Below are 115343 nucleotides of genomic sequence, written 5' to 3' on the forward strand. Positions count from 1 at the left end.
GCGAAACTAGCCACGAGATGAGAATTCCATATAGGACCGTAGCAGACTACTACGTTGATAGGTTACAGATGTAAAGGTGGTGACATCAAAGTCGAGTAATACTAATCATCCGAAGCTTTCAAAAGCAGAACGTTGTTTGCTTTTCTTAACTAACTTCTTTCAATAATATGTCATAACGATATTTAGGTGCCTATATCGGTGGTGTCCACCTCTTCCCATTCCGAACAGAGAAGTTAAGCCCACCAGAGCCGATGGTACTGCGGTAACACGTGGGAGAGTAGGTCGGTGCCAAATCTTAAAGAAAGCCTGTAGCCATAAACTACAGGCTTTTCTTGTTTAGTGAACTTATTGGTTACACCAAAGGCCTTTGTATCCTAAGCACATCCGACTTTACCCGATGCAGTTCTCAGCCTACGGGGACGCCACTTAATTGCGAATAAAATAAGGCCAATGCAACTTATTGTGCATTTTTTGGTTATCTTTGATACAAAATTTAAAATATAAACGAATGAGTTTTTTCGCAGAAAAGAGAAGGGAAGTAATGTTACATATAGAAGCTTACATGCTTGAAATGATGGACACTTACTTAAAACCGATTGATACGAATTGGCAGCCATCTGATTTTTTGCCTGATTCTACAAGCGAAACATTTTACCAGGATATAAAAGCCCTGCGAGAAAAAGCGAATGATCTGTCTTACGATCTGGTTGCCGTTTTAATTGGTGATACCATTACGGAGGAGGCACTGCCAACGTACGAGTCGTGGTTAAGTATGGTGGATGGTATTTCAAGGGATGAACAAGGTGGATGGATGAAATGGACCCGGCACTGGACCGCCGAAGAAAACAGACATGGCGATCTGCTTAACAAATACCTCTATCTTTCGGGCCGTGTTGACATGCGCCAGATGGAGATTTCTACCCAGTACCTGATTGCCGATGGCTTTGACATTGGTACTGGTCATGACCCTTACCGTAACTTTATTTATACCAGTTTTCAGGAATTGGCTACAAATATCTCACACAGACGTGTCGCTTCGCTGGCGAAGAAGGATGGCGATAACCTGTTGTCTAAGATGTGCGGAGTAATTGCATCTGACGAAGCAAGACATGCGAAGGCCTATAAGGATTTTATGGCCAAAATTTTTGAGGTTGACCGCAATGAAGCAATGATTGCTTTTGAAGATATGATGCGTAAAAAAATCGTAATGCCTGCACACTTCCTTCGCGAGATGGGACTGAAGATCGGACAGACTTTTGGTCATTTTACCGATGCTGCTCAACGACTGGGGGTATATACCGCAATTGACTATGTTGAGATTATGCAGCAGCTGATAGAGGAATGGAAACTGGAAAGCATGCGTGACTTAAATGAAGCGGGTGAGAAGGCCCGTGACTATATCATGGCTTTACCGGCCAGGTTATTACGCGTGGCAGAACGGATGAAAAACCCTACAATGGATTATAAGTTTAGCTGGATACATGCTTAACGTTTTAAGCACTTAGACGAAAAGGCCTGAATAATAACTATTCAGGCCTTTTTGATTTACATATTTCTTCTATATTGTCCGCCAACTTCATAAAGTGCGTTGGATATCTGACCAAGTGAACAGATCTTGCAGACTTCCATCAGCTGCTCAAAGATATTTTCTCCGTTTACAGCCGACTTCTGAAGGTTTCTTAATGCAGTATCAGCTTTGTCTGCATTTCGATCCTGAAATGCCTTTAATGCCTTTATCTGATATTGTTTTTCTTCCTCTGTAGCTCGGATAACCTCCCCGGGTACAATGGTTGGAGAACCGTTCTTGTTGAGAAACATGTTCACACCCACAATTGGAAATTCGCCGGTATGTTTGAGCGTTTCATAGTACAGGCTCTCTTCCTGGATCCTGCCACGCTGGTACATGGTTTCCATGGCACCCAATACGCCTCCTCTGTCGTTAATACGCTTAAACTCCTGCAATACGGCCTCTTCTACCAGGTCGGTCAGTTCTTCAATAATAAAAGCTCCCTGCAGCGGGTTTTCGTTTTTGGCAAGACCAAGTTCACGGTTAATGATAAGTTGTATGGCCATAGCCCTGCGTACAGACTCCTCTGTAGGGGTAGTTATCGCTTCATCGTATGCATTGGTATGCAGGGAGTTGCAATTGTCGTAAATGGCATACAGGGCTTGTAATGTAGTGCGTATATCATTGAAGTCAATTTCCTGCGCATGCAATGAACGCCCTGAAGTTTGGATATGGTATTTTAGTTTTTGTGATCGGTCGTTTCCTTTGTATTTGTTCTTAATTGCTTTAGCCCAGATGCGGCGTGCCACACGTCCGATTACCGCATACTCCGGATCTATGCCATTAGAGAAGAAAAAGGAGAGATTGGGTGCAAAATCATCAATATTCATTCCCCTGCTCAGGTAGTACTCTACAAAAGTAAAGCCATTGCTTAGCGTAAATGCCAATTGCGAAATGGGGTTGGCCCCTGCCTCCGCAATGTGGTAGCCGGAAATGGATACGGAATAGAAATTACGAACCTTCTCAGTAATGAAATGGCTTTGTATGTCACCCATCATTCTTAACGCAAATTCTGTCGAAAAGATGCAGGTGTTTTGCGCCTGATCTTCTTTTAAAATATCAGCCTGTACTGTTCCACGTACGGTGCTAATGGCATGGGCCTTAATTTTTGCGTATATATCGGCAGGTAAAACCTGATCGCCGGTAACACCCAATAGCATCAGTCCAAGCCCGTTGTTGCCTTCGGGTAGGGCACCGTTATAAACAGGCCTTTCCTGTCCTTTTGCTTTATAGAGGCTGTTTATTTTTTGCTCTACTTCTTTCTGCAGTCCATGTTCGATGATGTATTTTTCACATTGTTGATCTATAGCAGCATTCATGAAAAAGCCCAGGAGCATAGGGGCAGGACCATTGATGGTCATAGAAACGGAGGTTGAGGCAGCACAGAGATCAAAGCCAGAATACAGCTTCTTCGCATCGTCAATTGTTGCAATACTCACCCCTGAATTTCCTATTTTTCCATAGATATCCGGTCTGATGTGCGGGTCTTCACCATACAGGGTTACGGAGTCAAAAGCGGTAGACAACCGGTGCGCAGGCTGACCCAGCGATACATAATGGAACCGTTTATTGGTACGTTCAGGGCCACCTTCGCCCGCAAACATCCTTGTAGGGTCTTCTCCGTCACGCTTTAAAGGAAATACCCCTGCTGCGTAAGGGAATTCTCCCGGAACATTTTCTGTAAGTAACCAGCGCAGGATATCGCCCCAGTCCCCATATCTTGGCAGGGACACTTTAGGAATTTGAAGTTTGGACAGTGATTCATAAAACAGCGGCTGCTTAATTTCTTTATCCCTTACTTTATAAATAAAATCTTTTTGTTGGTATTTTATTTTGGTTTCGGGCCATTGACGTAATAAACGCCTGCATTCAGCATCTAACTGTTCTTCCAGATGCTCATATATTTCCTGTAATGGCTCAATTAGCTTTTTGCTGACGGGAATGTCCTTTGTAATCTTTTCTTCTCCTGCAAGCTGAATTACTCCCTGTAACTGGTATAGCTTACGTGCAATAATACTTTGCTTGTCTACCCATTCATGATAGGTCTGACTGGCTTCTGCAATTTCGGCCAGGTAACGGGTGCGGTCAGGCGGAATAATGTAAATCTTTTCTGATTGTTCAGATGTGAGTTCCATTTGTGCATCAAACTTAACCCCTGTTTTTTCTCTGATTTTAGTCATGAGCGCACTAAACAGGTTGTTCATTCCCGGATCATTGAACTGGGAAGCCATTGTACCAAACACAGGTATGGTATCATCATTGGCATCAAACAGGTTATGGTTACGTTTGTACTGTTTACGTACGTCCCTAAGTGCATCAAGGGCTCCCCTTTTATCGAATTTGTTGATGGCTACCAGGTCGGCAAAATCAAGCATATCGATTTTTTCCAATTGTGTGGCTGCCCCGAATTCGGGGGTCATTACATACAGGGAAACATCACAATGTTCGGTGATTTCGGTATCGGACTGGCCTATTCCTGATGTTTCGACAATGATGAGGTCGTATCCTGCAGCCTTACAGATGTCAATGCTTTCCTGAACGTTTTTTGAAAGCGCAAGATTGGCTTGTCTGGTGGCCAGTGAACGCATGTATACCCTTGGGTTGTTGATGGCATTCATCCTGATCCTGTCGCCCAGTAAAGCACCTCCTGTTTTTCGTTTGGAGGGGTCAACAGATATGATGGCCAGGGTTTTATCTTTTACCTCAATCAGAAAACGTCTTACCAATTCATCTACAAGCGAGGATTTACCTGAACCGCCGGTTCCAGTAATGCCCAGCACAGGAGCCTGATTGCTTAAAGTCAGTTTTTTTAACTCATCTACAAATTTCTGAGCTGCCTGCGGATCATTTTCGGCTACAGTAATGGCAGCTGCAATACTCTTTATTTCCTTTTTCGGGATAGTTTTAAGTTCAGCATTCAAAGCCTTGGTGGTAACGTAGTCAGTCTGCTCCAGCATGTTATTGATCATGCCCTGCAGTCCCATTTTACGACCGTCATCAGGAGAGTAAATTCTGGTTATGCCATATTCATGAAGCTCGGCAATCTCTGAAGGTAAGATGACCCCGCCACCTCCGCCGAATATTTTAATGTGAGTGGCTCCGCGTTCCTGAAGCAGGTCGTACATATATTTGAAATATTCTATATGGCCACCTTGATAGGAGGTCATAGCTATACCTTGTACATCCTCCTGAATGGCGCAGTTTACAACTTCTTCTACGGAGCGGTTATGGCCAAGGTGTATGACTTCTGCTCCGGAAGACTGAAGGATACGGCGCATGATATTTATGGTTGCATCGTGACCATCAAAAAGGGCAGCAGCGGTAACAAAACGGATTTTATGCTTGGGTTTATAGATTTCAATTTGCTCCATATCAGATTTTATAATCGGTATGCAAAGGTAGGAAAAAGCGGGCGCAGGACGATAAAGGTTATAATAACAAAAGGCTGTTCTGGTTTTTGTTCCAGAACAGCCTTTTGTTATAATTTAAACCGCTATGATTATTGGTGGGTTAATTCGGTAATTGGTTCTCCTACACAACCACTTGGCATTTGTATGTGCAGCATAGCCGCCAGGGTAGCCGAAATATCGGTCATGTAGTGTGTTTTATTTGTTTTGCCGGGTTTCACTTTCCAGCCCATAAATACACATGGAATATGCGAATCGTAAGGGTTCCAGGAACCGTGTGTAGTTCCGGTATTGGTACCATCAAAATAGTTCGAAAGCAGGATGTAATAAATATCGCCGCTTCTACGGGCATTGTAACCATTGGTAATGGATTTCTTGATCTGTTCCGGAAGGGTGGTACCTGATAACTTGTTCAGATCTACTGCATTCATTATACCTGGTTGTTTTTTCAGATAGTCTATCGTGAAAGCCTTCATTTCTTCGAAATCTGCTTTCGATTTGCTGATTTCATCATGGTCAAAAAGGATCTGGTTGTTCATTGCAGTAACGATTGCCTTTTTGATTTTATATTTTTCATTAAATATTTGATTCAGATTTTTAACCACAGGTGCATCGTCAAATAATCCGCCTGGCAGTTTATTTTCTTTCATAAAGCCAGGCACATGAGCTGCGCCATGATCTGCCGAGAGGAAGAACAGGTAATTACCTTTACCCAAGGTTTCGTCCAGGTAGTTAAAAAAGGCTTCAAGGTCTTTATCGAGCCTTAAGTAAGTATCTTCTGCTTCAATTGAGTTAGGGCCATATTGGTGACCAACATAATCTGTAGCAGAGCAACTTACCGCAAGGAAATCTGTGGTATTGTTCTGTCCGAGTTTTTCTGCAGCTACCGCATGCCTGGCCAGATCGAGTGTCATAGTATTGCCGTACGGCGTGCTTTTGATGATCTCATAGTTTTTGCCGATGTAGAGTTTTAAGGGGTGGGGGAAGGTTGGGGTTTGCTCACCTCTTGTTTTGCGTTCGTAAATTTTATCATCTGCTGTACTTTGGCTATAACTATCTATCGGGTAAAGCGTATTCCAGTTGTTGGCGTAGAACTGATCTGCGTGTTTTTGTTTGTTGTAATCCTGGATCCAACCTGGTAATTGCGTCATGTAATAGGTACTGCTGATCCAATCGCCGGTTTGTGCGTCAAACCAGTAAGCTGCATTAGCAGAATGCCCCGCAGGTAAAATCGATCCACGGTCTTTAAGCGAAATGCCGATGACTTTGCTTTTGAAATTTGTTGCCAGACGAAGTTCGTCGGTAATCGTTGTAACCAGCATGTTTTTTGGTGACATTTTTCCTGCTACGGTAGTACTGCCAACGCTGGTGACACTGGTGTCTTCTGCGCAATATACATTTCTTTTAAGCTGTGGATCGTACCAATCGTTTCCTATAATTCCGTTAATAGCTGGTACAGAACCAGTGTAGATACTTGCATGACCACAGGCGGTATAGGTAGGCGTATAAGGAATAAACGTGTTTTCGGCCGAAAAGCCTTCATTTACAAGTCTTTTAAACCCTCCGCTTGAATACCTGTTGGCATATCTGTATAAATAATCCCATCTCATTTGGTCTATCACCATACCTACAATAAGCTTAGGTCTGTTTACACCAGAAGAAGACGGATTGGCAGAAGGCAATTTGTTGCTTTTTTTTTGAGCCGATGCACCCGAACTGATCAGGACGAGTGCAGCAAATAACAAGTAAATTCTTTTCATTTTGTGGTTAAGGTGTGAAAAATCCGTAAGACAATTTAATTTTTTAAAAGCTTACGAAAGAAAAGTTAAATAATTAAACAGGGTAAATATAGACACTTGATGATAAGTATTCTTTATTGTAATGTAAAGATTTTATAGCACTTCGGCCACAACAAAAGTACTGCCGCCAATGAATATCAGGTCGTTTATGCCGGCTTTATTTTTTGCAGCCTGCAACGCATCTGCCACAGTTTCGAAAGTCTGTCCGATTAAGCCATGCACTTTAGCCTGGGCAGCAAGTTCTGTGGAAGGGAGTGCCCTTTCGAGATCAGGCTGGCAGAAATAATAAAATGCTGACATAGGGAGCAGGGCGAGCACACCATTTATATCTTTGTCTTTTACCATTCCTACAATCATGTGCAGCTTTTCAAATGGCGTGTTGCGGATGTTCTGCATCACTTCGTTTATCCCTGCAAGATTATGTCCGGTATCACAAATCACCAGGGGATGTTCTGCTAGTTTTTGCCAGCGCCCCTGCAGACCTGTTAGTTTTTTTACGTTTTTTAAAGCGGTATATATTGCCTTTTCTGTTAAATGGTATCCTTTGTTGCTTAAAATAGAAACCGATTGCAATACTGTAAGAACGTTTTTTAATTGGTAAAAACCATTAAGATCCAGTTCCAGATTCGGATAAAGTATGGTTTGAGCATTGCCAATAGTGGTGGTTAGAAATTCGTCTTTTCTTTCAGAACCTATGGCATTCAATTCCTGATCAGCGAAAACAATCTGACTACCGGTTTCTACTGCTTTTTCAAAAAAAACGCTTTCGGTTTCGAACTGTTTTTCTCCAATTACCACAGGTATACCGGGTTTAATGATACCCGCCTTTTCTACTGCAATTTCTGGTAGGGTATTGCCTAGGATATTGGTATGGTCCAGGCTGATGTTGGTAATGACTGACAGCTCTGGTGTTATGATATTTGTGGAATCCAGCCGGCCCCCCAGGCCTACTTCTACAATGGCAATATCTACTTTTTCTGCAGCAAAGTAGGCAAATGCCATAGCTACTGTTACTTCAAAAAATGAAGGACTGATCTCTTCGATCAGGTTTTGCTGCTGTGTAACAAATTCGGTGACAAAGGTTTCGGATACCATTTCGCCATTGATGCGAATGCGCTCTCTGAAATCTTTGAGATGCGGAGAGGTATACAGTCCGGTTTTGTATCCTGCTTGCTGAAAGATAGCGGCGAGCATATGCGAGGTTGATCCCTTTCCATTTGTGCCGCCTACATGCACACTTTTAAATTTGTTTTGAGGATCATCCAGCTTATTGCACATAACTTTGATGTTGTGCAGGTCCTTCTTAAAAGCAACAGCTCCCACACGCGTAAACATGGGGAGCTTGCTGTATAAATAGTCAATCGTTTGCTTATAGTTCATTTGTAAAATGCCTTATGGGACAAAATTACCAAAGCTACCCGATTATTTTACTTTAAAATTGAAAACAACAACACCGATCTGAACATCAGGAGCAGATTCTGACTGTGTTAATCGTGCACCCATTACGGCATCTTTACATTTTTGCCATAATTCTCTGTCGGTTAGTGTTGTACCTTTTACGCCAGGTGTGGCGGCTATTACCACACCGTTTTTATTAATGCTTATGCGTACAGCAATTTTTCCGGTTTTTTGGCCATCATCCTGTGGTACGACAAGGTTAGTGAATTTTCTTAAGGCGATAGGGGTTTCACCAAACCCGGAACCACCCTCACCATAATTGTTAGATAAAGGGTCACCATTAACACTACCCTGGTTCCCAGGGGTAGATCCTGTGCCATCGCCACCGCCAGTACCTTTATTTGTTTTGCCTTTATATAAGGCGTTCTGATTAATAGTGGGTTTGGCAGGTTTACTTTCTGTCGTTGTCGCGACAGGGGTAGATGTACTCTTGGTGCTTTTCGTTTTTACACTTACCGCATCTTCGGTACTCTGGGTTACAATTTCTTTATCACTGGTCTGCGCCGTAGATTTTTCTGGCGTAGTTTCAGTAGGTACTACTTTGTCGGGAGCCTGTTGGTTGGCATTTGGATCTGCAGAAGGTTCTTCTATACTGGTATAATCCGTACCCATTCCTTCAACGGATGTACCGTAGTTAACGACTATACCACCCATACCAGCCTCTACTTCAGGTTGAAAGGTGCCTATGGCAATAAAAAAGCTCAAACCGATAAGCAAGGCCATTATTCCGGTCGAAATAGCCAGTGCCTTTGGATAGTTATTTTCTTCTTTAGGATAGGTCATCATTTCTTAGGTTCTACAGCAAGTACAACTTTCAGCTTCAATTTGTTTGCGACATCAAAAACCAGCATTGTGTTTTCTATGGAAACGCCTCTGGCGACATATAAAACAATGGTCAGATCGGGTGAGGCTTTTTGATAGTTTTCTATCGTGGCTTGTAATTGTTCTAAAGAAACTTTTTGTTTATCTACAAAATAATTGAGCTTCTCATCTATAGATACTGTAACGGTTTTTTGTGCCGAAGACTGCTGTCCGGATTCAGAACGGGGCAGTAGCAACTTTACGACCTGCGGGTTAACCACGGCCGAAGCCAGCAGGAAAAACAGCAGCAAGAAGAACATGATGTCATTCAGTGCAGAAGTATGGACCTCTACTGTGCCTTTATTTCTTTTGCGTAAATTCATTATTTCCCTGGCTCCTCTAATAGATCAATAAATTCAATCGCATCAGTTTCCATTCTCAATATGATGCGTTCAACCATCATGTTTAAGATATGATATAAAACATAGGCAATGATACCAATAATCAGTCCTGTTGCAGAAGTGATCATCTTAGTATACAAACCACCGGATATGGTGCCAATTTCAATAGCTCCTTTGATAGAAACATCGTGAAAAATGGTAATTACACCAATGATTGTTCCTACGAAACCAAGCATTGGGGCTATACCAGCAATGATACCGAGGATGCCAATGTTCTTTTCAAGTTTGGAAACCTCCAGCTTGCCATTATTTTCAATGGCTGCTTCGATATCTTTAATTGGCCTGCCTATACGTTTTAAGCCTTTTTCCAGCATTCTGGCCAGTGGAGAATTGTTATTTCTGCACAGGGCAATAGCATTTTCCAGTCTTCCTTCATGTATATACTGTTTGATTTGCAGCATCAGATTAGATTCAGTTTTGGATGCTTTACGGATGGTCAGGTATCTTTCCACAAATATAACCAGACCAAGGAAGGCCAGGAAAGCAAGCGGAAGCATAACCCACCCACCCTTAAATAAAAGGTCTATAAAGTGTAATTCAGGTGGGGCGGGGGTAATTGCCGGGTTCAGCGCATTTGCGGTATCGGTAAGTTGGGTAATGGTATCAGCGGCACTTTGAATTAATGCGATCATCATAATTATTTAGGATTGTTTGTGTGTCTAATTGGTGTAACGTAAATTCCCGGAATTTTTGTACTCTTCTTGAGGATTTCCAGTTGTTTATTGGCGGTTTCCATATCAGCAAATGAACCTATGCTGATTTTGATCCTTTTGCCGGGCATTTTAGCAATAGTTGCCGGAATTCCCCGCTGTTTCATGTCTGAAAGAAAGCGGTCTGCCTCTCTTTTATTGAGCAATGAAGCTGCAATAATGTCGTAAGAAACTATATTGCCGGAAGGCCTTTCTACAGCTTTGGCTGTTGTTAACGAATCTTTGACAGAATCGGCCGCAAGTATGGCTTTTTCATTACTTTTCCTGATGCTGTCTGCCTGTGCTATAGAATCAAGTTTATGCTGGTCATTCTGCTTTATTGTCTGAACGATGTCCTGATTCGGGGTCTTTTCTTTTATAACCGCAGCACCAGTGAACAGTTCTGGCTTCAATGCATAGGTAATTCCCGCAATGGCGGCTACTGTCAGCAATGCTAGGAGCACTTTCAAATAAACAGGCATACCTGTTTTGTTTTCTTCGGTGTAATCAAGGGTAAAAGAAGAGGTGGCAGCTGCAGGAGCAGATTCTTCTTCAGTTAAACCTTCTGGTGTTTCTATTACAGGGACCTGTCGCACTACGGGGTCCTGAACCGGAGCACTTACTTCAGCTATTTCTTCATATACCTCTTGCTCGTCCTCTTTTATCGGTTCATTTATGCCAGGGTCTTCTGTACTATCCAGGTGAGCGATCAGCAGATCGTCAATTTCTTCTACGCCATCCCGCAAATCTGCATTGTTATTCTCCAGTTCAAGTTGTTCCTGGCTTAGCTGAGGCTCATCCTCAATAGTAAGGTTTTTTCCTTCAGCCACCAACTCATTTTCAGTTGATGCATCTGAAACTATTAAAGGCTCTTTTTCAGTTTTTGTTTCAATGTTTGAAACCAGATCTTCCTTTAAAGGCGGTAAACCGTAAAAGTCGAAGCCAAAATTCTGCTCCTGTTTAGGAATGAAAGTTATACTGCCCGTTGAGGTAGAGAAAGTACCCAGGTCGCCAAAGTCTGATTCCTGCTGGTTGGAAAGTTCGTCCAGAATATTCTCTGAAAACTGCTCAACAAAATAATTAGCCGCATCTTTTGAGATATTTCTTTTTTTACTGATCAGGTCGGTGAGCAATTCCTGTTCCTTCAGGTCCGATGTAAAACTCAGTGTATAACTTGGCGGCAGAAACGAATGCGTTTCTGTATCATACCTCCCCGGAGATTTCCTTTTATAAATAGTTCCCAAACCGGGAATTCCCACTTCTTTATGGTTTTTTATAAGTGTAGAAAGGTATGATAAGATATCCATTCTGGTAAAAATAAAATTTTAATTCCGTATCAACCAATTATTAATTAAATAAGGGCCTAGAACGAGTAGGTCAGGCCTCCAAATATATTCATCCCAATTGCCTCATAATGCAGGTATCTGCTGTACTTGGTGTTCAGCAGGTTATTAGCTTTGGCAAATACGGAGAATTTGTTGTTGATCTTATAGCTGGCACCGGCGCCAAGGTCTACGAAACCCTTCATGGTTACAATTCTTTCATTGGCCAGGTCTGGTGCAAGGTAAGGATTGGCAGGGGCTGCCAGGTAAATTTTTGCTTTGCTATCGCCCTGTATTGCAACAGCTGCATTTAAAGTCAGCTGCTTGTTGATGGCATACATCAGATCAGAGCTTACACGCATTTGTGGTTTGAACCAGCTTTGGCTTTCAGCTGCAGGTTTGTAATCTTCCAGGTTTAGTTTTCCGGTCCATTTTAGGGCGTCACTTACCTGTACCGATATTTCGCCTTCAAGGCCAAGCAATTTCATAGTCCCGAAATCATAGATCACATCAAACTTATTAAAGCTATCGAAGCTATTGACGAATAGCGGCATATCTTCGATACGTTTGTGGTAGAATCTGGCTTTATACCCAAAACCAGGTCCCCCTGTTCCTTTAATACCTCCACTGATGCTTAGTTTTTCTATGGAGTTTTTGATGGCTATATTGTTGTTCAGGAAAGGGTTGTCGTCCGTAAACTGTTTCAGAGCACTGCGGTTTACATCTCCTTTTACTTCTCCAAAGATCTGCAGATAATCAGGGATCAGGGTAAAGTCTGCTGTCACTGCCGGGAATATCCTACCCGATGATTCGGTTCCAAATTGCTGAACAAAATTAATTCCTGCGGTAATTTTAACACCACTGGCCTGCAGTCTGATATAAGGGTTTAACCTTAGTAAATTGTTGCCGACGTCTACAAGCTTATCTTTAGTGCTGCCAAACTCAACTGCAGCGGCCAGGCCCAGGTTAAAGCTGCTGATCCTTTTGTTCACATAACCATTCAATACGATTGAACTTTCTTTGGCATCGAATCTATTGTTCCACAGGTACCCATTTAGTTTAGCTGCGTAGCTAAAGGCATCAGGATCCTCCGTGAATTTATTAACCAGTTCGCCCTCTGCTTCGATAAAATTGAAGGCCTGCTGCTCCGGATTGGGATTTAAGGTTGGGTTGTCCTTGTCAATTCCGTAAAAATACAGTCCGTTCCTCTGGTAATTTAAGCGCCCGCTCAAGGTCACCTGGTCGCCCATACTGCGCCCAAAAACACTCAGTTGCTGCTGGTTGGCAATTTGTTTATTTAATGGGCCCGATTGGCCAAAGTGCCTGAAGAAAGCACCCGCCTGTAAGGCCTCATCACGCCCGGTGTTGATATAAGCTTCGGCCAGAATAGTTCCGGCAGAACCAAATCCGCCTTTCACATAATTGTTGATCAGCAGGGCCTCCTTTTCAGCAGCAAGTTGTTGTGCCTGCAGCTTATTGATATCGGAGTTTAATTCCAGTTTTCTGTCGGTGAGGTTGTAATTAAATTTTGCTTTGTAGGTTTTGATGTCATTTAAATCCGGACTTCTCCTCAGCTTCACCGCCTCTGCAAGAACCGGTTTATATGGTCGTACCACTTCAATTTCTTCCGTTACTGCTTTTTCTTCTGCTTTCTTCTCTGTGGTCTTCGGATCCTGGGCCTGTGCATTTAAAATCCCTGTGGTAACAAATAGAAGTGTGGTATATATAAATATGGTCAATCTCATGTCTCTTAATCTTATTTAATTTTTTCTAATTTGGCTTTGGCGGTAGGTACGATATCGTCTTTACCTTCATAATTGTCAATGATACTTAAGAGTGTGCTTTTTGCCTGCAGGTTATCTTTCAGGGCTACATAATTATCAGCCAGTAATATAAATGCCTTTGCTACCCAATAATCATAAGATGGCATGTTATTGATCAGGTCAAAACAGGTTTTTGTTGATGTCTTATAATCTCTTTTTGCATACTGTACCGCGGCCAGGTTATATTTGGCTTCGGCAGCCGCAAGGGTTTTGGTTTTACTCACCACTGTGTTAAACGACTTAACAGCCTGGGTGGTATCGGCTTTCAGTAAATAAGCTTTACCTGCATAGAGGTCTACACTGTTCTTTTCTTCTTCAGAAGCTTTATCCGATTCTTTAACCAGCTGCACGTATTTCAATACGTCATCGGGCATATTTAGCTCACTGTAAGATTTTAACAGGTTATTCAGTGCATAAGTATAGTGTATTTTATAGTCGGCTGTAGTTTCCAGCCGTTTAAGATACACGATGGCCTCATTGTATTTTTTCTGGTCAAGGAAAAGCTTGGAGATGCTCACTAATGAACGTTCTGTATAGTCGCTTGTCCAGTCATTAAGGATATACTCATAGTCGGCGATGGCCTCATTAGGGCGCCCCAGTTTCACCAGTGATTCTGCCCTGATAAATTTCGCTTCTTTATCATGAATGGCTTTAGGGAATTTGTCAAAGTAAGCGTTTATAGCTTCAAAGGCACCTTTTGCATCACCTTTCAGGTACAGGTTGTTGGCACCCTGGAACAAAATATTGTCTTGCTCTGCATTGGAATAATTACCCAGAGGTGTAGTGCCCGCATAGTTAATAAAGCCTTGCGAATCGCCTTTGTCTACATAAATGTTTTTGATGGATTCCAGTGCCTGTTTGGCTTCTTCGGTACTTGGGTAATCCCTGATCACTTTTTTAAACGACTCCAGGGCGGCATCGTCCTGATCCTGGTTGTATTGCACCAGACCAATGGTTACAAGGGCCCGGGGAACATAACTGCTGTTCGGGTATTTACTTACCAGGCTAATCAGGTCAGACTTCGATTTGTCCAGTTCACCTTTATTGAAATAGGTATAAGCCATTTCAAAGCCTGCGTCGTCCGCATAGTTAGAATTCGGGAACTGTTTCAAAAGGTTCTGCATGGTATTGATCTTGGCATCATTTTGATTTTCCAATCCTTGTATCATTCCCCGTTGAAACAAGGCGTAATCTTCTCCGGTAGCTTTGCTGTCAATGATCCTGTTGTAATTAACGAGGGCATTTCCATAACTTTTATTTACAAAATAGGAATCAGCAAGCCTGATGGTTGCATCGTTTATGGTCTTCTGATCTTTATCGTTACCTTTTAAAAAGCGTTCAAAATAAGCAGCAGCTTTTCCATATTTCTCATCTTCAAATGCAGAATAGGCCAGGGCGTAATTAGCGAAATTGTATACGCCGGTTTTGCTGGCACCTGGCATATCCAGAAAGGTTTCAAAGTGTTTTACTGCTTCACCAAATTTTCTAAGCTCATAACTGGCTTCAGCTTTCCAGTAAGTGCTTAATGCCAGTATTTCTTCATCTTCAGGAAACTTTTCTGAACGAAGGAACATAGACAATGCATTAGGGAATGCCCTTTCATTATAAAATTCCAATCCCCTGAAATAAGTTACTTTTTGGTAGGCTTCACGCGCTTCGGGTGATTTGCTTTGAATAGGTTCAAGTATATCAATTGCTGCCTGATAGTTTTTACTGGTCAGGAGGATCTCACCAAGTAAGGTTTTAGCTTCGTTTACTTTGCGTGAAGAAGGGAATTGTTTAAGGAAGTTTTGTGTGGCCTCCAATGCCTGCTGGTTAAATTCGAGCTCGTAACTCAACCTGGCATAATTAATCCATGCTTCTTCCTGTACTATTTTATCGAAGTCTAGCCTTGACGCCCTGAAAAATGCACTTCGGGCTTTTTCTTTGTTTTTTAGCTGCAGAAAGGAACGGCCAAGCGTGTACATTCCGCTTTGCAAGTATACATCATCGCTATCGAGTTTTTCCAGCACAGTAACAGACTCACTATATTTTTTCAATTCAAACAGGGAATAACCATACTGGTAGGTGAACAGGTTATTTTTATTATTGGATTTATCTTTGGCATAGAATTCCCTGAAGTATTTTTCTGCATTTACATAATCAGATTTAGCAAAGTAAGAGGCCGCAATGAGGCTCAGCATCTCAGCCTCATAAAGTTGTTTAGAACTTTTTAGGATAGGAATTGCATAACTGATCACATCGTCATACCGCTCATCGAGATAGTACATTGAGGTTATGTAATAGGGGTAGCTGGCTTCATATGTTGGTGAGCCTTTCAGTTTTTCGAAATTGCTTAAAGCAGTTTTATATTCTTTGTTCAGGTAATTGATATAGGCAAAATAATAGGTTGCACTTTCCTGAAAAGGTGAATTTTCTTTTTTTACTGTCTCAAATAATGGCTCAGCTTTTTCTATGTTTTTCAGTTCAAAGTAGGAATAACCCTGTTTAAACTGATATTCCAGTCGTTGTTTCCCGGAAAGGGTAGAAGGATCGGTTTTCTCGAACCACTCTAACGCTTTTTCATATTTTTTTTGTGCGAAATATGATTTGCCTACATGGAAATAAGCAAGCTTGGTATTTGGGTTCAGCGGATAATCTTTAATGAAATTCTGAAACAGGCTTTCAGCATCATTATTACCCAATTCAAGTGCACAAACAGCAGCATAAAACTTTGCATTTTCTTTCAGCATAGACAGTTCTGCATTGCTTTCCTGTTGGGTGCCCGGCTTGTGCCTGATTTGTTCAACAAGCTTGAATTGCTGTGCAGCTGCAACATATTTCTCGTTGTCCAGCAGCTCCAGACCACTTTGGTAATTCTTGTTCAGGTTAACCAGTACGCTTGTTTGTGCATAACCAGCCGTAAAGCCACCTGCTAGCAGTAGCGGAATAAAAAAGTATTTTTTTGACATCTGATTTCAAATATGGTTGGTACTAATATAGATATAGTATCGGGTCTTATTAACATAAGAAATTAACATGTGTTGATAACACAGGTTTAACGATTATAAAAGAAAGTTCGTATTACTGCTGGTAAATAATATCCCGGATATATTTTATTTTGAGGTGCTGCTGCCGATTTTTAGTCGTTCTGTGCGGCCAGAAGGTACAGTACAGCCATGCGCACAGCTACTCCATTTTCTACCTGTTCAAGGATAATAGATTGCTTGCTATCGGCCACATCACTGGTGATCTCAACGCCACGGTTTATCGGACCAGGATGCATAATGATGATCTCTTTATCGAGATTGTCGAGTATTTGTTTGTTCAGCCCGTACATCATGGCATATTCCCTTAATGAAGGGAAATATTTGATGTCCTGGCGTTCCAGCTGTATGCGGAGCATATTGGCCACATCGCACCAGTTCAGGGCTTTGATCAGGTCGTGCTCAACTTTTACGCCCAGGCTTGCCATATATTTGGGTATTAATGTAGTAGGTCCGCAAACCATTACTTCGGCGCCTAGTTTTTGCAGGCACAGGATATTGGATATGGCAACCCTTGAATGAAGGATGTCGCCAACAATTACAACTTTCTTACCTGAAACATCACCAAGTTTCTGACGGATAGAAAAAGCATCCAGCAAGGCTTGAGTAGGATGTTCATGTGCCCCATCGCCCGCATTTACAATCTGGGCTTTGATGTGCTTGCTTAAAAACTGTCCGGCACCTGCGTAAGGGTGACGCATCACTACCATATCTACTTTCATGGCCAGGATGTTGTTTACTGTATCGATCAGTGTTTCACCTTTACTCACTGAGGACGAAGATGCTGCAAAATTAACAACATCGGCCGAAAGCCTTTTCTCCGCAAGTTCAAAAGAGAGTTTGGTGCGTGTAGAATTTTCAAAAAATATATTGGCAATGGTGATGTCTCTTAATGAGGGCACCCTTTTTATGGGCCTGTTAATTACATCTTTAAAATTATCTGCAGTCTCGAAGATCAGCTCAATATCATTCCGGTTAATGTCTTTGATACCTAAGAGATGTCGGGTTGATAATTTTTCTACTGCCATATTATTTATTGCTTTCTGATATTAAGATAACTTTGTCCTCTCCTTCGGTCTCTTTCCAGCTTACCCTTACCATTTGTGAGTTCAGACTGTCTACCTGATGGCCTATGTAATTCGGTTCTATTGGTAATTGTCTCGAAAATCTCCGGTCAATTAATACCATAAGCTCTACTTTTGCAGGCCGCCCATAAGCCAGTAAGGCATCCATCGCAGCCCTTATGGTACGCCCTGTCCACAATACGTCGTCTATCAAGATAACATTTTTGCCTTCTATAATGAAGTCGATCGTATTGCTGCTTGCAGATACCAACCCGTCTTTTCTTCTGAAATCATCGCGGAAAAAAGTAATGTCAAGATTTCCTTTTTGAATGGTACTCTTTTTAAGTACCTGTAAAAGTTCATGTTTTACTCTATCGGCAAAGTAACTGCCACGTGGCTGTATGCCAATTAAAACAGTATTTGAAAAATCGTTGTGGTTCTCAATTAATTGATGACAAAGTCGCTTAATTGTGATCTGGAATTTTTGACCGTCTAGCAGGGTTCTTTTTTGCATTGACTTAAAGATTATGCAAATATAGCCAAAAAGTTGTAACCCCAAATGTATAAAACAGGTTTAAATTGCAAAACGGAAAAATACATTTGTAGGTTATTGGGCTTAAATGCTTTAATTGTTTAAATACTTTTTACTGTAGTTTACTTTCATCAGATCATACCGCTTCAGCTGCGTTTTTAGCCTTTTGAGGAAGTCTGGATAATTACGCTTTTCTTTAGGGCTCCATAATATTTCACTCAGGGCATCCAGTCTTGGAAAAACCATGTATTCAGCTTTTGCTGGATTGGCGATGTATTCAGACCATAAATTTGCTTGTCCGCCCCATATATAGCTGGCTTCTTCAGTACTTAGTACAGCCGGCACAGGCTCATAGTCGTAAACGGTTTTTAAGGGCAGGAACTTTGCCGCTGTAAGTGAATCATCTTTTACAAATTGACTGTGGTTAAAATACATCATGTTTTCAGGTGTCATGATCACTTTGTGCTTTTGTTTTGCCGCCGCAATACCACCTTTTTCACCACGCCAGCTCATCACAATAGCATTAGGGGCGAGGCCCCCGTCCAGTATTTCATCCCATCCTATGATGGTTTTACCTTTACTGTTCACAAATTTTTCGATACGGTGTATGAAGTAACTCTGTAAACCGCTTTCATCTTTTATTCCGTTACGTTTCATGATCTGCTGTGATACGGCTGATTGTTTCCACCAGATCTTTGATGCCTCATCTCCACCGATGTGGATGTATTGTGAAGGGAACAATTCCATTACTTCGGTTAATACTTCTTCAAGAAATTTGAAGGTCTGCTCTGTGGGCTGGAACACATTGTTAAACTTATTAAAGATTCCCCAGGTTTGCGCTACTTCATATTTTTTTGAAGGTTCTGTACCCAGTTCCGGATAGGCCGCAAGGACTGACATGCTGTGTGCCGGCATTTCAATTTCAGGAATCACATTGATGTAACGGTCGGCCGCATATTTTATCACTTCTTTAACTTCTTCCTGGGTGTAATAACCGCCGTAGCGCAATCCGTCGTTACCTGTTCCGGGGTAAAGGCCTATAATCGTACCGTTTCTCCATGCACCAATTTCTGTTAGTTTAGGATGTTTTTTGATTTCAATTCTCCAGCCGTGGTCATCAGTTAGGTGCCAGTGAAAATTATTCAGCTTATGAAGCGCCAGGTAGTCAATGTATTTTTTAATGAAGGCTACCTCAAAGAAATGCCTGCTCACATCCAGGTGCATACCTCGGTAGGCGAAACGGGGGTAATCGATCACATCTACGGATGGGATGATGAGTTTGCCCGAATTATCATTTGCAGGAGGTAAAAGCTGTATGATGGTTTGAACTGCGTAAAATATGCCTTGTCCGGATGCCGATCCGGCATTGAGCTGGTTCTTAAGTACAGAAACAAAGTATTTATCCGGATTTGGATATAGCCTGCTGTCCAGGACCAGGTTAATTGAAGACTTCGTTTTTGTATCCGGATTGGTACTGATGTTAAGGTATAGATGATAATACCTGGCTATATAATCTGACAGGAATTTTGCAGCGGGTTTCGCTGTAGTATCGGTAATAAAGATGATCGTGTTCTTGTCAATAGTAAATTTATCCTGAGGGAATTTGCCTGGTCTTAATTCTACGGGCTGGGGAATAATGTGTGGAAGCTGGGCCTGGACTGTGGTTATAAACAGCACAGACAAGATGAAAGATGATAAAGTTTTAGCCATACGGCTAAAATACAAAAATGGAGATAGATTTAAACAAAAAAAGCCCCTCAAAACTCGAGGGGCTTTTGTATGATAGTTAAAAGAAACTAGCCTTTTTTAGCTTTGTTTTCTTCACCTTCCATTTGTTGTTTTAACTGTGCAAGCACACCTAAATCGCCCAATGTAGATTTTTCAACTGAATCTTTAACCTTTTTAACTGCACTGCTTGAAGCTTTGGCCTCTTTTTTCTTAGCGTTTCTTTCTTCAGCAACAGCTTCAGCTTTAGCCTCTTCCCAGATACGGGCATGAGAAACAACGATACGTTTAGCATCCTTGTTGAACTCAATGATTTTGAAATCATTGGTTTCTTCAGCTTTGATTACAGAGCCGTCTTCTTTAGCCATGTGTTTAGTTGGTACGAAACCTTCTACGCCATATGGTAAAGCGATAACAGCACCTTTATCAGTTACTTTAACAACAGTTCCCTGGTGGATTGAATCTAATGTAAAGATAGTTTCAAAAGTATCCCATGGATTTTCTTCCAGTTGTTTGTGACCTAAGCTCAGCTTGCGGTTATCAACATCTAATTCAAGTACAACTACGTCTAATGTATCACCAACTTTAGTGAATTCATTAGGGTGGTTCACTTTTTTAGACCATGAAAGGTCAGAGATATGGATTAAACCATCGATGCCTTCCTCAATTTCTACGAATACACCGAAATTGGTCATGTTTTTAACTACTGCTGTATGTTTGCTTCCGATAGGATATCTTTCAGCAACATTTTGCCAAGGATCCTGAGTAAGTTGTTTGATACCTAAGCTCATTTTGCGATCGTCTCTGTCTAAAGTCAAAACTTCAGCTTCGATCTCATCGCCAACTTTCAGGAATTCCTGAGGGCTGCGCAGGTTTTGCGACCACGACATTTCTGATACGTGGATTAAACCTTCAACACCAGGAATGATTTCAAGGAAAGCACCGTAATCAGCAACAGTAACAATTTTACCTTTAACTTTAGAACCAACAGCTAAGTCAGTACTTAAAGATTCCCAAGGATGAGGAGTCAATTGTTTTAAGCCTAATGCAATACGTTTTTTCTCATCATCAAAATCAAGCACTACAACGTTGATTTTCTCATCTAAGCTCAATACTTCTTTTGGATGCTCTATGCGGCCCCAGGAAATGTCAGTGATGTGAAGTAATCCGTCAACGCCACCCAAATCGATGAATACACCAAAGTCAGTGATGTTTTTAACGGTACCTTCCAGTACCTGACCTTTTTCAAGTTTAGATACGATTTCAACTTTTTGGCTTTCTAAATCGTCCTCAATTAAGATTTTATGAGATACAACTACGTTTTTAAACTCGTGGTTGATCTTAACAACTTTGAATTCCATTGTTTTACCCACGTATACATCGTAATCGCGGATAGGTTTGATGTCAATCTGGGAACCAGGTAAGAAAGCTTCAACACCCATGATGTCAACGATAAGACCACCTTTGGTACGGCTCTTAACAAATCCGTTGATGATTCTGTCATTGTCAAGGGCTTCATTGATAGATTCCCATGATCTTTGGGTTTTGGCTCTTTTACGAGACAGAATTAACTGGCCGTTAGCATCTTCAGGGGCTTCCACGAAAACGTCAACTTTATCGCCAACTTTCAAATCAGGTGTATCGCGGAACTCAGAAGTAGATACCAAACCGTCTGATTTAAATCCTACGTTTAATACCACATCTTTGTTGTTGATTGAAACAACAGTACCACTGATGATTTCACCTTGAGTGATTTGATTGAAAGTATCGGTATACATGTCTTCAAACTTTTTACGGTCTGCATCACTGTAATTACCGAATGCTTTATCATCTGCATCCCAGTCAAAATCCTGATCTGGAGTTGCCAATGATGATTTGATCTGTTCGATCGATACTGAATCAGCTTCTGATTCAATAGTCTCTTTCTCAGCCAGACGAGCGTCCGCACCTTGAAGTTCGGCTGTTTTAGCCTCTAGTTCTTTTTCTGCTACTTGTTTCTTAGCCATTAAAATTAAATCTCCTTTTTCCCGTTAGGGACGGCAAAGATAGAAATTAATATTTTTAGCACAAAGATTTTTTTGATAAATGTTGTTGATTTAGAACATATTGTATCGAAAAAATCTTTGTATAAAAGTCCGATGCTTCCGAAACTTGCCCCTGAGTGTTAGGCAAAGATAAATAGAATTGTTCATGATGTCTTTTTTAGGTTATGCTACACGGGCCTTAAATTTATCCCGATAATCCTTTGGTGTCATGCCAGAGCTTTTTTTAAAGAGCTGCCTGAAAGCTTTCAGGTCATTGTAGCCGGAATTCAGCATAATCTCCAGGATGCTCTGGTTGGTTTGTTCAAGCAGCTTTTTAGCAACCTCTATCCTGGTTTTTTGCAGGTACTCTATCAATGTATTTCCTGTAGCCATTTTAAAGCGACGTTCAATATTCCTTCTGCTGGCAGGTATTTGCTGCAAAATATCTTCAACAGTTGCAGCCTTATTGTAAGAATTTTCTATGCACAACTGGGTTTGGGCAACCAGTTCATCACCATGGTCCCTTGGTGGTACAAAGGTGCCAAAATAGCTTTGCTGTCCGCGGTTCATGTCTATGGCAAATACTTTTGCCACACGAATTGCCGTTTCTCTGTTTGCATAGTTATGGATCAGTCTGAGCAAAAGGTGAAAGGTACTGGTAGCCCCGCCACTGGTATATATTCCATGGTCGTATGTCACTACTTCACTTGGTCTAAGGTAAACGTCGGGATAGTTTGCCGCAAATGATGTACAGGCGTGGATATGAGTAGTTGCATTTTTTCCGTTTAACAGACCGCTGGCACCCAATAAAAATGCACCGGTACAAAAGCTGGCCAGTTCAACACCTTTTTGGTGCTGCTGACGAAGCCATGGTATAAACTCCAGGTTTTCCTGAACAGCATTATGAACGTCCTGGGTCGCAAAAGCAGGTATCAGCACCAGGTCCTGTTTGCTGCTTGCATTCAGAGGCTGGGGTACATATTGATTAAAAACAGGAACTTCATTACTACTGTTAGCGGCATGTAATATGCTTACATTAAATAGTGCTTCCTGTCCATTGGCTTCGTAGTAGCTATTTACAGTATCAAAAACGTCGAGTATAGCCGCTACACTAAGCAAGCGATATTTATTGGTCAATAACAAAGCTACTTGTGTCATTACTTTCGGAATTAAACAGAATGCAAATTATGAAAATAATCCCGAAGAAGTGGCTATAAATAAAAAAGGCCGCCTGCTATGGATCAGGCGACCTTAAACTACATACTTTAAATTATTATTTGCCAGATTTTTTGGTTTCTGCTGGTTTTGCTTCCGCTTTAACTGCTTTCTTAGCTGCTTTTTTGTGATGATGTTTAGGCTTTGCAGTTTCGGTAGCTGGTTTTGCTGCCGGAGTTGTGTTTTGTGCAAATGCGCCAAAAGTTGCTGCAACTAATGCTAACGCTAAAATTGTTCTTTTCATGTTTATAATTATTTAGTGTTTTTTGTTATACCAAAGTTGCAAACACAATATGAAGATTTGATGAAGAAGAGCATAGGTAGAAAAGCAGGTTATTGCGGAAAGTTAATCCGGATTTCTGTGCCTTTGCCTTTTTCCGATTTGATGTCGATCTTAAGCTCATGGAAGCTGGCAATGCTCCGTACAATAGCCAGGCCCAAACCATGACTGTCTTCCCGCTCTGATTCCAGTTTTTCAAAGCGGATAAACGCATGCTCCAACAACTCAGCATTCATTCCTATGCCTGTGTCCGCAATCACAAGTGTATAAGCTTCCGCAGTTGGTGCATCCGAGATGTTTACGCTGCCTGAGGGTATGTTGTACTTAATGGCATTGCTGATCAGGTTCGTTATCAGTGTATGGAACAGGGACCTGTTCCCGGTAAATGTATGGTCGTGCGTCAACTGGATGTTGAACTTCAGTTTCATCATCAATAACCTATGCTCCAACTCTTCATAAACCTCTTCAACAGTGTGCCGTACCGATATGGTGTCTGGTTTACTGTATTGATTGTTTTCTACCTTTGAAATGAGCAACAAACTGTTGATGATTGCCTTTAATCGGCCCAATGTCTTTAAACTGGCAAATATCTTGTTTTCACCTTCCGTTGTTAGCTTCTCATCATTAAGCAGGTTTTCCAATCTGGTGTTCAGCACTGAAATGGGCGTAAGCAGTTCATGAGAAACATTGGCAATGAATTCTTTTTCGGTCAGAAAAAGCCCGGTGATCTTTCTCATCAAGGCACTGATGCTACGGTCCAGGATCCTGAAATCTTCCGTGCTGGTCTGAATCGGCTTGTAATTGAAATTGGTTGGTTCATTTACCTTGTTGAGTTTTTGATCGATGATCCTGTAAAAAGGGGTAAGTAAAAAACGGGTAAAGGCAAGATCTGTAATCAATGTCAGTATTACAGCCGCTATCAATATGCCAAAGGTAAACATGGATATCGTACGTTCTAATTGTGCAAGGGTCGACATGGTTTCACCAAGTTCCAGTCTGTAATTTCTCCCAGCATAGTTAAAATCTGTGGTCAGGATCTGGAATTCTTCCTGGCTGCCTTCGATACTACGTAATTCTCTTGTGAACTGTTGTTTGATTGGCTTCTCGTCATTTCTGATCTCCTTCAGGATGATATATTCCTCACGTAGCAGGTTGTAATCGGTATAAATTTTTTGTGTAAGCAGGTCATTTACTTCTACACCGGAAAGGTTGGTTACCAATCTTTTCTTTTTCTGTAACAGTCGCTGCTGTATGTGATTTATAGAGATTCGGTTAATAGATACAAGAATCAGGATACCTAGCATGGTAATGATGGCCACCTTTGTAAGGGTATTGTATAAAGCAAGTTTGAATTGTAGTTTCATGTTACTTTATTTTTCGCATAGCTATCAAAAGTTAATCCTGTAACCAATGCTTCTAACCGTTTCAAACCAATCAATAGGACGATGTGCCGCCAGTTTTTTACGGAGATTTTTTACATGCACATCCACAAAGTTAGAATCAGAATTTACCTCAAGTATATCTCCCCAAACATGTTCGGTAAGATTTACCCTTGAAATGACTCGATTTTTGTTTAATACCAGGTAATTGAATATTTCAAACTCTTTGTTCGTCAGGTTAATCCGTTGCCCTTCAAAAGTTACTTTGTGGTTCTTAATGTCGAGCAGGAAATTGTGAATGTTGACTTCATTCATTTCCAGTTTGTGCTTCCGGCGTATGATGGCATGCATTCGCGCCAGCAGCTCTGTCAGTGAAAAAGGTTTGGGCAGATAATCATCTGCTCCGGCCTCCAGGCCTTTAATGCGGTCGTCAACATCGCCCCGGGCTGTAAGTATAATTACCGCATCTTCCCGTCCGGGTAATTTTTTTAGCTGGTGCAGCAATTCAAAACCGTCACCGCCTGGTAAGCCAAGGTCAAGCAGTATAAAATCGTAAGTGTTAACAAAAATTTTCTCTTCAGCCGAAGATTTTTTCCAGGCATGCTCAACAGTGTAACCTTCCTTACTTAGGAATTCACCCATTTCCAAGGCAAGTGTTTTTTCGTCTTCAATAATCAGGATGTTCATGAGACTTTTTTATGCCAAACTTACGCAATTTCCCGTCATCTCAAACGGATTTAAGAGATGACGGGCTAAGCGCTATTTATTCTTTCCAACCGCCACCTAATGCACGGTAAAGGTTTACTACAGATTGAAGCTTTTGCAACCGGTCATTTATACTGCTTAGTTGTGCCGAAAGCAGACTTTGTTCCGAAGTCAGCACATCCGTATAATTGGTAGCAGAGCTGTAGCGCAATAACTCTTTTGTATAGTCGACCGCCTTGGTTAAAGAAGCGATCTGTTTTGCCCTGGTTGTTTCTTTTTCTGAAGCTGTCTGATAAGCATATAAAGCATTCGACACTTCCTGGCCACTTGTAAGCAAGGTTTGCTGGAAACTATAAAATGCCATTTGCTGTTGCGCTGCTGCAGTTTTTAGCCTGGCCTTATTTTGTCCTTTATTGAAAATGGGCTGGGTAATGCCGCCAATTAAATTGTAAAAAATAGAATTGTCGAAAAAGTTTTTAAGGCTCAGACTGGAAAGCCCCCCGTTTGCTGTTAGCGTTAAGGCGGGGTAAAAATAGGCTTTAGCTACATTTTTATTCTCAAATGCTGCCCTGAAAGCAAACTCAGCAGCTTGCACATCTGGCCTGTTTTGTAGCAATTGCGCTGATACACCAGTTTGCAGGTTGCTGTAAACTGTCTGTTGGTCAAGCGTGCCGCGGTCAATTTTTCCAGGGCCTTTTCCCAACAGGATGCTCAAGGCATTTTCCGTCTCCCTGATGCTTCTCTTCAAATCCGGAAGTGTAACCTGGGCTGCATATAAATTGGCTTCGCTTTGTACAACAGCAGCACCGTTTACCACAGCACCTTCTTTTAAGGACTTCATGGTTTCAACGTCTGCCTGTCTGATCCTGATCGTTTGTTCCGTAATTGACAATTGTTTGTCCAATGCCAGCAGGTTATAATAGCTATTGGCAATGTTTGCAATCAATTGGGTCTGTACCGCTCTTTTTGCGGCATCAGTTTGTAGCAGCGAGGCGTAGGCGGATCTTTTGGCACTGCTCAGTTTTCCCCAGATATCGGCTTCCCAGCTGGTGCTGAGCTGCGCCTTGTAGGTTTGCGTTTCTGTATTGATATTAATTCCTGGAGGAAAGTTCAGCGCAGCTCTTGATTGTTTGGCGTCTGTCACTGAAACATCGGCAGTCAAACTTGGCAGCAGGGCCGCCTTGTTTTGCAGCAAGGTAGCCTCAGCAACTTTTATCCTTTCGATGGCCTGTTTCAGGTCAAGGTTCTCATTGATGCCCTGCTGGATCAGAACCTGTAAAGGGGCATCTGTAAACAGGTTTTTCCAGGGCAGATTCGCCATAGTACTGGTGTCTGCAGTGGTATTGTCACGGTATAGATCGTTGCTGTTTACAGCCGGGCGTTCATATTTTGTGGTCACGCAGGCCGTTAAACTCAATGCAGAGAATCCGATGATGAAATAATATTTATGATATCTGGTGTTCATGGTCTTTAAATTAGTGTTCACGGGCGTCAACTTCTGGAAAATCTATTGCAGCCTGAGGCCCGTACCCTTCGTCGAATGGTGATTTGCTGCTCACTTTTTCCTGTAAGCTCTGGAATACAATAAATAGGGCCGGGATAACAAATACACCAAATATGGTTCCGATAAGCATTCCGCCTACGGCTCCGGTACCTATAGATTTGTTCCCTGCAGCGCCAACACCGGTCGAGAGCATCAAGGGCAATAAACCGAGTATAAAAGCAAATGACGTCATTAAAATAGGGCGTAAACGTGCTGTCGCTCCGCTAATGGCTGCACTTACTATGCTCATACCTTTTCTTCGCCTTTCTACTGCAAACTCTACAATTAAAATGGCATTTTTGGCTAGCAAGCCCACCAGCATGATTAGGGTAATCTGTGTATAGATGTTGTTATCTACCTTGAATATCTTATCGAAGATGAAAACGCCTGCCAAACCAATAGGTAGGGAAATCAACACCGCCAGCGGTAAAATATAGCTTTCGTATTGGGCACAAAGCAGGAAGTAAACAAAGATCACGCAAAGCAAAAAGATAAATATGGTCTGACTGCCACTCGACATCTCTTCGCGCGATAAGCCTGAGAACTCATAGCCATAGCCCGTAGGCAGGTGTATTGCGGCCTCTTCCTGTACCGCTTTCAAGGCATCGCCCGAGCTGAAGCCAGTATTCGGACTTCCCGTTACGGCAATAGAAGTAAACAGATTAAAACGGGATATTGCCTGAGGGCCATACACCTTTTTCAGTGTAATGAAATTGCTGATCGGTGCCATTTTGCCACTTGCATTTCTTACGTATATGCTGTTCAGCGTTTGCTGGTTCGCACGGTAAGGGGCATCTGCCTGGTACATTACACGATATTGCTTCCCAAACTTATTAAAGTTGGATGCGTATACACCACCATAATAGCCCTGTAATACACCCAATACATCGCTTACACTTAAGCCGGCCTGTTTTACTGTAGCTACGTTTACATCAATCTGGTACTGTGGGAAATTGGGATTAAATGAAGTAGAGGCATATTGTATTTCCTTCCTTTTGCTTAAAGCGGCCAGGAACTCATTACTTACGGTATTGAATTTGTTGATGTCACCACCTGTTTTGTCCTGCAGCTGGAACTCAAAACCTCCGCTGGTACCAAATCCCTGGATGGTAGGAGGGGCAAAGAAAATAACCCTCGCACCTTTAATACCGGCCGTTTTGGCAAACAGTTCACCGATAATGGCTTTTACGTCTCTTTGCCGCTCGTTCCATGGTTTTAATTTCCCGATTACCATACCGTAAGAACTGCCAGAACCACTGATCATGCTTCGGCCCACCACGGTCAGTGAAAACTTAATTTCCGGAATACTGCGTGCAATACTGTCAATTTGCTTAATTACAATTGCAGTTTGTTCCTGAGAGGTAGCTGGCGGCAGGGAGATATCGGACATAATAGTACCCAAATCCTCGTTAGGTACAAAGCCTTTAGGTGTGGTATTCATGGCCCATATCAGCGTCACTGTAAAAAGTATAATCCCCAATCCAGCTATCCATTTTCTGCGTGCCAAAAAGCCTACAGATCTTTTGTACCTGCCGGTCATGGCATCAAAAGAAGCATTAAATGCCGCATAAAAGCGCTGCATAAAGTTTTTAGGCTTACCATGGTCTTCAGCATGCGGTTTTAAGAACAAGGCACAAAGCGCAGGACTCAGGGTTAATGCGTTGATGGCCGAAAGGATAATGGCAATAGCCAGTGTTAAGCCGAACTGCTTATAAAATACGCCCGATGAACCCTGGATAAAACTTACCGGTACAAATACTGCCGCCATAACCAGGGTAATGGAAATAATGGCCCCTGTAATGTCTTCCATTGCATCTACAGTAGCTTTTTTTGCTGAAGTGTAGCCATGGTCAAGCTTCGCGTGGACTGCCTCTACAACCACAATGGCGTCATCTACCACAATACCGATAGCCAATACCAGTGCAAACAGTGTCAATAGGTTGATGGTAAAGCCAAACAAACTCAGAAAGAAGAAGGTTCCGATAATTGCCACAGGAACACTGATGGCTGGGATTAATGTAGAGCGGAAATCCTGAAGAAAAAGAAAAACCACTAGGAAAACCAGGATAAAGGCTTCTATCAGTGTATGGATTACTTTCTCGATAGAAGCATCCAAAAAGTCGTTCACATTTACCAATGTGGTATAATGTACGCCCTTTGGGAAGTTGACAGATGACTCGTCCAAAACTTTAATGGCACCTTCAATTACTTCCTTGGCATTGGAGCCGGCAGTTTGGTTAATGGCAATACCCAATGCAGGTTTACCATTAAAGCGCACCGAGCTGGCATAGCTTTGTGCACCCAATTCTATACGGGCAATGTCCTTTAACCTCAGTACCTGACCATTTTCAGCCGTTCTGATAATGATATTGCTAAACTCGGTTTCGTTTTTTAAACGCCCTGAGTATTTTAAAGTATACTGGAACGATTGTTCGCCGCGCTCCCCGAATTGACCGGGTGCAGCTTCGATATTCTGTTCGGCAAGTGCTACACTGATGTCATTGGGCACCAATCCGTAGGTGGCCATTACTTCTGGTTTAAGCCAGATGCGCATGGTATAATCCATCAAACCAAAGGCAGTTGCATCACCAACCCCATTGATCCGCTTGATCTGAGGGATCAGGTTAATGTTGGCATAGTTCTGCAAAAAGGTCTGGTCATAGGAAGCGCTATCGCTATATATACCAAAAATCAGCACGTTACTGGCCTGCCTTTTTGCGGTAATTACCCCAGATCGGGTAACCTCTGCAGGTAATAAGCTAGTCGCTCTCGCTACACGGTTCTGTACGTTTACGGCAGCAAGGTCAGGGTTGGTACCCAGTTTAAAGTTAACCGTAATGGTTGCCGTACCATCGTTACCGGCCGACGAGGTCATATAGGTCATATCTTCCACACCGTTGATCTGCTCTTCAAGAGGTACAACAACGCTATTCATAACCACATCTGCATTTGCCCCTTGATAAGACGCGGAAACCTGTACCGTTGGAGGGGCAATTTCCGGATATTGTGACACAGGAAGCGTAATCAGGCCCAGTATCCCGAGTATGACAATAATAATGGATATTACTGTGGATAAAACAGGCCTTTCTATAAATTTCTTAAACATATTGTTCTATTTTTGGGTAAGCTCAGCATATACGGAATCAGCACTTTTCTTTTCAGGTTTAATCTCAGTACCGTCTTTTAAAGACTGGAAGCCTTCCAGTACTACCTGATCACCAGCTTTAAGCCCTTTGGTAACTACGTAAAAATTGCCTTTAGTCAGCTCCATAACCTCAATTTCGGTACTTTTTGCAATTCCTTTATCGTCGGCCACATATACGAATTTCTTTCCCTGCAGATCTGTAGTAGATTTTTGCGGGATAAGGATGACATTTTCGAGGTGTTGTGGAATACGTACTGAGGCACTGGCACCACTTCTGAGCAGGCTTACCGGATTGGAGAATGTGGCCCTTAAGCTTGCCGATCCGGTTCCGGTATTGATCAGGCCGTTTATCGATTCTATTTTCCCGTTTTCTGCATAGGTTGTCCCATCTGCCAGCACCAGGGCAACCGCAGGGATATTTTTTAATTTGGCCGCAAGGCTGTTGCCCTTATAGCTGCGCGAGAATTCCAATAGCTGTTTCTCATTCATAGAGAAATAAGCGTAAATCCTGGATATGTTAGAAACCGTTGTTAATGGCTGAGCACTGGTTCCACTCACCAGGCTACCGGTTTTAAAAGGAATGCTGCCGATTACTCCGTCAACCGGACTGGTAATGCGGGTATAACCCAGATTTACTTTAGCATTCACCAGTTCGGCTCTGGCTTGTGCCAATGCTGCCTTCCTGCTCTGTAAGGTTAGCTGGGCCGCATCCAGATCATATTTACTGATGATGTCTTTTTCAACCAAGGGCTTGGTCTTGTTTACCTGCAGTTGTGCAGCATTCACATCTGCCTCTGCACTGCTGATGGCTGCACTTGCTGTTCTTACCTGCTGTTCGTATTGTGGCGCATTGATGCTGAAAAGTAATTGGCCTTTTTTTACTGTTGCACCTTCATCCACGTATATTTTTTCAATAAAGCCATCTACTTTTGGCCTGATGTCAACATTCTGGATCCCTTCCAGTGTGGCTGGGTAGTCCGTTTCCAGATCGGTAGACTGCGGTACTACCGCAAATACCGGATAAGATTGTACCTGGGCGGGGGGTGGACCGGCCTTTTTCTGATCTCCGCTGCTGCATGAACCGATAAATAGCAATGCCGGTAATAATAAGTAAAGTGATTGGATGTTATGTTTCATTTTAAGGGGTATATATAATCTTTATTAGGGGAAAATTATTTCAAAGATGAGCTGTTTTCTTTCTTCAAGAAGTGCGTTGTATTCCTCATCATTCATGCCAAAAAGGATTTTGTTTAAAGGGGCTGTTACCAGGGGATAGGCCATTAAAGAAAACAGGTTCATTGTGAAATGCCTTGGGTTCATGCGTTTTATGTTTCCTTTGTCCATTTCCCGCTGAACCTCCTCCAGAAAAGTATTCACTTTTTCGGCCCGTGCTTTCTTGGCATTGATCACATCGTTTCTGTTCATTTCGGTGATCACAAAAATCTCACGATAAGGATAACGCATCGCTTCTTTAAGAAATACCGAAATCAGGTTTTCTATCTTTTGACGAAAAGGCATATCCGATTCCATAACCTCGTCAATCATGCTCACCAGGGCTTCCTGGGCTTCATTGAATACCTGGTCAAACAGCGCATCTCTCGATCGGAAGTAATAATTTACCAAGGTGCGGTTTACCCTGGCGGCATCCGCAATCTCCTGAGTAGTAGCGTGAAGCTTGCCTTCGGCAAAAAATAATTGCTTGGCTGTATCCTTAATTAACTGCTCTGTACCGGTATCTCTGCTGGTCATTTCCTGAGTTTGACAAAATTGTTAAACAAAAGTATTGAACAGAGATTTTAGTTAAAACATCAGAATGTAATGTTTAAGTTAAGGGATTAATTGTAACCAAATATTTGCAGAAAATTGCCGGTCTATGGCAGGTGCTGGTGTACCATATCCAGCGCAAAATCCAATTGCTCGGCCTCGGTAAGTTCGGTATTGTCCAGAATAATGGCATCTTCTGCGCGTGTAAGGGGGCTCTCGGCCCTGGTGGTATCGGCATAATCCCTATGAGCAAGATTTTCAAATACTTCTTCCAGCGTAGTTGTAGTATCTCCCTTGCTTTGAAGCTCTTTAAACCTACGTTCAGCCCTGATCTTTGGATCGGCAGTCATAAAAAATTTAACTGCTGCATCCTCAAACACTGTAGTACCTATATCACGGCCATCCATCACAATATTTTTAGATTTACCCATGCGCTGCTGCTGTTTTACCATATCCTTTCGTACCAGTTTATTGGCTGATACTTCGCTCACATATTCTGATACTGGCATTTGTCTGATCTCTTCTGATACCTCTTCGCCATTTAAGGTGATGTGCGATTGGTAATCCCTCGAGTGAAAATTCAGTTCAATGTGCTCAAGCGCATCGGCCACTGCTTCCTGGTTATTGACATCAATGTTGTTACGGATAAAATAAAGTGTAACCGCGCGGTACATGGCACCACTATCGATGTATATAAATCCCAGTTTCTTTGCTAGAGCCTTGGCAAGTGTACTTTTTCCACAGGATGAATAGCCATCAATGGCTATAACGAGGTTTTTTCTCATAGATAGGCAAAGTTAGTATTTTCATACCAAAAGAAATCAAATATTGGGCAATTGGGAACTACTTCGGGCACCTTAAGATGATTCCGATTTGGGATAGGCTGTTCTTGAGTTTATTTAGGATGAGTCAGCTTATCTTTTCTGGTTAACAGGGATGAATTGCGGACGATCAGGTTGGTCGAAAGTACAACCTTTTCTACTGGCTTTTTATCAGATTCCATTTTTTGCAGCAGGATGTCTATAAGTTTAAGGGAAATGTCCTTCACAGGCTGGGCAATAGCTGTAATTGAAGGGTTGTAGATCCTGAAAAAATCCTGATCATCAAAAGCTACTACGGCAATATCGTCGGGGATCTTCAATTTGAGTTCATTAATAGCTTCAAGGCCTTGAAATGCAAGGTAATTTGTGGAGAAAAAAATGGCATCCAGCTCATTGTTCTTTTTTAAATAAGCACTTATAGATTTGACGTTTTGTGCCGCAGAATGATCATAAGGTAATTTTAATATTTTTGGTTCCTTCCCATTTTCAATAATGGTTTTTTCGTAGCCCTTATATCTTTCCAGCATTTGCGTTTGGGCTGAAGAGGTGGTTACCAGGGCAATGTTTTCAAATCCTGCTCCGGTTAAATGCTGTACTGCTTTTTTCGAGGCATTAAAATTATCCACTACAACATAATCTGTTTCCAGGTCCGGAAAATATCGGTCAAAAAGGACCACGGGGATTTTATTGTTGATCAGGGACTGGATTTCCTCCTCAAGTCCTTTAGGTGGGGTAATGATGTAGCCATCCAGGTTGCGTTCAATAAAAAGTTTGATCAGTTCTTTTGATTTTTCTGTATTGTCGTCAGTGCTGCAATAAATTATTTTATATCCTCTTTTATAGGCATCTTCTTCAATAATTCGTGCTACAGCAGAAAAAAAAGCATTCGAAATGTCCTCTACAATCAGACCAATCATATTTGTTTTTCCGGTTCTCATGCCCCTGGCAAAAAGGTTTTGTTTGTAGCCTGTGTCTTCAATTGTTTTAAGTATCTTCTCTTTGAGCTCAGTGCTGATCCGTTTTTCATCAGCCTTGCCATTGAGCACAAAGGAAACCGTTGTGATTGATGTGTTACATCGCTGAGCAATATCCCTGATAGAAAGTTTAGCCATGTGGTATACTAGTGTTTTACTTTATAAAATTTGTAAGCGAACAGAAAAATTACAATATAGCATATAATTGGGGTATAATAGGCATTTGCAATTCCAGCCTTGTCGGCCACTGCACCCATAATAAAAGGAAAAAATGCGCCGCCCACAACACCCATGGATAAAAAAGAAGCGGCCTGTTGTGTGCGCGTACCAAGGTTTTTAAGGCCAAGACTGAATATGGTAGGGAACATGATGCTAAAAAAGAAGTTGATCATCAGCAAAGCAATAAATGATACCATACCAAAGCTTTGTGCTACGATGAGGCACATGATGATATTGCCCAGTGCAAATGCCGCCAGTAATTTGTTGGGCGCAATAACCCGCATTAAAAATGTGCCGATAAAACGCCCGGCAAGCATCATTCCCATAAACAACACCATGTAATTCCCAGCTTCAGCATCGCTGAAACCCATTTTTTCATGGCCATAATTGATAAAAAAGGCCCAGGTGCCAGCTTGTGCCGCTACATTAAAGAATTGCGCCGCAACTGCCCATACAAAATGTTTATGGTCAAAAAGCTTTTTATCAGGAGTTACATCTATGTTTACAGCCGCGGCATCTTCGCCAGGCACCGCATGAGGGTCTGTTGTGGCAGGCACTTTTACAAAAGAAAAGGATATGGCCACCAGTAAAATCACCAGACCAATTACTGCATACAGAATTTTAACAGAGGTCAGATCTGTACTGCCCTCTACATTATTGCGCAGTAAAAAGTAGCTCCCGATTGCAGGTCCAAGCATAGCACCCACAGCATTGAAAGACTGGGCAAAATTGATGCGCTGGTCACTGGTCCGTTGATCACCTAGCGAAGCAACGAATGGATGGGCTACAGTTTCCAATGTAGATAAACCGCAGCCTACAATAAACAGGGCGATCCCAAAAAATGCAAATGAAGAGATATTAGCAGCAGGTATGAATAAAAAAGCCCCAATGGCAAATAAGGACAGACCTAACAATACCCCTTTTTTATAGCCAAAACGTTTCATAAACAGGCCGGCAGGTATTCCCATTACGGCATAGGCACCAAAAACAGCAAACTGCACAAATGCCGACTGCGATTTGGAAAGGCTCATGGTATGTTGGAAATGTTTGTTCAGCACATCAGCCATGGTAATGGCGATGCCCCAGAACATAAAAAGTGAAGTGACAAATACAAGGGTGATCAGGAATTTCCTGTCAGTAAAAGCAGCTTTTTGTTGCATGGTTTAGTATTTATTTGGTTAGCTATGGTTGAGTTGCTTTGAAAAAGCATATTCAAACATAGCTATACTAAAATGATTTAGCAATAGTAATTTTTTCTTTTATCTTTGAAATCACCAGCTTTTTAGAAACCAAATTATAGCATGATATGAAAAGAAGAATTTTTTTGCAGCAGGCAGGACTTTTAGCCGGAGGATTGATGGCTGATAAGGTGTCATTTGCGGCTTCCTCTGAATTTCCGGTAGTCAGGGTTGCCGAGTCCAAAAGAAACTTTCAAAGTAAGGCTGTTGAAAATGCAATAGCAGAATTTCAAAGGAATGTAAAGAACAAAGAGCTGGGCTGGCTATTTGAAAATTGCTTTCCCAACACCTTAGATACTACTGTGACGTATACTGAGAGCAATGGCAGGCCCGATACCTATGTGATCACCGGTGACATTGATGCCATGTGGCTACGAGACAGTACAGCCCAGGTAAGTCCATACCTACCTTTGGTCAAAACAGATAAAAAGTTACATGATCTCATTGCCGGCGTAATCAATCATCAGGTAAAGTGCGTTCTTAAAGACCCTTATGCAAATGCTTTTTATGGAGATCCCAATAAACTTGGAGAGTGGAAAACAGATCATACAGATATGAAGCCTGGGATTCATGAACGTAAATGGGAGATAGATTCACTATGTTATCCCATTCGCCTGAGTTACCAGTATTGGAAGCTCAGTGGCGGCACAGCGCCTTTTGACATAAAATGGAAGGAAGCCATTGCGTTAATCGTTAAAACTTTTAAAGAACAACAAAGAAAACAGGGGCAGGGACCGTATCGCTTTCAACGCGAAACAATGTTTGCCACAGATACCACTCCTTTAAGTGGGTACGGTTACCCGGTAAAACCTGTTGGTTTAATCTGTTCGGCATTCCGGCCAAGTGATGATGCTACGATCTATAATTTTCTGGTTCCTTCCAATTTCTTTGCAGTTGTGAGCCTGAAGCAGGCGGCAGAAATTTTACAATCTGTGCAAAAAGATAATGTATTGGCAGCAGAATGCCGCACACTGGCAGCAGAGGTAGCTGCTGCCCTGCAAAAATATGCAGTGGTAACCCATCCTCAATTTGGTAAGGTATATGCTTTTGAAGTGAACGGCTATGGCAGTTTTAACCTCATGGACGATGCCAATGTACCAAGTTTACTGGCATTGCCTTATCTAGGCGCTGTTCAAGCTAACGATCCTGTTTATCTGAATACCCGCAAACTGATTCTATCTGCAGAGAACCCTTTTTATTTTCAAGGCAAAGCAGCAAAAGGAATAGGCAGCCCACATACCGGTATTCACAAGATCTGGCCGATTGCCCTGGTCATGCAGGGGCTTACCAGTACCAATGATATCGAGATCAGGTCTTGCATTCAAATGCTGCAAAAAAGCCATGCGGGAACAGGATTTATGCATGAGTCGTTCGATATGGACGATCCTGCTAAGTTCAGCAGGGCCTGGTTTGCCTGGGCCAATACCATTTTTGGCGAGTTTTTATGGAAGACTTATAAGGAAAGGCCGCATTTACTGGTTTAAAAATTAAAATATGATAAGAGTACTTTTGACCACCTCCTTACTTATGATAGCTGCTGCGTTGTCTGCACAGACAGTCGGCAAGGTCACCGATCCTGTAGATTGGGTGAACCCTTTGATGGGAACAGCAAGCAAACCTAGCCTTTCTAACGGCAATACTTATCCTGCAATTGCATTGCCCTGGGGAATGAATTTCTGGACACCTCAAACAGGAAAAATGGGAAATGGATGGGCTTATACTTATGATGCAGACAAGATCAGGGGTTTTAAGCAAACACATCAGCCTTCACCCTGGATGAATGATTACGGACAATTTTCCGTCATGCCTGTAACTGGTAAAATGAAATTCAACCAGGATGACAGGGCCAGCTGGTTCTCGCATAAGTCTGAAATTGTAAAGCCTTATTACTACAGCGTGTATCTTGCAGATGCGGATGTCACCACAGAAATTACACCCACGGAAAGAGCGGCTCAATTCCGTTTCACTTTCCCGGAATCAGATGCTGCTTATGTGGTTATCGATGCTTTCGATAAAGGCTCTTATGTTAAGATCATCCCCGCAGAGCGCAAAATAGTGGGCTATAGTACCCGGTACAGCAGTGGTAAACTGGAAAACTTTAAAAATTATTTTGTCATTTATTTCGACAAAGCCTTTACTTCTGCAAACGGATGGAAGGGGAATGAACTGTTAAAAGGCCAGCTTGAGGTGAGCGCTGATCATGCGGGTGCAGTTGTCGGATTTAAAACGGCAAAAGGCGAACAGCTAAACATGAAAATCGCTTCATCCTTCATCAGTTTTGAGCAGGCTGAACTTAATTTGAGCAGGGAACTGTCTAACGATAGCTTTGAAACAACCAAACAAAAGGGAAAGGCAACCTGGAATAAAACCTTAAGCAGGATTTCTGTAGAGGGTGGTTCTATTGATCAGACACGTACTTTTTATTCCAGCTTATACCGTATGCTCTTCTTCCCTCATAAAATGTATGAAGTAGACAAGACCAATAAAATTGTACACTATAGTCCATATAATGGTAAGACTTTACCAGGATACCGGTTTGGAGGTACAGGTTTCTGGGATACTTTCAGGGCTTTGTATCCGTTCCTGAACCTGATGTATCCCTCTGTAAATAAAGAAATGCAGGAAGGCCTGATCAACGACTATAAAGAAGGCGGATGGCTGCCAGAATGGTCTAGCCCTGCTTATGCAGATTGTATGATAGGCAATAATTCCGCTTCTGTTGTTGCCGAAGCTTACATTAAAGGTTTGCGTGGATATGATATCAACACTTTATGGGAGGCACTTAAGCATGGGGCAAACAATGAAGGGCCACAGGCAACCGGTCGTCGCGGTGTTGAATATTACAATAAGCTCGGCTATGTACCTTACGACGTAAAGATCAATGAAAATGCTGCAAGAACTTTAGAATACGCCTATGATGATTTTGCGATCTATCAGTTGGGCAAAGCTTTGGGTAAACCGGCTTCCGAAATTGACATCTATAAAAAACGCAGCATGAACTATAAAAACCTGTTTGATCCTTCAACCTGTTTGATGCGCGGTAAAAATCAGGATGGTAAATTCCAGTCGCCGTTTAATCCGTTTAAATGGGGGGATGCCTTTACCGAAGGAAACAGCTGGCACTATTCATGGTCAGTATTTCAGGATATTGACGGATTGGCTAAATTAATGGGCGGTAAAGAGAAGTTTGTACAGAAACTGGATTCTGTATTTACCCTCCCTCCTGTATTTGACGATAGTTATTATGGAGGGGTAATTCACGAGATCCGTGAAATGCAGATCGCCAATATGGGGCAGTATGCACATGGAAACCAGCCGATACAGCACATGATCTATCTGTACAACTATGCGGGGGCACCCTGGAAAACACAGTATTGGGTACGTGAAACGATGGACAGAATGTATAAACCTACTCCCGACGGTTATTGCGGTGACGAAGATAATGGCCAGACCTCTGCCTGGTATGTGTTTTCTGCTTTGGGTTTTTACCCTGTTACCCCAGCAGTAGAGCAGTATGTGATCGGAGCGCCTTTGTTTAAAAAGGTAACGTTGAACCTTGAAAACGGCAAGCTATTTACTATAAATGCCGCCAAAAACAGCAAAGATAACAGGTACGTACAAAGCTTAAAATACAACGGAAAGTTGTATACCCGGAACTGGCTAAGTCATTCAGGTTTGCAGCTTGGGGGGGAACTGACGTTTGAAATGTCGGCAACACCAAACGAAAGCCGGGGTGTAGATCCTGCAGATTATCCTTTTTCATTGTCTACAGCGAAGCAATAGCTATGTTTGGCTAATTTTCTAAAATGTCAAATATCAATCAATAATGCTTGCCAGGCTTACTTACACAAAAAAGTTCATCTTTACAGGTCAGGGATCTGTATCAGATCAATTTCCATCCCGTACTTTCATTAGATGATATGAACGGCCAACGTATGGGTCAGGTATCTGAAGAAGTTAAACAGGAGCAGGGGTTTATTTGATGGGCAGACCACATCAGTTTTATCTATCCCATCTGGTGGACGGGAATGCCGGCTATTATGAAAGGCTATATCGACCGGGTAATGAGTTATGGTTTCGCCTATCGATATGATCAGGGTGTTCAAAAAGGGCTCTTGGGAGGTAAAGAGGTAACCATCATCAATACCCATGGGAAAGTCAAATGAAGAATAAGTTAAGCAAAGTGCCTGATTGTCATTTAACAGTACGTGATTATTTGATCAAACTTGTAAATTAGCTATTTATATAGGGCTGTTATGAAAGTGAACAACTTTAAACCAAGTGATGAGCTTGCGGCATATGTAGACAGGGTGCTGGTTATAGAGCATCCTGAAAATGGTACTGCTTTTTCATTGCCATTATTTGCCAATGGTACGCCAACGTTACTTTTTATTTCAGCCAATGGAAGTATAAATGGCAGTGCTGCAGCTCATCTTACCCTCTTTGGACAAACCATTCTGCCTGAGGCATTATCTTTTAATGGTGGTTTTGTATTGATTGCCTATTTTTTTAAACCTTATTCATTGTGCACGCTTTTTGGCCTGATTGCCCATGAATTGACCGATATGCCAATTGATCTGAATTTATTGGCACCATTGAAAACAATGGAACTTCAGGAAAGGTTATTGAATGCCGTGTCAACAGAAAGCAGATTGGTTTTACTGGATCAGTATATTTCAGGTTTGATAGCTAATGCTAAAAGCTGTAGCCCCGCCATTAGGTACGCCATAAACCAGATTGCAGGCAGCCCCTCAAGTTCTGTGTTAACGCTGGTTCAAAATGAACTTTGCCTTACAGAAAGAACATTTCAGAGAATGTTTGAAAAGAACGTTGGGATTTCGCCCCGGATGTACAGGCGGATTTGTCAGTTCAATTCGGCATTTCAGCAGTTGAACAGCCGGGGTTACGACAAATTATCTGATATAGCATTTCAAAATGGATACGCCGATCAGAGCCATTATATCCGTTCTTTTAAAGAATTCACAGACCTTACGCCGAAAGACTACCTGAATTTTGGGGCACATTAGTAAAATGAATAATGTCGGGTTCATTCTATTTTAGCTTAGCAGGTAAGTCTAATTTTGTTGGTAGGATGAATTTAAAAAAACAAAAAATGACAAATGAAATGTACCCTTGCTTGTGGTTTGACGGACAAGCCAAAGCTGCTGCTGAGCATTACTGCTCTATTTTTAAAAACTCAAAAATCATTGCTGAAAATCCGATTGTAGTTCTATTTGAATTGAATGGGAGTAAATTTATGGCTTTAAATGGTGGGGCAAAATACAAGCCTACACCTGCAAACTCTTTTGTTGTAGAATGCCAAAACCAGGAAGAAATTGATCATTATTGGGATAAGCTGGGTGCGGGGGGCAGGTACGACCAATGCGGATGGCTTGACGATAAATTTGGCTTTTCCTGGCAAATTGTACCTGCAGTTCTGCACGAGCTCATGGCCGATGAGGAAAAAGGGCCGAGGGTAATTGAAGCGTTTATGAAAATGTCAAAGTTTGATATTCAAACCTTATTGGACGCCTGAGGCCGGAATCGGATGGTGCTGAAGTACTCCTGATTTATTAATATAGTAATATTGATTATTACTATATTAATACTTCTATTCATAATGCAGTTTTGCACTGGTTTAACGCAGTAATGTTAAGGGGATACCTGGCCTTGTATGCTGTTGATCACGATAACAACTGGATAGATTTTTTTATCAAAGATGCCGAGCGTGTGTGGAGAGATGAACGGGACGAAAAAGGCCTGCTGGGAAAAAAGAAATCATTGATCGATCAGGCGGCAATGATCGAGATTTATGCAAGGCTTAGCCAAGTCAAAAGAGTATACGCAACACCAAATAAATAGATAACTTTAAAATAAAAAAATCTGATATGAGTATTTCGATAAAAAAGGAACGACGGGGTTTCATCAAAACAATTTCTGTTGGTGGATTATTATCTCTAATGAATCCGGCGTTATTGTCAGCGGCTCCTGCCGAAAAAAGAAAGAAGATCACTTTGTCTGAAAATGATATCATTTTATTTCAGGGAGATTCCATTACGGATGCCGGAAGAAGCAGGGATAATCATGATTTTAATAATACGTCTGCTTTGGGCCGGGGATATGCTTTTTTAGCCGCCTCCCAAATACTGAACAAACATGCAAGTAAAAATCTGAAAATTTACAATCGTGGAATTAGTGGAAATAAAGTTTTTCAACTCGCTGAGCGATGGGATCAGGATTGTTTTGAATTGAAGCCCAATGTATTGAGTTTGTTAATTGGTGTTAACGATTACTGGCATAAACACAATGGAAAATACGCGGGTACAACAAAAATTTACAGGGATGATCTGAGGAAGTTGCTGGAAAGGACCAGGGAAAAGCTGCCCGATATAAAGCTGATCATAGCTGAGCCATTTGCCGTAAACAAGGTTAGTGCAGTTGACGATACCTGGTACCCTGAGTTTAATGATTATCGGCTCGCAGCAGAGGAGATAGCGAAAGAATTTAATGCTGTCTGGATTCCTCTTCAGAAAATTTTTGATGAGGCACAGAAAAAGGCCCCGGGCAAGTATTGGACTGGAGATGGCGTACATCCAAGTATTGCAGGCGCACAGCTAATGGCAGATGCCTGGCTTGATGTGATGGAATAGAAACGATACGACTGCAGATAAATTGTTACTTTTACGGCATGATACCCGTTAAAGAAGATATCCTGAAAGCTGTGACTTTTAAAACTTCACGTAGTGGGGGTAAAGGTGGGCAAAATGTAAATAAGGTTTCAAGTAAGGTGGAGCTGATATTTAACATTGCAGCTGCCGATTTTTTTGATGAGCAGGAAAAAATACTCCTTCAGGAAAGGCTTGCCGGACGCCTGGACCAGCAGGGAAACCTGCATGTCGTATCGCAGGAAGACCGAAGCCAGTTGCTGAATAAAGAGAAAACCATTGCCAAGCTGATCGTCCTGTTAAAATCGGCATTGCATGTTCAGAAGAAAAGAAAACCTACGAAAGTACCAAAGGCAGTTATTAGAAAAAGACTGGCCAATAAACAAGCTATAGCTCAGAAAAAGGAATCCAGAAAAAAGCCGCAGTTTGATTAGCGAAGATTAGTTAAAGCGATAAAACATACTGATAGCGCCGTATTGATGGGCCTTTGCGCTGCTTTTTACCTCTTTAGTCTTAAAAATCATCCCAAAATCAAAAGTAAAGCGATGTGAACTGTAGTTTACACCTAATTGCTGGGCAAACACAATTGGTTTTACACCAAATGTAACTGGGTCGTTGTCGTTAAACATACTTCCCTGTATAGTTGCATCATAGGCTACAGCATTCAACTGGGGCTTGGCGTAAAAGAATACTTCACGTTTTACGAGGCCTTTTGTTTTTGATTTATTCCCAATAACTGCATTGGTATAGGCCGAATTAAACAATTGGTTAAGCCCGCCGGCCCGGAATAGAATGCCGGCCCCGGCCCCGTTAAAAATGGTGCCCAGGTTTGCATAGCCTTCAAAGCTGAAGTCAGTTGCATTGTTTTCCGCACGGTGCAGCAAACGGGTATATTGTCCCGAGAAATTCAGGGTTAGCGCATTTTTGATCTGGTATTGCCAGCCATCAAGCGCATAAAACCCCACCACATCGTGCAGCAACTCCTGCCCATCTTCTGCAAGAGAATTTGGCCCTGTGGTACCCAGCTTTGCACTTACCTTTAAAATGCGCTCGTTGCTATAAAACCAGTTCAATGCAGCGCCGCCATACAAATAGCCCGCAAAAGGGCGGTCCTGCCTGGTCGGGTCGGGTGCATAACCCGATATAGGGTTATACATTTCCTGACCTAAGGAAATTTCGTAGGTCTTTTTCTCGAGTTTAGGATTTAGCTTCTCCTGATCTATTGCATGACGAAAATAAATGAACAGGCCATTGGTATAGTAGCGGTCAGAACCTTGCGCCAGGTAAGAATCGTTATCACTTTTAAACCCAAACTCATTTTTATAAGTCTGGGTGTATGCAAAAGTGCTAAACACTGAAATAAGGATCAGGACAGTCAATAGCTGTTTCATCAGATCTGAGTTTTTTTAGGGGTAAGATCTTGTGGGTTCTTTACTTTTTCTTTGGTCAGGGCCAGTTCAATAACCTCTTTCATTTCAGTAACGTAATGGAAGTTCAGGTCTTTGATATAACTTTCCTTGATCTCCAGAATATCCTTACGGTTGGACTTGCATAAAATGATGTCTTTGATATTGGCTCGTTTTGCGGCCAGGATCTTTTCCTTGATGCCCCCAACCGGTAAAACCTTGCCACGTAATGTAATTTCACCGGTCATGGCCAGATTGGATTTAACTTTACGCTGCGTAAAGGCAGAGGTTAATGCAGTAAGCATAGTGATACCTGCCGAAGGACCGTCTTTGGGCGTTGCACCCGCAGGAACGTGTACGTGTACATCCCAATTGTCAAATAAGGCATAATCTATTTCAAATAAATCTGCATGGGCACGTAAATAGGCCAGGGCAATAATGGCCGATTCCTTCATCACCTCACCAAGGTTACCCGTAAGGGTAAGTTTTCCTTTGCCGGGGCTCAGACTGGCCTCTATGAAAAGGATATCGCCACCTACCTGTGTCCAGGCCAGGCCGGTTACCACACCAGCTACTTCATTGCCTTCGTAAAGGTCTTTATCGTACAAAGGAGCGCCTAAGATGCGTTCTACATCTTCTTGGTTCATAGTAGGGTCATAGCTGTCCTCCATTGCAATTTTAGTAGCTATACCGCGTACAAGTGATCCTATTTTTTTCTCTAATCCACGAACGCCTGATTCCCTGGTATAGTCTTCAATTACCTTCTCAATTAAGGCGCTTTTTAAATTAATGTCCTTTGTTTTTATGCCATGCTGTTCTTTTTGCTTTGGCAACAGGTATTTTTTTGCAATTTCTATCTTTTCTTCTATGGTATAGCCATTCACTTCAATGATCTCCATTCGGTCCAGTAATGCCGGATGAATGGAACTCAGCGAGTTTGCGGTTGCGATGAACAAAATGTTCGACAGATCGTAGTCTGCTTCTACATAATGATCATTAAAAGCACTGTTTTGCTCCGGATCCAATACCTCCAGTAAGGCAGAAGAAGGATCGCCCCTGAAATCTGAACCTACCTTATCTATCTCATCCAACACAAATACAGGGTTTGAGGCGCCCGCTTTTTTGATCGACTGGATGATCCTGCCCGGCATGGCCCCGATATAGGTTTTCCTGTGGCCCCGGATTTCGGCTTCATCCCTGATACCACCCAATGCCATACGTACATATTTACGGTTCAATGCTTTGGCAATGGACTTGCCCAATGAGGTTTTACCTACTCCAGGAGGGCCTACAAGGCAAAGGATAGGGGCTTTCATGTCACGCTTCAGCTTTAATACCGCTAAATATTCTATGATGCGTTGCTTAACTTTTTCCAGCCCAAAATGATCCTTGTCTAAAACACGTTGTGCACGTTTCAGGTCAAAATTGTCCTTGGTAAATTCATTCCATGGAAGATCCAGCAACAGTTCCAGGTAATTGATCTGTACCGAATAATCTGGTGCTGCAGGGTTCATGCGGCCAAGTTTCTCCAGTTCCTTGTTAAAATGAGTGGCTACCTGGGCTGCCCATTTTTTCTTTTTGGCACGGGTTTCCAGGGCTTCATATTCCAGGTCCGAAGAGTTTCCGCCCAGCTCTTCCTGAATGGTTTTTAACTGCTGATTTAAGAAATAATCCCGCTGCTGCTTATCCAGATCTGTGCGCACTTTAGACTGGATCTGGTTTTTTAGTTCCAGCATTTGCAGCTCAAGGGTAAGCAATTCCATGACCATCATTGCACGTTCACGCAGATTGGTCATTTCCAGCATCTTTTGCTTATCAGCTACATCAGCATTCATGTTTGAAGAAATGAAGTTGATCAGGAAAGATGTGCTTTCTATGTTTTTGAGTGCAATACCCGCTTCACTTGGTATATTTGGAGAAAGCTGAATGATTTGGGTAGACATTTCCTTTATGGAGGCCACCAGTGCTTTAAATTCTTTGTCTGCTTTATGTTTGGTCTCAGCAAATTTGCTGATGGTAACTTTAATGTACGGTTCAGACTGAACTTCTTCCAATAAACGAAAACGCTGTTTACCCTGGATAATTACCGTAGTGTTCCCATCGGGCATTTGCAGCATTTTAATGATCTGTGCTACAGTACCCACGCTGTTCAGCTGCTCAAATGTAGGGTCTTCTATAGATACATCGCGCTGCGAAACCACGCCAATGATCCTGTCGCCCTTATATGCTTCCTTTATTAATTTTATAGATTTATCACGGCCCACCGTTATAGGGATCACCACACCCGGAAAAAGAACTGTATTCCTTAACGGAAGAATTGGTAAAACTTCTGGTGTATCCTCATTATTCATTTCATCTTCATCCTGCTGAGACATCAATGGAAAAAATTCGGTGTCTTCATTTATGATGGGTAATGCGTTGCTAAAATCGAACGGATCTTGTTTGCTCATTAAATAAGTCTTTCTAAAAAAATAAAAACGACAATCTGACAGCATGTCGTTTAAAAAATATTAATTGTATTGCATAAGGGTATTTTCAACTCCTGTGCCAAAGTGGTAATTAAGGTGTTTGCATGTTAAAAAGTCATGCCCGGCAATAATAATTAATTAATATATCATAATTTGAATTATTTGACGTTTTAGTTAGATATTTGTAAATGGTACGATAGTTGTCTATATCCAACCTTTTAAATATATTTATTTTTTAAATAGAAGTTAATGAACTATTTCAGGCAATCGATTTTATTGTTATTTGTTTTTTCTGTAAGTACCACTTTTGCGCAAAACGGAGGCTATGATAAGCTGGGCATGCAGGCCTGGATGAAGGGCGATTATAAAGGTGCGGTAAACCAGCTCGAAAAAGCCGATGCCAAAAACCCGAATAATGCCAGTGTTCTTAAAATGCTTGGATATTCTTATTTCCAATGTGGGGATTTTGAAAACTCAATTAAAACATACAGTAACCTGATCACCTTAAAGCCTTCCGATTATTCTGCTTACTATTATAGAGGCAAGGCCCGTCAGAACATTGCTAATGATCCTAAGGAGTCATTGAATAATTTAAGAGAGAATTTCTATCTGGCGGCAATTAAAGATTTTACCAAAGCCATTGAGATCAATGGGGAAGAGGATCCTCAATTGCTCCAGAACAGAGCTTTGGCTTATAAGGATTACGCGATTTACAAATCCTATAAAATTAAGACCAAGGCCGAAAAAACTGCCTGCATATCGATTTTTAACAATTCTGTAGCTGATTTTCAAAAAGTATTATTGTTACAGCCTCAAAGAAAGGACATCCTTTCTTTGATCGACTACGTAAAAGCGCAAATCAGTAGTCTTAAATAAGATCAATTGAATTTTCCTGTAATGCTGTAGTTTTTTTCAGAAAGTAGTTTGATATGCTGTTTTTTCTTAATCCGGTACAGACTATCCGGGTAATAAGACAATGTATCAGATGAACTATACAACATGTTTGTATTCTTTACCAAGATCTGAATGCCATAGGGTTTATTGTCCTTTTTAAGGATCAATACTTCTTTTACCGGAACTTTCTCCTCTGCAGAAGCGTACAACTCGCGTTCATTGTTTTTTTGTATACTAAAAAGCCCGGCCCAGGCGCTGCGGTTGATATCCACGTCAGTAAATACAGCAAATTCCTTTGTCCAGTCGTCAAGTCTCATTTGCCTGGTTTCACTATTACCGTTCACCATTACGGTTTTGGTGATAATGGGGTTGTTTGTCTTGAGCCTTAAGGCTTCTTTTTCAAAGTAGCCTTTTAGGTCAAAATAATTTAAGTTGTGCCCTTGTTCCTGTTTAGCTGGTTTGCAGCTGTATAAGAACAAGGGTACAGCAAAGAAAAACAATATTTTTCTCATCATACCAGGCTGTTACCGGTCATGATAGCCGGTTTAGGAATTCCCATAATACTAAGGATGGTAGGGGCAATGTCGCCCAGTTTACCATCAGCTATGTTGCTGTAGTCCGGGTCTACCAAGATACACGGCACTAGGTTTGTAGTATGGGCCGTATTTACAGAGCCATCGTCATTGACCATGAATTCCGAATTGCCATGATCGGCAAGGATAATAAAGGAGTACCCATGCTCAAGCCCTTTGTTTACCACAATTTCAGTACAACTATCCGCAGTCTCAACTGCTTTAACCACCGCTTCAAAAACACCTGTATGGCCTACCATATCCGGGTTGGCGAAATTTAAACAGACAAAATCTGCCCAGCCGGTTTCTAACTCCCTGCAAATTGCTTCGGTAATGCCTGCAGCACTCATTTCCGGTTGTAAATCATAAGTAGCTACCTTAGGCGAAGGTATCATGATCCTTTTTTCATTCTCAAATACCTGTTCACGGCCACCCGAAAAGAAAAAGGTTACATGGGGATATTTTTCAGTTTCAGCAATCCTGATCTGATTTTTGTGGTATTTTTCCAAAACCTCTCCAAGTGTTTCAGTAAGATCGTCTTTGGTGAAGATCACTTTTACATTTTCAAAGTTTTCGTCATAAGTGGTCATGGTTACATAATACAATGGCAGTTTATGCATTCCAAAATCAGGGTAGTCATTTTGTGTAAGGGCTGCAGTAATTTCACGTCCGCGATCTGTCCTGTAGTTAAAGCAAATGACTACATCTCCCGGTTGTATCGTGGCAACAGGCTTACCATCGGCCTGTGTAACTACAATTGGTTTAATAAACTCATCAGTAACTCCGTCCTTGTAAGATTGTTCAATTGCAGTTACGGGATCGCTTGTTGGTTGTCCAATGCCCTGGGTAAGCAGGTCATAAGCCAGTTTAACCCTCTCCCAGCGGCTATCCCTATCCATGGCGTAGTAGCGGCCTATAAGACTGGCAATTTTAGCCGAAGTATTTTGCAGGTGATGTTCAAGGTCTTTAATAAAGTTCAGTCCAGAATTCGGATCCGTATCCCTTCCGTCCATAAAGGCATGAACAAATACATCACCAAGCTGCTGCTCAGTTGCTGCATCACACAAAGCCTTCAAATGATTGATGTGGGCATGAACGCCGCCATCTGAAGTCAGGCCTATAAAATGAACAGCTTTATTGTTGTTTTTTGCATAAGTAAATGCATCAAGCAATACTGGGTTTTGAAATAATGTCCTGTCGCTGATCGCTTTGTTGATCCTTCCTAGTTCCTGGTATACAATTCTCCCGGCACCGAGGTTCATGTGCCCAACTTCAGAATTGCCCATTTGGCCGGCAGGTAAACCAACTGCTTCTCCTGAAGCTTCCAGCTTAGAATTGGGCCACTTTTGTAGTAAGGAATCAAAAAAAGGAGTATTGGCTGCATATGCCGCATCTGAATTGTCTTTTTTTCCGTATCCCCAGCCATCAAGAATAAGTAGTACAAGCTTTTTATTGTTCATTCGTGTTTGCTTTATTTATAATGTCAACCGACATAGCAAATATAAGCCTATTGCTTCTTTTTTTTGAATCAATTTGAGTTTTATGATCTATTAATGGCATAGTTTATGTGCGTTCAAAACATTAGCTATATAGAGATGATAAAGCCCTTACTTTTTTTATTTTTATTTTTTATAGAAATCCCTTACTCTTATACGCTTCAAGGCGATATTATAGACAATTTATCTGCACAATTTAAGTCCGGAAATGCAAAAGAGATTGCCATAAATTTCTCTTCTTCTGTAGAATTAATCATCATCGACGACGAAGATGTATATTCTAAAGCTCAGGCCGAGCAGATTTTACGAAATTTTTTTACAAAATATCCGCCGGTAAAATCAACAGTTGTACACCTCATTAATACCAATCCAAATTTCCGGTTTGGTATCCTTTCCCTGCAAACAAAGAGCGGGAAATTCCGCGTTTCGATAACGATGAAAAAATCGGGTACTGCTTTTTTTATTACTGAATTGAGAATAGAGCCTGATAAATAATAGTAAAAATACTATTTTTGGGTTTAAATATTAATTTTGGATAAGCAAATCATAGATCAATTCATAAAAAATGCTATTGCCGAAGACCTTGGTGATGGCGATCACACCTCTCTTTCAACCATTCCTGCAAATGCACAAGGCAAGGCGAAATTGCTGATCAAAGAACCAGGTATTTTAGCCGGAGTTGAACTGGCGCTCGAGATATTTAAGCAGGTTGATGCAAGCCTGGTTACAGAAGTACTCATTAATGACGGCGCTGAAGTTCAATATGGAGATATAGCGCTTACTGTTTCCGGAAATTCCCAATCCATTCTTCTTGCTGAACGCCTGGTGCTAAACTGCATGCAGCGTATGAGCGGTATTGCTACCAAAACAAATCGTATTGTTAAGCTTTTGGCAGGGTACAACACGCGTTTACTGGATACACGTAAAACAACACCTGGTCTGCGGTACCTTGAAAAATGGGCCGTTCGCATAGGTGGGGGTGTCAACCATCGCATTGGTTTATACGACATGATCCTGATCAAAGACAATCACGTCGATTATGCCGGTGGCATTTCCAATGCCATTAAAGCGGCCAATCAATACCTTACAGATAAAGGCAAGAAATTACAGATAGAGATAGAAGTACGGAATATTTCTGAATTGAACGAGGTTTTAAATACCGGGGGGGTAAACAGGATTCTACTGGATAATTTTACTTTTCCCGATCTGACAGAGGCCGTTCGTATCATAGACAAAAAATACATTACAGAGGCTTCGGGTGGTATTACAGAAGAAAACGTAACCGATTACGCAGCCTGTGGAGTAGATTATATCTCGATGGGGGCATTAACCCATTCTGTTAAAAGTTTAGACATGAGTTTAAAAGCCTTTTAGGTTATGATTTCTATCTATTCTATTTCGGCAGTTCTACTGGCCTACTTATTTGGTTCTATTCCCACCGCTGTTTGGCTGGGGCAGGCGTTCTACGGTGTCGATGTGAGGGAATACGGTAGTGGAAATGCAGGTGCAACCAATACTTTCAGGGTTTTGGGTAAAAAGGCAGGAATTGCGGTAATGACTATTGATATTGCTAAAGGCTACACCGCAACTAAACTTGCCTACTTTATAGGTCTTTCTGTAACCGGCCCCCAGCATTCTGCCCAATTCGTAAATTATGAACTGGCACTCGGTGTTACAGCGGTTATGGGGCATTTATTCCCGATATTTGCGGGATTTAGGGGCGGAAAAGGGGTAGCTACTCTTTTTGGAATGATTTTAGCAGTTAACTTCCCTGCAGCGATGCTTTGTGTTCTTGTTTTTATTACAGTCTTACTGATTAGCAAATACGTATCTCTAAGCTCAATTTGTGCCGGATTTACTTTTCCGCTGAGTATAGTGTTCGTGTTACAGTCATCCATAAAATCTGAAGTCCTCTATGGCATGTGTGTTTGTGTGCTGATACTGGTTACCCACCAGAAAAACCTGGAAAGACTGTTAAAGGGAAAAGAATCCAAAGTATACCTGTTTAAAAGGAAAACGAATTAAACAAAAAACTTATGAAAAGAGCATTAATTATAGGCATCACTACTGTTGGGCTTGCATTTTCCTCCTGTTCTACTGTGCCGCTTACCGGCAGGAGCAGGTTGAATTTGGTAAGCGATGCTCAGGTATTGCCAATGGCTTTTCAGGCCTATAACGAGTTTTTAACTGAGAATAAAGGCGCAGTGCTTTCTGCTTCGAATGCAGATGCGCAAAGGGTTAAGCGGATCGGTAACAACCTGATTGCATCCGTAAAAAGCTATATGAACAGCAACAATTATGGCGACCTGATCAAAGACTACAAATGGGAAGTAAATGTAGTTCAGAGTAAAGAATTGAATGCCTGGTGCATGCCTGGCGGTAAAATAGTAGTTTACACCGGTCTATTGCCTGTTACCAAAGACGATGCTGGATTGGCCACTGTTATGGGACATGAAATTGCCCACGCCATTGCCGGGCACTCTGCGGAGCGCATGTCGCAGCAAATGGTTGCCCAGGGAATTGGCGTTGCAGGAAATGTAGCCCTATCAAAAAATTCAAAAACCCAATCTGTATTTAATACTTTATATGGTGTAGGTACTCCGCTGGCGATGCTAAGTTACGGACGTAATCAGGAATTGGAGGCAGACCGGCTAGGTCTGATCTTTATGGCGATGGCCGGGTACAACCCTCAAACCGCAACTGCTTTCTGGCAAAGGATGTCGGCTGCCTCACAAGGCAGTCAGAAACCACCTGAGTTTTTAAGCACGCACCCTAGTGATGCAACCAGGATCGCGCAGATACAAAGATTATTACCGGAAGCACAGAAATATTATAAACCTGCCGGACGGGTGAATTAGCATACAGGCTGCCAGAGAAATGGCAGCCTTTTTTATGGAATAAGCGTCTGCACCATAGCAGATGCTTTTAGCAGACATTCTTCATACTCTGCAGCAGCCTGGGAGGCATAGGTAATGGCGCCTCCAACCTGGAATGACAAATACCCTGCTTTTGCTTCATAGAGCAAGCTCCTGATGACCACGTTAAAATCAAAATTTCTATCGGGGGTAATATAACCTATCGCTCCTGAATAAGCTCCGCGTTTGGTATATTCATAGGTTTCTATCAGCTCCATCGCCTTAACCTTTGGTGCCCCTGTCATAGAACCCATAGGAAATGCTTGTTTTATGGCGTCTATAAAATGCACCTCCGGATCCAATTCGCAGCTGATGGTCGATATCATCTGGTAAACCTGCGGAAAACCGTAAATACCAAAAAGTTCATCTACCTGTACAGTGCCTTTTACTGCGCTTTTTGTAAGGTCATTACGTACCAGGTCTACAATCATCACATTTTCAGCTTGCTCTTTGGTGTTGTCCCGCAAGGCCTGCCTGATCAAAGCATCTTCCTTTGCATCCTTACTTCGTCTGGCTGTACCTTTAATAGGTTGCGAGATAAGCCTATTTCCTCTTTTACAAAGAAACCTTTCCGGACTCGCAGAAAGAATGTACTGATCTTTGATTTTAAAGAAACCCGAAAAAGGGGTTGGGGATACCTCACTTAATCTATGATAAATGTAGACAGGATCTATAGCGGCATGTTCTGCAAAAAACTCCTGGCAAAAATTAATTTCATAAACGTCACCCCGTACAATATGCTGTTGCAAGGCTTCTACAGTTTTGATGTACGATGCTTTTGACAGACGACTTTGAATTTGGATCGCTGTGTTTGCCTTGGGAGCGATCGGCCCCATATGATTAATGGTATCCAGGATATCAGCCGGCCCCTTCAGCACGGTTATTGCGTTTCCTTTAATGGAAATCAGGTACTGAGGAATGAAAAAAAACAACTCAGGAAAATTGAGTTGGTCTGACCCTGTTGAGTTCAGCAGCTCAATTTCATTTTTAAGGTCATAACCAAGCAGGCCAAACATCCAGCCAGGTTGCTGCTCATAAAAGGCCTTAAGTTCATTAAACTTATGCCCAGACCGGGCGTTCAATACTTTTTGATCTCCGGCAGCTATAATGAGATCAAAATTTCCATACGGATCCGCATAACCATTGGAATCAAGTATGCAGCAAACATCAAAGGCTGCTGCCCAAACCAATGCTTTTTGCTTAAAAGAATATAAATCCTGAATGCTCATTTTAATTGCGCAAATGTAAAATAAAAAAGGCGGCCAATGGCCGCCTTTTTACCTATATTTTAGATAAACTAATTCAAAACTAAGGTTTGTACCCGGTCTGGTCCTACAGAAAGGTACTTCACAGGAACTTCCAGCTCTTTCTCCAGGAACGCGATATATTCGCTGAGTTTGGCAGGGATTTCTTCCACTTTACTTACCTTGGTCACATCGGTTTTCCATCCCTCAATTGCTTTCAGTACCGGTTTGGGCTTAACCGAGATGATATCATATGGCATGTAGTCAATTGTTTCACCGTTATGCTCATAATGTGTACACGCATAAATCGTATCAAATCCATCCAGTACATCCGCTTTCATCATAATGAGCTCTGTTACACCGTTCAGCATAATCGCATATTTTAAAGCAGGAAGGTCAATCCATCCACAGCGGCGCGCGCGCCCGGTAGTTGCCCCAAATTCATGGCCCACCTGGCGTAAAGTTTCCCCTACCTCATCATCCAGTTCGGTAGGAAAAGGGCCGCCGCCTACACGTGTGCAATAAGCTTTGAAGATACCGTAAACACTGCCTACTTTATTTGGGGCAATGCCCAAACCGGTACAGGCACCGGCAGTAGTGGTATTTGATGAGGTTACAAATGGATAGGAACCAAAATCCACATCCAGCAAAGTACCTTGTGCGCCTTCTGCCAATACAGTTTTACCTTGTTTCAGGTAGCCGTTTACAAAATGCTCGCTATCTACATGAGGGATGCCCTTAATGAAATCAACGGCTTCAAAAAAAGCAGCTTCCTTTTCTGTAAGGTCATATTCAAACTCGTAATGTGAAAGTATTTCTTTGTGTTTTTCAACCAGTTTGTTGTAACGCTCTTTAAAGTCAGGCAGGGTAGTATCGCCAACCCTCAGGCCATTACGACCTGTTTTATCCATATAAGTTGGGCCAATTCCCTTCAGTGTAGAACCGATCTTATCTTTACCCATTTTCTGTTCATTTGCTGCATCCAGCAACTGATGGGTTGGCAGGATCAGGTGTGCCTTACGTGCAATGACCAGTTTACCTGCGGCAACAGGATCATGCCCTGCTTTTTTCAGGTTGTCCAATTCCCTTTTTAAAATAATGGGATCTATAACCACCCCGTTTCCAATCAGGTTCATGGTCTTTTCATTAAAGATACCAGATGGAATGGTGTTCAAAACAAATTTTTTGCCATCAAATTCTAAAGTATGGCCAGCATTCGGACCGCCTTGAAAACGAGCTATCAAATCATATTGCGGACTTAGAACATCAACAATTTTTCCCTTGCCTTCATCGCCCCATTGCAGGCCCAGAAGCACGTCTACTTGCGTCATTATGTAAATTTAAAAATGGAAATATTATAATTGGTTAACTTGCATGCTTAATGCCGGTGGCATTTTGATTATTCATAGATGCTTTTGCCGAGCAATCAAAGCAAACGCCATAAAGATTTAAAGAATGGTGCTTGATGTCGAATTTTAACAGTTCACCTACCATGCTTTGTATCTGTTGTATACGTGGATCGCAGAATTCTACAACTTTTCCGCAATCAATACAGATCACATGATCGTGCTGGTGGTAACCATAAGACTTTTCAAACTGTGCCATGTTTTTCCCAAACTGATGTTTGGTCACCAGATCGCATGATACCAGCAGTTCTAAAGTATTGTATACTGTAGCCCTGCTTACACGATATTTCTGGTTTTTCATGTGGATATAAAGGGTCTCCACATCGAAATGGTCATCTCTTGAGTAAATTTCTTCTAAGATGGCAAAACGCTCCGGTGTTTTTCTCAGACTTTTATTTTCGAGGTAGGCTTCGAATATTTTTCTAACCAACTCGCTGTTGTGGTTTGTCGACATAGTTTTTAAACTCCTTTCAAAGGTATCAATTTTTTATATAAACGCTATGATTTATTGTTATTTTTAGGCGTCAAAACGCGTAACCCCGGTTACGCCTTTGACTTCTAACAGATTTTTAATCAGGTTGTCCAGGTGTTCCTTGTCATTTACAAAGATCATAATAGAGCCGTCAAAAATACCATTATCTGTATCTACCGTTATAGAGCGCATATTTACCTTAAAATCGTTTGAGATTACCTTGGTGATGTTATTGATTAATCCGACATCATCAATGCCTATAATGTGCAGTCCGGTCAGGAAGGTCAGTTCTTTTTGCCTGTTCCATTTCGCCTTAACTACCCGGTACCCATAATTGGCCATCAGTTGTGCAGCATTCGGGCAATTGGTACGGTGTATCTTTATCCCCTCGTTCACCGTCACAAAGCCAAAAACATCATCGCCAGGAATCGGGTTACAGCAAGCAGCGAGTGTATAGTCGATCTTTTGCAGGTCTTCTCCAATCAGTAAAATATCCGACTCAGGTCCTTTTACCTTGCTCAGCAATGCGTCAATCTGCTGGTGTTCGTTCTTCTCAGCACCTCGATTTTCTATTTCCTTTTCGCTGGCCAGGTAATCCTTCAGATCTTTTAATTCAATTTTACCCTTGGCAACTGCAATAAAAAGCTCTTGTGTGGAGGGCAGTTTAAAGAAATAGCTGAGTTTATTTAAATTGTCGGTATTGTAAGTGATCTTAAGTGATTTCAGTTTACGCTCCAGGGTTTCCTTACCCATTTCGGCAATTTTCCGCTTTTCTTCTTTTAAGGAAGATTTGATCTTGGATTTTGCTTTGGCGGTAACAACAATGTTCAGCCAGTCTTCTTTTGGCGCCTGCTTGCCTGAGGTGATGATCTCTACCTGATCGCCGTTCTGCAGTTTATAAGATAGTGGTACCAGTTTATGGTTCACTTTGGCGCCTATACATTTCGCCCCCACGTCCGTATGGATCTCAAAGGCAAAATCGAGCGCTGTAGCACCAAGGGGCAATTGCAGTAAAGCCCCTTTCGGCGTAAAAATAAAAATCTCGTCTGAAAAGAGGTTCATCTTGAAATCATCCAGAAAATCCAGTGCGTTGGCTTCCGGGTTGTTCAGCATCTCTCTAACCTTCATGATCCACTGATCAAGACCATTGTCATTGCTCGATTCTTTATATTTCCAATGCGCAGCAAAACCTTTTTCTGCAATTTCATTCATCCGCTGCGTGCGGATCTGCACCTCCACCCATTGTCCTTTAGGACCCATTACCGTGGTATGCAAAGATTCGTATCCATTTCCTTTAGGAGAAGATACCCAGTCGCGCAAACGGTCGGGATTAGGCCGGTAAAGGTCGGTTACAATGGAATAAGCTTTCCAGCAGTCTGCCTTTTCATTTTCAGGCGGGCTGTCAAGAATAATTCTGATGGCGAAAAGGTCATACACCTCTTCAAAAGGGATGTTCTTGCTTTTCATTTTATTCCAAATGGAATGGATAGATTTTGGGCGCCCGTAAATGTCGGCAGTTAAACCTTGCTCCGCCAGAATCTCATTGATTGGCTCTACAAACCTTTTGATAAATAAAGTCCGTTCCGCCTTTTTCTCGTTCAGTTGAGTGGCAATGTATTTATAGGTGTCCGGTTCCAGGTATTTCATGGAAAGGTCTTCCAGCTCAGATTTTATGGCATATAAACCTAAACGATGCGCAAGGGGGGCGTATAGGTAAATTGTTTCAGAAGCAATTTTAAGCTGTTTCTGCCTGGGCATAAAATCCATGGTCCGCATGTTGTGCAGCCGGTCAGCCAGTTTAATTAAAATCACCCTTACGTCATCTGCCAGGGTAAGCAGCATTTTTCTGAAGTTCTCTGCCTGCAGCGAGCTGTTGTAATCAAAGACCCCCGATATTTTGGTCAGCCCGTCAATAATTTTGGCGGTCTTTTTACCAAACTCACGTTCAATGTCTTCCAGTGTAATGTCCGTATCTTCTACTACATCGTGGAGCAATGCACATACAATAGAGGTTGTGCCCAATCCGATTTCCTCAGCCGCAATCTGGGCCACAGCAATAGGATGGTAAATATAAGGCTCTCCAGATTTTCTCCGCATGTTTTTATGGCTTTCCAATGCCATATCAAAAGCCTTTCTGATCTCTTTTTTATCCCCGCGCTGCATTGTTGGCTTACAAGCACGTAAAAGCGCACGGTATCTTTTTAGTATTTCCTGCTTTTCCGCTTCTAAATCAATAACTAATGCGTTCTTCATTGATATCCCCTTATTTTCGTTTTGTAATTTGTGTCCTCTTAATATAATTCTTTTATATTGATCTGGAAGTATGCAGATCAATAATTTTACCAAATAAATTTTGTCATGCTGGTTACAGAATCATTGCCGTAAGGCTATTGTCATTTTGTATTATTTACGTAAAAATTATACCTGTTTGTCGTTAAATGGGTATATTAGATTACGAATGGAACAAAAATATAAAATTAGCCTTAACTTTGCGGAGGGATAAATTTATGAATTTTTACAGGCTATTTATTCTTTCAATTGTCATTATTTCAGGTGCTTCTGCAAAAGGGCAGGTCGGTTCTGTGCCCGTTAAGATGCCGGTCATGGGAAAAAATGATACGATAAGGGTAGCCTCTACAAATGAAAACGGGGAGATGATCCCATGGATACCCCTCGATGAGGTGGTAATCTATGGATTCCGCATCTTTAAATCACCCGCCGAGCGTGCTGCATTCAATAGGTTACGGTATAACGTGATGAAAGTGATGCCTTATGCCTTGTATGCCAAAAGAAGGTACGAACAGCTGGAAAGGGACCTGGCTGTTACTGCAGAAAAAAAGGAACAAAAAAAGCTGGTTAAACAATGTGATAAAGAAATCAAAGAAATGTTTAACCGGGAAATTAAAGAACTTACCATTACACAAGGACAAATTTTAACCAAATTGATAGATAGGGAACTGGGCAGGACCACTTATGATATCATTAAGGAAACAAAAGGTGGTGTTACAGCGTTTTTGTACCAGTCAGTTGCCAGAGTGGTAGGCCACAACCTGAAAAGTACTTACAGCCCGCAGGAAGACAGGGATATTGAATCCATTATTACCTCTTCCGGCTTTTATCAATAAAATTATGTCTGACCCATCCAAAAGCGTGCACCAGTTTAAGGTGAAACTCATCAATGGTACTGAAAGAAACCTTTCTGCATATCAAAATAAAGTGTTGCTAATTGTCAATATTGCTTCGGCCTGTGGTTTTGCCCCACAGCTAAAGGAACTGCAGGAACTTAGGGAACAACTGGGTACAGAAGATTTTGAGATACTGGGCTTTCCTTCCAATGATTTTGGCCGGCAGGAACCACTGGAAGGAATAGCCATCAATAATTTCTGCGAAGCCAACTACGGCGTACAATTCCCGGTTTTTGAAAAAATCATGGTCCGGGGCGAACAAGCACACCCCTTGTTTAAATTTTTAACACAAACATCCACACCGCGCTGGAATTTTCATAAATACCTGATCAATAAGGAGGGTGAGGTGGTCGATTATTTTTTCCCCTTTACAAAACCACTTTCCTCCAAAGTGAAAAAGAAAATACAACGCTTACTTTAATAGATTAATAAGATACAGAATGAAGTTAGATATTTTGGTGCTCGCTGTTCATCCCGATGATGCTGAGCTGGGATGTTCAGGAACAATTGTGAAGCACATTGCATTAGGCAAAAAAGTTGGAATAGTTGATTTTACGAGAGGGGAGCTGGGCACCCGGGGTACTGCCGGGATCCGTGACCTAGAAGCAGCAGATTCCGCAAAGATCATGGGGCTGCACGTCCGCGAAAACATGAAATTCCGGGATGGCTTTTTCGCAAACGATGAAGCTCATCAGCTGGAAGTCGTTAAAATGATACGTAAGTACCAGCCCGAAATTGTGCTGACCAATGCTTTGCACGACAGGCATCCAGACCATGGGAGGGCGGGCGACCTGGCAAATGACGCTTGTTTTTTATCGGGTTTAGTTAAAATAATTACGGAATTGGATGGGGGCGCTCAGACGCCATGGCGACCAAGGCTCATATTACAGTACATTCAGGATCGCTACATCAAACCAGATATCATTGTAGACATTAGCCCTTATTTTGAAACAAAGATCGCAGCCATTAAGGCATTTAAAACCCAGTTCTTTAATCCGGATCTGGACGAACCTGATACCTATATTTCTTCACCTGAATTTTTTGAAAGTGTAATTGGACGGGCCCGTGAATTTGGTAAAACTGTTGGAGCTACCTATGGAGAAGGCTTTACCTCACGTAAGTTATTAGGGATAGATAACCTTTTTAATCTAAGGTAGCTTCGGTAAAAGGATATCCTGCGCCAACAAAACAGAAGATATGCTGTTTTATTTTAAACAGTATGCCATGGCCAATATCTTTTCATCCTTAAAAAATGCCTATACACTTTTTAAAAGTGTGGATTTCAAAAAACTGGAAGCCCTTTCAAAAAAGGTAGACCTTGCCAGAATTGTAGATTCCGTTTCTAATCTTGATGAAACCCAGTTGCAGGGGCTCATGAAGATGATGGGAAATCCAGGAAAAAAGAAGGAGTTGCCACCAATTGAAGGAGATTTTTACCATCTGGGCGACGAAGCCTTGAAAGACGAAGACCGCGCCCTGCAGTTAAAAGTAAGGGCCTTTCTGGAAAAAGAAGTAAAGCCGGTGGTTAATAAATACTGGCTTAAAGCGGAATTCCCATTTGAATTGATCCCTAAAATTGCCGAACTGAACATCTGTGGCCTTACTTATCAGGGATATGGCTGTCCGGGTAAAACAAATTTGATGGAAGGTATGCTGGCTATGGAAATGGCCAGGATTGATACCTCCATGTCTACCTTTTTTGGCGTTCAAAGCGGACTGGCCATGGGCTCTATTTATCTGCTTGGATCAGATGAGCAGAAACAGCAATGGTTGCCTGATATGCAGCAGATGAAAACAATAGGTGCATTTGGTTTAACAGAGCCTGAAGTAGGTTCAGGCGTGGCCGGTGGTTTAACTACCACAGCAAAACGCAAAGGAAATAAATGGGTACTGAATGGTCAGAAAAAATGGATAGGCAATTCCACCTTTTCAGACATCACCGTTATTTGGGCCAGGGATGTGGATGACAATCAGGTAAAAGGTTTTCTGGTCAGAAAAGGCAGCCCGGGCTTTACAGTAGAAAAGATGCAGGATAAAATGGCCCTGCGCATTGTGCAGAACGGATTGATCACGCTAACCAATTGCGAGGTAGATGAAGAAGACCGTCTGCAAAATGCAAATTCTTTTAAAGACACGGCTAAAGTGTTAAAGATGACCAGGGCCGGGGTTGCCTGGCAGGCAGTAGGCTGTGCGCGGGGTGCCTACGAAAGTGCCTTAAACTATACAAGGACCAGGAGGCAATTTGGTAAACCTATTGCATCTTATCAACTCATACAGAACCATCTGGTAGAAATGCTCTCTAACCTTACAGCTATGCAGACCCTATGCTTCCGGCTTTCTCAGCTGCAGGATCAGGGTTTGTTAACCGACGAGCATGCATCACTCGCCAAAGTATTTTGCTCTATGCGTACCCGCGACGTAGTAAGCAGGGCCCGTGAAGTAATGGGCGGGAACGGTATTTTATTGGATTACGATGTAGCCAGGTTTGTAGCCGATGCTGAAGCCATTTATTCTTACGAAGGAACAAAAGAGATCAATACGTTAATTGTTGGGCGGGCAATTACAGGTTTTTCTGCCTTTGTATAAGAGCTATAAGGAAGGCAATATGTGTTCCATTACGTCTATTCCTTCATCGATGTGCTTTTTTTCTATACACAAAGCTGGTCTGAAACGGATGGTCTGGTTGCCACAGCCTAAAAACATTACATTGTTTTCCATTCCTTTTTGGATAAAAGCATCACGCATAGCCTTACTGTTAAAGTCAAAAGCACAAAGCAGGCCTTTCCCGCGAACATTACTTATTTTATCATGTCTGGCAGCAAGCTCTTCCAGGCTGTCCTGTAAATAACGGCCTACAACCGCAGCATTGTCACATAAATTGTCCTCGGCAACAATCTGTAGGATCTGCGAGGAACGCACCATATCTACAAGATTGCCGCCCCAGGTAGAATTGATGCGTGAAGGAACTCTGAACACATTGTTTTCCACCTGATCTACCTTATGACCAACCAGTATGCCGCATACCTGCATTTTTTTACCAAAAGCGATGATATCCGGACGTGCCTGCCCGCTATAGTGCTGGTGGCACCAGAATTTACCGGTCAGGCCAACACCCGTTTGCACTTCATCATAGATCAGGAATGCTTCATTTTCGTCGGCCAGTGTTTTCAGCCGGATCAAAAACTCCTCACGAAGGTGGTTGTCGCCTCCTTCTGATTGTACAGGTTCGATGATTATGGCACAGATGTCATCTTTATGATCCGCAAATGCCTGTTTGATCTGGGCAATCGAAATTTCTTCACTCTCGATAGCCAGTTTTAAATTTTCTCCCTCCAGCGGAAATTTAACTGTCGGTACCGATACTCTTGGCCAGTCAAATTTGGCAAACCATTTGGTTTTATCAGGCAGGGTATTGGTCAGGCTTAAGGTATAACCTGTACGGCCATGGAAAGCCTTTTCAAAGTGCAAAACTTTAAAGCCTTTTTCTTCCTTATATCCTTTTACAAAATTTTTCTGGACTTTCCAGTCCATAGCCACTTTAATGGCATTTTCAACAGCAAGGGCTCCGCCAGCAATAAAAAATGCATGAGGCAGGTAGTCAGGAATACCATGCTTGGAAAAAGTGGCTACAAACTGTGCATACTGCTGTGTATATACATCAGAATTTGAAGGATTTGCCAATGCAGCCTGTAAAAGACTGCTTTTAAAAGCTTCATCATTTACCATTTTAGGATGATTATATCCTAAAGGTACTGAGGCAAAGCAGGTAAAAAAATCGAGCAGGGTACGGTTGTATTTCGAATCGTAAATATAAGCACCTTGGCTTCTTTCCATATCATAGGTCAGATCAAATCCATCTGCTAAAATGTGTTTGCTTAGTGTTTCGTTTACCTTGTCGGGAGCTATATTCAGGCGATACATAATTTCTATTTTGGTAGGCTTCAAATGTAAATAAAACCAAAACTATCCTTCCATTTTTTTGCTGCTTTAATAATGAACGCTGCGTTTCTTCAGGATGGGATACCATGGAGGCAAGTGTTTGTCCGTATGTGGCATTGAATTTACGAATATTAAAATAACAAGATGCAGATGGCCAGGATTTTATTTATCTTTTACCATCAATTTGTACCGGATGCCGGTTTAAAGTAAATTTTAAAAATTGTGCCTTTGCCCACTTCACTTTCAACTGTTACTTTTCCGCCCATCGCCTCAATCTGGTTTTTGGTAATGAACAAGCCTATTCCTCTTGCATCTTTATTATCATGAAAGGTTTTGTACATGCCAAATATTTTATCCCGGTTTAGCTTTAAGTCGATGCCCAGACCATTGTCTTTGATGCTAAGCTCAACCAGGTTGTCGGCCGTAGCCGACGATAAATTGATCAGCGGGGGGCGTTCCTTAGAATGATATTTGATAGCGTTGGTTAAAAAATTTAGTAAGATACTATCCAGATAGGCAGGTACTGCACTAATGACCACATCGGGTCTAACCTCATTGATGCAGTGAACGCCTTCTGCTTTTAACAAGGCTTCCACATTTCCTATGGCGCCATTAATCGCATCGCTAAGGTTAACACAGATCAGGTGCTGATGAAGTGTAGTGGTTACCGCAACCACTTCATTCAGGTGTCCTATGGTTACCTGAAGATTGGATGCTGCATCGCGGAACATTCTGAACAGCTCCTGCCGGGAGTTTTCGTCGGTATCGGTTTCGATAAAATTAAGCAGCATGCTCAAGTTGCCGGAATGCGAACGGAGGTTATGGGATACGATATGCGCAAAATTAAGCAGACGCCTGTTTTGATCACTCGTTACATCCAGTACGCTTTTGATTTCGGTCTCCGCCGCTTTCATTTTACTGATGTCTGTGATCTGGGAGATAAAATGCAGCGGTTTGCCCTTACTGTTTTTTACCAGGGACACGGCAAGGATTACGGTAACAATATGTCCCATTTTATGGAAATACCTTTTTTCCATCTGGTAATGTTCTATTTCTCCGCCTACCAATGAAGTAAGCAGTTCAAGGTCTTTGTTCAGATCGTCCGGAAAAGTGATGTCCTGAAAGGTCAACTTCATCAGTTCGGCTGAAGTATATCCAAGCATTTGCAGCAGGCTGTTGTTTACACGCAGCCATTTCCCGGACAGGCTTACTATGGCCATTCCTATAGCAGCATGTTCAAAAGCCCTGGTAAAGCGTTCTTCGCTTAGCTTTAGTTTGTCATTCAGCAATTGGTGGCTTTTGCTGACAACTCCATTTTCACCATGCAGGCCATTAACAGGCAGGTCTATCTGTTGAACTGCAACCAGCAGGTAAGCAGGGTTTCCCGCCGTATCGTTCAGCAATAAGCCGGTATTCCCTGCTGGCATCACCGTGCCGTTCTGGTGCCTATACTTAATAAACAAGCGCGATTCAGGCCGGCTTCTCAACTGTGCCGCAACGTCTTTAATGTCCTCTTTAAAAAGAAAAACATGCGGATCATCTAAAACGGCATTGGCTCCATAACCTAATGTTTGTCTGAATAACGAGTTTGTCCACATCTCCCTGTGGTCTTCCATATGGCAGTACCACAGGCCCATTGACGATGATTCCAGAATAAAATCAAGTGCAGGCCCATTTGTTTTTATCAATTGATAAAAATCACTTTTTAATGTGTCCATAAAATATTTGTACCCCTTTTAGCTCCAGGAGTGGCCAAAGATATCGTCATCCCCCTAATTTTTGAACCCTCCTAATCTTATTTAATTTAAGAAATATTTTTGGAATTCTAAAACTTTTCCTTCATGCCCAATAAGCCAAGCAGTCCGCCGGTGTGCAGCGCAATAATCTTGTCTGAAGGGTCAAAATACTTGTTTTTCTGGAGGTCATTTATGGCATAGAACATTTTTCCGGTATAAACAGGGTCAACCAGCATCCCTTCGCTGCTTGTGAAGTTTTTTATGAAATCGATCAGTTCAGGCCGGGTTTTCGCATAACCGCCAAAATGATACGAGGTATGCAGCACCAGCTGATCAGTACGGCCGGTATACCTTACAATTTCATCTGCTATAAAATCCCCGCTTTTTAAGACCGGCACAACATGAAGCCTTGTTTTCAGTCCGGCCTTGTAAATTCCGTTTAGCAATCCAGCCGCGGTAGTTCCCGTTCCTGCCGCACAAAATAGATGATCGGTATCGGCGGGCAATTCTGCAATAATTTCCGCACAACCTTTAAGCGCTTCAGTCCCAGCCCCGCCCTCATCCACAAAAAAGGCATTTTCATCAGTTCCAAAATAGGTGTCAAATAGCAGAGATTTGTTTTTATAGCTCAGTCTGTCCGTAAATATCAGCGCCATGCCAAATAAACGACACAACATCAGCATTTCGTTACCTGCGCATGCTGTACCATCTCCGCGCACAAATGCTGTACTCTTTAGTCCGGCCCTGGCACATGCTGCTGCCGTAGCTACAAGATGGTTAGAGTAGGCCCCTCCAAAGGTTACCAGGTGGGTTCTTTGCTGCATTTTTGCAGCTGCCAGTATGTATTTCAGTTTACGCCATTTATTCCCCGAAATATATGGATCAATCAAATCATCCCGCTTTACCAGTACCTGGTATCCAGAAAAATAATTCAATTGCTGTAAGGGACTATATATATCTGTAAACATAATTACAAATATACAGCCTTGGTTACTGGTCAGGATTATTGTTTGAAATAAATCTTTTTAAGCAGATAGGGAAAAAAATTAAGGATTATCTTAACGTTTTGAGTAAAGTTTTTCATAAGCGTTGGTTTTCGTTTTCATCTGTTCAGAAGCTGTAATTGTTCAAATATTTTTTAAAAGTATATCAACGGCTAACAGCTTCATTCACATTAATTTTAAGGTATGTGGCTAGGTTGAACAAAAAGCAGACCAATTTCTTTTTTAAATATGTAATTGTTAAAGATTAGTTTTGTACCCTGGAACCTGCAGGCCTGGAAAGCTGCGGAAAGCTCCATTACCCTATAAATCATAACAAAAACTTAATGGAAAATAGTTATACAGAGCCAGAATCAGAAGAGCAGGATCTATACGAGCATTTTAATATTGTTGTTGATAAAGGACAGTCTTTGCTGCGTATCGACAAGTTTTTGATGCACCGTCTGGAAAATGCTTCACGCAGCCGTATCCAGAATGCAATTGATGCAGGAAATGTGTTGGTCAATCAGAAAACCGTTAAGCCCAGTTATAAGGTAAAACCGACCGATGAGATATCCATCGTATTTCCGCATCCACCCCGCGATACTGAAGTTTACCCCGAAGATATTCCATTGGATATTGTTTATGAAGATAAAGACTTGCTACTGGTCAACAAAGCGGCGGGCATGGTGGTACATCCGGGTTACAACAACTATACAGGTACGCTGGTAAATGCACTGGCTTTCCATTTTGAGCAATTGCCGCAGCTGCCCGGCAACGAAGGCCGCCCTGGCCTGGTACACCGGATCGATAAGGATACCTCAGGTTTACTCATTATCAGTAAAAACGAAATGACCATGACCAGATTGGCCAAACAGTTTTTCGACCATAGCATTACCCGGAAATATATAGCACTGGCATGGGGCGATATTGAACAGGACGGCACAGTAACGGGTTATATCGGACGCAGTGCTAAAAACCGTATTATAATGGATGTATATGATGATGAAGAAAAAGGTAAGTGGTCTGTAACACATTATACCGTGTTAGAACGTTTAGGTTATGTAACTTTAATCAGTTGCCAGCTCGAAACTGGCCGTACACATCAAATCAGAGCACATATGCAGCACATTGGTCACCCTTTATTTAATGATGCCAATTACGGTGGAGATAAAATCCTGAAAGGAACCACCTTTAATAAATACAAACAATTCGTTAACAATTGCTTTGAATTGCTGCCACGTCAGGCGCTTCATGCCCAGACTTTAGGTTTTATTCATCCGGGTACCAGAAAATACATGGAGTTTGAAGTTCCCTTGCCTGCCGACTTTGATGCTGCCCTAAATAAATGGAGAAATTATAGTATTGAACCGAGCTAAGCCTTAAATAACACAATGCAGCAATATATTTTACATAATGATGAGTTTGTAACCAGCAACCAGCCCATCCTTAGCGCCGGTAACCGCGGTTTTAAATATGGCGATGGACTTTTTGAGACCATGCGTATGTGTGATGGCAGGTTACAGTTTGCCGCACAGCATGCAGATCGTTTACATGCAGGGATGAAAGCCCTGAAAATGGATGGCAGCACTTTGCTTGATGAGTATTTTCTAAAGCAAAAAACCGCTGAGCTTTGCAAAAAGAACAAATTGAAGGAAAATGTCCGTTTCCGTCTGTCTGTCTACAGAGCGGGCGAAGGCTTGTATACACCAGACATCAATAAGTCAGGCTATCTGCTTGAGGCTTCTCCACTGGCAGATGACCATTATGAATTCAATAAAAAGGGACTCATCATAGATGTATACGATGAGTTGACCAAGCCTGTCAACAAGCTATCCAATTACAAAACGAGCAATTCACTTTTGTACGTAATGGCCGGCCTGTACAAAAAGCAGCACCGGTTGGATGATGCATTTATTTTAAATCAGCATGGCTTTTTATGTGAAAGCATTAGTTCCAATATTTTTGTGGTATACGACAGGAAGGTCTATACTCCGGCCCTTTCAGAAGGTTGCGTGGCCGGGGTAATGCGCAATGTAGTAATGAACATGGCGAAACTCAACGATATTGAGGTTATAGAGGCGCAGATCAATCCTGAAATCTTAAAGGCTGCCGAAGAAGTGTTTGTCACCAATGCCGTCAGTGGCATCCGCTGGGTAATGGGTTATGGTCGCAAACGGTATTTTAATGAGATTACCAAAATGCTGAGCTTAAAGCTGAATCGGTTGTAAGGGCTTACAGCCGTATCCCTCTAAGGAATTCTTCAACTTTCATCCGCTTTTTGCCTTCATACTGTAAATCAGTCAGCTTAATGAAGCCATCTTTTGCAGCAAATTTTAAATAAGATTTGCCATCCGACAGAAAGGCACCTGCGGCAAGCCCGGTTTCTTTCTCTTCAAGCTCTGCCCGGAAAACTTTGAGCGTTTTATCGTTCAGCCTGGTAAATGCAGTAGGGTATGGGCTCAGTCCACGGATCATATTGTAAATCACGCCCGCCGGTTGGTTCCAATCAATCTGGCAATGCTCTTTAAATATTTTAGGCGCATGCTTTAATGTATCACTTTGCGGTTGAGGCTGTTCTTTATAATCACCCCGCTCAATCGCTTTTACCGTTTTTACCAGTAATTCTGCACCAGTGTTCATCAGCTTGTCGTGCAGGTCGCCTGCAGTATCTTCATCGGCAATGCTCACTTTCTCCGAAAAAATCACATCGCCGGTATCTATTTCATGTTTCAGGAAAAAGGTAGTCACACCACTTTCTTTTTCGCCATTGATGATGGCATGATTTATTGGTGCCGCGCCCCGGTACTGGGGCAGTAAAGAGGCATGCAGGTTGATGGTGCCTTTCGCAGGCATGTTCCATACCAGTTCAGGCAGCATCCGGAAAGCTACTACAACCTGCAGGTCGGCCTGTAAGGCCCTTAATTCTTCAATAAACAAAGGATCTTTAAGTTTTAAGGGTTGCAAAACTTTTAACCCATGGGCTACTGCATACTGTTTCACTGCGCTTTCCTGTAACTTTTGTCCCCGGCCCGCAGGTTTATCTGCCGCGGTTACTACAGCAGCAATATCAAATCCAGCCTTTGCCAAAGCAGCTAAAGCAGCAACTGCAAAATCGGGCGTGCCCATAAAAACTAATCTCATCTTCCTTTTGTTTAGCTAGCAAAATAACTAAAAAATTAACGCATATTTTAATTGAAATGTATGACAGGCACCCCAGATGAGATTATAGAAAGTGGATTGACATTTGCAACAGATAGTCAGCCAGGAGTATACAGAAAAGGAAAACCCGGTAAATTTTATTATGTAGATGCCAACAATAAACCGGTTAAAGATGGTGCCCAGCTCGACAGGATCCAGGCACTGGTATTGCCCCCGGCCTGGACCAATGTCTGGATTGCGGCTAAAAGAAATGCCCATTTACAAGCTACAGGCTTTGATGCGGCCGGAAGAAAACAATATCGCTATCATCCCGACTGGACTTCCAGGCGCTCAGATAGCAAGTACTTTCGTTTGCTGGAATTTGGCAAAGCATTGCCGCAAGCCCGCAAACAGATTGCCCGTGACCTGCGGCGTAAGGAACTTGACGAGAGGAAAGTACTGGCCATCTGTCTGCAGCTGATGCAAAAAACACTGATCCGCATTGGTAATGAATCTTACAAACAATTGTATGGAAGCTATGGGCTAAGCACGCTTAAAGACAAACACGTTAAAATTAATGGCAGTGGAATGAAACTGGTTTTTACAGGCAAAAAAGGAGTAAAGCAGGAGATCAGCCTTAACGATAAAAGCCTGGCCAGAATGGTCAAAAAATGCCGGGACATTCCCGGACAGGAGCTCTTCCAATATTACGTAAATGGATCAGCACACAAGCCAATAGATTCCGGAAGGATCAATAATTACATTAAAGAAATTACCGGGAACGATTTTACCGCCAAAGATTTTCGCACCTGGGGTGGTACCCTGGAAGCCTTGCGGCAGTTGGCCATATGCAGCAAGGCTCCGGAACCAAAAGCGAAAAAGAAAGTAATCGTTGAGGTTTTGGATTGCGTAGCCGGTAAGCTGGGCAATACCAGGGCAGTCTGCAAAAGTTCCTATGTTTATCCTTTACTGCTCCAGGCTTTCGAAAATGATGAACTTGGAAAATACCTGAAGAAGATCAATACCGATCAAAGCAATGCATTGGAAAACGATGAAAAAATACTGATGCAGTTTTTAAAGGCAGCTCAGAAAAAATAATTCCTGCTTCAGGATTTTGGTGCTTTTTTTACCGGATGGACCGGCTGTTCACTTTCTTCCCTTTTTTTTGCCGGGTTCTTAAAATTGGCCTCTTCTCGCTTATAGTCCTTATCTTCTGCTTTCTTTACAACTTTATTGCCTGCAGGTACCTTGCCTTTAGGTTTTTCCTCAAGGTAGTTGCTGCCGGGCTGCTCATTTTTCTTTTTACGCTCGCTGTTCATATCTGTGTTATCCTTTTAAGGATACAACAAATACTTTTTTCGCATTGTTTTATATTTACTCAGTCCGGGCTCCCAGCTCGCCCTGATCTCTTTTTCCGGTTTACCTGCAATGATCTGCTTTCTGAAATCGGCTACGCCTATCAGTTTTTCAATCGTACCCATCTGTTTGCTCAGGCTGGAATTGAAAAAGTCAGCTTTATTCGGAGAGTTTTTGTACAATTCTATAATCCAGCTCAGGTTAATCTGTTTTGTTTTTCGGAAAATTTCAGTGTCATAATTTCTCAGATCCAGCCCATAACATACCTGGTTCATGAAAAGCGGACTTTCAGACATGCCCGGAATGCTTACCGGTGTAAATGAAAAGCTATACTTGCCTTTTAAAGCAGGAGCACCAACAATGGTAAATGGGAATTGCGTACCCCGGCCATAGTTCAGATAGGTGCCTTCAAACAGGCAGGTGGTTGGGTACAACAAAATAGATTGTGGGGTATTCAGGTTGGGCGATGGGTTAACCGGCAGCTCATACGGGGTGTCGTGCGTATAATTGGCCACTTTAATGATCTTAATTTTGCATTTTAACTTGTTGTCCAGCCAGTTCTCACCATTCAGCATTTGGGCATATTCACCAACAGTTAAGCCGTGTACGGCAGGAATAGGCTTTAAACCAATGCCCGATTTAAACTGGGGGTCCAGCACCGGACCATCAATGTAAAAGCCGTTCGGGTTCGGCCTGTCCAGTATCAGCACTTCTTTATCATTGGCCGCACAGGCTTCCATTACATGCTGCAGGGTATTGATATAAGTATAAAAACGTACACCTACATCCTGGATGTCGAATACCATCAAATCAATGTCAGACAGCTCAGCTTTGGTAGGTGTTGAATGTTTACCGTATAGCGATACCACCTTGATCCCTGTTTTGGTATCAATCTCATCGTCTACATGGGTGCCATTGCTGGCGTTCCCTCTAAATCCATGTTCAGGGCCAAATATTTTGACAATCTTAACGCCCAGTTTCAGCAGGCTGTCAATTGTAGTTTCCTTACCTATGATGGAAGTCTGGTTCACCACCATTCCCACGCGCTTTCCTTTCAAATAAGGCACATACAATTCTGTTTGTTCCGCGCCTGTCTGTAATTTCCCTTTCTTAGGCTTGTCAATGTCTTCTGCCTTCACTTTATAAGGGTTTGGTACCACAGGGTTAAAGGCAACCGTGGTAGAGGGGCCGCAGGCAAGCAGTAACAGGGATATCAAAATAATGTTCAGCGCGCATACCAGGGATCTTGTCATTTTTAACCTTTTTTTTATATATATACCTTAAATCAAAATCAAATAAGCATTTTTGCTAAGTTACAATTTATTGCAAAAGGTTGAATACAGAATATTTCATAGCAGGCCGCATAGCCATAAAATCGGAACGTACTTTTTCCAAGCTCATTGTTCGCATAGCTATAGCAGGCGTAATGTTAAGCCTGGCTGTAATGATGCTTTCTGTTGCCATCATCAAAGGATTTAAGACTGAAATCCAGGAGAAGGTGAGAGGATATATTGGTGATGTGAGGGTTTTCAAATTCGACCTGAACAATTCTTTTGAGCTTTCACCTTTTGTGCCCTCAAAAGAAACTTTAGCAAAGCTAAAGAACGATCCCGAAATTGACTTTTTTCAGCCTTATGCAACCAAACCGGCAATTATTTCCGCCAATAACGAAGTCGAAGGGATCAATTTTAAAGGGATAGACAGATCTTTCAATTGGGATTACCTCAAAAAACACCTTGTCAGCGGAACGATTATAGATTTTACCGACAGTGTTAAGGCCAGTAAACAGATCATGATCTCCCAGTTCACCGCCAACAGGCTGAAATTGAAGGTGGGCGACAATTTTGTGATGTATTTTGTGCAAAACCCACCACGCAGGCGCCCATTTAAAATTGTAGGCATCTACGATATTGGTGTGGAAGAAATCGATAAAGGCTTTGTCATAGGCGACCTAAATATCATCAGACGCTTAAACAACTGGGCCCCGGATGAAATAGGTGGAATAGAGATCAGGATCAAAGATTTCGCTAAACTGAAAGAGGCTTCTGCCCATATCTATAACAATATGGAGTTGAACCTGAAATCGGAATCCGTAGCCGATTATTTTCCCGCAATTTTTACCTGGCTATCCCTGCTCGACATCAACACCAAAGTATTGCTCGTTTTAATGATGCTGGTTGGCGTTATCAATATGATCACTGCGTTACTTATTATGATTCTGGAGCGGACCAATATGATCGGTATGCTGAAAGCCTTCGGCATGACCGATGCCAGTGTCATGAAAATATTCCTGTACAATGCCATGTACCTTGTTGGTTTTGGCCTGTTGCTGGGCAATATACTGGGCCTTGGCCTCGGTCTCCTGCAAAAATATACGCACATTTTTAAACTCGACCAGAGTTCTTATTACCTGGCCTATGTGCCTATAGAATTACATTTTACCGATGTGCTGATCCTGAACCTGGTTACCTTTATCATTTGCCTGGTGGTACTGATCCTGCCTTCCATGCTGGTCAGCCGGATCAGTCCGCTAAAAGCCATCAGATTTAAATAAAGCAGGTGCTCTATTTTGCGTTCTTCACATATTTGTCAAGCCAGGCATTCATCTCCCATAACATGTGGAGTATGTTTTCCTTGCCGCTGTAACTGTGCGATTCATAAGGCAGGAATACAAAGCGGGTAGTCCCCCCGAAGCCTTTAATGGCATTAAACAAACGTTCGCTGTTGATCGGGAAAGTACCAGGATTGTTATCCGAATCGCCGTGGATGAGCAGCAAAGGCGTTTTGATCTTATTGGCATAACTGAAAGGACTCATTTCGTAATAAAGCTGTGGTGCTTCCCAATAGGTGCGCTCCTCATTCTGAAAACCGAAGGGGGTAAGCGTCCGGTTATAGGCCCCGCTGCGGGCAATCCCCGCTTTAAACAGATTGGTATGGGCCAGCAGGTTGGCCGTCATAAATGCACCATAACTATGGCCCCCAACGGCAACCCGGTTCTTATCTGCCACACCCATATCCGAAAGCTTATGGATAGCAGCTTCCGCATTCAGTTTAAGCTGCTCAACAAAAGTGTCGTTCGGCTTTTTACCTTCCGCAGCCACAACCGGCATTTCAGCATTGTCAAGCACCGCGTAACCCTGGGTCACCCAATAAACAGGAGAAGCCCAGCTGATGACCGTAAAACGGTCTTTAGAGCCCCTGACCTGCGCTGCATCAGCCGCAGAGTTGAACTCACGGGGATATGCCCAGATCAGCAGGGGCAAAGCTTTGCCCTGGCCCGGGCCATAACCTTTAGGAAGATATAGATTGCCGGTAAGGTCTATGCCGTCTGCGCGCTTATACGAGATTTTCTCCCTGATCACGCCATCCAGTGCCGGGTAAGGGTTACTGAAATTGGTGATCTGCCGGTCGGCCACCCGTAGTACCAGGTTTTTGATGTAATAATTCGGAACTTCTCTTTGGGACTCCCGCCGGGTCAGCAATACCAGCTTGGCCGGGTCTATCACATCAGTCACGTATTCGAATACCCCTTCCGCACAGCGCCAGATGACCTCGTTCTTTTTGGTTGTCAGGTCAAACTTAGCCAGAAAAGGCAGATCGCCCTTTGGTGATGAACCAGTGGTGTTGTTCATCAGTAATTTATGGCCATTGTCTACGGTTTGTACCACATAGCGTCCGTACTTGTTTTTTGTCGTTACCGGATTTCCGGGATCATTATAGGCATCTGTACTGTTTCCTTCATATAAGGTTTCCAATGCTCCGCTTGCAGGGTTAAAATGGCTTACCCTCTGGCGTTGTTTGCTTCTTAAACCCTCTGTCACCAGGGCCAGACTGGCATCACCCCATTGTGTTCCGCTGTAACGCATCTTTGTTTTGAACAGCTCCTTTGCTGTTCCGTTGAAGGGGGCGCTCAGCGCAAAAACCGCATCATGGAATTCCACATCTTTTTTGATGAGTCCGCTGTCCAAAGGCTGTGCCCAGGTCACTGTGGCTGCTTCATCGTCGCGCCAGTCAAACCTCCGCGGCACGTTTTGGGTATTGTCGTAGCCAGAGGGGGTACCTTCTGTTGAAGGCAGTTTGGCCAGTTCTTTGAGTACTTTTCCGTTCATATCGGTAATGGAAACTACAGCCGGGAAACCACCTGCCGATACCAGGTAAGAAAAAGGTTTTCTGATCGTCCTCACCAGCATATGGTTCTTATCGGGCGATAAGCTGATACTTCCATAAATGGCAGGCTTGCCTATCGGTGTCTCCATACCGTTTTTGTTTTTAACAAGTTGTGAAGTTGCATAGAATTCAAATAGCTGCTCATCGTAAGGAGATTTGATCAGGTCCTGAAAAGTAGGGCTGGGTGCAGCCTTGCCCAGGTTCTGTTGTACCGTAGGGCCTTTCGGCATCAGCGGTTTTACAGGTGCGGCGCTGGCTGGTTTTATTGCAGTCCGGTATAGCAAAGTGTTATTGTCCAGCCACATGGTACCCGCGCCCAATACCACGTTTAAAGGCTGCTTGTTTATTTTTTTTGCTTTCTGTGTTGCAACATCAATCAGGTAAAGGTCGACCCCTTTTTTACCGGTATGTGTAAAAGAAATGGTCTTCTCATCTGGGCTCCAGCTTACATTTCCCGCATATAGGGGTTGTGGTAAGCCGCTAACCGCAAGTGTTTTATTGGTCTTGATGTTTTTGAGGCTAAAACTGCTGATGAATACCTGTCTGCTCGGTGAGTAGTTTTCAGGATTGATGCGCAAGCCTGCAATCCGGTATTCGGGAAGGGCAAGTTCCTCTACCGATGGGTAGGAATTGCGTCCGCTCAGCAGCATCCATTCTGCTTTACTGTCAAGGCTTATTCCGGGCGTGGGTTTGGCCAGCAGCAGGTCGGCGATTTCCTTTGGCGGTAACTGATAATCTATAGCATCTTGTGCCTGAAGGGCAATGGTGCCTGTAAGCAGGTACAGGCTAAGCATCAATCTTTTCATCAAAATAAGTTTAGAAAGCTAAACTTACACAATGTTCAGGTCAGATAGGACTGGTTTATATCAAAATATTGATACAAAGACTATTTGTTGCAGATCAGTAAATTGGATTGTCCTAAGCGCTGGCAGCCCCTGCTGGCAGGAACAGCCACATCACCAACAGGAAGGTAACGCACGGTACCCGCCTTTTTCGGCACATAGATCACTACTTCGGTCTGCGAATAAGAATGGGGCAGGTATTTAATGTAATACCCATCCGGGTGCAGGCCCCAGATCCCGCTCGGAAAGTCAGCATTCGCCGGAGCAACACCGCCAAGCATGGCCAGGCTTTCAATCTGGTCATAGGATGCATTGGCCTGGTACATCATTCCCCTTATTTTGTTCTCTATCTCTATTACGGTTTTAGCTGGCTCCGGAAGGTTGTTCGTTAACTTAGCCATGGCCTCGCCCGATAAGTAGTCTACCAGTGTATTGCCCAGGGCCGACAGGTCGTCCTTATTCAACAGCTTTGCAGCTGCCAGCTGCAGATCGGGCGGCAACTTGCTGAAATTGGTTTTAGCCACAATAGCCCACAACAGCAGCTGAACTTTACGCTGTTCAATTTCAGGATGCTGTTCCCAGTTTGCGATCAATGTTCTGGCTATTTTTTCTTTGGGTCCGGCAAGTGGGGCAAACAGGTAACCATTGCCTTTGTCGGGGCCATAAGTCCCTGCCTGCAGGCAAAAGCTCTTGAATGTCCCGGTATAAAATCCTGGTTTCAGTAAAAAGCCTTCAGCGGCAGTATAATTGGCCATTAATGCGCATAGCTGTTTTTTTACCGAATCGGTACCAAAGTTTACTGGCAAAGTTTCTTTTTTATTACAATCGTCAAAATTGGTAGTAATGGGTTGGGCCTGAAGCAGCTTCAGCTGTTTGTTGTTCAGCAGCGAAGAAGCTCCGCTGTTGATCGCGTCCTTTAATTTTCCAAACTGGGCATATGTGCCCACCGATACACAAAGCAGCAGGAGCAGGACAATGGTCTTTTTCATAGCAATAAGTTAAATAGATGATGATAATTCTGCACCAAATTTAACATTGTTTTCTATTATCCCACAAAAAATTACACCCGGAATATGTGGTGTAAGACCTTTCTGTACAGTTCATCCGGTAAAAAAGGTTTGATCACCATATCGTTAATCCCCGCTTCTTTTACACGTTGTGCAATTTCATCAGGCAGGTTTGCCGTGAGGGCAATAATGGGCGTGGTTACCCCATTTTTACGCATCCTGCTGGATGATTCATAGCCATCCATCACCGGCATGTGCAGATCCATCAGCACCAGCTTGTGTTTGTTTACATCCAGTTTTTCCAATGCTTCCTGTCCGTTCAGGGCCACATCAATGGCAGCACCCCAGCGTTCCAGGTATCTTTGCGCCACCAGTACGTTCATCAGATTGTCTTCCACCAGTAAGATATGGATATCGGTAAGCGGTTTCTCATTTTCTTTTGGCAGCTGCTCTATGTTGTGCTGCTTCAGCATTTTTGTGCTTTTGTCAAAAGTCTGGATAAAATAGAACGTAGAACCCCGGCCCTCATCACTGATGAGGTTTAATGAAGCGTTTTGTAGTTCAAGAATTCTTTTACAGATAGACAGACCCAGCCCGGTGCCGCCAAAACCGCGAGAGGTAGAAGAATCTGCCTGGGTAAACCTGTCAAAAATCACTTTTTGCTTATCCTTTGAAATTCCTATTCCCGTATCTCTAACCTGTATATTTAAAGTTACCGTGCTTTCCGTCTGTGCAGCAACCATTACACGTACCTGTACGGATCCCTGGTTGGTAAATTTTATGGCATTATGTACCAGATTGGTGATGACCTGTGATGTCCGGGTAGGGTCGCCCATGAGTTTGTGCTTTAAAGCCCTGTCCACATCCAGTGTCAGCTCAATGCCCTTATCATGGGCCGAGGTTTGCAAACCTGAAACAATGTTGGCTGCAATAGAGCAAATGTCCATTTCAATATGTTCAAATGCCACTTTCCCTGCTTCAATCTTATTGTAGTCCAGAATGTCATTTACAATGGAAAGTAAGTTGTTGGCCGAAAAGAGCATCACATCCAGCTGCTCTTTCTGATCTTTTCGGGGCTCATTCTTGAGCAGCATATGGCTCATACCGATTACCGCATTTAACGGTGTTCTGATCTCATGGCTCATGGTGCTCAGAAACTCACTTTTTGCTTTCAGTCCCTGTTCCGCTTCCGCCCTGGCTTTTTTCTGTTCAAAGGAAACACGGTGCGACAGGATCAGCGACTGTAAAAAGAAAAAAGTAATGTAGAAGATGAAACCAATCAGCTGGTACGCAGGAATGATGGACCAGTAATGCAATAGCGAAATGGCAAAAACAGGCATCAAAGCAAATGAACTCATTAAAGTATAAATGGCACCAGGTCTTTTTCGCATATAGGCCAGCATATAAACATAAGGCACATAGACCAGGCAAAAAAGCATCACCGCCAGGAAAGGATTGATCAGCTGGGTAAAATAAACGGGCTGAAGAAAAATGCTGAGCAATGAAAAGCTAAAACAGAGGGCACTTATGGCATGGATTACATACGGACTAACTTCCGCCGGATAAAGATAACGTGTGTACAACGCAAATAATCCGATTCCGCAGAACAGACTGAAATATTCTATACGAATAGCCCGGTACCAGTTCAGGTTGGGAACTACGGTATGCAGTACATAGTTGTCTATACCAATGATCCTGTAACTGTAAACTATGGAGAAAAATGCAAATAACAAAATGGCCTTATCCCTGTTGCCCATCAGGTAGAGCCCCAAAAAGAAGAGACCGCCCATCATCAAACAGCCGGTAAGCAGGAGGTCAATTGCTTCTGATTGCTTCCTTTTTAAAATGATGTTTCCCTTGTCGCCTATTGCAATAACTTTCTTTACCCCGCCCTTGCTGTGTGCAAAATTGGCTACCTGCAATAAGAGTTGCAAGGTATCGCTGCCATGCGGGACTTCTATAATCTTTTGTTCAAAGTAAGGTACAAAGCCTTTTGCAGATTTGCTTACATTTCCGTTCGAGGCCACTTCAGCCCCGTTGATGAAGAGTTTATAGGCCGAATATACCTCCGGCATGCTGATGCGCAATGAGGTACTCTTTTTTGGTAAAAATACGGTAAGCTTATAGGTCGCATATCCAAACGAAGGGTAGCTTTTGCCGGCAATCTTATCTGTCCACCTGTAAGGAAAATTCACCAGCACGCCATTTGCAGGAACAGTATCCTCCGGCCCGATCAGCTGCTTCCAGTAAAAAAGCCATTGCCCGTTTAACGCAACTTTGTCGTTCAGTGTTTGTCCGCGCAGGTCAATAACGCCCCCCTTTGCAACAGGAATTGTTGCGTTTCTGGTGGCGAAACTATAAGTTGTCAAGCAGCAAAGCAAGAGCAATGTGCTGTAAAAATACCCCCTGGCCCTCATAGGAATGATTAAAATCCTCAATTAAAAAAATGACCGTAATTAGGTAATGATTTTAATTAGGGCGCAAATATATAGTAATTAAAGAGTTAATGACTCAATAATTTAATAAAATTCCTGTGATTTTAATCACAAAATATCCCGATCCTTTGTTTTTTGTATAGTATTAAGTGAATCGGTTGGGCCAGGGGGCATGCGGGTTCATTTATTTCTGCTGTTGAGCTTCATTGTAGCTGATCATCCATTGCGTGCCGAATTTATCCGCCGTTATCCCGAAATAGTCGCCCCAGAACATATCTGCCATCGGCATTTCTATTTTTCCACCTTCAGATAAAGCTGCAAATATCCTGTCCGCATCTGTTTTGCTCTTTACACCCAGTGACAGGTAGAAGTTATTGCCTAAAGTTAGTTTTTGCCCCAGGGATTCCAGTGTGTCCGTCGCCATCAGTACCGTTCCGCCCGGAAGCTGCAGCGACATGTGGCAGATCTTGTGTTTGTCCTGCTCGGGGGTCTGGTCATCAGGCATATCGCTAAAACGCATCACCATGGTGATTTCCCCGCCAATTACAGATTTGTAAAAATTAAAAGCTTCTTCGGTTGTTCCCGGAAAGTTCAGATAAGGGTTAAGCGTAATCATAACTGTAAGTTTTGTTTCAAGTTCTGTTTGTTACCTATACAAAGGTAGTGTCGCTAAACCAATAGCCGGGGGTGTCAATCCGCCAATATAAGGGGTTGACTGCGACATATTTTTACACTAATTTTGATAACATGAAGCACATATCAGTTTTGGTTCCAAAAGGTGCCACTGCCTTAAGTTGCATAGAAGGCCCTTTTATTTTATTCAACAGAGTAAACGATTTTCTGGCCGCTATGGGCAAGCCACCAATGTTCATCGTACAGCTGGTGGGCCTGAGCAAGGACGCTCAGGTATACGACAGGCTGTTCAGGGTGTCGCCCGACCTGGTCATTGCCGATGTCTACAAAACTGATCTCATCATCATACCTGCGGTAAACGGAGATATGGAAAAGGTGATTGAAGATAACACGGATTTCCTGCCCTGGATTGCTGCGCAGCACAAAGCGGGTGCCGAAGTGGCCAGCTTATGCGTAGGCGCATTCCTGCTGGCTGCAACCGGACTCGTCAACGGAAAACGCTGTGCCACACACTGGCTGTCAGCCCATCATTTCAGCAAAATGTTCCCCCAGATAGAAATGGTGTCCGACAAGGTGGTTACCGATGAAAACGGGATCTATTCCAGCGGAGGGGCAAACTCTTTCTGGAACCTCTTGCTCTACCTCGTCGAAAAATATACTGATCGTGAGATGGCGATCCTTTGTTCAAAGTATTTTGCCATAGAGATAGACAGGAGCAGCCAGTCGTCTTTTATCATGTTTAAAGGGCAGCGCGACCATCAGGACGAATCCATTAAAAAGGCTCAGGACTTTATAGAACTTAATTTTCAGGACAAGATCAGTGTAGACCAGTTATCGGACATGCTGGCCATAGGCCGAAGGAGCTTTGAGCGCCGCTTTAAAAAGGCAACCACCAATACCGTTGCCGAATACATCCAGAGGGTAAAGATTGAAGCCGCAAAGAAAGATTTTGAGACCAGCCGCAAGAACATTACCGAAGTAATGTGCGATGTAGGTTATTCTGATACCAAGGCCTTCCGTACCATCTTTAAGAAAAATACCGGCTTATCGCCTATAGAATACAGAAATAAATACAATAAAGAGGCCCTGGTTTTATAAAAGCAGCCGGCTTGTAATTTATTTGCGTAAATTTGCGGCTTCATCAAATTATAAAGATACTGTGTCCTTAGATAAATTAAAACTCAGCAAGCCCCTTATCGCAGCCATGACCGATGCCGGATACATCTCCGCAAAGGAAATCCAGGCAAAAACCCTGTCCAGAATTATTGGCGGACAGGATATCATTGCCATTGGCCCTGAAGGTTGCGGTAAAACCACTGCTTATGTGCTTGGCGTTTTAATGAAGTTAAAGTACAGTACCGACGAAGCCCCTAAAGTGTTGATCCTGGTGCCCGATGGAGCGCGCGTTGAAGCTGTTATTGCAGAATTCATACGGCTGAGCAGGAACAGGAACCTGCGCATCATTGGCCTGTACGGTACAGGGGGGATGGAAGAAGACATCAATACCCTTTTAGACGGTATAGATATCGTAGTGGCCACACCAACACGGGCACGCGCGGTATATCTGAAATTAGGCCTTAATCTGAACCGCCTGCAGATGCTCATTGTTGACGATGCAGAGGTTATTGTTAAGCAGGGCATGCAATTGCCCGTTGCCGAACTGGCCCGGAGTGCAGGGAAAGTACAGCACCTGATCTTTACCACGGTGGTTCACGACAAACTGAGCATGCTGACCGATCAGTTTATGAATTTCCCTTTTGCAACTGTGGAAGTGGAAGAACTGGGTAGTGCCCAGGCAGAAACCCATGAACTGCTGCTGTACCAGCTGCCTAACTTTAAAACAAAAGTCAACCTCCTTAACCTGTTGCTTAGCGATGAAGAGGTGTTCGATAAAGTGCTGGTATTTGTAAATACACGTTTAACCGCACAAAAGCTCTTTAAGAGTTTACGCACTGCCCGTCCGGGAGACATATCTGTACTAAACCCCCTGTTTTTCGATGAAGAAGGGTTCGACCATATCGATGATTTTAAAGAAAGCCCGGAAGCCAGGGTACTGATCGTGGCCAACGAAGGCTTTTCCGGAACTGACTTCTCGGGTATCCATTTCCTGTTCCATTTTGAAGTTCCCGAAGAAAAAGAGCTTTTTCTAAGCAGGGTAGTGAAAAATAGGGATGAAGCGCTGGTGGCCATCACCTTTGCATCAGATCTGGAGCTGGGGGAAATAAAAAAGATAGAACAAGCCATGGGCAAAAAGATCGAAGTCATGGATCTGCCGGAAGCGCTTGTGATCGATAAGGCCATAAAAACGCCGGCCAAAATAAAAAAGGGAGATGACGACCTTCCCAAAGGTGGGGGTGCCTATCACGAAAAGAAAGAAAGCAACTCAAAAAATTACAATTACGGGATAGGGCAGAAGGCCAAAATGAACATGAAAAAGAAGCACAGTTAAAACTGCTTCGCTTCGTTCCAGTACACATCCATTTCTGCCAGCGTCATGTCCTGCAGCGCCTTGCCATTTTCTTTGGCCTTGCTTTCCAGGTACTGGAAACGCTTAATGAATTTTTTGTTGGTTTTTTCCAGTGCGTTCTCCGGGTTAATGTTGATGAACCGGGCATAATTGATTAAAGAGAACAGGAGGTCGCCAAATTCGCTTTCTGCTTTTTCAACATCAATGGCCTCATTGTCCACCACGTTAAACTCTTGCTTAAACTCCTGCATTTCTTCTTCCACCTTTTCCCAAACCTGGGTTTTATCTTCCCAGTCGAAGCCAACCCCACGTGCTTTTTCCTGGATACGGCTTGCTTTTACCAGCGAAGGTAAGCTGGCAGGTACACCGGCAAGCACAGATTTGTTGCCTTCTTTTAATTTTAATTTCTCCCAGTTGCGTTTCACATCCTGCTCATCTGCTACTTCCACATCACCATAAATATGCGGGTGTCGGCTGATCAGCTTGTCGCACACTCCGTTCAGCACATCAGTAATGTTGAAGTCATTGGTTTCCGAAGCAATCCGGGCATAAAATACCAGATGCATCATCACATCACCAAGCTCTTTTTTTACCTCTTCCAGGTTACCTTCCAAAATGGCATCCGAGAGTTCATAGGTTTCTTCAATGGTCAGGTGCCTTAAGGTTTCCATGGTCTGTTTTTTATCCCATGGGCATTCCGTACGCAGGGTGTCCAGTACATTTAACAGTCTGAGAAAAGCTGAAGAAGGTTCCGGAGCAGTTAAAGGGGCAGCATGATTGGGCATAATAAAGCGGGCTATTTTACGACGTTAAAGGTAATCATCATTGTACTTAAAAAAAGAACAACCAGGCCGAATAAGAAAATAAAATCGGCAATTTTCTCCAGGCGGTCGTTTACGCCCTTTTCCCTGCGCATAGAAAGGAAAGATAGCATTGAGCTTGCCATAAATAAAATAATAGCGGCTGCAGTAGTTTCATCAATCAATGTGCTGTCCTGCATTTTCGAAACCTTGACTGAGGTCAATACAATAAAGCACAAACCTAGCAAAGTTGCCGAAGTATTCAGGATATGGGGCGATTTGTTCTCGGCCATGGTTGTTACTCCTGTTCTTCCAGTTTTATTTTCTTTGTGATGCGGTATACCCGTCGCCGCTTCTGCGGCTTTTCTTCACCGCCCAGCAAAATGCCCCAGGGCTTCAGCTGTTCTACTTTATCAAATATAATCTTAAGCATGGCCAGGTAAGGAATACACAAAAACATACCCGATATGCCCCAGATCATTTCACCTACTACAATACCAATAAAAGCAAACAAAGCATTGATCTTTACTTTAGAACCTACTACCAGCGGCATCAGCACATTGCCATCCAAAGCATGGATACTCACAAAGGCGATCAGTACCAATAAAACCTTGCCGGCCCCTGCAGTTGCAAAGGTAATCAGCACGCTGATCAGCAAAGCCGTAAAAATGCCAATATAGGGCACAATATTAAAAATTCCCGAGATCAGTCCCAGCAGTACCGCATATTTTACGTTAAGTACCCACAGGGTGAAGATCATCAAAACGGTAACAATTAGCATCTGCAGAAACAAGCCGGTAATGTATTTTTTAATGATGTACTGGATCTGTCTTACAATTTCGCTTACCTTTTGGGTGTGCTTTTCTTCAAACACCGAGGTCAGGAACCTGAACAGGATCCCGCGGTAATTCAAGATGAAAAAAGTAAACAGTAACAGGAAAGAAAGGAACAGCAGGGTTGAGGAAAGTGTAAGTAAAGTTGCGCCCAATACTGAGGCACTGGTGGCAATGGCACTGCTGGCACTGTCTTTAAGGTAATCGATCTGTTTTTGCGTATTTACATCAAAGGTTCTTGATATCCAGTCCTGCACATGGTGAAAGGAGCTCTCGGCCTGGTGCTTCAGTAAGGGCCAGTCTTTCCAGAGGTCGGTAAGCTGGTTGGCCAGAAAATAGAGTATCCCGGAAATTACCCCAATCATCAGCACTACAGCAATAATAGAAGCAATACTCCTTTTAAAACGCCATTTGCGTTCCATAAAATTGGCCATCGGCAACAGCAGCAGGGCCAGCAAAAAGGAAGTGAGCAAAGGTGCAAGGATGGTCTGGCCTAAAATAGCCAGATAGCCGGCACAGATAATAGAGAACAACACCATGGCCAGCTTGGTGTAAAAAGGTAGGGAGACCTGTTTCATGGGCAGATAAGATTAATAATGATGTAAATTAACCAAAAACAAATGCCCTGCCAAAATAATTATTGCCAGCTGCTGGCTTCATCCAATATGGCAATATCTTCATTGTTCAGTTTCAGTTCTGCGGCCCTGACCAGATCTTCCAGCTGCGCCAGGCTGGTCACACTGGCAATCGGCGCTGTAACAGAGGGCCTGGCCATGAGCCAGGCTAAGGATATGCTGGCCAGGCTGGCATTGTACTGCTCGGAAACCTCATCTAATGCCTTCAGTATTTTAAAGCCCCGCTCGTTCAGGTAATTTTTGGCAGCTGCACCGCGCTGACTTTTATTGAGGTCAGCCTCCGACCTGTATTTTCCACTTAAAAATCCACTGGCCAGGGCATAATAGTTAATTACGCCAAGCTGCCGGTCAAGCACTAGCTGTTCCAGTTCTTTTTCATAGCCTTCACGTTTGTACAGGTTGTACTCGGGTTGTAAGGTCTGGTATTTCGGTAAACCCAGCTTTTCAGCTACTTCCAGTGCTGCCATCAAACCAGGCACTGAATAGTTTGAGGCACCAATCCAGCGTACCTTTCCTGTCTTTACCAGCTGATCGTAAGCTTCCAATGTCTCTTCAATTGGGGTATTCAGATCCTCATAGTGCGATTGGTATAAGTCTATATAGTCTGTTTTCAACCTTTTTAAGGAGGCATCAACGCACTTAAGGATATAGTCTTTGGCCAGGCTTTTTGTAGTTGTGCCCGGTATGGAGCCTACTTTGGTGGCGATAATCACTTCCTGGCGGTTTTTACGCTGTTCCATCCAGTTGCCGATAATCGTTTCCGATTCTCCGCCTTTGTTTCCCGGTACCCAGTGCGAATAGGAATCTGCTGTGTCTATAAAATTAAAACCTGCGGCGGTAAAGCCGTCCAGTATTTCGAATGATTTTTGCTCGTCTATGGTCCAGCCAAACACATTTCCCCCAAAGGTAATGGGGTAAACAAACAGGTCTGAACCGCCTAATTTTCTTTTTTCCATTTAATTTCTCTTGATCATCCTGCCCTCAGGTAAATTGTTTAATAACAAAATTAAACGGACAAGGTTTGTTTTACGGCCCTTAACATCTCTCTTTTACCCGGTGCCCCCGGAAGTTTTTCTATTGTAAAGCCTGATGCTTTTAAAGCCCTTTTTAACTTACCGGTGATGGCGTAGGTTACAAAAATACCACCGGGCTTCAGGAATTTACAGGTATGCGCAATGATCTCATCCGTCCACATATCGGGTTGGTGCTGTACCGAAAAGGCATCATAGTAGATCAGGTCAAACTGCATGTTGGTTTCATACCGGTGCAGGTAGGTGTGCATAATTCTCAGTTGCTGCTGCGGTACAATATTTACCGACTGCTGCAGTGCCTTGCCGTAGTTAAGTACCAGTCCATTCCAGAGTTGTGCAGGTACATACTGCTGGTAGCCCGTCGATTCCAGTTCTTCAATGGTCAGCGGAAAAGCTTCCAGTGCGGTGTACTTAATTGGTACCTGCTGTTCGACGCCCCAGGCAGCTGTAAGCAGAAAGTTTAGGCCAGTACCAAAACCCACTTCAAGGATGCTGATTTCCTTTCCTGGCAAAAGCGCAGTGGCATGTTTCAGTCCTGCTTCAATAAATACATGTTTACTCTCCTGAAGGGCGCCGTGTTTGGAGTGATAATGTTCCCCTATGGCCTCGTTGTACAAGGTATTTGAACCGTCGGCTGTTAAAGTAATTCTGTTCATTTGCTGCAAACTTAGCTAAAACTGATTAACTTTAGGCATTAATCAAAGCTATGGATATTGAAACGTTTAGGGAATTTTGCTTAAGTTTAAAGGGGACCACCGAGGGCATGAAATGGGAACATCTGTGTTTTATGATCGAGGATAAGCTATTTGTCATCGCCTCACTGGAAGACGGGCACCTGAGTATGAAATGTGATCCTGATGACTTTGATGAACTGGTGGCAAGGCCGGGCATTCAGCAGGCCCGTCATATGGCCAAAAGACAGTGGGTAACCCTTACCGGTCTGGATGTGATGCCCGATAATGAATTAAGGGATAGGGTAACTATTTCGAGGGCCTTGGTATTGGGCAAGCTGTCTAAAAAGATACAGGCCAGCTATACCTGATTGTTAATCCTGATCTTGTAATCTTTATTGTAATAGGTATGCCCCTGAGCAGCGCTTTAGCTGCGTTCGTGTTGATCCCGGAATTAACCTGTAGTTAACCGGGGCTAAGCCCACCTTTTGTAAGGAAAAACGTGGACTCACTGTGGGCTCACTGTGGGCTCAACCTGGGCTCAGTACGAACTCATCCGGAACTCAGATTAAATTGTAACGAAATTTGTCAGTTAAGATTCATTCCCAATAACGAATATATTTGTCATGCTAATCTAACCTGATTAAATTAGATCAGCATTAAATCATCATTTGTTATGCAATATAAGAAAACCATTACATTTTCGATACTATTGGGCACCGCAGTGCTCCTGAGTGCTTTTATGCCACAGCAACAGGAACCTAAACCAACCAATCTTAAAGTACTGCCCAAAAACATAAGCCACGACGATCTGGATGAGGTCATGGACGGCTTTAAAGCAGCTTTAGGTGTAAAATGCGGCTTCTGTCATTCGCCGAGAAAAGACAACCCTAAAAAGCTGGATTTTGCCAGTGACGACAATCCAAAAAAGGAAATTGCAAGGAACATGATGCGGATGACTGCCAAGATCAACAAAAAGTATTTCCACGAAAAGGATAAAGAAGGAAAACTGATCAATATTTCCTGCGCAAGCTGCCATAACGGAAAAGAGGAACCTGTTACCATTAAAATCTAAGTCAGAAAAATTACCATCTCAGAGGAGACCTAGCGTCTTTCCAGTTTTTCTGTGAAAGAAAAACTGGAATTATGCAGGCTCTGAAGAGAATGGTTATTTTTCCTATTACCAGAGCCTGATCCTGTCTTCTGGTTTTTTGTACAGCTTATCTTCCGGATTTACATCAAAAGCTTTATACCAGGCGTCCATATTTACGGGGGCGCCGATGGTGCGGAACTCGCCAGGTGAGTGCGGATCGGTTTTGATCATTTGTGCAGCAGTTTCCGGCAGGATATTTCCCCTCCAAACCTGCGCCCAGGATAAAAAGAAACGCTGATCTGGTGTAAAACCATCTATTTTATCATTGCCCTGGCCTTGTCTGGTCATCTTAAAGGCTTCATAGGCTGCATTTAAACCACCCAGGTCGCCTATGTTTTCACCCATGGTGAATTTGCCGTTCACCGGGATAGTGTCCAGCACCTTGTAGCCATCAAACTGCTCGCCCAGCAATTTCGTTTTGGCATTGAACTTATCGCGGTCTTCTGCGGTCCACCAGTTGCGCAGGTTGCCGTCTTTGTCGTACTGGCTGCCCGTGTCGTCGAAACCGTGTGACATCTCATGTCCGATTACCGCCCCTATTCCACCGTAATTTACTGCATCATCGGCATTAGGGTCGAAGAAAGGGAACTGTAAGATTCCGGCAGGGAATACAATCTCATTCATGGTCGGACTGTAATAGGCATTTACTGTAGGCGGGGTCATGCCAAAGCGGGTACGGTCTACCGGTTTACCCAGTTGCTCTACCATCTCTTTGTAACCCCAGGCTCCGGCATTGCGCAGGTTCTGCAAGTAGGTTGTTGGTTTGATCAGCAAGCCGTCGTAAGTACGCCATTTAGAAGGGTAGCCTATTTTTGGCCTGAAAGCATGTAGTTTTTCGAGGGCTTTTTGTTTGGTTACATCGCTCATCCAGTCCAGGTTTTTGATCCTGATCTCGAAAGCTTTCCGCAGGTTCGCGATCAGTTCGTCCATCCTCAGCTTGGCATCAGGCTTAAAGTATTTGGCCACATACAGCTGGCCCAGCAGATCGCCGATGGTGCCGTCTGTGAGCTGCGACATCCTTTGCCAGCGAGGGGTTTGTACTTTCTGGCCGGTTTGCGCCTGGTTAAAGGCAAAAGTAACATCTACAAAAGGGCTGCTTAAATTTGGGGCCGCACTTTTTAATACGTTCCATTCCAGGTAGGCTTTCCAGTCGCCCAAGGGAACAGTTTTGAGCATGCTGTTCAGGCTTACGAAGAATTTGGGGGTGGAAACCAGTACCGTGTCCTGCCCGTTTACCAGGAGTTTGGTAAACATGGATGTCCAGTTGATCCCTGGGGTGGTTTTGCTGAAATCTGCTACGGTGAACTTGTTATAGGTTTTGTAGGGATCGCGCATTTCTACCCTGCTGAGCTGGGCCTCTGCCATTTGTTTTTCTATGGCCATAACCGCAGCAGCTTTTCTGGCGGCATCTGCGGCATTGCTTCCCGTGAGTTTGAACAGGGTAACCATATAGGTGGTATAGGCCTCGCGGATCTTTACGCTTCTGCTGTCGTCTTTAAGGTAATAGTCGCGATCAGGTAGGGTAGTTCCGCCTTGTCCGAGTTGCGGTAGGTACTTGTTTACATTTTTCCTGTCCTGCCCTACGCCAAATCCAAACATCGGGGCGGCAAGGCCGGTAGTGCGCATATAGGCAATATGGTCTAAAATAGCTGCAGTGCTTTTGAGCTGTTTGATTTTTTCCAGCTCCGGATTAATTGGGGTATAACCCAGTTTTTCGATGGTAATGCTGTCCATTGCCGCCCGGTAGAAATCGCCAACACGCTTTTTTACTGATCCCGCAGGTGCGGAGCGGTCGGCAGCCGCCTCTTCCACCAGGCCTTTTACAGCATTGATGTTGAAATCCCTGAGGGCATTGAAGCTGCCCCAGCGGGTTTCTTTTGCGGGAACGGGGTTGTTTTTGACCCATGTACCGCTGGCATACCGATAAAAATCATCTCCCGGTTTTACCGAAAGGTCCATATTGGCCGGATCAATAAATTTTTGTGTGGATTGTGCGTTGGCCGAATAACTGGCCGCTGCAATGCCCAAAACGGCAAAACAGGTTTTGAGTGAAGTTACTTTCATGACAATAAATTAGCTGATGCAGGGTTACACCATTGACATAAAAGTAATAAAAGTGCTTCAATAAGCCTGCTGTATAATGAAATTATTACTTGTTAAACCAGTAGTAGATCTTGGTGAGCCCAAGCTTCCTGAGGATGGTGCCGGTAAAAGAAAATACATTTATAGACTTCATTTCTTGGTATTTTATATCTATTTAACATATTTTAACAAATAATATTGTGCAAGGTGCAAAATTTATGTTATGCACCCAGCTTCTTACGCTGCCCGATGTACAGTCCTGCAATCACCATCAGCGTGCCAATGACGGTATACAGGGTGATGGGCTCATTGAGCAGCCACCAGGCATAAAAGAAGCCAAAAAGCGGACAAAGAAAAAGCCATAGCGAAGCCTTTACGGTATCTATTTTTAAGAGGTAGAACCAGCAGATGAGGCCGACTACTGAAACAGCGAGACTGAGCCATAAAACTGAATAAATGAACCGGTCATCCAGCTGTACGGCCGAAAAATCACTGAAAACAAAAGTAAAGGGCAGCAGGAACAAGCCGCCAAGGCTCACCTGCCAGCCGTTGATGAGCAGGTTGGGCAGGGTCCACTGGATGCGCGCGTAGTAAACGCTGGCAAAAGATACGGCAACCATGCTGCTCATGAGGATCACCACGCCCACGATGGTGGTATCGGCGTTTTTGAGTAGCGGGTAGGTAGCTATAGCAATTCCTGCCATGCCAATCAGGATGCTCAATATCTCCGCTTTTGCAGGCCTGCGGCCCATGAGCCAGGAAGAAAGCAATACGATGAGCAGCGGATTGGTGGAGGTGGATAAGCTGCCTATTCCAGCAGCGGTATATTTCATGGCATAGACGTACAAGCCAAGGTATACGGTAGTATTCAGAAAACCGAAGATGGCGAGCTGACGCCATTCTGTATACGTGGGCAGCCGGTATTGTTTATCCCTGCTGATCAGGTAACAATAGCCCAGCAACACGAATCCGGCTATGAAGAAACGGGTATTGCCCAGGATCAGCGGAGGGGCAGAATGGATGCCAAATTTGGTGGCTACCGAGGCGGAAGCCCAGAGCATAGCAAAGAGTAAGCCAATAATGATGTTCTTCACACATCAAAGGTAAGCCAAGAAAGGCTGATATTTGCAACATTTTATCTAAGTTTGGCGAAACTAATTTATTTAACAGCATTAAACCCATCAGGAATTAACCTAATGAAAAGACTGATTTTATTTTTCCCCTTGTTTGCCATCGCTTTTAGCGGTATTGCACAAAACAAACAGCTGACCATGCAGGATGCCATGAGCAATGCGCGTACTACGCTGGCCCCTGAAAACCTGTCGCAGATTCAATTTATATATGGAACTGAAGATTATGTGTATGCAAAACGTATGGGCAATTCGCCGGTATGGTTAAGCGGCAATGCCAAATCTGCATCCGACCAACCTTACCTTTCTTTGGGCCAGCTGAACCAGAAACTAACAGCAGCACAAAAGGATACGCTGAAAATGATGCCAATGGTTCAGTTTAACCAGGGGCCGGAATGGATCTTTACCCTGAATGGCAGTAAAGTGGCGCTCGACCCGGCAAAAAATACGGTAAGGGTACTGGTAGATCAGGCTGTTGCCGGTAAGGGTAACGTAGAAGAAAGTAAGGCGGGCTATGTAGCTTACCTGGATAATTTTAATTTGTTTGTGGCCAAAGGTGCCGATCAGAAACAGGTAACTACTGATGGTACCAAAGATATTGTGTACGCCTCTTCTGTACACCGCGATGAGTTTGGCATCAGCAAAGGTACTTTCTGGAGCAACAACGGCAAGCAACTTGCTTTTTACCGTATGGACCAAAGTATGGTTACCGACTACCCGATCATCGACTGGACCACCAGACCTGCCCACAATGTGAACATCAAGTATCCTATGGCGGGCGATAAGAGCCACCAGGTGACCGTAGGCGTGTACAATGCCGAAACAAAAGCCCTGGTTTACCTGAAAACGGGTGAGCCGGTGGAGCAGTACCTGACCAATATTGCCTGGAGCCCGGACGATAAATATGTGTATATCGCTGTTTTGAACCGCGGGCAAAATCACATGAAGCTGAACCAGTACGATGCGGCTTCAGGTGAATTGCTGAAAACACTGTTTGAAGAAAAAGACGATAAGTATGTAGAGCCCCTGGTGCCAATGCTGTTCTTAAAGAACGATGCCTCGAAATTTATATGGCAGAGCAACCGGGATGGCTGGAACCATCTTTATTTATATGACGTAAAAGGCAAAATGCTGAAACAGCTGACCAAAGGCAACTGGGAGGTATTGGAAGTAAAAGGTTTTGACAACAAGGGGGACAGGCTGTTCTATGTTTCCACTCAAGAATCACCGATTACCAGGAATTTATACGAGTTGAACCTGAAATCGGGCAAGTCGAAAAGGATAACCCAGGGCTTTGCAATGCACAGCACGCAGGTGAGCACTTCGGGCAATACCGTGATTGATGTTTACAGCACTCCGGATGATCCACGGGTAATCCAGTTGGTAGAAAGTGCATCGTCGAAAGCTAAAGTGCTACTTAAAGCGGCGAACCCCCTGGCGGCCTATGCTACAGCGAAATCAGATATTTTTACCATCAAAAGTAAGTCGGGCGATGACCTGTACATGAGTTTGTACAAACCTGTTGGTTATGAGGCTGGTAAAAAATATCCGGTTGTGGTGTACTGGTATGGCGGTCCGCATGCCCAGTTGGTGATGAATGGCTGGAATGCAGGTGCGGGCGACTATTGGTCAAGGTATATGGCACAGCGTGGTTATGTGGTGCTTACTGTTGATGTAAGGGGCAGTGATAACCGTGGCCGGGCCTTTGAGCAATCCATGTTCCGCAGGGCAGGTGATGTACAAATGGAAGATATGATGAGCGCTGTAGATTACCTGAAAGGCCAGCCTTATGTAGACGCAGCGAATATGGGGCTTTTTGGCTGGAGCTTTGGCGGTTTTGCCACTACTGATTTTATGCTGACCTACCCTGGTGTATTTAAAGCTGCTGTTGCAGGCGGACCGGTAATTAACTGGGCTTTTTATGAGATCATGTATACCGAACGTTATATGGATACCCCTCAGGAAAATCCTGAAGGTTATGCCGCGACTTACCTGAGCAATAAGGTTGATCAGCTGAAAGGTAAATTGCTGCTGATTCATGGCCAGCAAGACCCGGTGGTGGTGCAGCAGCACTCGGTTGATCTTGTGAAGCATGCTGTTGATAAGGGAGTACAGGTTGATTATATGATCTATCCCGGTCATGAACACAATGTGATTGGCAAAGACAGGGTGCACTTGTACCAGAAAGTAACGGATTATTTTGAGCTTTATTTAAAGAAGGAAAAATAAGGTAATTTTTCTGCTCAATAAAAAAAGGGACAGTGGTTTTACTACTGTCCCTTTTTTTATCCGAAAAATTCAGTGCTCCGAGCCGACATGCAAATCTTTTGCTCTTCCGCAAAAGATTTGGGGAGGCGAGGAGCAGCTGTATTTTTTTTCTTGTGATGACTAAGGGATTTTGTACTTTCAGGAGACCTATTTGTAAACTACAATATGTTATGAGCCAACCAGAAGAAAAATATGCTGAGCTTGCCGTAAAATGGGTTGACAAAAGTATCAGTCCGGAGGAACGTCAGGAATTTAACGACTGGTACCAGCGCGATCAGGACCAGCCGCTTGTTATTCCGGCTGAATTTGCAGCTGATCGTCAAATGCATAAGGAACGTATTTATGAAAAGGTGCTGGCGGGTATTGAAAACAGGAGAGCGCCAAAGGAAAGAAAGCTTTGGAAACCTGTTGCTGTTGCGGTATCTATAGCAGTACTGTTTTCTGTAGCACTGTATTTCTATTTACAGCCTGCCCGGCATTTCGACCTGGAGCAGCTGGCTAAAGAATATGGCCATGGTAAAAATATCGCGGTGCTGACCGATCAGGATGGCCGTCAGTTTTTATTGGAAGATTCCATTTTTAATATGAAAGCCGAAGCCGGTCGTTTTGGCTTGGGCACTGGAAACGGCCTGGTTAAAATTGAAACCCCGAGGGGCTCACACCATCAGGTAGTGCTGGAAGACGGGACAAAAGTTTGGCTGGGTGCGGCAAGTTCCATGAACTGGGCGGTTGAATTTCCTGGAAATACCAGGAACATCAGGCTTTCGGGAGCAGCTTATTTTGAGGTGGCGCATCATCCTGAAAAACCATTTCAGGTCAAGATCATCAGCAACAAAAAAGCGCTGGACATTGTGGTGATCGGCACCAAATTCAACGTGAGTGCCTACCCCGAGGATCCGGAAATAAAAACCCACGTTTTCGAAGGAGTGGTTAAACTGAGTTCTGGAAGCCAGAGTACCCTTTTAACCAGAAATGAACAGGTGAGTTTCAGGAATGGTATTTTCAGTGCTAAGGAAGTAAAAATAGATGAAGTTTGGATGAGGTTTGGGGCATTGTATTTTGACAACGATGATGTTTACCAGGTGATGCGTGTAATTGCCAGGGAATACAATGTGGGTCTGGAATACCATAAGGTTCCGGGCGAAAGAATGCATTTGACGGGCATAATTAGCCGCAGAACGAGCCTGAAAGAGTTTCTTCACATTATAGAGGTTGCCACGGATTATAAGTTTTCCCTTGAGGGTAAACGTGTAATCGTTTTTGAAAACAACGATCACCGGTATTGATATGACACCCTACAAGACTTTTAGCGATATAGCATTGGTAGCGGCCTTGAGACAAGATGATAAATCTGCATTTGCAGAAATTTATGAGCGTTACTGGGACAAGCTTTTCAGCGTGGCAGCGCACAAACTGGAACTGCTGGAAGATGCGGAAGAGGTAGTACAGAATATCTTCATCTCCCTGTGGAACCGCCGCCTCAGCTTAAATATTACCGGAAGCCTGAGCAGCTACCTGGCCGTATCGGCCAAGTACCGGGTGATAAAGATGCTGGAAAAACAGCTGAACCAGAAAAAGTATGCCGATAGCCTTGGGAAAGAGAGGCTGCTGGACGATTCCACACAAGAGTGGCTGGAGTTTATGGAACTTAAAGGCCAGCTGGAACAATTGATCACAGGGCTTCCTGAAAAATGTCAGCTGGTTTACCGCCTGAGCAGGGAACAGGGCTTTAGCCAGAAGGAAATTGCCAGTCAACTCGGTATTTCGGAAAAAACTGTGGAGGCACATCTGGGTAAGGCGATTAAAACCATCCGTACAGGATTGAACGTTTTTGTTGCTTTGCTTCTGTAGGTTTTTCTTTTTTCTGAAAAATTCAGTGCTCAGCGCCGACATGCAAATATTTTTCGGTTGAAGATGCTAGATTTTTTTTGGTTCTTTTTTTTAGAAAAATTCAGTGCTCAGAGCCGACATGCAAATATTTTGCCCTTCAGCAAAATGTTTGAGGAGGCGAAGAGCAGCTGTATTTTTCCCTTTGCTCTTCCTCAAAATGTTTGAGGAGGCGAGGAGTATCTGTATTTTTTTCTTTAATTTTGCGCTTTCAAATTCTGATACTTTCAAAATACAATGAGCATTTCAACTAAATACGATCCGGCAGCGACAGCAGATAAGTGGTACAGTTACTGGCTTTCAAAGAAATTTTTTCATTCTGAGCCAGATGAGCGTGAGCCCTATACCATCGTCATCCCTCCGCCAAACGTGACGGGTGTGCTGCACATGGGACACATGCTGAACAACACCATTCAGGACGTATTGATCCGTAAGGCCCGTATGCAGGGAAAAAATGCGTGCTGGGTTCCGGGTACCGATCACGCTTCTATTGCTACAGAAGCGAAGGTGGTTGCTATGCTGAAAGAAAGGGGTATCAATAAAGCCGATATTTCCAGGGAAGAGTTTTTGAAATACGCCTGGGAATGGAAAGAAAAGTACGGCGGGATCATTCTTGAACAGTTGAAAAAACTGGGCGCAAGCTGCGACTGGGACCGTACGCGCTTTACGATGGAGGACGACCTTTCGGATGCAGTTATTGACAGCTTCATTCACCTGTACAGGAAAGGCTGGATTTACAGGGGTATCCGTATGGTGAACTGGGATCCGGCAGGTAAGACCGCGGTTTCCGATGAAGAGGTGATCCGCAAGGAAGTAAACCAGAAGTTGTATTACATCAGATACACGGTTTCAGGTGCTGAAGATTTCATTACCATTGCAACTACACGCCCGGAAACCATCATGGCGGATGTAGCGATCTGCATCAACCCTAATGATGAGCGTTACACCCACTTGAAAGGCAAAAAGGTGTTTGTTCCTTTGATTAACCGTGAAATTCCGGTGATTGAGGATGAGTATGTAACGATGGATTTTGGTACCGGCTGTTTGAAGGTAACACCTGCGCATGACCTGAACGATTATGAGCTGGGGGTTAAACACAAGCTTCCGGTGATAGACATTTTAAATGAGGATGGAACACTGAACGAACTTGCCGTAATACTGGTAGGCGAAGACAGGTTTATAGCGCGTAAAAAGATAGCCAAACTGTTGGATGAGGCCGGTCACCTGGACAAGGTGGAAGACTATAAATCGCAGGTAGGCTTTTCTGAGCGTACCGATGCGGCGATAGAGCCTAAGCTTTCGATGCAATGGTTCTGTAAAATGGACCAGATGGCCAAACCGGCACTTGAAGATGTATTGAATGGCGATGTAAAACTGATCCCGGAGAAATTCGTGAACACCTATCGTCACTGGATGGAAAATGTGCGCGACTGGAACATCAGCAGGCAGCTTTGGTGGGGGCAGCAGATCCCGGCCTGGTACGATAACCAGGGCAACTGGGTGGTAGCCAAAACCAAGGAAGAAGCATTGGATGAGTTCCTGAAACTGAAAGATCCTGATGGTGCTTTTACAGCCGAAGAAAAAGCAGGATGTAAAAATCAGCTGGCTGCTTTTATAAAGCAGGACCCGGATGTGATGGACACCTGGTTCTCGTCGTGGCTGTGGCCAATCTCGGTATTTGATGGTTTTAAAAATCCGGACAATAAGGATATCAATTATTATTACCCGACCAATGACCTGGTAACTGCACCCGAGATCCTTTTCTTCTGGGTGGCCCGTATGATCATGGCCGGACATGAATTCAGGGGGCAGAAACCTTTTACCAATGTTTATTTGACCGGTATTGTAAGGGATAAGCTGGGCCGTAAGATGTCGAAGTCTTTAGGTAATTCTCCCGATCCTATCGGGCTGATTGAAAAATACGGTGCCGATGGGGTAAGGGTAGGGATGCTGCTTTGCTCGCCTGCCGGGAACGACCTGATGTTCGACGAAAGCTATTGCGAGCAGGGGCGTAATTTTGCCAATAAGGTTTGGAATGCATTCCGGCTGGTAAAAGGCTGGGAGGTTGACCATAACCTGGAAAACCCCAATCAGCAAGCCATCCTTTGGTTCGAAAATCGCTTTAACGAAGCACTTGCCGAGATTGAAGATAACTTTAAGCAGTACCGTTTATCGGAAGCTTTAATGGCCACCTATAAACTGGTTTGGGACGATTTCTGTGCCTGGTACCTGGAAATGGTGAAGCCTGCTTATCAACATCCCGTTGATGCCGAAACATTGAAAGCTACGGTTGCCTTCTTTGAGAAAATACTCACGCTGCTGCATCCTTTTATGCCTTTCATTACAGAAGAGCTTTGGCATGATGAGCTATTTGGCGCAAGGGGAGAAATGGACTGCTGTATTGTAGCCAGCTACCCTGTTGCGGGCACAGCTGATGCAGCTTTACTGAAAGATGTAGAGGTCATCAAAACGCTGGTTGCGGAGATCAGGAATGTAAGGAACAGCAGGCAGATCTCGCCTAAGGAAGCACTGCCGCTGGCCATTAAGGTAAATTCGGCACTGGATTATGAAAAGTGGCTGAACATTGTGTTCAAACTTGCCAATATTGAACAGGTAGAATTTGTGAATGACAAGATTCCGGGAGCAGTTAGCTTTATGATCGGCAATGATGAATTCTTCATTCACCTGAACGAAGCGGTTGATGTTGATGCGGAAAGAACGCGCTTAAATGCTGAACTGGTTTATTTGCAGGGCTTTTTGAAGTCGGTAAATGCCAAGCTGGGCAATGAGCGTTTTGTACAGAATGCGAAGCCGGAAGTGATCCAGAATGAGCGGAACAAGCAGGCGGATGCGGAAGGGAAAATCAGGATCATTGAAGAAAGTCTGGCGGCTTTAGCTTAGTTACAAAGCGCTTTAAGTTTTTACAAAAATAAGCCGTTCTGTTCACCGGCTGGAACAAGTGCGCTGAAGAAGCGCAATTATTCCTATGCCGTTTCACAGAAGACATATTTTTGTTCCTGCATAAAGCTTTGGTATGGTGTTATATTAATAGTTTAAAGGGACAATGCGGTAGGCGCATCTTCTGTCGCCGGCAATGATGTGGTTTACCCTGGTGATGCTGACCTCGTTTCCCAGGACGAATTTAAAGGTATTGAGTTCTGAAGTGCAGAAACCCTGGCAGATTTTGGCTGCGGCACAGATTGGGCAGTGGTTTTCTACCAACAGGTACCCTTTGTCGTCTTTGCTGTATTCTGCCATGTAACCTTCTCTGCTGCGGATTTCGGCGAGCGTTTTTATCCTTTCCTCTAAGCTATGGTTTTGGTTGAGCTGCTGCTGGTAACGTTGTTTGGCCCTTTCTTCTCCGGCGGAGATGACCGATTGAAGTGCTTCTTCTCCAAGTGTTTCTTTCATCAGCTGGATCAGCTTTACCGTAAGCTCTGCATGGGTATCAGGAAAACCTTTATTGCCGAGTTCAGTTAAGCTGAAATATTGAGTGGGGCGGCCAACCCCCTTAGATTCGTTGACAGATTGGATCAGTCCTTCTTCAGTCAGCTTCAACAATTGTAATCTTGCACCTTCAGTGGTGATGTTCAATTCTTTAGCTATTTCTGTTGCTGTTAAAGGACCCCTGGTCTTCAACAACATTAAAAAACGATTTGTCTTCATAATCTAATAAAACAAGTAAAGACTTGTTTTATTAACAAAAGTACTAACTTTGCCGTACATAATAAGCATATAAGGAATTATAATTTGTCCATGCATCCTGATGTAATCCCTTTACCTACCGGAGGCCCGCTATTTTAACCTGGCAATAGCAGGTATCCAGTAACCAATTTTAATGAAGGCCGACTGTCTGGAAACCACCGTGTTTTTGGGAGTAAGGAACAGTGACGCCTATTTTTTACAATAAAACAAATGAATATGAAACCAATAAAATTACCCTTATTAGCCTCACTGCTCTTTTTATTGCAGGCTTGCGGGCCAGAGCAGCCTGCTGCACAGCAGGAAGCCATTCAGGAATATCCTGTAACCACCATTGAAAGCCAGGAAGCGACCATCAATACTGAATACCCTGCCACCATACAGGGGCAGCAAAATATAGAGATACGTCCAAAAGTAGACGGATTTGTGGCCCAAATCTTTGTTGACGAAGGTGCCGCGGTAAAGAAAGGGCAATTGCTGTTCAAAATCAATGCTCCACAATATGAGCAGGAAGTAAGAACTGCCACTGCTGCCATCAAAAATGCAGAAGCGGAAGTAAATACGGCAAAGATGCAGGTAGAAAAAACCCTTCCGCTGGTTAAGGAAGGCATCGTAAGTGATTATGAACTGAAATCGGCCAATTTTAACTTACATGCCAAAGAGGCTGCACTGGCGCAGGCTAAAGCCAGCCTTGCAAATGCCCGGACAAATTTGGGTTATACCAGCATCAGCAGTCCGGCCGATGGTGTAGTGGGCAGCATCCCTTACAAAACAGGGAGCCTGGTGAGCAGCAGTTCGGCCATGCCTTTAACTACGGTATCCAATATATCGCATGTTTTTGCTTATTTCTCTTTCAATGAAAAGCAATTTCTTGATTTTACCGACAGCTTTGCGGGTAAAAGCATGAATGACAAGCTAAAGCATTTTCCGGCAGTAACCCTGCTGCTGGCCAATGGGGCCGAGTACGAATTGAAGGGTCGTATGGAAAGTGTGGGTGGACTCATCAATACCGAAACCGGAGCCGTAAACCTGAGGGCAGGATTTCCTAACCCCGAGGGGCAGATCAGGAGTGGTGCAAGTGCAACCATCCGGATACCGGTTAAGGTAAAGGACGCAGTGCTGATCCCGGCAAGTGCCACCTACGAGATGCAGGAAAAGCTGATGGCCGTAGTGGTAGGCAAAGACGGAGCAGCTAAGGTAACGGAAATAGAGGTGATGGATCTTCCTTCGGGACAAAACTATGTGGTGAAAAAAGGCCTGAAGGCTGGCGACCAGGTAGTGACAGAAGGTATGGGCGGTTTAACCGACGGGACAAAGATTAAGCCTGTAAATCCGGTTAACGCCACTGCCGCCAAAAAATAGATTGAATACAAAATATTTAAATAACGATGTTAAAGAAATTTATAGACAACCCGGTATTATCTACGGTAATATCGGTGATCATTGTCATCCTGGGTTTGCTGGGCCTGTTCTCTCTGCCCATATCCCAATATCCAGACATTGCGCCCCCTGCAGTTGAGGTCACAACGGCTTACCAGGGCGCCAGTGCCGACGTGGTGATGAAAAGTGTGATCACACCGCTGGAAGAACAGATCAATGGGGTAGAGAACATGACCTATATGACCTCTAAAGCCAGTAACGATGGCAGTGCCAGCATTACGGTTAACTTTAAGCAGGGCACCAACCCTGATATGGCCGCCATTAACGTACAGAACAGGATTACCAAGGCCACCAGTTTGTTACCTGCAGAGGTGATAAAAATGGGGATCACCACCAGCAAAAGGCTGAACAGTGAGGTGATGGGTTTTTTACTGTATAGTGAAGACGGCAAATACGACCAGAAGTTCCTGGAAAATTACCTTAAGATCAATATTGTGCCTCAGATCAAAAGGATCCAGGGAATTGGTGATGCGATGGTATATGGCAGTATGGATTACAGTATGCGGATCTGGCTGAAGCCGGACGCCATGGCTGCCTATGGCCTGATGCCAAGCGATATTGTAAATGCCCTTGCAGAACAGAACATTGAGGCTGCACCGGGTAAAGTAGGCGAAAATAGCAACCAGAGCTTTCAGTACACATTGAAATATACCGGCCGACTGGAAAAAGCTTCAGAATTTGGAGACATTATTCTGAAATCGGTAGGCAATGGGCAAGTCCTGAAATTGAAGGATGTTGCTGATGTGAAGCTCGGTTCGTTTACCTATTCGGCCACTTTAACGGCACAGGGACAGCAATCGCCCTATGTGGCGATCAGCCAGACCGCCGGCTCAAATGCGCATGACATCATCAAACAAACTGAAAAGATACTGAAAGATGCGGAAAAGAGTTTTCCTAAGGGTGTGAAAATTGGCGTGTTTGCGAACGCCAACGAATTCCTGGATGCTTCGATCTCTAAACTGATCTATACGATCATTGAGGCCTTTATCCTGGTATTTATTGTGGTATTTATTTTTCTGCAGGATTTCCGTTCTACCTTGATCCCGGCCATTGCAGTGCCTGTGGCGATCATTGGAACGTTCTTTTTCCTGAAACTGTTTGGTTTTACCATTAACCTGCTGACGCTTTTTGCATTGGTACTGGCCATAGGCATTGTGGTGGATGATGCCATTGTGGTGGTAGAGGCGGTACATGCCAAGCTGGATCATGGGGCAAAATCGGCCAAGAAGGCTACCATCCATGCCATGAGCGAGATCAGCAGTGCCATCATTTCCATTACACTGATTATGGCTGCGGTATTTGTACCGGTAACCTTTGTTACCGGATCGGTTGGGGTATTTTACAAGCAGTTTGGGTTAACGCTGGCGGTGGCCATCATTATATCGGCTGTAAATGCACTGACCTTGAGTCCGGCGCTATGTGCCTTGTTATTGAAACCGCATAATGCGCATGACCAGATTAAAAAAGGCTTCATGCAGCGCTTTTATGCCGGATTTAATGCTTCTTTTACGGCCATGACCAACCGGTATAAGAAATCGGTTGTGTTCCTGGTGAACAAAAAATGGATTGCCTTTGCGGGAATTGCCCTGTTTTCTGTGCTGTTCTGGTTTTTGGTAAAGACCACCCCAACAGGCTTTGTGCCGAATGAAGATAGCGGGTCTATTTATGGTAACGTGATCCTGCCGCCGGCTACCTCGCTGGAACGTACGGAGGTAATTGCCAACCAGATTGACAGCATTGCAAGGTCGATACCGGAAGTGGAGCTGTCGGCCCGGCTGGCAGGGATGGACCTGATGAGCGGCACCGGGAGTTCGTATGCGGCTATTTTTATCCGCCTGAAACCCTGGAAGCAAAGGACAAAAGAGGGTCAGGACATTAAAAGTATCGTAGGTCAGCTGTTTGCCAAAACTTCGGGCATTAAGGGGGCAAATATTATATTTTTTGCAGCTCCTACCTTGCAGGGTTTTGGAAATAACGATGGTTTTGAGTTCCAGCTGCAGGATAAGACCGGCGGAAGCTATAAGGCTTTTGACGGGGTAATCGGCAAGTTTATGGGAGCGTTGAACCAGCGCCCGGAAATTATGTATGCAGCCACTTCCTACAATACCAGTTTCCCTCAGTACGAGGTAAGTGTGAACGTAGCCAAATGCAAGGAGGCAGGTGTGGCAGTGAACACGGTTCTGGGTACCTTGCAGGGCTATCTGGGTGGAATTTATGCTTCTGACTTTAACCGTTTTGGTAAACAATACCGGGTGATGATCCAGGCAGAAGCAGAACAAAGGACTAACAAAGAGGCCATCAACAAGATCTTTGTAAGGAACGAGCGTGGTGTAATGGCACCGATATCGGAGTTTGTGACTTTGAAAAAAGTTTACGGTCCTGAATTTATCAGTCGTTTTAACCTGTTCACTGCGGGGGCAGTAAATGGTGCGCCAAAGCCAGGTTACAGTTCGGGTGATGCCATTAAAGCCATACAGGAAGTTGCTGCGCAGACTTTGCCGCAGGGTTATACTTTCGAGTTTTCCGGTTTAACACTGGAAGAGATTTCGAGCGGTAACCAGACCTTGCTGATCTTTATGCTGAGCTTGCTGTTCATTTATTTCCTGCTCAGTGCACAATACAAGAGCTATATCCTGCCTTTTTCGGTATTGCTATCGCTACCCATTGGATTGGCAGGGGCATTTTTGTTTGCGCGTTTATTTGGACTGGACAATAACATCTTCCTGCAGATCAGTCTGATTATGCTGATTGGTTTGCTGGCCAAAAATGCGATCCTGATTGTAGAATTTGCCCTGATGCACAGGCTAAGCGGAAGGAACCTGGTCCAATCGGCCATAGCAGGTGCCGTGGCCAGGTTAAGACCAATCCTGATGACTTCCTTTGCTTTCATTTTCGGATTGCTCCCATTGATGATTGCAACAGGTGCCGGAGCAATCAGCAACCGTTCTATCGGTACTGCTGCCGTAGGTGGGATGCTGATCGGAACGGTATTCGGTGTGTTTGTGATCCCGGTATTGTTTGTGGTGTTCCAGGCCTTGCAGGAAAAGATCAGCGGCGGACCAAAAACTGCTGAAATTGAATAACAGATAATTGAATAAAAATGAAAAGATATATAGGAATAATGCTGGTGTTGGTAGGTTTTGCTTCATGCAGGATCTCGAAACCCTACCAGCGACCTGAGTTCGATACCAGTAAGCTCTACAGGGATGCAGAGGGAACCGATACGAGCAGTATGGCTTCCGTACACTGGAAAACACTGTTTGCAGATACCATCCTTACCGGATTGATTGCCGAAGGGTTGAACCAGAATATTGACATGAAAATAGCCCTGCAGCGCATCAATGCTGCAGGTGCTAATTTCCGTCAGAGCAAAGCAGCCTTTTTGCCCGATTTAAATGGTACGGCAAGTGTCACGCAATCTAAACTGTCATTCCCACAGGGGTTTGGCATCATCAGTTCCTCTACCCAGTACGACATGGGCCTGCGGGCAACCTGGGAAGCGGACATCTGGGGCAAATTGAAAAGTGCCAAAAAAGCTGCGCTGGCTACTTTGCTGCAAAGCGAAGCTGCCCGTAGGGCGGTGCAAACGCAGCTGATCGCTGATATTGCCGGTCGGTATTTTACTTTACTGGCGCTAGACCAGCAGCTGCTGGTTTTGGAGCAGACCGTAAATAACAGAAAAACGGATGTAAGGACCATGAAGGCGCTGAAAGCGGCCAATGTGGTAACGGGCGCTGCCGAAGTACAGAGCGAAGCGAGTCAGTATGCTGCTGAAGTAGCCATCCCCCGTTTGCAGAAACAGATCAGGGAGACGGAAAATTCACTGAACGTATTGCTGGCCCGGCCTTCATCGGCCGTGAGGCGCTCGTCTTTAAATGAGCAACGTTTGCTAACCGACCTAAAGGCAGGGGTACCTGTGCAGTTGCTGCAGAACCGGCCGGATGTAAAGCAGGCCGAATATGCTTTTATGGCCGCTTTTGAAGCAACCAACGTGGCCAGGAAGCTGTTTTACCCATCTATAACGCTGACGGCCAATGGCGGCTTTACCAGCTTTAGCCTTAAGGATTGGCTGACACCCGACGGACTGTTCGGTAATATAGCTGCGGGAATTGCACAGCCTATTTTTAATAAGGGAGCCAACAAGGCACGGCTGGCTACGGCCCAGGCTGCACAGCAGGAAGCGGCATTGAATTTTCAGCAGTCTTTACTAAAGGCCGGAGAAGAAGTGTCGAATGCGCTGTTTGCCTACCAGACTGCCGAAAGGCAACAGGAGATCAGGGTAAGACAACTGGCGGCCCTTGGAAAATCGGTGGATTTTACCAAGAAGCTATTGCGTTACAGCTCGGCAACAAATTATACAGACGTGCTGACCTCTGAGCAGAACTTATTGGCCGCGCAAATGGAAGATATTGATGATAAGCTGCAGCAATGGCAGGCAGTGATTGCATTGTACCGTTCGCTTGGGGGAGGTGGTGAAAAATAACCGTTCTCTTCAACGGCTGCATAATTTCAGTTTTTTCCTGATGAAAAAACTAAAAGACGCTAGGCCGTTTCTGAGAAGGTAATTTTTCTGTTAAGCAGGTGTATAGCTTGGTGTTCGGGGATTGTCTTTTTTAGCTGTTTGTATTTTGCCTGGATGACCTAATAATAGATCGTGCTGTGGTTTAATAAGCATCGTGCCAAAAGAAAAATATGCCTTCTGTGAAGGGGCATAGCGTCTTTCCCGGTTCTTCACCGGGAATTATGCAGCCCCTGAGCAGAACGGCTTTATTTTTCTAAAAAGATCTTATTTTTCCAAAAGAAAATCATCAACAAACTATAAGGAGCTATATTCAGGTAAGTCTGGCACAAATGCGAACTGCCCTTCCTGGTGGTTTATGGTGGCATAACAATGTTTCAATCCGTTGGTAACTACAAGCCATTTGGTTTTATGTACAGAATTGTACCTTGCTGCCTGATCAAATACCATTTGGGTAATTTTCACGGCTGGGGCCTTGCATTCAATTACCATAATCCTTTCGCCATGCGTATTGAAGATCACCACGTCGGTTCTTTTCTGAAGTTTGTTGAGGTTAAGGCCCCCTTCAATCTGTATGAGCGACTTTGGGAATTTTTTTTCGAGTATCAGGTATTGAATAAAATGCTGCCTTACCCATTCTTCCGGTGTGAGTACCAGGTGCTTTTTCCGCACTTCGTCGAAAATAAAATGCCGGGCATCCTTTAACGTAATTTTAAAAGGATAAGGAGGCAGGTTAAGCGGGGTAGGTATAAATGACATTTGTGCAAAAGTAGACAAAATTTTTATCTAAGTTTACAGCATTATATGAGTGCCGCCGACATAATAAAAGACATCAAAGCAAGAAAGTTTAAGCCTGTTTACCTTTTACATGGTGAAGAGCCCTACTATATAGACCAGATCATCCATTATATGGAGGAGCATATTCTGAACGATATGGAAAAGGGTTTTAACCAGACCGTATTGTACGGGAAAGATACCGATATGGCTACCATTATGAATGCGGCGAAGCGTTTTCCCATGATGTCTGACTATCAACTCATTGTGGTAAAGGAGGCGCAGGATTTAAAATGGGCCAAAGAAGCGGAAGGCAGCAGTAAGCAGGCCGAGTTTGTATTGAGTTATTTTGAAAAACCTTTGCCAAGTACCATTCTGGTATTGGGCTATAAATACGGCAATTTCGACAAGCGTAAAAAGATCTATAAGGCGATAGATAAGAACGGGGTGGTTTTCCAGTCGGATCTGGTGAGGGACTATAAACTGGCGCAGTGGATAGACGAGCTGGTAAAGGAAAAGGGCTATAAAATAGCCCCGCAGGCATCGGCATTGATGGCTGAATATTTAGGCGCTGATCTGTCTAAAATAGCCAACGAAGTTGAAAAGCTGCTGCTGAACATTGGTAAGGACACCACTATTGACACGGATATTGTCCAGAAGAACATAGGTATCAGTAAAGAGTACAACGTGTTTGAACTGCAGAAGGCCCTGGCGGTAAGAAATGTGCTGAAGTGCAACCAGATCATCAATTATTTTGGTGATAACCCAAAGGCTAACCCTATGGTCATGGTCATGGCCAACCTGAGCGCTTATTTCACCAAAATCCTGAAATACCATTATTTGCCAAATAAGGGCGATGCGGCCAAAGAGCTGGGCGTGAACCCTTATTTTGTAAAAGATTTTGAAACTGCAGCACGCAGCTACAACCTGCCAAAAACTTTTGAGATCATTAGCCTGCTGCGGGAATATGACCTGAAAAGCAAAGGGGTAGACAGTACCGGCAATACCACAGATGGGGAACTGCTAAAAGAGCTGCTGTTTAAAATGCTGCATTAAGCAGGAATGCTACATCGGGAAATTGATGAACCTGAAACCAATCAGGAATACAATTCTAAGTACAAAGAATATGATCAATGCTGATTTTACCTGCTTGTTTTTAACGGTAATCATAAACGCAAGAAGGGCGGCGATAGCGATAATGTCAGATGTCCATCCGTAAATGTTGTAAACATAACTAATGGAGTCATTGCCAAGCAGGAAGGGAATAGCGAGCTTTTGAAGAAGGAGGCTAACCAGGCTACTGAGGTATTCTATTCCAATGATGATCAGCAGCGCTTTAATGGCGTAATTATCCGCCAGCTTAATCTGGGGAGCAAGCTCGTCTCCGCAGTTTCCACAGAATTTTGCCTCAGGCAGGTTTGGAGCGTTACATTTTATGCAGTTCATATTAATGTTTTATTTGAAAGACTCTATTTTGTCGATTACCATAGTGTTGGCGGCGCGGTCGCCAAGTTTTCGGCCATCTTCGGTAGCCAGCACCATAATGGGTTCTATAAAGTTTCCTACTATAGGTACCAAACCCAGTAAACACGATACAATGTTCCTCACCAGGGATTTTGATTTGTTGATGGGTTTGTTCGTTTCCAGGTCTATCACCACAAGTTTCAAAGCCCTTTTGCCATAGCTTTGGCCTTGTCCGAACCCATCTTTTAAAAGCTGGTAGGCAATAGGCACGAGAATAAGCAAAAGACCAAGCAGGCCAAATAATATGGTAAGGCTTTCTTCACTTCCATAGGCGGCCATAAAAGCCAGGAAAAAGAAAATACAGCCGGGAATTGCAAGGGCAAGTACAATTAAACCGTCTAGCAGGGCGGCCAGGAACCGGTTGCCCATGTCTGCCTTGGCATAACCTATATGGGTTGTGCGTTTAGGTTCAAAAGGATTGTTTACTCCCGGTGGGTTTTCTGTTGGCTGCTGGACTGGTGTGGTTGTTAGTACAGTACCATCGTTGATGCAGAATTTTACATCATCGGGGTAGCTGGTATGGCATACAGGGCAAATGTTGTTCATAGGGAAAGGGGTAATTTAGCCGACTAAGATACTAATCTAATGCCAATTCTGCTTATCTGGGCAGATTTTCGTAAGTTTATCCGAAAACAGGAGAACGACTATAATGAAGCCGATTTACATCCCTATATTGCTTTTGCTTATTTTTTTTCAAGGCTGCGGACTGAACGAACGTGAGAAAAACCTGAAAAAACTACAGCAGGAAACTGCACAAAAGGAGCAGGAATTGCTGGCCTGGGAGCAGCGTTTGAAACTAAAAGAACAGGAACTGGACCATATCAAATTGTCTCTGGACAGTGCAAAAAAACAAATTGATTCGGTTGGTGTTCACAATCCGGCCCTTATCGGAAAATGGACAGTTAAAATGACCTGCACTGAAACAACCTGTGAGGGTTCTGCGTTAGGAGATACAAAAACGGAACAGTGGGAGATAAGCTATAAGGAGAATAATGTGATTGTAAAGGCTTATGCCGGACCGGTACTGATTAGGGTATATATAGGGAGTTATAGGAACGATGTGCTGAAAATTGTAGATGAAAAGCCGAATTCGGGGGCTTTAATCAGTGCAACACTTAATTTTACCGGAGCAGAGAAAATGGAAGGATCAAGAGAGATTCAGCAGAAAGACTGCAAAATAGTTTATGCATTGAACGCCAGGAAATTGAAATAACCGTTCAAAAAAGCTGCTTATGATTTTATTATCTTCATTAGATTTTTCCCTGCCGCTGCAGAACCCGGTTATCATCTTTTCGCTGGTACTGTTTATCATTCTGTTTGCACCCATACTGCTGAACAAAATAAAAGTACCCCATATCATCGGTTTAATTGTGGCAGGCGTTATTGTTGGGCCCTATGGTTTAAATCTGCTGAAACGGGACAGCAGTATTGTGCTGTTTGGTACGGTGGGATTGCTGTATATCATGTTTCTTGCGGGCCTGGAGATTGATCTGGCCGAGTTTAAAAAGAACAGAAAGCGTATTCTGGTATTTGGCCTGTTCACCTTTGTGTTTCCCCTGGTGTTTGGGTCGCTGGCCAGCTATTACCTGCTGGGCTATGGTTTTTTGTCTTCCCTGTTACTGGCGAGTATGTTTTCCACGCATACCCTGGTGTCTTATCCTATTGCCAGCAAGTATGGAGTGATCAGGAACCGGGCAGTGAGCATGACCGTTGGCGGAACCATGATCACGGATATTCTGGCCTTGCTCATCCTTGCGGGCATTGCAGGTATGACTAAAGAAAGTGTTTCTCCGGCCTTCTGGCTGCAGCTTGGAGGGGCTACCATTGTATTTGTAACCATTGTTTTTGCGGTATTTCCCATCATCATCAGGTGGTTTTTCAAACACTTTGAAGACAGCGTATCGCAATATATTTTTGTGCTGGCCATGGTTTTTCTGGCTTCTTTCTTAGCAGAAGCGGCCGGTATTGAAGCCATTATCGGTGCATTTTTCTCGGGCCTGGTGCTGAACAAATTTGTACCACATACCTCGCCGCTCATGAACAGGATAGAATTTGTAGGCAATGCACTCTTTATACCTTTTTTTCTGATCAGCGTGGGCATGCTGGTGGATGTTACGGTTCTGGTAAAGGGCTGGGGTGCCCTGAAGGTTGCCGGTGTGATTATTACGGTGGCAGTTGCCACCAAGTACCTGGCAGCCTGGCTAACACAGAAAATATTTAAGCTCAGTGCTACCGAAGGGACCATGATCTTTGGCTTAAGCGCTTCCCATGCTGCTGCAACGCTTGCCATCATTTTGGTAGGATATAACATCATCACCGGAGAGACTGCTGCGGGCGAACCTATCAGGTTACTGAATGAAGACGTATTGAACGGTACCATTCTATTGATCCTGGTGAGCTGCGGGGTAAGTTCATTTGTTGTAGAAGGAGCATCTAAAAAACTCGCACTTGAGCAGGAAGCACAGGAAGCCACACCCCTGGAAGAACAGACCAATGAGAAGATCCTGGTAACCCTGGCTTATCCCGATATGGTGACCCAACTGGTTGATTTTGGCATGATGCTGAAATCAAAAAAAACACATACATCGGTGTATGGCCTGAATGTAATTGCCGATGAACAGGTGGTCGATACCAATGCCGGAACTTCTAAAAAAATACTCGAGAAAGCCATTTCTCATGCAGCTGCCTCAGAAAACAGCCTTATTCCGGTAACCAGGTATGATTCGAGCATCAGTAACGGAATTGTGTATACCATTAAGGAGCACGGGGTAAGCGATATTGTGATTGGCATGCACAAGCAGGCCGATCAGCATACATTTCTGGGTACCAAGGCAGAAAATATCATCAAAAGGATACACGAAACGATTTATATTTACAAACCTACACAACCACTCAATACGTTTAAAAGGGTTGTTGTGGCCATACCTCCAAAAGCGGAGACGGAGCCAGGATTTTTGCATTGGCTCAAGAAACTGATGGCCATTGCCAAAGAAGCTACCATGCCGCTAAACTTTTATGCTACAGCAGAAACCAACGAGGCTATCGGAAAAATTACAGAACGGACTTCTGCCACGGTTAAAATACAGTTCACTGAATTTAGCAATTGGGACGATTTCCTGATATTTAGCAGGGAGTTAAAGGTGAATGACCTTTTTATCATCATTTCTTCCCGTAAAGGGCATAATTCTTATATCCCGCAGTTAAACAAGCTGCCTTATTACCTTTCGAACTATTTTTTAAAGCAAAGCCTGATTGTGTTGTATCCGAAGCAATTGGAATTGGGTATTAACATGGGTAATATAGAACAGGCAGACAGCCACCTGATCGAGAGCCTTTCTGAACAGCTGGGAGTGATTGGTAAAGCAGGCAGGTATGTAAGAGGGCTCTTTAAAAAGTAAAATGATTGACTTGCAATTGTGCAGATCATTCAGGTTTTATTAGCTTTGGTATTCAAATCAAAAATTGCATAATGAATCATTGGTTAGTAAAAAGTGAGCCTTTTAAATACAGCTGGGAAAAATTTAATAAAGATGGCCGTACCTTTTGGGACGGTGTACGCAACTACCAGGCGCGTAACAACCTGAAAGAAATGAAAGAGGGCGATCTGGTTCTGTTTTACCATAGTAACGAAGGCAAAAATGTGGTAGGTGTAGCCAAAGTGGTAAAGGAATTTTATCAGGACCCAACAACAGATGATGCCAATTGGGTAGTGGTAGACCTGGCACCGGTGGAAACACTTAAAAATCCGGTATCATTGGAGCAGATCAAAGCTGAGGAAAGCCTGAAAGATATTTCGCTGGTAAGGCAGGGCCGTTTGTCGGTGATGCCTTTAAGGGCTGCAGAGTTTGATAAGATATTAGAAATGTCAGAAAAATAAAGGTCAAAATAAACCGTTCTCTTCGAAGGCTGCATAATTTTAGTTTTTCCTTAATGAAAAAACTAAAAAGACGCTATGCCTTCTCTGAGAAGGTGTATTTTGTTTTACAAAGAGCACCCGTGTTTCTCTGAGAAGGTATATTTTTAGCTCAAATGCGAAGTAGTGAAATGTTTTGTGATTTACTCCGGAAAAAACAGTGCTTTTAGTTCTTTGGCATCATTAGGCTGCATTTTTCCGCCTAAGATTAAGCGCAACTGCCTTCTTCTTAACGCTCCGGCAAACAATTCTTTTTCTTCCTGGGTTTCTGGTTTCAGTTCAGGTACAGGTATGGTCCTGCCGCTTTGGTCTACCGCTACAAAGGTATAGTAGGCCTCATTGGATTTTGCACGGCTCCCCGAAGGGATATTTTCGGCCCATACATCCAGGCGTACCTCAACCGAGGTATTAAAGGCCCGTGTAACTTTGGCTTCTATGGTAATTACATCACCCAGTTTAATGGGCTGCTGAAAAGATACATTATCTACCGATGCGGTAACTACAATGCGGTTGCAGTGTTTTTGAGCAGAAATGGCTGCTGCGATATCCATCCAATGCAGCAAACGGCCTCCCATTAAATTGTTAAGGGTATTGGTATCATTGGGCAATACCAGTTCGTTCATCACTGTGAACGAATCTTTCGGGCTTTTAACTTTTATACTCATAATTTCTGCAAAAGTACGTAAAAATGAACATACCTCGTTAAAACGATTATGTGCTTTACCAGATAAAGGCGGTAAGGCCAAGACCGAAACTCAGGTGATTGAATTTTAACCTGGACAGGCCGCCAGGTATAGGCTCATAATTCAGTTCTCCATCCTCATTTGTTTCGTTCAGGCCAAGGATCTCAAATCCATGCCTGGAATTAAGGTAGGTGGTATAGGCCTTTATGGCCACATTTCTGGCTATTCTTTTTTGTATGCCAATACCGGCAGTCCAGCTTGGTGCTCTTTTTGGTTTATACTTCATAATGGGTAACTCAGGCCTCCCATATTCTTTTTCTGCGGCAGGGTTAAGCTTCAGGATAACGTTTCCCGAACTTCCATAGGAAACACCAGTGTTTAACTTGGCCGTGATGAACCAGTTATTGGGTAAAGGATAACTAAAATAAGGCCCTACATTGAAATACCTGATACCTATTGGCTGAGTATACAGATCTTCGCTGATGGCTTTAAGGTCATCGTCCAATACTACCTTTTCAGAACTTACCGGGAAACTGCTGAATGCAAACTCGCCCCCGACACCAAAATTCCGGTTAATGAACCAGGCACCCTCAATCCCCAGGTTAAACCCTCTTTTTACGTACAGATCTTCTGAATTTGCCAGGGAAAGGTCGTTGCTGGTGCTGATGGCATAGCCCAGGTGCATTTCCAGAAAGCTGGGCTTGTTGTTAATGGGGACAGGATTGTTCCGGAGCGGGGCATTCATGCCCCTGTCTTTAAAAATCTGGTCGGTGATGTAATAACCAAGTTCTGTAGAGGCGATACCAATGGCTGCCCCTGCCAATACGTCTGAGATCCAGTGGCGGTTGTTTAAGCCACGGCCCAATGCGGTTGCTGTAGCCGAGGTATAACCCATAACGCTGTATAGGGGATGCCGGTATTCGCCATACTCTTTATGAAGAAAAGTTGCATTGGTAAATGCCATGGCGGTATGCCCGGACGGAAAGGAATTTCTTGAGGTTGCATCAGGTCTTTGCACGCCCGCAGTTCTTTTTATGCTATTAACGACTACCCCCATAATTCCCATTGAAAAAGCATAGGACACCACCGCTCGTTTTGGACTGTGCCTGCCCTTGACATGGGCCGCATTGAGCAGCAAAACCGTAGCCACAGGGGCATACTGCAGGTAATCATCATAACGGTATCTGAAAGTAGGGATGTAACGGTTCCGGAGTTCCCTGATCTCTTCCTTATGGGGCCAGGTAAGTACAGTAGCCCCCAGTAAAATGGCTGGGACGGCAGTTTTCTGTACAGCATCACATTTTAGAAACCGGCTTATTGGTTTTTGTAGTGTAGTGTCGGCATGTTGCGCATGAGCAGTAATAGTTAAGGAAAGGGCCAGCAGAAGAGCGGAGCAGGTTCTGTAATTTAAATGCATGTCCTAATTTATTGATTTGCCCTTTTGTTTCCACAAATGTGAAGAGAATATTCAATTCTGCAATTAAACAAATCATGGTTTCTTGTGTTATTTTTAGACATGAATAATCAAACACTGTTACAGTATTTTCACTGGTATTATAATGGAGATGAAAAATTATGGGACAAAGCCATCAGGGAGGCGGGCTCATTAGCAGAAATGGGGATTACAGCAGTCTGGCTGCCACCGGCTTATAAAGCCGAATCGGGCGTAGTGTCTGTTGGGTACGACCCCTATGACCTATTTGACCTGGGAGAATTTGATCAGAAAGGTACAGTGGCCACAAAATATGGTACCCATGTGCAATACAGGGAAGCCATTCAAACTTTTCAGGCCAATGGCATTGCGGTAATTGCAGATGTTGTATTTAACCATAAGGCCGGAGGTGATGAACTGGAAAGGGTAAGCGTTAGGACTGTAGACCCGCAAAACAGGTTGAAATTTACTTCAGAAGTTTTTGAAATAGAGGCCTGGACCAGGTTTACCTTTAAAGCACGTGATGGGAGATATTCGGAATTTATATGGGATAAAAACTGCTTTAGCGGCGTTGATTGGGCTGCTGACCTGAAAAAAACAGGGATATATTCTATCCAGAACCAGTACGGGGAAGGTTGGGAAGAGGTCCCATCGACTGAACTTGGCAACTACGATTACCTGATGTTTAATGATATTGAATTCAGGAACCCCGCTGTAAGGGCTGAACTGAAGTACTGGGGAGAATGGTATTATAATAATTTCGGGATGAATGGCTTCCGGATGGATGCCGTGAAACATATTTCAACAGCATTTTTAATGGAATGGCTGGACCATATGAACGATACCTTTGGGAAGGATTTTTTTGTTGTAGCTGAAAACTGGAACATAACGGAAGTTGAAGCACTTACACAATACCTTGACATTACAAAAGGGAAAATGCAGTTGTTTGATACCAGGTTACACCAGAACCTGTACCTGGCTTCCATTACGCAGAACTATGATCTGCGTACAATTTTTGAGCAGACCCTGGTGCAGTCCCATCCATTATTTGCGGTAACTTTTGTTGACAATCATGATTCGCAGCCTTTGCAGGCCCTGGAGTCGTATGTGGATTTCTGGTTCCGACCACTCGCCTATGCGCTGATCCTTTTAAGGGAGCAGGGAATTCCCTGTGTTTTCTATCCGGATTTGTATGGAGCAAAGTATGTAGATAAGACCGATGAAGGTTATGAAACAGGTGTAGCACTGGCGGCATTAGAGTTACTCCCTCAATTGCTGCAGATCCGCAGAGACCTGGCTTATGGCTTACAGCGCGACTTCCTTGACCATCCGAATTGCATAGGCTGGACAAGAGAGGGGACGGCAGAAAAAGAGCATTCTGGTATGGCAGTGCTGATGAGCAATGGGGCAGCTGGTGTTAAGCGTATGGAGATGGGTTTGGCGCATGCCGGAAAGGTAATGAAAGATGCATTGGCGATATGTGCAGATACGGTGTTGATAGACGAAACAGGATGGGCTGAATTTTATTGTAAGCCTGGAAGCGTTTCTGTCTGGGTATTATCTTCGTAAAGTATTAACGTTGCTGTAACCGATCAGTTCTTCCCAGCGGGCACCAGGTTTCCGGTAATAAGCAAACACCTGGTAGGTATTGGCCGTTTCAAAATAAGAACCCTCAAAAATGGCCTGGTCTGTTTTTCCCGTTGCTTTGTCTACCCAAATGTATCTATAATCGTATAAACCCTGCTTAAGTAAGGTATTGCCATAGAACCTGCGTTTGGAAGGTTCATAAGTCATTTTACTGTTTGCATCTAACGTATAATTGTTAAAACGTCCTACCACATAAGCCTCCCCGTTTGCCGCAGGCGGGGTTGCATTCAGGGTAAAAAAGACACGGGCATAATCGCCATCTGTATTGTTGTCCCGTCCCTCCTGGTTGCGGATAAAAAAACTTCCATTCTCATCAACCAGATTGGTATATTTAGGTTTATTGCCATTCACATCCTGGAAAAGTACGACATCAATAACTGAATCCCTTACGATGTCCTGAACATTTTCGGCCTTATAACGCAGACTGCGGATGTCGAACTTCCTGAATTCATTTCCGGCTGGGAAATCGTTTGCAGTAAGCTCATTATATACCAGCGAACCTGGGCGGATGAATGTGGGTTTGGTATTCAGTATGGCCGTTTGCGGAATGCCGTTTTGCATGACAATGGCTTTCAGGTCGGTATAAGGGTTCTGGATGGGTGTTTTATGGAAAATAGTAAAATTAACTTTCTGATTGCTGAAGCGCAGGGGCACCTGGGTGCTGGCTGTAATTTCTACACCTATATCAACCAGATTTTCCACCACATAAAATCTTTGCGAGATAACCGGTTTTTGCTGGTTTCCATCTTCATAAACTTTAAGCAGATAATTGCCCGATATTTTCGGTCTGATCTGGCTATTCGGAAGGCTAAGTTCGTAATGGGTATACTTTTGAAGGGTATTGAAAGAATATTTGTAATCGTTGATCCTGTCGTCGTTGATCCCTTCCAGATAATCTATGGGCGACAACCGCGAAGATTTCCAGTCGGACGTACAATGTTCAATAGTATACCAGTAAATTTTGCTGCCACCGTTCAGGTCATCAAATGAAAACAGTAGCTGTTCGTTTGATTTCAGGGTAATTACAGGGATGGATTGTTCTTTTTTAGTGTTGTAGCACTGCAGGGTTTTAATCTGCGGCAGATACACCATATTGTCGTATACAAATTGCCGGTTTTGGGCCAGGGCAATCTGGGTGCTGCACAAGAGCAAAAAGAACAATCCTATCCGTTTTATCATTTGCTTTCGAGTTCCATGATCTGCGAAGCCAACGCTTCCCAGGTATTTTGAGCAGTGTCGAGCAGGAATTTAGCTGTAGTATACTCCTTGTTGGTCTCCGCTAATTTTCCGGAATTGGAATAGACTTCCTCATCGGCCAGTTTAGCTTCAATAGTTTTTACGCTTTGTTCAAAAGCAGCGATTTCCTCTTCCGTTTTTCGCAGCTGGTCATTCAGCTTTTTTAACTGTTGCTGCGGATTTGTACCCAGCGGTTTTTCTTCTGCCTTTGGTTTGACTTCTTTTTCCTGCTTTACAGGGATAGGTGTAGCTGTGGGCTGAGGCCTTTTGGAATTCCATTCTTCGTACTCTGCATAAGTACCTGGGTATTCTTTAATGTTCTTTTCTTCAATAAACCAGATTTTGTTGGCCACATTGTCAAGGAAATACCTGTCGTGGGATACTGCAATGAAAGTTCCCTCGTACTGCTGTAAAGCCTGGATAAGGATATTTACCGACTGGATATCGAGGTGGTTGGTAGGCTCATCCAGAATGAGGAAGTTAGAGTCTGTGGTAAGCGACTTGGCCAATGCTACCCTGGATTTTTCCCCTCCGGAAAGTACCCTGATCTTTTTGAACACGTCATCGCCCGTAAACAGGAAGCAACCCAGGATGCCTCGAAGTTCTGTGTCGGTATGCTTAGGGGCAAAGGCCTGCAGCTCCTCTAAAATGGTATTGTCGAGGTGCAGGGATTCCAGCTGGTGCTGGGCAAAAAACGTAGTGGTCACATTGTGGCCGGTTTCACATTTGCCTGCAAATTTCTCTGTACCGGCAATGATCCGGAGTAAGGTTGATTTACCTTTACCATTTGCACCAATCAGTGCAATTTTATCTCCTTTTTCGATTACACCTTCTGCATTTTCCAGGATTTCGACGTTGGGATAACTTTTTGTGGCGCCTTCAATACGGATCACATGGCGGCCCGAAGGTTTGGAGAATTTGAACTGGAAGTTAACGGTTGGGTTATCATCGTCCACGTCCTCCACGCGCTCCAGCTTATCGAGGGCTTTCATCCGCGATTGTGCCATTTTAGCTTTAGAGGCCTTGGCCCTGAAGCGCTCTATCAAACGTTCTTCCTGTTTGATTTTGGCCTGCTGGTTTTTAAATTCCCCTTTCTGGATCTCGCCCCTCAGTGCTTTTTCTTCCAGGTAGAAAGTATAATTACCTGCATAAGGCGTTAATTTTCCTTTGCGCGATTCCACAATTTTATTCACCACTTTATCTAAAAAGTACCTGTCGTGCGATACAATTACGATGGCACCCTCAAATCCTAGCAGGTAAGTTTCCAGCCATTTGATGGAAGGTAAGTCCATGTGGTTGGTGGGCTCATCCAGCAGCAGGATGTCTGGTGTTTGCAAAAGAATTTTAGCGAGCATTACACGCATGCGCCATCCTCCGGAAAAGGTATTCAGGGGCCTGAGCTGGTCCTGGGTACTGAAACCCAGACCGGCCAGAATTTCATTGGCCCTGTATTCAATATTGTATCCGTCCAGTGCTTCAAATTCCTGCTGTTTATCGCTCAGTTTGTTTAAAACGTCTTCAGAATAATCTGTTTCAATTTTTTTTAACAGCTCTTCTATTTCATCGTGCAATTGGT

At 43.4% G+C, this 115343-nt stretch carries 95 protein-coding genes and 2 rRNA genes (1 of these 97 running past the window's edge); 40 read left to right on the forward strand and 57 right to left on the reverse strand.

Translation table 11 applies throughout. The annotated features are described in order from the left end of the window. From B9A91_RS19855 to B9A91_RS19865, 3 genes are all read left to right on the forward strand, one after another. Nucleotides 1–125 (forward strand): 23S ribosomal RNA (locus B9A91_RS19855); the annotation flags it as partial. Nucleotides 126–182: 57 nt separating this feature from the next. After that, a 5S ribosomal RNA gene (rrf, locus tag B9A91_RS19860) occupies nt 183–294 on the forward strand. A gap of 214 nt (nt 295–508) precedes the next feature. Next, nucleotides 509–1489 carry an acyl-ACP desaturase gene (locus B9A91_RS19865; RefSeq protein WP_084240790.1) on the forward strand — a complete coding sequence of 327 codons (981 nt, stop codon included), beginning with the start codon at nt 509–511 and terminating at the stop codon, nt 1487–1489. Between the two features lie 56 nt (nt 1490–1545). Here B9A91_RS19865 and B9A91_RS19870 read toward each other — a convergent pair whose 3' ends face one another. The 24 genes from B9A91_RS19870 to B9A91_RS19985 form a co-directional block, all read right to left on the reverse strand. After that, entirely contained in the window at nt 1546–4938 is a 3393-nt protein-coding gene (locus tag B9A91_RS19870) for a methylmalonyl-CoA mutase family protein (protein WP_084240791.1), read from the reverse strand. Nucleotides 4939–5066: 128 nt separating this feature from the next. Then, nucleotides 5067–6734, reverse strand: coding sequence for an alkaline phosphatase PafA (gene pafA, locus B9A91_RS19875; protein ID WP_084240792.1), 1668 nt, complete (start codon nt 6732–6734; stop codon nt 5067–5069). Between the two features lie 132 nt (nt 6735–6866). Further along, a complete protein-coding gene (locus B9A91_RS19880) occupies nt 6867–8153 on the reverse strand; it encodes a bifunctional folylpolyglutamate synthase/dihydrofolate synthase (RefSeq protein WP_084240793.1) in 1287 nt (428 codons plus the stop codon). A gap of 42 nt (nt 8154–8195) precedes the next feature. Continuing rightward, nucleotides 8196–9017 carry an energy transducer TonB gene (locus B9A91_RS19885; RefSeq protein WP_084240794.1) on the reverse strand — a complete coding sequence of 274 codons (822 nt, stop codon included), beginning with the start codon at nt 9015–9017 and terminating at the stop codon, nt 8196–8198. Continuing rightward, on the reverse strand, nt 9014–9415 hold the full coding sequence (locus tag B9A91_RS19890; protein WP_084240795.1) for an ExbD/TolR family protein: 402 nt from the start codon (nt 9413–9415) through the stop codon (nt 9014–9016). Before B9A91_RS19890 ends, B9A91_RS19885 begins: the two co-directional genes overlap by 4 nt. Next, the gene (locus B9A91_RS19895; RefSeq protein WP_144009017.1) at nt 9415–10125 is read right to left on the reverse strand and encodes a MotA/TolQ/ExbB proton channel family protein; all 711 of its coding nucleotides are present in this window, start codon (nt 10123–10125) and stop codon (nt 9415–9417) included. Before B9A91_RS19895 ends, B9A91_RS19890 begins: the two co-directional genes overlap by 1 nt. A 5-nt stretch (nt 10126–10130) precedes the next feature. Then, a complete protein-coding gene (locus B9A91_RS19900) occupies nt 10131–11489 on the reverse strand; it encodes an HU domain-containing protein (protein ID WP_084240796.1) in 1359 nt (452 codons plus the stop codon). Nucleotides 11490–11545: 56 nt separating this feature from the next. Further along, complete coding sequence (locus B9A91_RS19905; RefSeq protein ID WP_084240797.1) at nt 11546–13249, reverse strand: TonB-dependent receptor; 1704 nt, start codon at nt 13247–13249, stop codon at nt 11546–11548. 11 nt (nt 13250–13260) lie between these two features. Beyond that, nucleotides 13261–16278: a tetratricopeptide repeat protein gene (locus B9A91_RS19910; RefSeq protein WP_084240798.1), complete on the reverse strand. Its 3018-nt coding sequence runs from the start codon at nt 16276–16278 to the stop codon at nt 13261–13263. A gap of 170 nt (nt 16279–16448) precedes the next feature. Continuing rightward, on the reverse strand, nt 16449–17381 hold the full coding sequence (locus tag B9A91_RS19915) for an aspartate carbamoyltransferase catalytic subunit (RefSeq protein ID WP_084240799.1): 933 nt from the start codon (nt 17379–17381) through the stop codon (nt 16449–16451). Nucleotide 17382: 1 nt separating this feature from the next. After that, nucleotides 17383–17931 carry a bifunctional pyr operon transcriptional regulator/uracil phosphoribosyltransferase PyrR gene (gene pyrR, locus B9A91_RS19920; protein ID WP_084240800.1) on the reverse strand — a complete coding sequence of 183 codons (549 nt, stop codon included), beginning with the start codon at nt 17929–17931 and terminating at the stop codon, nt 17383–17385. A 111-nt stretch (nt 17932–18042) separates the two neighbouring features. Further along, nucleotides 18043–19659 carry a beta-N-acetylhexosaminidase gene (locus tag B9A91_RS19925; RefSeq protein WP_084240801.1) on the reverse strand — a complete coding sequence of 539 codons (1617 nt, stop codon included), beginning with the start codon at nt 19657–19659 and terminating at the stop codon, nt 18043–18045. A gap of 86 nt (nt 19660–19745) precedes the next feature. Next, nucleotides 19746–21680: a 30S ribosomal protein S1 gene (gene rpsA, locus B9A91_RS19930; RefSeq protein WP_084240802.1), complete on the reverse strand. Its 1935-nt coding sequence runs from the start codon at nt 21678–21680 to the stop codon at nt 19746–19748. A gap of 201 nt (nt 21681–21881) precedes the next feature. After that, complete coding sequence (locus tag B9A91_RS19935) at nt 21882–22856, reverse strand: GlxA family transcriptional regulator (RefSeq protein WP_084240803.1); 975 nt, start codon at nt 22854–22856, stop codon at nt 21882–21884. Between the two features lie 115 nt (nt 22857–22971). After that, on the reverse strand, nt 22972–23157 hold the full coding sequence (locus B9A91_RS19940; RefSeq protein ID WP_084240804.1) for a hypothetical protein: 186 nt from the start codon (nt 23155–23157) through the stop codon (nt 22972–22974). Nucleotides 23158–23246: 89 nt separating this feature from the next. Next, entirely contained in the window at nt 23247–24557 is a 1311-nt protein-coding gene (locus B9A91_RS19945) for a sensor histidine kinase (RefSeq protein WP_084240805.1), read from the reverse strand. Between the two features lie 24 nt (nt 24558–24581). Beyond that, nucleotides 24582–25259: a response regulator transcription factor gene (locus B9A91_RS19950; RefSeq protein ID WP_084240806.1), complete on the reverse strand. Its 678-nt coding sequence runs from the start codon at nt 25257–25259 to the stop codon at nt 24582–24584. Nucleotides 25260–25335: 76 nt separating this feature from the next. Further along, nucleotides 25336–26742 carry an efflux transporter outer membrane subunit gene (locus B9A91_RS19955; protein WP_084240807.1) on the reverse strand — a complete coding sequence of 469 codons (1407 nt, stop codon included), beginning with the start codon at nt 26740–26742 and terminating at the stop codon, nt 25336–25338. Between the two features lie 10 nt (nt 26743–26752). After that, entirely contained in the window at nt 26753–29926 is a 3174-nt protein-coding gene (locus B9A91_RS19960) for an efflux RND transporter permease subunit (RefSeq protein ID WP_084240808.1), read from the reverse strand. A gap of 6 nt (nt 29927–29932) precedes the next feature. Further along, entirely contained in the window at nt 29933–31102 is a 1170-nt protein-coding gene (locus tag B9A91_RS19965; protein WP_084240809.1) for an efflux RND transporter periplasmic adaptor subunit, read from the reverse strand. 24 nt (nt 31103–31126) lie between these two features. Next, complete coding sequence (locus tag B9A91_RS19970; protein WP_084240810.1) at nt 31127–31714, reverse strand: TetR/AcrR family transcriptional regulator; 588 nt, start codon at nt 31712–31714, stop codon at nt 31127–31129. Nucleotides 31715–31836: 122 nt separating this feature from the next. Further along, complete coding sequence (gene cmk, locus B9A91_RS19975; RefSeq protein WP_084240811.1) at nt 31837–32514, reverse strand: (d)CMP kinase; 678 nt, start codon at nt 32512–32514, stop codon at nt 31837–31839. A gap of 110 nt (nt 32515–32624) precedes the next feature. Further along, a complete protein-coding gene (locus B9A91_RS19980; protein WP_084240812.1) occupies nt 32625–33662 on the reverse strand; it encodes a LacI family DNA-binding transcriptional regulator in 1038 nt (345 codons plus the stop codon). 8 nt (nt 33663–33670) lie between these two features. Beyond that, nucleotides 33671–34903: a sugar MFS transporter gene (locus B9A91_RS19985; RefSeq protein ID WP_084240813.1), complete on the reverse strand. Its 1233-nt coding sequence runs from the start codon at nt 34901–34903 to the stop codon at nt 33671–33673. Nucleotides 34904–35049: 146 nt separating this feature from the next. On the opposite strand from B9A91_RS19985, the gene B9A91_RS19990 reads away from it, so the two are divergent. The 8 genes from B9A91_RS19990 (at nt 35050) to arfB (ending at nt 42080) form a co-directional block, all read left to right on the forward strand. Next, nucleotides 35050–36465 carry a glycoside hydrolase family 125 protein gene (locus B9A91_RS19990; RefSeq protein WP_084240814.1) on the forward strand — a complete coding sequence of 472 codons (1416 nt, stop codon included), beginning with the start codon at nt 35050–35052 and terminating at the stop codon, nt 36463–36465. Nucleotides 36466–36475: 10 nt separating this feature from the next. Next, nucleotides 36476–38764, forward strand: a complete 2289-nt coding sequence (locus B9A91_RS19995) for a GH92 family glycosyl hydrolase (protein ID WP_084240815.1) — start codon at nt 36476–36478, stop codon at nt 38762–38764. Between the two features lie 212 nt (nt 38765–38976). Then, a complete protein-coding gene (locus tag B9A91_RS24285) occupies nt 38977–39147 on the forward strand; it encodes an NAD(P)H-dependent oxidoreductase (RefSeq protein WP_262497627.1) in 171 nt (56 codons plus the stop codon). A gap of 90 nt (nt 39148–39237) precedes the next feature. Next, a complete protein-coding gene (locus tag B9A91_RS20005; RefSeq protein WP_084240816.1) occupies nt 39238–40008 on the forward strand; it encodes a helix-turn-helix domain-containing protein in 771 nt (256 codons plus the stop codon). Nucleotides 40009–40094: 86 nt separating this feature from the next. Further along, nucleotides 40095–40517 carry a VOC family protein gene (locus B9A91_RS20010; protein ID WP_084241215.1) on the forward strand — a complete coding sequence of 141 codons (423 nt, stop codon included), beginning with the start codon at nt 40095–40097 and terminating at the stop codon, nt 40515–40517. Nucleotides 40518–40630: 113 nt separating this feature from the next. Then, the gene (locus B9A91_RS20015; RefSeq protein ID WP_084240817.1) at nt 40631–40843 is read left to right on the forward strand and encodes a hypothetical protein; all 213 of its coding nucleotides are present in this window, start codon (nt 40631–40633) and stop codon (nt 40841–40843) included. Nucleotides 40844–40869: 26 nt separating this feature from the next. Beyond that, nucleotides 40870–41631 carry an SGNH/GDSL hydrolase family protein gene (locus B9A91_RS20020; RefSeq protein ID WP_084240818.1) on the forward strand — a complete coding sequence of 254 codons (762 nt, stop codon included), beginning with the start codon at nt 40870–40872 and terminating at the stop codon, nt 41629–41631. Nucleotides 41632–41669: 38 nt separating this feature from the next. After that, nucleotides 41670–42080: an alternative ribosome rescue aminoacyl-tRNA hydrolase ArfB gene (gene arfB, locus B9A91_RS20025; protein ID WP_084240819.1), complete on the forward strand. Its 411-nt coding sequence runs from the start codon at nt 41670–41672 to the stop codon at nt 42078–42080. 6 nt (nt 42081–42086) lie between these two features. On the opposite strand, the gene B9A91_RS20030 is transcribed toward arfB, so the two are convergent. Beyond that, on the reverse strand, nt 42087–43037 hold the full coding sequence (locus B9A91_RS20030; RefSeq protein ID WP_084240820.1) for a lipid A deacylase LpxR family protein: 951 nt from the start codon (nt 43035–43037) through the stop codon (nt 42087–42089). Continuing rightward, complete coding sequence (gene lon / locus B9A91_RS20035) at nt 43037–45502, reverse strand: endopeptidase La (RefSeq protein ID WP_084240821.1); 2466 nt, start codon at nt 45500–45502, stop codon at nt 43037–43039. Before lon ends, B9A91_RS20030 begins: the two co-directional genes overlap by 1 nt. A gap of 267 nt (nt 45503–45769) precedes the next feature. Here lon and B9A91_RS20040 point away from each other — a divergent pair, with 267 nt between their 5' ends. Beyond that, nucleotides 45770–46396, forward strand: a complete 627-nt coding sequence (locus B9A91_RS20040) for a tetratricopeptide repeat protein (RefSeq protein ID WP_084240822.1) — start codon at nt 45770–45772, stop codon at nt 46394–46396. 2 nt (nt 46397–46398) lie between these two features. Here B9A91_RS20040 and B9A91_RS20045 read toward each other — a convergent pair whose 3' ends face one another. Together B9A91_RS20045 and gpmI are read right to left on the reverse strand one after the other, a co-directional pair. Then, the gene (locus B9A91_RS20045; protein ID WP_235012619.1) at nt 46399–46929 is read right to left on the reverse strand and encodes a hypothetical protein; all 531 of its coding nucleotides are present in this window, start codon (nt 46927–46929) and stop codon (nt 46399–46401) included. Next, entirely contained in the window at nt 46926–48446 is a 1521-nt protein-coding gene (gpmI, locus tag B9A91_RS20050; protein WP_084240824.1) for a 2,3-bisphosphoglycerate-independent phosphoglycerate mutase, read from the reverse strand. The genes B9A91_RS20045 and gpmI overlap by 4 nt, the downstream gene beginning before the upstream one ends. Nucleotides 48447–48581: 135 nt before the next feature. On the opposite strand from gpmI, the gene B9A91_RS20055 reads away from it, so the two are divergent. Genes B9A91_RS20055 through B9A91_RS20070 form a run of 4 tightly spaced genes read left to right on the forward strand, consistent with a single transcriptional unit; the run spans nt 48582 to nt 51340 of the window. Beyond that, nucleotides 48582–48977, forward strand: a complete 396-nt coding sequence (locus B9A91_RS20055) for a DUF4783 domain-containing protein (RefSeq protein WP_235012620.1) — start codon at nt 48582–48584, stop codon at nt 48975–48977. Between the two features lie 36 nt (nt 48978–49013). Beyond that, nucleotides 49014–49856 (forward strand): carboxylating nicotinate-nucleotide diphosphorylase, encoded by an 843-nt coding sequence (gene nadC, locus B9A91_RS20060; protein WP_084240826.1) that lies wholly within the window; start codon nt 49014–49016, stop codon nt 49854–49856. 3 nt (nt 49857–49859) lie between these two features. Next, nucleotides 49860–50507 (forward strand): glycerol-3-phosphate 1-O-acyltransferase PlsY, encoded by a 648-nt coding sequence (gene plsY / locus B9A91_RS20065; protein ID WP_084240827.1) that lies wholly within the window; start codon nt 49860–49862, stop codon nt 50505–50507. A gap of 11 nt (nt 50508–50518) precedes the next feature. Further along, nucleotides 50519–51340, forward strand: coding sequence for a M48 family metallopeptidase (locus B9A91_RS20070; protein ID WP_084240828.1), 822 nt, complete (start codon nt 50519–50521; stop codon nt 51338–51340). A gap of 32 nt (nt 51341–51372) precedes the next feature. Here the strand turns inward: B9A91_RS20070 and B9A91_RS20075 are convergent, their stop codons facing one another. The 4 genes from B9A91_RS20075 to B9A91_RS20090 form a co-directional block, all read right to left on the reverse strand. Continuing rightward, nucleotides 51373–52626: an anthranilate synthase component I family protein gene (locus B9A91_RS20075; protein ID WP_084240829.1), complete on the reverse strand. Its 1254-nt coding sequence runs from the start codon at nt 52624–52626 to the stop codon at nt 51373–51375. 68 nt (nt 52627–52694) lie between these two features. Further along, nucleotides 52695–53972: an adenylosuccinate synthase gene (locus B9A91_RS20080; RefSeq protein ID WP_084240830.1), complete on the reverse strand. Its 1278-nt coding sequence runs from the start codon at nt 53970–53972 to the stop codon at nt 52695–52697. A gap of 34 nt (nt 53973–54006) precedes the next feature. Beyond that, a complete protein-coding gene (locus B9A91_RS20085) occupies nt 54007–54501 on the reverse strand; it encodes a Fur family transcriptional regulator (protein ID WP_084240831.1) in 495 nt (164 codons plus the stop codon). A gap of 63 nt (nt 54502–54564) precedes the next feature. Continuing rightward, nucleotides 54565–56772, reverse strand: coding sequence for a RelA/SpoT family protein (locus tag B9A91_RS20090; RefSeq protein WP_084240832.1), 2208 nt, complete (start codon nt 56770–56772; stop codon nt 54565–54567). Between the two features lie 254 nt (nt 56773–57026). Here B9A91_RS20090 and B9A91_RS20095 point away from each other — a divergent pair, with 254 nt between their 5' ends. From B9A91_RS20095 to B9A91_RS20110, 4 genes are all read left to right on the forward strand, one after another. Next, on the forward strand, nt 57027–57644 hold the full coding sequence (locus B9A91_RS20095; RefSeq protein WP_084241216.1) for a DUF4294 domain-containing protein: 618 nt from the start codon (nt 57027–57029) through the stop codon (nt 57642–57644). A gap of 4 nt (nt 57645–57648) precedes the next feature. Continuing rightward, complete coding sequence (locus B9A91_RS20100) at nt 57649–58125, forward strand: glutathione peroxidase (RefSeq protein ID WP_084240833.1); 477 nt, start codon at nt 57649–57651, stop codon at nt 58123–58125. A 19-nt stretch (nt 58126–58144) separates the two neighbouring features. Continuing rightward, a complete protein-coding gene (gene bshB1 / locus B9A91_RS20105; RefSeq protein ID WP_084240834.1) occupies nt 58145–58861 on the forward strand; it encodes a bacillithiol biosynthesis deacetylase BshB1 in 717 nt (238 codons plus the stop codon). Nucleotides 58862–58928: 67 nt separating this feature from the next. After that, nucleotides 58929–60290, forward strand: coding sequence for an acyl-CoA dehydrogenase family protein (locus B9A91_RS20110; protein ID WP_084240835.1), 1362 nt, complete (start codon nt 58929–58931; stop codon nt 60288–60290). A 3-nt stretch (nt 60291–60293) separates the two neighbouring features. Here B9A91_RS20110 and lat read toward each other — a convergent pair whose 3' ends face one another. The 3 genes from lat to B9A91_RS20125 all read right to left on the reverse strand — a co-directional run bounded on the left by lat (nt 60294) and on the right by B9A91_RS20125 (nt 64347). Next, nucleotides 60294–61625: an L-lysine 6-transaminase gene (gene lat / locus B9A91_RS20115; protein ID WP_084240836.1), complete on the reverse strand. Its 1332-nt coding sequence runs from the start codon at nt 61623–61625 to the stop codon at nt 60294–60296. Between the two features lie 197 nt (nt 61626–61822). Next, on the reverse strand, nt 61823–63361 hold the full coding sequence (locus tag B9A91_RS20120) for a sensor histidine kinase (protein WP_084240837.1): 1539 nt from the start codon (nt 63359–63361) through the stop codon (nt 61823–61825). 107 nt (nt 63362–63468) lie between these two features. Continuing rightward, nucleotides 63469–64347, reverse strand: a complete 879-nt coding sequence (locus B9A91_RS20125) for a 1-aminocyclopropane-1-carboxylate deaminase/D-cysteine desulfhydrase (RefSeq protein ID WP_084240838.1) — start codon at nt 64345–64347, stop codon at nt 63469–63471. Nucleotides 64348–64706: 359 nt separating this feature from the next. On the opposite strand from B9A91_RS20125, the gene B9A91_RS20130 reads away from it, so the two are divergent. Together B9A91_RS20130 and B9A91_RS20135 are read left to right on the forward strand one after the other, a co-directional pair. After that, complete coding sequence (locus B9A91_RS20130; protein ID WP_084240839.1) at nt 64707–65738, forward strand: RluA family pseudouridine synthase; 1032 nt, start codon at nt 64707–64709, stop codon at nt 65736–65738. A 15-nt stretch (nt 65739–65753) separates the two neighbouring features. Beyond that, a complete protein-coding gene (locus B9A91_RS20135; protein ID WP_084240840.1) occupies nt 65754–66590 on the forward strand; it encodes an aminotransferase class IV in 837 nt (278 codons plus the stop codon). Nucleotides 66591–66594: 4 nt separating this feature from the next. Here B9A91_RS20135 and fmt read toward each other — a convergent pair whose 3' ends face one another. After that, nucleotides 66595–67503, reverse strand: a complete 909-nt coding sequence (fmt, locus tag B9A91_RS20140) for a methionyl-tRNA formyltransferase (protein ID WP_084240841.1) — start codon at nt 67501–67503, stop codon at nt 66595–66597. Nucleotides 67504–67563: 60 nt separating this feature from the next. Between fmt and B9A91_RS20145 the strand changes: the two genes are divergently transcribed. After that, nucleotides 67564–68598 carry a DNA topoisomerase IB gene (locus B9A91_RS20145; protein ID WP_084240842.1) on the forward strand — a complete coding sequence of 345 codons (1035 nt, stop codon included), beginning with the start codon at nt 67564–67566 and terminating at the stop codon, nt 68596–68598. An 8-nt stretch (nt 68599–68606) separates the two neighbouring features. Here the strand turns inward: B9A91_RS20145 and B9A91_RS20150 are convergent, their stop codons facing one another. Then, entirely contained in the window at nt 68607–68819 is a 213-nt protein-coding gene (locus B9A91_RS20150; RefSeq protein ID WP_084240843.1) for a hypothetical protein, read from the reverse strand. A gap of 15 nt (nt 68820–68834) precedes the next feature. Then, nucleotides 68835–70109 (reverse strand): exo-beta-N-acetylmuramidase NamZ family protein, encoded by a 1275-nt coding sequence (locus B9A91_RS20155; RefSeq protein WP_084240844.1) that lies wholly within the window; start codon nt 70107–70109, stop codon nt 68835–68837. 80 nt (nt 70110–70189) lie between these two features. Here B9A91_RS20155 and B9A91_RS20160 point away from each other — a divergent pair, with 80 nt between their 5' ends. Beyond that, nucleotides 70190–71410, forward strand: a complete 1221-nt coding sequence (locus B9A91_RS20160) for an ABC transporter permease (protein ID WP_084240845.1) — start codon at nt 70190–70192, stop codon at nt 71408–71410. 10 nt (nt 71411–71420) lie between these two features. On the opposite strand, the gene B9A91_RS20165 is transcribed toward B9A91_RS20160, so the two are convergent. The 4 genes from B9A91_RS20165 to B9A91_RS20180 form a co-directional block, all read right to left on the reverse strand. Beyond that, on the reverse strand, nt 71421–73829 hold the full coding sequence (locus tag B9A91_RS20165; RefSeq protein ID WP_235012621.1) for an alpha/beta hydrolase family protein: 2409 nt from the start codon (nt 73827–73829) through the stop codon (nt 71421–71423). Between the two features lie 80 nt (nt 73830–73909). Further along, entirely contained in the window at nt 73910–74854 is a 945-nt protein-coding gene (locus tag B9A91_RS20170) for a hypothetical protein (protein WP_084240847.1), read from the reverse strand. A 71-nt stretch (nt 74855–74925) separates the two neighbouring features. Then, nucleotides 74926–77241 (reverse strand): ATP-binding protein, encoded by a 2316-nt coding sequence (locus tag B9A91_RS20175; protein WP_235012622.1) that lies wholly within the window; start codon nt 77239–77241, stop codon nt 74926–74928. A 250-nt stretch (nt 77242–77491) separates the two neighbouring features. Next, entirely contained in the window at nt 77492–77923 is a 432-nt protein-coding gene (locus B9A91_RS20180) for a VOC family protein (RefSeq protein ID WP_084240849.1), read from the reverse strand. 131 nt (nt 77924–78054) lie between these two features. On the opposite strand from B9A91_RS20180, the gene B9A91_RS20185 reads away from it, so the two are divergent. Together B9A91_RS20185 and B9A91_RS20190 are read left to right on the forward strand one after the other, a co-directional pair. Continuing rightward, the gene (locus B9A91_RS20185; protein ID WP_084240850.1) at nt 78055–79038 is read left to right on the forward strand and encodes a GlxA family transcriptional regulator; all 984 of its coding nucleotides are present in this window, start codon (nt 78055–78057) and stop codon (nt 79036–79038) included. 61 nt (nt 79039–79099) lie between these two features. Further along, nucleotides 79100–80389, forward strand: a complete 1290-nt coding sequence (locus tag B9A91_RS20190; protein WP_084241217.1) for a DEAD/DEAH box helicase — start codon at nt 79100–79102, stop codon at nt 80387–80389. Here B9A91_RS20190 and mazG read toward each other — a convergent pair. The 5 genes from mazG to mnmD are packed head-to-tail and all read right to left on the reverse strand — an operon-like array spanning nt 80386 to nt 84362. Continuing rightward, a complete protein-coding gene (gene mazG, locus B9A91_RS20195; RefSeq protein ID WP_084240851.1) occupies nt 80386–81192 on the reverse strand; it encodes a nucleoside triphosphate pyrophosphohydrolase in 807 nt (268 codons plus the stop codon). The genes B9A91_RS20190 and mazG overlap by 4 nt on opposite strands. 11 nt (nt 81193–81203) lie before the next feature. Beyond that, nucleotides 81204–81500, reverse strand: a complete 297-nt coding sequence (locus B9A91_RS20200; protein WP_084240852.1) for a hypothetical protein — start codon at nt 81498–81500, stop codon at nt 81204–81206. Nucleotides 81501–81505: 5 nt separating this feature from the next. Next, a complete protein-coding gene (locus B9A91_RS20205) occupies nt 81506–82618 on the reverse strand; it encodes an AI-2E family transporter (protein ID WP_084240853.1) in 1113 nt (370 codons plus the stop codon). Nucleotides 82619–82677: 59 nt separating this feature from the next. Continuing rightward, nucleotides 82678–83631 (reverse strand): aldo/keto reductase, encoded by a 954-nt coding sequence (locus B9A91_RS20210; RefSeq protein ID WP_084240854.1) that lies wholly within the window; start codon nt 83629–83631, stop codon nt 82678–82680. A gap of 50 nt (nt 83632–83681) precedes the next feature. Beyond that, a complete protein-coding gene (mnmD, locus tag B9A91_RS20215) occupies nt 83682–84362 on the reverse strand; it encodes a tRNA (5-methylaminomethyl-2-thiouridine)(34)-methyltransferase MnmC2 (protein ID WP_084240855.1) in 681 nt (226 codons plus the stop codon). 50 nt (nt 84363–84412) lie between these two features. Here mnmD and B9A91_RS20220 point away from each other — a divergent pair, with 50 nt between their 5' ends. Then, the gene (locus B9A91_RS20220; protein ID WP_084240856.1) at nt 84413–84748 is read left to right on the forward strand and encodes an MmcQ/YjbR family DNA-binding protein; all 336 of its coding nucleotides are present in this window, start codon (nt 84413–84415) and stop codon (nt 84746–84748) included. Between the two features lie 305 nt (nt 84749–85053). Continuing rightward, nucleotides 85054–85452: a c-type cytochrome gene (locus tag B9A91_RS20225; RefSeq protein WP_084240857.1), complete on the forward strand. Its 399-nt coding sequence runs from the start codon at nt 85054–85056 to the stop codon at nt 85450–85452. 105 nt (nt 85453–85557) lie between these two features. Here B9A91_RS20225 and B9A91_RS20230 read toward each other — a convergent pair whose 3' ends face one another. Both B9A91_RS20230 and B9A91_RS20235 read right to left on the reverse strand, forming a co-directional pair. After that, nucleotides 85558–87594, reverse strand: coding sequence for a M13 family metallopeptidase (locus B9A91_RS20230; RefSeq protein WP_084240858.1), 2037 nt, complete (start codon nt 87592–87594; stop codon nt 85558–85560). Between the two features lie 239 nt (nt 87595–87833). Further along, nucleotides 87834–88706 carry a DMT family transporter gene (locus tag B9A91_RS20235; protein WP_084240859.1) on the reverse strand — a complete coding sequence of 291 codons (873 nt, stop codon included), beginning with the start codon at nt 88704–88706 and terminating at the stop codon, nt 87834–87836. Between the two features lie 102 nt (nt 88707–88808). Here B9A91_RS20235 and B9A91_RS20240 point away from each other — a divergent pair, with 102 nt between their 5' ends. The 4 genes from B9A91_RS20240 to B9A91_RS20255 all read left to right on the forward strand — a co-directional run bounded on the left by B9A91_RS20240 (nt 88809) and on the right by B9A91_RS20255 (nt 95798). Further along, nucleotides 88809–90971 (forward strand): S9 family peptidase, encoded by a 2163-nt coding sequence (locus B9A91_RS20240; RefSeq protein ID WP_084240860.1) that lies wholly within the window; start codon nt 88809–88811, stop codon nt 90969–90971. A gap of 209 nt (nt 90972–91180) precedes the next feature. Then, nucleotides 91181–92296, forward strand: a complete 1116-nt coding sequence (locus B9A91_RS20245; RefSeq protein ID WP_159451747.1) for a FecR family protein — start codon at nt 91181–91183, stop codon at nt 92294–92296. Continuing rightward, on the forward strand, nt 92271–92861 hold the full coding sequence (locus B9A91_RS20250; protein WP_235012623.1) for an RNA polymerase sigma-70 factor: 591 nt from the start codon (nt 92271–92273) through the stop codon (nt 92859–92861). Before B9A91_RS20245 ends, B9A91_RS20250 begins: the two co-directional genes overlap by 26 nt. Nucleotides 92862–93134: 273 nt before the next feature. Then, nucleotides 93135–95798 (forward strand): valine--tRNA ligase, encoded by a 2664-nt coding sequence (locus tag B9A91_RS20255; protein WP_084240863.1) that lies wholly within the window; start codon nt 93135–93137, stop codon nt 95796–95798. Nucleotides 95799–95942: 144 nt separating this feature from the next. Here B9A91_RS20255 and B9A91_RS20260 read toward each other — a convergent pair whose 3' ends face one another. Continuing rightward, a complete protein-coding gene (locus B9A91_RS20260; protein WP_084240864.1) occupies nt 95943–96563 on the reverse strand; it encodes a helix-turn-helix transcriptional regulator in 621 nt (206 codons plus the stop codon). A 255-nt stretch (nt 96564–96818) separates the two neighbouring features. On the opposite strand from B9A91_RS20260, the gene B9A91_RS20265 reads away from it, so the two are divergent. The 3 genes from B9A91_RS20265 to B9A91_RS20275 are packed head-to-tail and all read left to right on the forward strand — an operon-like array spanning nt 96819 to nt 102522. After that, nucleotides 96819–97961, forward strand: a complete 1143-nt coding sequence (locus tag B9A91_RS20265) for an efflux RND transporter periplasmic adaptor subunit (RefSeq protein WP_235012624.1) — start codon at nt 96819–96821, stop codon at nt 97959–97961. Nucleotides 97962–97987: 26 nt separating this feature from the next. After that, the gene (locus tag B9A91_RS20270) at nt 97988–101122 is read left to right on the forward strand and encodes an efflux RND transporter permease subunit (RefSeq protein ID WP_084240866.1); all 3135 of its coding nucleotides are present in this window, start codon (nt 97988–97990) and stop codon (nt 101120–101122) included. A 17-nt stretch (nt 101123–101139) separates the two neighbouring features. Beyond that, nucleotides 101140–102522 carry an efflux transporter outer membrane subunit gene (locus tag B9A91_RS20275; RefSeq protein ID WP_084240867.1) on the forward strand — a complete coding sequence of 461 codons (1383 nt, stop codon included), beginning with the start codon at nt 101140–101142 and terminating at the stop codon, nt 102520–102522. Between the two features lie 333 nt (nt 102523–102855). Here the strand turns inward: B9A91_RS20275 and B9A91_RS20280 are convergent, their stop codons facing one another. Then, the gene (locus B9A91_RS20280; RefSeq protein WP_084240868.1) at nt 102856–103317 is read right to left on the reverse strand and encodes a type I restriction enzyme HsdR N-terminal domain-containing protein; all 462 of its coding nucleotides are present in this window, start codon (nt 103315–103317) and stop codon (nt 102856–102858) included. A 45-nt stretch (nt 103318–103362) separates the two neighbouring features. Here B9A91_RS20280 and holA point away from each other — a divergent pair, with 45 nt between their 5' ends. Beyond that, complete coding sequence (gene holA / locus B9A91_RS20285; RefSeq protein ID WP_084240869.1) at nt 103363–104388, forward strand: DNA polymerase III subunit delta; 1026 nt, start codon at nt 103363–103365, stop codon at nt 104386–104388. Between the two features lie 9 nt (nt 104389–104397). Here holA and B9A91_RS20290 read toward each other — a convergent pair whose 3' ends face one another. Together B9A91_RS20290 and B9A91_RS20295 are read right to left on the reverse strand one after the other, a co-directional pair. Further along, nucleotides 104398–104778, reverse strand: coding sequence for a zinc ribbon domain-containing protein (locus B9A91_RS20290; protein WP_084240870.1), 381 nt, complete (start codon nt 104776–104778; stop codon nt 104398–104400). Nucleotides 104779–104787: 9 nt separating this feature from the next. Beyond that, on the reverse strand, nt 104788–105402 hold the full coding sequence (locus B9A91_RS20295; protein ID WP_084240871.1) for an RDD family protein: 615 nt from the start codon (nt 105400–105402) through the stop codon (nt 104788–104790). A gap of 103 nt (nt 105403–105505) precedes the next feature. Between B9A91_RS20295 and B9A91_RS20300 the strand changes: the two genes are divergently transcribed. The 3 genes from B9A91_RS20300 (at nt 105506) to B9A91_RS20310 (ending at nt 108733) form a co-directional block, all read left to right on the forward strand. Then, nucleotides 105506–106069 (forward strand): hypothetical protein, encoded by a 564-nt coding sequence (locus tag B9A91_RS20300; RefSeq protein WP_084240872.1) that lies wholly within the window; start codon nt 105506–105508, stop codon nt 106067–106069. 19 nt (nt 106070–106088) lie between these two features. Continuing rightward, nucleotides 106089–108254 (forward strand): cation:proton antiporter, encoded by a 2166-nt coding sequence (locus B9A91_RS20305; RefSeq protein ID WP_084240873.1) that lies wholly within the window; start codon nt 106089–106091, stop codon nt 108252–108254. A 71-nt stretch (nt 108255–108325) separates the two neighbouring features. Further along, nucleotides 108326–108733, forward strand: a complete 408-nt coding sequence (locus B9A91_RS20310) for an EVE domain-containing protein (protein ID WP_084240874.1) — start codon at nt 108326–108328, stop codon at nt 108731–108733. 179 nt (nt 108734–108912) lie between these two features. On the opposite strand, the gene B9A91_RS20315 is transcribed toward B9A91_RS20310, so the two are convergent. Together B9A91_RS20315 and B9A91_RS20320 are read right to left on the reverse strand one after the other, a co-directional pair. Then, the gene (locus B9A91_RS20315) at nt 108913–109434 is read right to left on the reverse strand and encodes an acyl-CoA thioesterase (protein WP_084240875.1); all 522 of its coding nucleotides are present in this window, start codon (nt 109432–109434) and stop codon (nt 108913–108915) included. Nucleotides 109435–109489: 55 nt separating this feature from the next. Then, complete coding sequence (locus B9A91_RS20320; protein WP_084240876.1) at nt 109490–110869, reverse strand: phosphatase PAP2 family protein; 1380 nt, start codon at nt 110867–110869, stop codon at nt 109490–109492. A 99-nt stretch (nt 110870–110968) separates the two neighbouring features. Between B9A91_RS20320 and B9A91_RS20325 the strand changes: the two genes are divergently transcribed. Then, nucleotides 110969–112453, forward strand: a complete 1485-nt coding sequence (locus B9A91_RS20325; protein WP_084240877.1) for an alpha-amylase — start codon at nt 110969–110971, stop codon at nt 112451–112453. Here the strand turns inward: B9A91_RS20325 and B9A91_RS20330 are convergent. Together B9A91_RS20330 and B9A91_RS20335 are read right to left on the reverse strand one after the other, a co-directional pair. Beyond that, on the reverse strand, nt 112442–113710 hold the full coding sequence (locus B9A91_RS20330) for a type IX secretion system plug protein (RefSeq protein WP_084240878.1): 1269 nt from the start codon (nt 113708–113710) through the stop codon (nt 112442–112444). The genes B9A91_RS20325 and B9A91_RS20330 overlap by 12 nt on opposite strands. After that, nucleotides 113707–115343: the 3' portion of an ABC-F family ATP-binding cassette domain-containing protein gene (locus B9A91_RS20335; RefSeq protein ID WP_084240879.1), read on the reverse strand. 280 nt of this gene lie beyond the right edge of the window; the window shows 1637 of its 1917 coding nt (coding positions 281–1917); its start codon lies beyond the right edge, outside the window — the gene reads right to left on this strand; the stop codon is at nt 113707–113709. Before B9A91_RS20335 ends, B9A91_RS20330 begins: the two co-directional genes overlap by 4 nt.

Origin of the sequence: Pedobacter africanus (assembly GCF_900176535.1) — a bacterium.
In the GTDB taxonomy this organism is placed as follows: domain Bacteria; phylum Bacteroidota; class Bacteroidia; order Sphingobacteriales; family Sphingobacteriaceae; genus Pedobacter; species Pedobacter africanus.

Bases quoted from the DNA above. Each gene is read 5' to 3' on its own strand.
- B9A91_RS19865 (WP_084240790.1), top strand. From the start codon at position 509: ATGAGTTTTTTCGCAGAAAAGAGAAGGGAAGTAATGTTACATATAGAA.
- B9A91_RS19870 (WP_084240791.1), bottom strand. From the start codon at position 4,938: ATGGAGCAAATTGAAATCTATAAACCCAAGCATAAAATCCGTTTTGTT.
- pafA (WP_084240792.1), bottom strand. From the start codon at position 6,734: ATGAAAAGAATTTACTTGTTATTTGCTGCACTCGTCCTGATCAGTTCG.
- B9A91_RS19880 (WP_084240793.1), bottom strand. From the start codon at position 8,153: ATGAACTATAAGCAAACGATTGACTATTTATACAGCAAGCTCCCCATG.
- B9A91_RS19885 (WP_084240794.1), bottom strand. From the start codon at position 9,017: ATGATGACCTATCCTAAAGAAGAAAATAACTATCCAAAGGCACTGGCT.
- B9A91_RS19890 (WP_084240795.1), bottom strand. From the start codon at position 9,415: ATGAATTTACGCAAAAGAAATAAAGGCACAGTAGAGGTCCATACTTCT.
- B9A91_RS19895 (WP_144009017.1), bottom strand. From the start codon at position 10,125: ATGATCGCATTAATTCAAAGTGCCGCTGATACCATTACCCAACTTACC.
- B9A91_RS19900 (WP_084240796.1), bottom strand. From the start codon at position 11,489: ATGGATATCTTATCATACCTTTCTACACTTATAAAAAACCATAAAGAA.
- B9A91_RS19905 (WP_084240797.1), bottom strand. From the start codon at position 13,249: ATGAGATTGACCATATTTATATATACCACACTTCTATTTGTTACCACA.
- B9A91_RS19910 (WP_084240798.1), bottom strand. From the start codon at position 16,278: ATGTCAAAAAAATACTTTTTTATTCCGCTACTGCTAGCAGGTGGCTTT.
- B9A91_RS19915 (WP_084240799.1), bottom strand. From the start codon at position 17,381: ATGGCAGTAGAAAAATTATCAACCCGACATCTCTTAGGTATCAAAGAC.
- pyrR (WP_084240800.1), bottom strand. From the start codon at position 17,931: ATGCAAAAAAGAACCCTGCTAGACGGTCAAAAATTCCAGATCACAATT.
- B9A91_RS19925 (WP_084240801.1), bottom strand. From the start codon at position 19,659: ATGGCTAAAACTTTATCATCTTTCATCTTGTCTGTGCTGTTTATAACC.
- rpsA (WP_084240802.1), bottom strand. From the start codon at position 21,680: ATGGCTAAGAAACAAGTAGCAGAAAAAGAACTAGAGGCTAAAACAGCC.
- B9A91_RS19935 (WP_084240803.1), bottom strand. From the start codon at position 22,856: ATGACACAAGTAGCTTTGTTATTGACCAATAAATATCGCTTGCTTAGT.
- B9A91_RS19940 (WP_084240804.1), bottom strand. From the start codon at position 23,157: ATGAAAAGAACAATTTTAGCGTTAGCATTAGTTGCAGCAACTTTTGGC.
- B9A91_RS19945 (WP_084240805.1), bottom strand. From the start codon at position 24,557: ATGAAACTACAATTCAAACTTGCTTTATACAATACCCTTACAAAGGTG.
- B9A91_RS19950 (WP_084240806.1), bottom strand. From the start codon at position 25,259: ATGAACATCCTGATTATTGAAGACGAAAAAACACTTGCCTTGGAAATG.
- B9A91_RS19955 (WP_084240807.1), bottom strand. From the start codon at position 26,742: ATGAACACCAGATATCATAAATATTATTTCATCATCGGATTCTCTGCA.
- B9A91_RS19960 (WP_084240808.1), bottom strand. From the start codon at position 29,926: ATGTTTAAGAAATTTATAGAAAGGCCTGTTTTATCCACAGTAATATCC.
- B9A91_RS19965 (WP_084240809.1), bottom strand. From the start codon at position 31,102: ATGAAACATAACATCCAATCACTTTACTTATTATTACCGGCATTGCTA.
- B9A91_RS19970 (WP_084240810.1), bottom strand. From the start codon at position 31,714: ATGACCAGCAGAGATACCGGTACAGAGCAGTTAATTAAGGATACAGCC.
- cmk (WP_084240811.1), bottom strand. From the start codon at position 32,514: ATGAGAAAAAACCTCGTTATAGCCATTGATGGCTATTCATCCTGTGGA.
- B9A91_RS19980 (WP_084240812.1), bottom strand. From the start codon at position 33,662: ATGGCTAAACTTTCTATCAGGGATATTGCTCAGCGATGTAACACATCA.
- B9A91_RS19985 (WP_084240813.1), bottom strand. From the start codon at position 34,903: ATGCAACAAAAAGCTGCTTTTACTGACAGGAAATTCCTGATCACCCTT.
- B9A91_RS19990 (WP_084240814.1), top strand. From the start codon at position 35,050: ATGAAAAGAAGAATTTTTTTGCAGCAGGCAGGACTTTTAGCCGGAGGA.
- B9A91_RS19995 (WP_084240815.1), top strand. From the start codon at position 36,476: ATGATAAGAGTACTTTTGACCACCTCCTTACTTATGATAGCTGCTGCG.
- B9A91_RS20005 (WP_084240816.1), top strand. From the start codon at position 39,238: ATGAAAGTGAACAACTTTAAACCAAGTGATGAGCTTGCGGCATATGTA.
- B9A91_RS20010 (WP_084241215.1), top strand. From the start codon at position 40,095: ATGACAAATGAAATGTACCCTTGCTTGTGGTTTGACGGACAAGCCAAA.
- B9A91_RS20015 (WP_084240817.1), top strand. From the start codon at position 40,631: ATGTTAAGGGGATACCTGGCCTTGTATGCTGTTGATCACGATAACAAC.
- B9A91_RS20020 (WP_084240818.1), top strand. From the start codon at position 40,870: ATGAGTATTTCGATAAAAAAGGAACGACGGGGTTTCATCAAAACAATT.
- arfB (WP_084240819.1), top strand. From the start codon at position 41,670: ATGATACCCGTTAAAGAAGATATCCTGAAAGCTGTGACTTTTAAAACT.
- B9A91_RS20030 (WP_084240820.1), bottom strand. From the start codon at position 43,037: ATGAAACAGCTATTGACTGTCCTGATCCTTATTTCAGTGTTTAGCACT.
- lon (WP_084240821.1), bottom strand. From the start codon at position 45,502: ATGAGCAAACAAGATCCGTTCGATTTTAGCAACGCATTACCCATCATA.
- B9A91_RS20040 (WP_084240822.1), top strand. From the start codon at position 45,770: ATGAACTATTTCAGGCAATCGATTTTATTGTTATTTGTTTTTTCTGTA.
- B9A91_RS20045 (WP_235012619.1), bottom strand. From the start codon at position 46,929: ATGATGAGAAAAATATTGTTTTTCTTTGCTGTACCCTTGTTCTTATAC.
- gpmI (WP_084240824.1), bottom strand. From the start codon at position 48,446: ATGAACAATAAAAAGCTTGTACTACTTATTCTTGATGGCTGGGGATAC.
- B9A91_RS20055 (WP_235012620.1), top strand. From the start codon at position 48,582: ATGATAAAGCCCTTACTTTTTTTATTTTTATTTTTTATAGAAATCCCT.
- plsY (WP_084240827.1), top strand. From the start codon at position 49,860: ATGATTTCTATCTATTCTATTTCGGCAGTTCTACTGGCCTACTTATTT.
- B9A91_RS20070 (WP_084240828.1), top strand. From the start codon at position 50,519: ATGAAAAGAGCATTAATTATAGGCATCACTACTGTTGGGCTTGCATTT.
- B9A91_RS20075 (WP_084240829.1), bottom strand. From the start codon at position 52,626: ATGAGCATTCAGGATTTATATTCTTTTAAGCAAAAAGCATTGGTTTGG.
- B9A91_RS20080 (WP_084240830.1), bottom strand. From the start codon at position 53,972: ATGACGCAAGTAGACGTGCTTCTGGGCCTGCAATGGGGCGATGAAGGC.
- B9A91_RS20085 (WP_084240831.1), bottom strand. From the start codon at position 54,501: ATGTCGACAAACCACAACAGCGAGTTGGTTAGAAAAATATTCGAAGCC.
- B9A91_RS20090 (WP_084240832.1), bottom strand. From the start codon at position 56,772: ATGAAGAACGCATTAGTTATTGATTTAGAAGCGGAAAAGCAGGAAATA.
- B9A91_RS20095 (WP_084241216.1), top strand. From the start codon at position 57,027: ATGAATTTTTACAGGCTATTTATTCTTTCAATTGTCATTATTTCAGGT.
- B9A91_RS20100 (WP_084240833.1), top strand. From the start codon at position 57,649: ATGTCTGACCCATCCAAAAGCGTGCACCAGTTTAAGGTGAAACTCATC.
- bshB1 (WP_084240834.1), top strand. From the start codon at position 58,145: ATGAAGTTAGATATTTTGGTGCTCGCTGTTCATCCCGATGATGCTGAG.
- B9A91_RS20110 (WP_084240835.1), top strand. From the start codon at position 58,929: ATGGCCAATATCTTTTCATCCTTAAAAAATGCCTATACACTTTTTAAA.
- lat (WP_084240836.1), bottom strand. From the start codon at position 61,625: ATGTATCGCCTGAATATAGCTCCCGACAAGGTAAACGAAACACTAAGC.
- B9A91_RS20120 (WP_084240837.1), bottom strand. From the start codon at position 63,361: ATGGACACATTAAAAAGTGATTTTTATCAATTGATAAAAACAAATGGG.
- B9A91_RS20125 (WP_084240838.1), bottom strand. From the start codon at position 64,347: ATGTTTACAGATATATATAGTCCCTTACAGCAATTGAATTATTTTTCT.
- B9A91_RS20130 (WP_084240839.1), top strand. From the start codon at position 64,707: ATGGAAAATAGTTATACAGAGCCAGAATCAGAAGAGCAGGATCTATAC.
- B9A91_RS20135 (WP_084240840.1), top strand. From the start codon at position 65,754: ATGCAGCAATATATTTTACATAATGATGAGTTTGTAACCAGCAACCAG.
- fmt (WP_084240841.1), bottom strand. From the start codon at position 67,503: ATGAGATTAGTTTTTATGGGCACGCCCGATTTTGCAGTTGCTGCTTTA.
- B9A91_RS20145 (WP_084240842.1), top strand. From the start codon at position 67,564: ATGACAGGCACCCCAGATGAGATTATAGAAAGTGGATTGACATTTGCA.
- B9A91_RS20150 (WP_084240843.1), bottom strand. From the start codon at position 68,819: ATGAACAGCGAGCGTAAAAAGAAAAATGAGCAGCCCGGCAGCAACTAC.
- B9A91_RS20155 (WP_084240844.1), bottom strand. From the start codon at position 70,109: ATGACAAGATCCCTGGTATGCGCGCTGAACATTATTTTGATATCCCTG.
- B9A91_RS20165 (WP_235012621.1), bottom strand. From the start codon at position 73,829: ATGAAAAGATTGATGCTTAGCCTGTACCTGCTTACAGGCACCATTGCC.
- B9A91_RS20170 (WP_084240847.1), bottom strand. From the start codon at position 74,854: ATGAAAAAGACCATTGTCCTGCTCCTGCTGCTTTGTGTATCGGTGGGC.
- B9A91_RS20180 (WP_084240849.1), bottom strand. From the start codon at position 77,923: ATGATTACGCTTAACCCTTATCTGAACTTTCCGGGAACAACCGAAGAA.
- B9A91_RS20185 (WP_084240850.1), top strand. From the start codon at position 78,055: ATGAAGCACATATCAGTTTTGGTTCCAAAAGGTGCCACTGCCTTAAGT.
- mazG (WP_084240851.1), bottom strand. From the start codon at position 81,192: ATGCCCAATCATGCTGCCCCTTTAACTGCTCCGGAACCTTCTTCAGCT.
- B9A91_RS20200 (WP_084240852.1), bottom strand. From the start codon at position 81,500: ATGGCCGAGAACAAATCGCCCCATATCCTGAATACTTCGGCAACTTTG.
- B9A91_RS20205 (WP_084240853.1), bottom strand. From the start codon at position 82,618: ATGAAACAGGTCTCCCTACCTTTTTACACCAAGCTGGCCATGGTGTTG.
- B9A91_RS20210 (WP_084240854.1), bottom strand. From the start codon at position 83,631: ATGGAAAAAAGAAAATTAGGCGGTTCAGACCTGTTTGTTTACCCCATT.
- mnmD (WP_084240855.1), bottom strand. From the start codon at position 84,362: ATGAACAGAATTACTTTAACAGCCGACGGTTCAAATACCTTGTACAAC.
- B9A91_RS20220 (WP_084240856.1), top strand. From the start codon at position 84,413: ATGGATATTGAAACGTTTAGGGAATTTTGCTTAAGTTTAAAGGGGACC.
- B9A91_RS20225 (WP_084240857.1), top strand. From the start codon at position 85,054: ATGCAATATAAGAAAACCATTACATTTTCGATACTATTGGGCACCGCA.
- B9A91_RS20230 (WP_084240858.1), bottom strand. From the start codon at position 87,594: ATGAAAGTAACTTCACTCAAAACCTGTTTTGCCGTTTTGGGCATTGCA.
- B9A91_RS20240 (WP_084240860.1), top strand. From the start codon at position 88,809: ATGAAAAGACTGATTTTATTTTTCCCCTTGTTTGCCATCGCTTTTAGC.
- B9A91_RS20245 (WP_159451747.1), top strand. From the start codon at position 91,181: ATGAGCCAACCAGAAGAAAAATATGCTGAGCTTGCCGTAAAATGGGTT.
- B9A91_RS20255 (WP_084240863.1), top strand. From the start codon at position 93,135: ATGAGCATTTCAACTAAATACGATCCGGCAGCGACAGCAGATAAGTGG.
- B9A91_RS20260 (WP_084240864.1), bottom strand. From the start codon at position 96,563: ATGAAGACAAATCGTTTTTTAATGTTGTTGAAGACCAGGGGTCCTTTA.
- B9A91_RS20265 (WP_235012624.1), top strand. From the start codon at position 96,819: ATGAAACCAATAAAATTACCCTTATTAGCCTCACTGCTCTTTTTATTG.
- B9A91_RS20270 (WP_084240866.1), top strand. From the start codon at position 97,988: ATGTTAAAGAAATTTATAGACAACCCGGTATTATCTACGGTAATATCG.
- B9A91_RS20275 (WP_084240867.1), top strand. From the start codon at position 101,140: ATGAAAAGATATATAGGAATAATGCTGGTGTTGGTAGGTTTTGCTTCA.
- B9A91_RS20280 (WP_084240868.1), bottom strand. From the start codon at position 103,317: ATGTCATTTATACCTACCCCGCTTAACCTGCCTCCTTATCCTTTTAAA.
- holA (WP_084240869.1), top strand. From the start codon at position 103,363: ATGAGTGCCGCCGACATAATAAAAGACATCAAAGCAAGAAAGTTTAAG.
- B9A91_RS20290 (WP_084240870.1), bottom strand. From the start codon at position 104,778: ATGAACTGCATAAAATGTAACGCTCCAAACCTGCCTGAGGCAAAATTC.
- B9A91_RS20295 (WP_084240871.1), bottom strand. From the start codon at position 105,402: ATGAACAACATTTGCCCTGTATGCCATACCAGCTACCCCGATGATGTA.
- B9A91_RS20300 (WP_084240872.1), top strand. From the start codon at position 105,506: ATGAAGCCGATTTACATCCCTATATTGCTTTTGCTTATTTTTTTTCAA.
- B9A91_RS20305 (WP_084240873.1), top strand. From the start codon at position 106,089: ATGATTTTATTATCTTCATTAGATTTTTCCCTGCCGCTGCAGAACCCG.
- B9A91_RS20310 (WP_084240874.1), top strand. From the start codon at position 108,326: ATGAATCATTGGTTAGTAAAAAGTGAGCCTTTTAAATACAGCTGGGAA.
- B9A91_RS20315 (WP_084240875.1), bottom strand. From the start codon at position 109,434: ATGAGTATAAAAGTTAAAAGCCCGAAAGATTCGTTCACAGTGATGAAC.
- B9A91_RS20320 (WP_084240876.1), bottom strand. From the start codon at position 110,869: ATGCATTTAAATTACAGAACCTGCTCCGCTCTTCTGCTGGCCCTTTCC.
- B9A91_RS20325 (WP_084240877.1), top strand. From the start codon at position 110,969: ATGAATAATCAAACACTGTTACAGTATTTTCACTGGTATTATAATGGA.
- B9A91_RS20330 (WP_084240878.1), bottom strand. From the start codon at position 113,710: ATGATAAAACGGATAGGATTGTTCTTTTTGCTCTTGTGCAGCACCCAG.